The organism is Bradyrhizobium sp. USDA 3240, from assembly GCF_054063295.1.
Window position 1 is genome coordinate 388,654 of sequence record NZ_JBSSGD010000002.1, and the last position, 109,380, is coordinate 498,033.

Annotated in this window: 110 protein-coding genes, 2 tRNA genes and 5 pseudogenes (1 of these 117 only partly in view); 43 read left to right on the top strand and 74 right to left on the bottom strand. The window is 64.8% G+C overall.

What is annotated here, in order from left to right:
- Window positions 1–81 precede the first annotated feature (81 nt).
- A pseudogene (locus ACVIGA_RS02375) lies at window positions 82–1,333 on the top strand (GNAT family N-acetyltransferase).
- 53 nt (window positions 1,334–1,386) lie between these two features.
- On the top strand, window positions 1,387–1,812 hold the full coding sequence (locus ACVIGA_RS02380; RefSeq protein ID WP_375775111.1) for an HIT family protein: 426 nt from the start codon (window positions 1,387–1,389) through the stop codon (window positions 1,810–1,812).
- Between the two features lie 188 nt (window positions 1,813–2,000).
- On the opposite strand, the gene tsaA is transcribed toward ACVIGA_RS02380, so the two are convergent.
- From tsaA to ACVIGA_RS02405, 5 genes are all read right to left on the bottom strand, one after another.
- A complete protein-coding gene (gene tsaA / locus ACVIGA_RS02385; protein WP_074128941.1) occupies window positions 2,001–2,492 on the bottom strand; it encodes a tRNA (N6-threonylcarbamoyladenosine(37)-N6)-methyltransferase TrmO in 492 nt (163 codons plus the stop codon).
- 3 nt (window positions 2,493–2,495) lie between these two features.
- Window positions 2,496–3,416, bottom strand: coding sequence for a Bug family tripartite tricarboxylate transporter substrate binding protein (locus tag ACVIGA_RS02390; protein WP_456665147.1), 921 nt, complete (start codon window positions 3,414–3,416; stop codon window positions 2,496–2,498).
- A 121-nt stretch (window positions 3,417–3,537) separates the two neighbouring features.
- Complete coding sequence (locus tag ACVIGA_RS02395; RefSeq protein WP_212318624.1) at window positions 3,538–3,882, bottom strand: AzlD domain-containing protein; 345 nt, start codon at window positions 3,880–3,882, stop codon at window positions 3,538–3,540.
- Window positions 3,879–4,631, bottom strand: coding sequence for an AzlC family ABC transporter permease (locus tag ACVIGA_RS02400; RefSeq protein WP_223967503.1), 753 nt, complete (start codon window positions 4,629–4,631; stop codon window positions 3,879–3,881). The genes ACVIGA_RS02395 and ACVIGA_RS02400 overlap by 4 nt, the downstream gene beginning before the upstream one ends.
- Before the next feature lie 206 nt (window positions 4,632–4,837).
- The gene (locus ACVIGA_RS02405) at window positions 4,838–5,911 is read right to left on the bottom strand and encodes a lytic transglycosylase domain-containing protein (RefSeq protein ID WP_456665148.1); all 1,074 of its coding nucleotides are present in this window, start codon (window positions 5,909–5,911) and stop codon (window positions 4,838–4,840) included.
- 121 nt (window positions 5,912–6,032) lie between these two features.
- Here ACVIGA_RS02405 and ACVIGA_RS02410 point away from each other — a divergent pair, with 121 nt between their 5' ends.
- Entirely contained in the window at window positions 6,033–6,962 is a 930-nt protein-coding gene (locus ACVIGA_RS02410; protein WP_456665149.1) for a glycine/sarcosine/betaine reductase selenoprotein B family protein, read from the top strand.
- Window positions 6,963–7,127: 165 nt separating this feature from the next.
- On the opposite strand, the gene ACVIGA_RS02415 is transcribed toward ACVIGA_RS02410, so the two are convergent.
- Window positions 7,128–8,141, bottom strand: coding sequence for a bile acid:sodium symporter family protein (locus ACVIGA_RS02415; RefSeq protein ID WP_456665150.1), 1,014 nt, complete (start codon window positions 8,139–8,141; stop codon window positions 7,128–7,130).
- A 102-nt stretch (window positions 8,142–8,243) separates the two neighbouring features.
- On the opposite strand from ACVIGA_RS02415, the gene ACVIGA_RS02420 reads away from it, so the two are divergent.
- The 3 genes from ACVIGA_RS02420 (at window position 8,244) to ACVIGA_RS02430 (ending at window position 10,429) form a co-directional block, all read left to right on the top strand.
- Window positions 8,244–8,975 carry a LysR family transcriptional regulator gene (locus ACVIGA_RS02420; RefSeq protein ID WP_456665151.1) on the top strand — a complete coding sequence of 244 codons (732 nt, stop codon included), beginning with the start codon at window positions 8,244–8,246 and terminating at the stop codon, window positions 8,973–8,975.
- A 4-nt stretch (window positions 8,976–8,979) separates the two neighbouring features.
- On the top strand, window positions 8,980–9,111 hold the full coding sequence (locus ACVIGA_RS02425) for a hypothetical protein (protein ID WP_456665152.1): 132 nt from the start codon (window positions 8,980–8,982) through the stop codon (window positions 9,109–9,111).
- Window positions 9,112–9,403: 292 nt separating this feature from the next.
- Window positions 9,404–10,429, top strand: coding sequence for an IS5 family transposase (locus ACVIGA_RS02430; protein WP_456665153.1), 1,026 nt, complete (start codon window positions 9,404–9,406; stop codon window positions 10,427–10,429).
- Between the two features lie 251 nt (window positions 10,430–10,680).
- Here ACVIGA_RS02430 and ACVIGA_RS02435 read toward each other — a convergent pair whose 3' ends face one another.
- Window positions 10,681–11,733: a phenylacetaldoxime dehydratase family protein gene (locus ACVIGA_RS02435; protein ID WP_456665154.1), complete on the bottom strand. Its 1,053-nt coding sequence runs from the start codon at window positions 11,731–11,733 to the stop codon at window positions 10,681–10,683.
- A 30-nt stretch (window positions 11,734–11,763) separates the two neighbouring features.
- Window positions 11,764–12,771 (bottom strand): carbon-nitrogen hydrolase family protein, encoded by a 1,008-nt coding sequence (locus ACVIGA_RS02440; RefSeq protein WP_456665155.1) that lies wholly within the window; start codon window positions 12,769–12,771, stop codon window positions 11,764–11,766.
- 208 nt (window positions 12,772–12,979) lie between these two features.
- On the opposite strand from ACVIGA_RS02440, the gene ACVIGA_RS02445 reads away from it, so the two are divergent.
- The 3 genes from ACVIGA_RS02445 (at window position 12,980) to ACVIGA_RS02455 (ending at window position 15,993) form a co-directional block, all read left to right on the top strand.
- Entirely contained in the window at window positions 12,980–13,936 is a 957-nt protein-coding gene (locus tag ACVIGA_RS02445; protein ID WP_456665156.1) for an AraC-like ligand-binding domain-containing protein, read from the top strand.
- Window positions 13,937–14,087: 151 nt separating this feature from the next.
- The gene (locus ACVIGA_RS02450; protein ID WP_223967495.1) at window positions 14,088–14,441 is read left to right on the top strand and encodes a PilZ domain-containing protein; all 354 of its coding nucleotides are present in this window, start codon (window positions 14,088–14,090) and stop codon (window positions 14,439–14,441) included.
- Between the two features lie 130 nt (window positions 14,442–14,571).
- Complete coding sequence (locus ACVIGA_RS02455; RefSeq protein ID WP_456665157.1) at window positions 14,572–15,993, top strand: MFS transporter; 1,422 nt, start codon at window positions 14,572–14,574, stop codon at window positions 15,991–15,993.
- A gap of 91 nt (window positions 15,994–16,084) precedes the next feature.
- On the opposite strand, the gene clpA is transcribed toward ACVIGA_RS02455, so the two are convergent.
- Window positions 16,085–18,493, bottom strand: a complete 2,409-nt coding sequence (gene clpA / locus ACVIGA_RS02460) for an ATP-dependent Clp protease ATP-binding subunit ClpA (protein WP_456665158.1) — start codon at window positions 18,491–18,493, stop codon at window positions 16,085–16,087.
- A 259-nt stretch (window positions 18,494–18,752) separates the two neighbouring features.
- Complete coding sequence (gene clpS / locus ACVIGA_RS02465; RefSeq protein ID WP_026192863.1) at window positions 18,753–19,085, bottom strand: ATP-dependent Clp protease adapter ClpS; 333 nt, start codon at window positions 19,083–19,085, stop codon at window positions 18,753–18,755.
- Here clpS and ACVIGA_RS02470 point away from each other — a divergent pair.
- Together ACVIGA_RS02470 and ACVIGA_RS02475 are read left to right on the top strand one after the other, a co-directional pair.
- A complete protein-coding gene (locus ACVIGA_RS02470) occupies window positions 19,078–19,410 on the top strand; it encodes a hypothetical protein (RefSeq protein WP_456665159.1) in 333 nt (110 codons plus the stop codon). The genes clpS and ACVIGA_RS02470 overlap by 8 nt on opposite strands.
- 185 nt (window positions 19,411–19,595) lie before the next feature.
- Entirely contained in the window at window positions 19,596–21,479 is a 1,884-nt protein-coding gene (locus tag ACVIGA_RS02475; RefSeq protein ID WP_456665160.1) for a pilus assembly protein TadG-related protein, read from the top strand.
- A gap of 73 nt (window positions 21,480–21,552) precedes the next feature.
- Here the strand turns inward: ACVIGA_RS02475 and ACVIGA_RS02480 are convergent, their stop codons facing one another.
- Entirely contained in the window at window positions 21,553–21,888 is a 336-nt protein-coding gene (locus ACVIGA_RS02480) for a phasin family protein (protein ID WP_092114837.1), read from the bottom strand.
- A gap of 423 nt (window positions 21,889–22,311) precedes the next feature.
- Here ACVIGA_RS02480 and ACVIGA_RS02485 point away from each other — a divergent pair, with 423 nt between their 5' ends.
- Complete coding sequence (locus ACVIGA_RS02485) at window positions 22,312–24,108, top strand: serine hydrolase (protein WP_456665161.1); 1,797 nt, start codon at window positions 22,312–22,314, stop codon at window positions 24,106–24,108.
- Window positions 24,109–24,352: 244 nt separating this feature from the next.
- Here the strand turns inward: ACVIGA_RS02485 and ACVIGA_RS02490 are convergent, their stop codons facing one another.
- Entirely contained in the window at window positions 24,353–25,072 is a 720-nt protein-coding gene (locus ACVIGA_RS02490; protein WP_456665162.1) for a DnaJ domain-containing protein, read from the bottom strand.
- A 227-nt stretch (window positions 25,073–25,299) separates the two neighbouring features.
- On the opposite strand from ACVIGA_RS02490, the gene ACVIGA_RS02495 reads away from it, so the two are divergent.
- Window positions 25,300–25,707, top strand: a complete 408-nt coding sequence (locus ACVIGA_RS02495) for a DUF302 domain-containing protein (protein ID WP_456665163.1) — start codon at window positions 25,300–25,302, stop codon at window positions 25,705–25,707.
- 13 nt (window positions 25,708–25,720) lie between these two features.
- Here the strand turns inward: ACVIGA_RS02495 and ACVIGA_RS02500 are convergent, their stop codons facing one another.
- From ACVIGA_RS02500 to ACVIGA_RS02510, 3 genes are all read right to left on the bottom strand, one after another.
- The gene (locus ACVIGA_RS02500; protein ID WP_456665164.1) at window positions 25,721–26,461 is read right to left on the bottom strand and encodes a VWA domain-containing protein; all 741 of its coding nucleotides are present in this window, start codon (window positions 26,459–26,461) and stop codon (window positions 25,721–25,723) included.
- Window positions 26,462–26,559: 98 nt separating this feature from the next.
- Window positions 26,560–27,501, bottom strand: coding sequence for an alpha/beta hydrolase family protein (locus tag ACVIGA_RS02505; protein ID WP_223967487.1), 942 nt, complete (start codon window positions 27,499–27,501; stop codon window positions 26,560–26,562).
- A gap of 332 nt (window positions 27,502–27,833) precedes the next feature.
- Entirely contained in the window at window positions 27,834–28,610 is a 777-nt protein-coding gene (locus ACVIGA_RS02510) for a helix-turn-helix transcriptional regulator (protein ID WP_456665165.1), read from the bottom strand.
- Window positions 28,611–28,715: 105 nt separating this feature from the next.
- On the opposite strand from ACVIGA_RS02510, the gene ACVIGA_RS02515 reads away from it, so the two are divergent.
- Entirely contained in the window at window positions 28,716–29,798 is a 1,083-nt protein-coding gene (locus tag ACVIGA_RS02515; protein ID WP_456665166.1) for an alcohol dehydrogenase catalytic domain-containing protein, read from the top strand.
- On the opposite strand, the gene ACVIGA_RS02520 is transcribed toward ACVIGA_RS02515, so the two are convergent.
- Both ACVIGA_RS02520 and ACVIGA_RS02525 read right to left on the bottom strand, forming a co-directional pair.
- Entirely contained in the window at window positions 29,795–30,958 is a 1,164-nt protein-coding gene (locus tag ACVIGA_RS02520; protein ID WP_456665167.1) for a serine hydrolase domain-containing protein, read from the bottom strand. The two genes, ACVIGA_RS02515 and ACVIGA_RS02520, sit on opposite strands and share 4 nt — an antisense overlap.
- Window positions 30,959–31,052: 94 nt before the next feature.
- Window positions 31,053–31,976 (bottom strand): division plane positioning ATPase MipZ, encoded by a 924-nt coding sequence (locus ACVIGA_RS02525; RefSeq protein WP_456665168.1) that lies wholly within the window; start codon window positions 31,974–31,976, stop codon window positions 31,053–31,055.
- Between the two features lie 289 nt (window positions 31,977–32,265).
- Here ACVIGA_RS02525 and panC point away from each other — a divergent pair, with 289 nt between their 5' ends.
- The 3 genes from panC to ACVIGA_RS02540 all read left to right on the top strand — a co-directional run bounded on the left by panC (window position 32,266) and on the right by ACVIGA_RS02540 (window position 33,931).
- Window positions 32,266–33,117 (top strand): pantoate--beta-alanine ligase, encoded by an 852-nt coding sequence (gene panC / locus ACVIGA_RS02530; protein ID WP_456665169.1) that lies wholly within the window; start codon window positions 32,266–32,268, stop codon window positions 33,115–33,117.
- Between the two features lie 68 nt (window positions 33,118–33,185).
- Window positions 33,186–33,716, top strand: coding sequence for a hypothetical protein (locus tag ACVIGA_RS02535; RefSeq protein ID WP_456665170.1), 531 nt, complete (start codon window positions 33,186–33,188; stop codon window positions 33,714–33,716).
- Window positions 33,717–33,721: 5 nt separating this feature from the next.
- The gene (locus tag ACVIGA_RS02540; RefSeq protein ID WP_456665171.1) at window positions 33,722–33,931 is read left to right on the top strand and encodes a hypothetical protein; all 210 of its coding nucleotides are present in this window, start codon (window positions 33,722–33,724) and stop codon (window positions 33,929–33,931) included.
- 43 nt (window positions 33,932–33,974) lie between these two features.
- Here the strand turns inward: ACVIGA_RS02540 and ACVIGA_RS02545 are convergent, their stop codons facing one another.
- The 5 genes from ACVIGA_RS02545 to ACVIGA_RS02565 form a co-directional block, all read right to left on the bottom strand.
- Entirely contained in the window at window positions 33,975–34,415 is a 441-nt protein-coding gene (locus ACVIGA_RS02545) for a DUF1489 family protein (protein ID WP_223967481.1), read from the bottom strand.
- A 117-nt stretch (window positions 34,416–34,532) separates the two neighbouring features.
- A complete protein-coding gene (locus tag ACVIGA_RS02550; RefSeq protein WP_223967480.1) occupies window positions 34,533–35,480 on the bottom strand; it encodes a hypothetical protein in 948 nt (315 codons plus the stop codon).
- Between the two features lie 153 nt (window positions 35,481–35,633).
- Window positions 35,634–35,837, bottom strand: coding sequence for a hypothetical protein (locus ACVIGA_RS02555; RefSeq protein WP_092114848.1), 204 nt, complete (start codon window positions 35,835–35,837; stop codon window positions 35,634–35,636).
- A gap of 216 nt (window positions 35,838–36,053) precedes the next feature.
- Window positions 36,054–36,422: a YidB family protein gene (locus tag ACVIGA_RS02560; RefSeq protein WP_223967479.1), complete on the bottom strand. Its 369-nt coding sequence runs from the start codon at window positions 36,420–36,422 to the stop codon at window positions 36,054–36,056.
- A 116-nt stretch (window positions 36,423–36,538) separates the two neighbouring features.
- Window positions 36,539–37,192, bottom strand: a complete 654-nt coding sequence (locus ACVIGA_RS02565; RefSeq protein WP_456665172.1) for a glutathione S-transferase family protein — start codon at window positions 37,190–37,192, stop codon at window positions 36,539–36,541.
- A 120-nt stretch (window positions 37,193–37,312) separates the two neighbouring features.
- Between ACVIGA_RS02565 and ACVIGA_RS02570 the strand changes: the two genes are divergently transcribed.
- Window positions 37,313–37,990: a DUF599 domain-containing protein gene (locus ACVIGA_RS02570; RefSeq protein WP_456665173.1), complete on the top strand. Its 678-nt coding sequence runs from the start codon at window positions 37,313–37,315 to the stop codon at window positions 37,988–37,990.
- A 255-nt stretch (window positions 37,991–38,245) separates the two neighbouring features.
- Here the strand turns inward: ACVIGA_RS02570 and ACVIGA_RS02575 are convergent, their stop codons facing one another.
- The 6 genes and pseudogenes from ACVIGA_RS02575 to ACVIGA_RS02600 all read right to left on the bottom strand — a co-directional run bounded on the left by ACVIGA_RS02575 (window position 38,246) and on the right by ACVIGA_RS02600 (window position 44,399).
- Window positions 38,246–39,166, bottom strand: coding sequence for a hypothetical protein (locus ACVIGA_RS02575; RefSeq protein WP_456665174.1), 921 nt, complete (start codon window positions 39,164–39,166; stop codon window positions 38,246–38,248).
- A 192-nt stretch (window positions 39,167–39,358) separates the two neighbouring features.
- On the bottom strand, window positions 39,359–40,144 hold the full coding sequence (locus ACVIGA_RS02580) for an aldo/keto reductase (RefSeq protein WP_223967475.1): 786 nt from the start codon (window positions 40,142–40,144) through the stop codon (window positions 39,359–39,361).
- A 72-nt stretch (window positions 40,145–40,216) separates the two neighbouring features.
- Window positions 40,217–41,536 (bottom strand): cytochrome-c peroxidase, encoded by a 1,320-nt coding sequence (locus ACVIGA_RS02585; protein WP_456665175.1) that lies wholly within the window; start codon window positions 41,534–41,536, stop codon window positions 40,217–40,219.
- Between the two features lie 36 nt (window positions 41,537–41,572).
- Window positions 41,573–43,270 carry a phospholipase C gene (locus tag ACVIGA_RS02590; protein WP_456665176.1) on the bottom strand — a complete coding sequence of 566 codons (1,698 nt, stop codon included), beginning with the start codon at window positions 43,268–43,270 and terminating at the stop codon, window positions 41,573–41,575.
- Window positions 43,271–43,451: 181 nt separating this feature from the next.
- Window positions 43,452–43,745, bottom strand: coding sequence for a helix-turn-helix transcriptional regulator (locus ACVIGA_RS02595; RefSeq protein WP_456665177.1), 294 nt, complete (start codon window positions 43,743–43,745; stop codon window positions 43,452–43,454).
- A pseudogene (locus tag ACVIGA_RS02600) lies at window positions 43,738–44,399 on the bottom strand (cupin domain-containing protein). The gene ACVIGA_RS02595 and the pseudogene ACVIGA_RS02600 overlap by 8 nt, the downstream one beginning before the upstream one ends.
- A gap of 70 nt (window positions 44,400–44,469) precedes the next feature.
- On the opposite strand from ACVIGA_RS02600, the gene ACVIGA_RS02605 reads away from it, so the two are divergent.
- A complete protein-coding gene (locus ACVIGA_RS02605; RefSeq protein WP_456665178.1) occupies window positions 44,470–45,219 on the top strand; it encodes an SDR family oxidoreductase in 750 nt (249 codons plus the stop codon).
- Window positions 45,220–45,389: 170 nt separating this feature from the next.
- Window positions 45,390–45,770: a YybH family protein gene (locus ACVIGA_RS02610; RefSeq protein WP_456665179.1), complete on the top strand. Its 381-nt coding sequence runs from the start codon at window positions 45,390–45,392 to the stop codon at window positions 45,768–45,770.
- On the opposite strand, the gene ACVIGA_RS02615 is transcribed toward ACVIGA_RS02610, so the two are convergent.
- The 11 genes and pseudogenes from ACVIGA_RS02615 to psrA form a co-directional block, all read right to left on the bottom strand.
- Window positions 45,751–46,296 carry an alpha/beta fold hydrolase gene (locus tag ACVIGA_RS02615; protein WP_456671012.1) on the bottom strand — a complete coding sequence of 182 codons (546 nt, stop codon included), beginning with the start codon at window positions 46,294–46,296 and terminating at the stop codon, window positions 45,751–45,753. The two genes, ACVIGA_RS02610 and ACVIGA_RS02615, sit on opposite strands and share 20 nt — an antisense overlap.
- 97 nt (window positions 46,297–46,393) lie before the next feature.
- A pseudogene (locus ACVIGA_RS02620) lies at window positions 46,394–46,636 on the bottom strand (alpha/beta fold hydrolase); the annotation flags it as partial.
- A gap of 42 nt (window positions 46,637–46,678) precedes the next feature.
- A complete protein-coding gene (gene hydA / locus ACVIGA_RS02625; RefSeq protein ID WP_456665180.1) occupies window positions 46,679–48,091 on the bottom strand; it encodes a dihydropyrimidinase in 1,413 nt (470 codons plus the stop codon).
- Entirely contained in the window at window positions 48,091–48,855 is a 765-nt protein-coding gene (locus tag ACVIGA_RS02630) for an aspartate/glutamate racemase family protein (RefSeq protein WP_456665181.1), read from the bottom strand. Before ACVIGA_RS02630 ends, hydA begins: the two co-directional genes overlap by 1 nt.
- Entirely contained in the window at window positions 48,852–49,655 is an 804-nt protein-coding gene (locus ACVIGA_RS02635; RefSeq protein WP_456665182.1) for a GntR family transcriptional regulator, read from the bottom strand. The genes ACVIGA_RS02630 and ACVIGA_RS02635 overlap by 4 nt, the downstream gene beginning before the upstream one ends.
- Window positions 49,652–50,428, bottom strand: a complete 777-nt coding sequence (locus ACVIGA_RS02640; RefSeq protein ID WP_456665183.1) for a maleate cis-trans isomerase family protein — start codon at window positions 50,426–50,428, stop codon at window positions 49,652–49,654. The genes ACVIGA_RS02635 and ACVIGA_RS02640 overlap by 4 nt, the downstream gene beginning before the upstream one ends.
- Before the next feature lie 52 nt (window positions 50,429–50,480).
- Window positions 50,481–51,785: an MFS transporter gene (locus ACVIGA_RS02645; RefSeq protein WP_420964419.1), complete on the bottom strand. Its 1,305-nt coding sequence runs from the start codon at window positions 51,783–51,785 to the stop codon at window positions 50,481–50,483.
- 441 nt (window positions 51,786–52,226) lie between these two features.
- A complete protein-coding gene (locus ACVIGA_RS02650; protein ID WP_456665184.1) occupies window positions 52,227–53,543 on the bottom strand; it encodes an MFS transporter in 1,317 nt (438 codons plus the stop codon).
- A 97-nt stretch (window positions 53,544–53,640) separates the two neighbouring features.
- Window positions 53,641–55,089, bottom strand: coding sequence for a phosphonoacetaldehyde dehydrogenase (gene phnY / locus ACVIGA_RS02655; RefSeq protein ID WP_456665185.1), 1,449 nt, complete (start codon window positions 55,087–55,089; stop codon window positions 53,641–53,643).
- Window positions 55,090–55,112: 23 nt separating this feature from the next.
- Window positions 55,113–56,360 carry a phosphonoacetate hydrolase gene (phnA, locus tag ACVIGA_RS02660; RefSeq protein ID WP_456670723.1) on the bottom strand — a complete coding sequence of 416 codons (1,248 nt, stop codon included), beginning with the start codon at window positions 56,358–56,360 and terminating at the stop codon, window positions 55,113–55,115.
- Window positions 56,361–56,385: 25 nt separating this feature from the next.
- Window positions 56,386–57,516, bottom strand: a complete 1,131-nt coding sequence (psrA, locus tag ACVIGA_RS02665) for an iron-containing alcohol dehydrogenase PsrA (RefSeq protein ID WP_456665186.1) — start codon at window positions 57,514–57,516, stop codon at window positions 56,386–56,388.
- A gap of 79 nt (window positions 57,517–57,595) precedes the next feature.
- Here psrA and ACVIGA_RS02670 point away from each other — a divergent pair, with 79 nt between their 5' ends.
- Entirely contained in the window at window positions 57,596–58,504 is a 909-nt protein-coding gene (locus ACVIGA_RS02670; protein WP_456665187.1) for a LysR substrate-binding domain-containing protein, read from the top strand.
- Here ACVIGA_RS02670 and ACVIGA_RS02675 read toward each other — a convergent pair.
- The 4 genes from ACVIGA_RS02675 to ACVIGA_RS02690 are packed head-to-tail and all read right to left on the bottom strand — an operon-like array spanning window position 58,473 to window position 61,103.
- Complete coding sequence (locus tag ACVIGA_RS02675; RefSeq protein ID WP_456665188.1) at window positions 58,473–59,639, bottom strand: MFS transporter; 1,167 nt, start codon at window positions 59,637–59,639, stop codon at window positions 58,473–58,475. The genes ACVIGA_RS02670 and ACVIGA_RS02675 overlap by 32 nt on opposite strands.
- Window positions 59,636–60,061 (bottom strand): arsenate reductase (glutaredoxin), encoded by a 426-nt coding sequence (gene arsC / locus ACVIGA_RS02680; RefSeq protein WP_456665189.1) that lies wholly within the window; start codon window positions 60,059–60,061, stop codon window positions 59,636–59,638. Before arsC ends, ACVIGA_RS02675 begins: the two co-directional genes overlap by 4 nt.
- Window positions 60,058–60,744, bottom strand: a complete 687-nt coding sequence (locus ACVIGA_RS02685) for an aquaporin (RefSeq protein WP_456665190.1) — start codon at window positions 60,742–60,744, stop codon at window positions 60,058–60,060. The genes arsC and ACVIGA_RS02685 overlap by 4 nt, the downstream gene beginning before the upstream one ends.
- A complete protein-coding gene (locus tag ACVIGA_RS02690) occupies window positions 60,744–61,103 on the bottom strand; it encodes an ArsR/SmtB family transcription factor (RefSeq protein WP_456665191.1) in 360 nt (119 codons plus the stop codon). Before ACVIGA_RS02690 ends, ACVIGA_RS02685 begins: the two co-directional genes overlap by 1 nt.
- Window positions 61,104–61,152: 49 nt before the next feature.
- Between ACVIGA_RS02690 and ACVIGA_RS02695 the strand changes: the two genes are divergently transcribed.
- Entirely contained in the window at window positions 61,153–61,680 is a 528-nt protein-coding gene (locus tag ACVIGA_RS02695) for a DUF6428 family protein (protein WP_456665192.1), read from the top strand.
- A gap of 53 nt (window positions 61,681–61,733) precedes the next feature.
- Here the strand turns inward: ACVIGA_RS02695 and ACVIGA_RS02700 are convergent, their stop codons facing one another.
- From ACVIGA_RS02700 to ACVIGA_RS02710, 3 genes are all read right to left on the bottom strand, one after another.
- A complete protein-coding gene (locus ACVIGA_RS02700; protein WP_456665193.1) occupies window positions 61,734–62,162 on the bottom strand; it encodes a DoxX family protein in 429 nt (142 codons plus the stop codon).
- A gap of 75 nt (window positions 62,163–62,237) precedes the next feature.
- Window positions 62,238–62,447, bottom strand: a complete 210-nt coding sequence (locus ACVIGA_RS02705) for a hypothetical protein (protein ID WP_223967455.1) — start codon at window positions 62,445–62,447, stop codon at window positions 62,238–62,240.
- A 633-nt stretch (window positions 62,448–63,080) separates the two neighbouring features.
- Window positions 63,081–63,383: a helix-turn-helix domain-containing protein gene (locus tag ACVIGA_RS02710; RefSeq protein ID WP_456665194.1), complete on the bottom strand. Its 303-nt coding sequence runs from the start codon at window positions 63,381–63,383 to the stop codon at window positions 63,081–63,083.
- Window positions 63,384–63,467: 84 nt separating this feature from the next.
- Between ACVIGA_RS02710 and ACVIGA_RS02715 the strand changes: the two genes are divergently transcribed.
- The gene (locus ACVIGA_RS02715) at window positions 63,468–64,307 is read left to right on the top strand and encodes a polysaccharide deacetylase family protein (protein ID WP_456665195.1); all 840 of its coding nucleotides are present in this window, start codon (window positions 63,468–63,470) and stop codon (window positions 64,305–64,307) included.
- Between the two features lie 95 nt (window positions 64,308–64,402).
- The gene (locus tag ACVIGA_RS02720) at window positions 64,403–65,773 is read left to right on the top strand and encodes a polysaccharide deacetylase family protein (RefSeq protein WP_456665196.1); all 1,371 of its coding nucleotides are present in this window, start codon (window positions 64,403–64,405) and stop codon (window positions 65,771–65,773) included.
- A 9-nt stretch (window positions 65,774–65,782) separates the two neighbouring features.
- On the opposite strand, the gene ACVIGA_RS02725 is transcribed toward ACVIGA_RS02720, so the two are convergent.
- From ACVIGA_RS02725 to ACVIGA_RS02735, 3 genes are all read right to left on the bottom strand, one after another.
- Window positions 65,783–66,157, bottom strand: coding sequence for a hypothetical protein (locus ACVIGA_RS02725; RefSeq protein WP_456665197.1), 375 nt, complete (start codon window positions 66,155–66,157; stop codon window positions 65,783–65,785).
- A 240-nt stretch (window positions 66,158–66,397) separates the two neighbouring features.
- Window positions 66,398–66,482 (bottom strand) — tRNA-Leu (locus ACVIGA_RS02730).
- 92 nt (window positions 66,483–66,574) lie between these two features.
- Window positions 66,575–66,820, bottom strand: a complete 246-nt coding sequence (locus ACVIGA_RS02735; RefSeq protein ID WP_021080574.1) for a FliM/FliN family flagellar motor switch protein — start codon at window positions 66,818–66,820, stop codon at window positions 66,575–66,577.
- 60 nt (window positions 66,821–66,880) lie between these two features.
- On the opposite strand from ACVIGA_RS02735, the gene lipB reads away from it, so the two are divergent.
- Entirely contained in the window at window positions 66,881–67,633 is a 753-nt protein-coding gene (gene lipB, locus ACVIGA_RS02740; protein ID WP_456665198.1) for a lipoyl(octanoyl) transferase LipB, read from the top strand.
- 28 nt (window positions 67,634–67,661) lie between these two features.
- On the top strand, window positions 67,662–68,051 hold the full coding sequence (locus ACVIGA_RS02745) for a hypothetical protein (RefSeq protein WP_456665199.1): 390 nt from the start codon (window positions 67,662–67,664) through the stop codon (window positions 68,049–68,051).
- Window positions 68,052–68,061: 10 nt separating this feature from the next.
- On the opposite strand, the gene ACVIGA_RS02750 is transcribed toward ACVIGA_RS02745, so the two are convergent.
- A complete protein-coding gene (locus ACVIGA_RS02750; protein ID WP_456665200.1) occupies window positions 68,062–68,487 on the bottom strand; it encodes a tautomerase family protein in 426 nt (141 codons plus the stop codon).
- A gap of 112 nt (window positions 68,488–68,599) precedes the next feature.
- Between ACVIGA_RS02750 and ACVIGA_RS02755 the strand changes: the two genes are divergently transcribed.
- A complete protein-coding gene (locus ACVIGA_RS02755; RefSeq protein WP_456670724.1) occupies window positions 68,600–69,457 on the top strand; it encodes a LysR family transcriptional regulator in 858 nt (285 codons plus the stop codon).
- Window positions 69,458–69,478: 21 nt separating this feature from the next.
- Here ACVIGA_RS02755 and ACVIGA_RS02760 read toward each other — a convergent pair whose 3' ends face one another.
- The 4 genes from ACVIGA_RS02760 to ACVIGA_RS02775 are packed head-to-tail and all read right to left on the bottom strand — an operon-like array spanning window position 69,479 to window position 72,597.
- Window positions 69,479–69,904: a hypothetical protein gene (locus ACVIGA_RS02760; RefSeq protein WP_456665201.1), complete on the bottom strand. Its 426-nt coding sequence runs from the start codon at window positions 69,902–69,904 to the stop codon at window positions 69,479–69,481.
- Between the two features lie 10 nt (window positions 69,905–69,914).
- Complete coding sequence (locus tag ACVIGA_RS02765; protein WP_456665202.1) at window positions 69,915–71,351, bottom strand: TIGR01777 family oxidoreductase; 1,437 nt, start codon at window positions 71,349–71,351, stop codon at window positions 69,915–69,917.
- On the bottom strand, window positions 71,348–72,013 hold the full coding sequence (locus ACVIGA_RS02770; protein WP_456665203.1) for a DUF4166 domain-containing protein: 666 nt from the start codon (window positions 72,011–72,013) through the stop codon (window positions 71,348–71,350). The genes ACVIGA_RS02765 and ACVIGA_RS02770 overlap by 4 nt, the downstream gene beginning before the upstream one ends.
- A 26-nt stretch (window positions 72,014–72,039) precedes the next feature.
- Window positions 72,040–72,597, bottom strand: coding sequence for a GbsR/MarR family transcriptional regulator (locus ACVIGA_RS02775; RefSeq protein ID WP_420964468.1), 558 nt, complete (start codon window positions 72,595–72,597; stop codon window positions 72,040–72,042).
- Between the two features lie 238 nt (window positions 72,598–72,835).
- On the opposite strand from ACVIGA_RS02775, the gene ACVIGA_RS02780 reads away from it, so the two are divergent.
- The gene (locus tag ACVIGA_RS02780) at window positions 72,836–73,648 is read left to right on the top strand and encodes a class I SAM-dependent methyltransferase (protein WP_456665204.1); all 813 of its coding nucleotides are present in this window, start codon (window positions 72,836–72,838) and stop codon (window positions 73,646–73,648) included.
- A gap of 7 nt (window positions 73,649–73,655) precedes the next feature.
- Here the strand turns inward: ACVIGA_RS02780 and ACVIGA_RS02785 are convergent, their stop codons facing one another.
- The 5 genes from ACVIGA_RS02785 to ACVIGA_RS02805 all read right to left on the bottom strand — a co-directional run bounded on the left by ACVIGA_RS02785 (window position 73,656) and on the right by ACVIGA_RS02805 (window position 77,472).
- The gene (locus tag ACVIGA_RS02785) at window positions 73,656–73,955 is read right to left on the bottom strand and encodes an acylphosphatase (RefSeq protein WP_456665205.1); all 300 of its coding nucleotides are present in this window, start codon (window positions 73,953–73,955) and stop codon (window positions 73,656–73,658) included.
- Window positions 73,952–74,818 (bottom strand): isocitrate lyase/PEP mutase family protein, encoded by an 867-nt coding sequence (locus ACVIGA_RS02790; protein WP_456665206.1) that lies wholly within the window; start codon window positions 74,816–74,818, stop codon window positions 73,952–73,954. Before ACVIGA_RS02790 ends, ACVIGA_RS02785 begins: the two co-directional genes overlap by 4 nt.
- A gap of 79 nt (window positions 74,819–74,897) precedes the next feature.
- Entirely contained in the window at window positions 74,898–76,913 is a 2,016-nt protein-coding gene (locus ACVIGA_RS02795) for an acetyl-CoA carboxylase biotin carboxylase subunit (RefSeq protein WP_456665207.1), read from the bottom strand.
- Window positions 76,914–77,080: 167 nt separating this feature from the next.
- Window positions 77,081–77,287: a hypothetical protein gene (locus ACVIGA_RS02800; RefSeq protein WP_016840474.1), complete on the bottom strand. Its 207-nt coding sequence runs from the start codon at window positions 77,285–77,287 to the stop codon at window positions 77,081–77,083.
- A 53-nt stretch (window positions 77,288–77,340) separates the two neighbouring features.
- Window positions 77,341–77,472 carry a hypothetical protein gene (locus ACVIGA_RS02805; protein WP_263009971.1) on the bottom strand — a complete coding sequence of 44 codons (132 nt, stop codon included), beginning with the start codon at window positions 77,470–77,472 and terminating at the stop codon, window positions 77,341–77,343.
- 159 nt (window positions 77,473–77,631) lie between these two features.
- Between ACVIGA_RS02805 and ACVIGA_RS02810 the strand changes: the two genes are divergently transcribed.
- Both ACVIGA_RS02810 and ACVIGA_RS02815 read left to right on the top strand, forming a co-directional pair.
- Window positions 77,632–78,429, top strand: a complete 798-nt coding sequence (locus ACVIGA_RS02810) for a thermonuclease family protein (RefSeq protein WP_456665208.1) — start codon at window positions 77,632–77,634, stop codon at window positions 78,427–78,429.
- A gap of 91 nt (window positions 78,430–78,520) precedes the next feature.
- Window positions 78,521–80,989, top strand: a complete 2,469-nt coding sequence (locus tag ACVIGA_RS02815; RefSeq protein WP_456665209.1) for a PAS domain-containing protein — start codon at window positions 78,521–78,523, stop codon at window positions 80,987–80,989.
- A 19-nt stretch (window positions 80,990–81,008) separates the two neighbouring features.
- On the opposite strand, the gene ACVIGA_RS02820 is transcribed toward ACVIGA_RS02815, so the two are convergent.
- From ACVIGA_RS02820 to ACVIGA_RS02835, 4 genes are all read right to left on the bottom strand, one after another.
- Window positions 81,009–81,257, bottom strand: a complete 249-nt coding sequence (locus ACVIGA_RS02820) for a septal ring lytic transglycosylase RlpA family protein (protein WP_456665210.1) — start codon at window positions 81,255–81,257, stop codon at window positions 81,009–81,011.
- Window positions 81,258–81,412: 155 nt separating this feature from the next.
- Entirely contained in the window at window positions 81,413–84,124 is a 2,712-nt protein-coding gene (locus tag ACVIGA_RS02825; RefSeq protein ID WP_456665211.1) for a bifunctional diguanylate cyclase/phosphodiesterase, read from the bottom strand.
- 132 nt (window positions 84,125–84,256) lie between these two features.
- Complete coding sequence (locus ACVIGA_RS02830; protein ID WP_223967434.1) at window positions 84,257–84,763, bottom strand: hypothetical protein; 507 nt, start codon at window positions 84,761–84,763, stop codon at window positions 84,257–84,259.
- A gap of 148 nt (window positions 84,764–84,911) precedes the next feature.
- Window positions 84,912–85,406: an ArsI/CadI family heavy metal resistance metalloenzyme gene (locus tag ACVIGA_RS02835; RefSeq protein WP_456665212.1), complete on the bottom strand. Its 495-nt coding sequence runs from the start codon at window positions 85,404–85,406 to the stop codon at window positions 84,912–84,914.
- A gap of 91 nt (window positions 85,407–85,497) precedes the next feature.
- Here ACVIGA_RS02835 and ACVIGA_RS02840 point away from each other — a divergent pair, with 91 nt between their 5' ends.
- The 5 genes from ACVIGA_RS02840 to ACVIGA_RS02860 all read left to right on the top strand — a co-directional run bounded on the left by ACVIGA_RS02840 (window position 85,498) and on the right by ACVIGA_RS02860 (window position 92,706).
- Window positions 85,498–85,725, top strand: coding sequence for a hypothetical protein (locus ACVIGA_RS02840; protein ID WP_097675156.1), 228 nt, complete (start codon window positions 85,498–85,500; stop codon window positions 85,723–85,725).
- A 92-nt stretch (window positions 85,726–85,817) separates the two neighbouring features.
- The gene (locus ACVIGA_RS02845) at window positions 85,818–86,168 is read left to right on the top strand and encodes a hypothetical protein (protein WP_456665213.1); all 351 of its coding nucleotides are present in this window, start codon (window positions 85,818–85,820) and stop codon (window positions 86,166–86,168) included.
- A gap of 112 nt (window positions 86,169–86,280) precedes the next feature.
- The gene (locus ACVIGA_RS02850; RefSeq protein ID WP_456665214.1) at window positions 86,281–87,504 is read left to right on the top strand and encodes an efflux RND transporter periplasmic adaptor subunit; all 1,224 of its coding nucleotides are present in this window, start codon (window positions 86,281–86,283) and stop codon (window positions 87,502–87,504) included.
- On the top strand, window positions 87,497–90,721 hold the full coding sequence (locus ACVIGA_RS02855; protein ID WP_456665215.1) for an efflux RND transporter permease subunit: 3,225 nt from the start codon (window positions 87,497–87,499) through the stop codon (window positions 90,719–90,721). The genes ACVIGA_RS02850 and ACVIGA_RS02855 overlap by 8 nt, the downstream gene beginning before the upstream one ends.
- Window positions 90,722–90,864: 143 nt before the next feature.
- A complete protein-coding gene (locus ACVIGA_RS02860) occupies window positions 90,865–92,706 on the top strand; it encodes an alkaline phosphatase family protein (protein ID WP_456665216.1) in 1,842 nt (613 codons plus the stop codon).
- 80 nt (window positions 92,707–92,786) lie between these two features.
- Here ACVIGA_RS02860 and ACVIGA_RS02865 read toward each other — a convergent pair whose 3' ends face one another.
- A complete protein-coding gene (locus ACVIGA_RS02865) occupies window positions 92,787–93,368 on the bottom strand; it encodes a hypothetical protein (RefSeq protein WP_456665217.1) in 582 nt (193 codons plus the stop codon).
- A 389-nt stretch (window positions 93,369–93,757) separates the two neighbouring features.
- Here ACVIGA_RS02865 and ACVIGA_RS02870 point away from each other — a divergent pair, with 389 nt between their 5' ends.
- On the top strand, window positions 93,758–94,417 hold the full coding sequence (locus tag ACVIGA_RS02870) for a peroxiredoxin (protein ID WP_097675150.1): 660 nt from the start codon (window positions 93,758–93,760) through the stop codon (window positions 94,415–94,417).
- A gap of 21 nt (window positions 94,418–94,438) precedes the next feature.
- On the top strand, window positions 94,439–95,902 hold the full coding sequence (locus ACVIGA_RS02875) for a cryptochrome/photolyase family protein (RefSeq protein WP_456665218.1): 1,464 nt from the start codon (window positions 94,439–94,441) through the stop codon (window positions 95,900–95,902).
- Window positions 95,903–95,910: 8 nt separating this feature from the next.
- On the opposite strand, the gene ACVIGA_RS02880 is transcribed toward ACVIGA_RS02875, so the two are convergent.
- The 3 genes from ACVIGA_RS02880 to ACVIGA_RS02890 form a co-directional block, all read right to left on the bottom strand.
- Window positions 95,911–96,783, bottom strand: a complete 873-nt coding sequence (locus ACVIGA_RS02880; protein ID WP_456665219.1) for a DMT family transporter — start codon at window positions 96,781–96,783, stop codon at window positions 95,911–95,913.
- Window positions 96,784–97,026: 243 nt separating this feature from the next.
- Window positions 97,027–97,431, bottom strand: a complete 405-nt coding sequence (locus ACVIGA_RS02885) for a hypothetical protein (protein ID WP_456665220.1) — start codon at window positions 97,429–97,431, stop codon at window positions 97,027–97,029.
- Window positions 97,432–97,545: 114 nt separating this feature from the next.
- The gene (locus ACVIGA_RS02890; RefSeq protein WP_456665221.1) at window positions 97,546–98,730 is read right to left on the bottom strand and encodes an MFS transporter; all 1,185 of its coding nucleotides are present in this window, start codon (window positions 98,728–98,730) and stop codon (window positions 97,546–97,548) included.
- A 116-nt stretch (window positions 98,731–98,846) separates the two neighbouring features.
- Here ACVIGA_RS02890 and ACVIGA_RS02895 point away from each other — a divergent pair, with 116 nt between their 5' ends.
- Window positions 98,847–99,656 (top strand): AraC family transcriptional regulator, encoded by an 810-nt coding sequence (locus tag ACVIGA_RS02895; protein WP_456665222.1) that lies wholly within the window; start codon window positions 98,847–98,849, stop codon window positions 99,654–99,656.
- 336 nt (window positions 99,657–99,992) lie between these two features.
- Here the strand turns inward: ACVIGA_RS02895 and ACVIGA_RS02900 are convergent, their stop codons facing one another.
- Complete coding sequence (locus ACVIGA_RS02900; protein WP_256459054.1) at window positions 99,993–100,115, bottom strand: hypothetical protein; 123 nt, start codon at window positions 100,113–100,115, stop codon at window positions 99,993–99,995.
- A 232-nt stretch (window positions 100,116–100,347) separates the two neighbouring features.
- Entirely contained in the window at window positions 100,348–100,794 is a 447-nt protein-coding gene (locus ACVIGA_RS02905) for a hypothetical protein (RefSeq protein WP_223967421.1), read from the bottom strand.
- A 224-nt stretch (window positions 100,795–101,018) separates the two neighbouring features.
- Between ACVIGA_RS02905 and ACVIGA_RS02910 the strand changes: the two genes are divergently transcribed.
- The 3 genes from ACVIGA_RS02910 to ACVIGA_RS02920 all read left to right on the top strand — a co-directional run bounded on the left by ACVIGA_RS02910 (window position 101,019) and on the right by ACVIGA_RS02920 (window position 102,918).
- Complete coding sequence (locus ACVIGA_RS02910; RefSeq protein WP_456665223.1) at window positions 101,019–101,303, top strand: hypothetical protein; 285 nt, start codon at window positions 101,019–101,021, stop codon at window positions 101,301–101,303.
- An 85-nt stretch (window positions 101,304–101,388) separates the two neighbouring features.
- A tRNA-Arg gene (locus tag ACVIGA_RS02915) sits at window positions 101,389–101,465 on the top strand.
- Between the two features lie 226 nt (window positions 101,466–101,691).
- On the top strand, window positions 101,692–102,918 hold the full coding sequence (locus ACVIGA_RS02920) for a tyrosine-type recombinase/integrase (protein WP_456665224.1): 1,227 nt from the start codon (window positions 101,692–101,694) through the stop codon (window positions 102,916–102,918).
- A 17-nt stretch (window positions 102,919–102,935) separates the two neighbouring features.
- Here the strand turns inward: ACVIGA_RS02920 and ACVIGA_RS02925 are convergent, their stop codons facing one another.
- Together ACVIGA_RS02925 and ACVIGA_RS02930 are read right to left on the bottom strand one after the other, a co-directional pair.
- Entirely contained in the window at window positions 102,936–103,166 is a 231-nt protein-coding gene (locus tag ACVIGA_RS02925; RefSeq protein ID WP_456665225.1) for a helix-turn-helix domain-containing protein, read from the bottom strand.
- A 384-nt stretch (window positions 103,167–103,550) separates the two neighbouring features.
- The gene (locus ACVIGA_RS02930; protein WP_456665226.1) at window positions 103,551–103,799 is read right to left on the bottom strand and encodes a helix-turn-helix transcriptional regulator; all 249 of its coding nucleotides are present in this window, start codon (window positions 103,797–103,799) and stop codon (window positions 103,551–103,553) included.
- Window positions 103,800–103,933: 134 nt separating this feature from the next.
- Between ACVIGA_RS02930 and ACVIGA_RS02935 the strand changes: the two genes are divergently transcribed.
- Window positions 103,934–104,212, top strand: coding sequence for a DNA -binding domain-containing protein (locus ACVIGA_RS02935; RefSeq protein ID WP_456670725.1), 279 nt, complete (start codon window positions 103,934–103,936; stop codon window positions 104,210–104,212).
- Window positions 104,213–104,784: 572 nt separating this feature from the next.
- Complete coding sequence (locus tag ACVIGA_RS02940) at window positions 104,785–104,937, top strand: hypothetical protein (RefSeq protein WP_456665227.1); 153 nt, start codon at window positions 104,785–104,787, stop codon at window positions 104,935–104,937.
- A gap of 103 nt (window positions 104,938–105,040) precedes the next feature.
- Here the strand turns inward: ACVIGA_RS02940 and ACVIGA_RS02945 are convergent.
- The 3 genes and pseudogenes from ACVIGA_RS02945 to ACVIGA_RS02955 all read right to left on the bottom strand — a co-directional run.
- Window positions 105,041–106,167, bottom strand: a pseudogene (locus ACVIGA_RS02945) (ribonucleotide-diphosphate reductase subunit beta).
- Window positions 106,168–106,179: 12 nt separating this feature from the next.
- A pseudogene (locus ACVIGA_RS02950) lies at window positions 106,180–108,026 on the bottom strand (ribonucleoside-diphosphate reductase subunit alpha); the annotation flags it as partial.
- A 754-nt stretch (window positions 108,027–108,780) separates the two neighbouring features.
- Window positions 108,781–109,380, bottom strand: the 3' portion of a protein-coding gene (locus ACVIGA_RS02955; protein ID WP_456665228.1) for an IS110 family RNA-guided transposase. The gene runs 489 nt beyond the window's last position; 600 of the gene's 1,089 nt are visible here — the last part of the coding sequence; its start codon lies beyond the right edge, outside the window; it ends in the stop codon at window positions 108,781–108,783.

The following is a 109,380-nucleotide window of genomic DNA, read 5'->3' on the forward strand; positions in this document are numbered from 1 at the left end:
GGAATGCGGAGCATGATCCGGAAGTGGAGCCAGCTGTTCCGGAAAGATCATGCTCAAAAGAGGCACCGGTCTTCACTCTCGATGGCGTCGTCTGAAATCACCCTAGAGGCTGTGGCTGACATCGGCGGCATTCCGGCCGCGGAATGGGATGCCTGCGCCAATCCGAAGACGGATGCGGACAGCATCCACAACCTCGACACCCTGGCCTCGCCCGCTGCCGCAGGCGATTGCCAGACGACCGCAGATTCGAGCTATAACCCTTTCGTTTCCCACGCCTTTTTCGCTGCGGCCGAAGCTTCGAACTCGGCCTGCCCGCGGACCGGCTGGGGACCGCGGCATCTGATTTGCCAAGCTCGATGGCAAGATCGTCGGCGTCGTGCCGTGCTATCTGAAATCGCACTCGCAGGGTGAATACGTGTTCGACCGCGGCTGGGCCGAGGCCTATCACCGCGCCGGCGGCAGCTACTATCCGAAGCTCCAGGTCTCAGTCCCGTTCACGCCCGCGACCGGGCCGCGGCTGCTGATCCGCGACGGCGTCGACCGCGAGGCGATCGGCTCGGCGCTGGCGCGGGGCCTGCGGGCGCTCTGCAACGCCACCGAGGCCTCCTCCGTGCACGTCACCTTTGCCCGCGAGGACGAGGCAAAATTGCTCGGCGCGCACGGTTTCCTGCAACGAACCGACCAGCAGTTCCACTGGCACAATCAAGGCTACAAGACCTTCGACGACTTTCTGGGCTCGCTGAACTCGCGTCACCGCAAGGGCATCAAGCGCGAGCGCCGCGAGGCCGTGACCGCCGGGATTACCATCCACTGGCTGACCGGCTCCGATATCACCGAGGACGCATGGGACGCGTTCTTCGAGTTCTACATGGAGACCGGCTCGCGCAAATGGGGCCGGCCATACCTCACCCGCGAATTCTTCTCGCTGATCGGCGAGAGCATGAGCCGGGACGTGCTGCTTGTGATGGCCAAGCGCAACGGCCGCTGGATCGCCGGCGCCATCAACTTCATCGGCTCGGATACGCTGTTCGGCCGCAACTGGGGCGCGATCGAGCACCATCCGTTCCTGCATTTCGAGGTCTGTTACTACCAGGCGATCGATTTCGCGGTTCAGCGCGGGCTCAAGGTGGTCGAGGCCGGCGCGCAGGGCGAGCACAAGCTGGCGCGCGGCTACCTGCCGCAGACCACCTATTCGGCGCATTTCATCGCCGATCCCGGATTGCGCCGGGCGATCGCCGATTACCTCAAGCGCGAGCGCGACTATGTCGCCGAGGTCGGCCGCGAACTCAGCGAGGCCGGTCCGTTCCGCAAGACCGTCGACGACGACGCTTGACGTTTGCCTCGCGACCGAGAAATTAGACCCACAAAATCCAGGGAGCCGCCGCCATGCCCGCCGCCTATGACAACAACAACCCCTTCGCAAAAATCCTGCGCGGCGAATTTCCGTCCTACAAGGTCTACGAGAACGACCACGTGCTCGCCTTCCTCGACATCATGCCGCGCTCGCCCGGGCATACGCTTGTGATTCCGAAGGCCCCTGCCCGCAACATCCTCGACATCACGCCCGACGACTACGCCCATGTCGCGCGCGCCGCCCACAAGATCGCCGCAGCCGGAATGAAGGCGTTCGAGGCTGACGGCATCACCGTGCAGCAATTCAACGAGCCCGCCGGTGGCCAGGTCGTGTTCCATCTGCACATGCACGTGATGCCGCGCAAGGACGGCGTCGCGCTGTTGCCGCCCGCGAGCCACAAGGAAGACGGCAAGGTGCTGGAGGCCAATGCGGCGAAGCTGATCGCGGCGTTGAAGTGACGCCGAAGGCGTCATCCCGGGGCGGCGCGTAGCGACGAACCCGGGATCTCGACGACGGAGAGCTTCACTCCTCGTCATTCCGGGGCGCGCCTCTTGGCGCGAGCCCGGAATCCATTGCACCAAGAAACGCGCGGACGGATGGATTCCGGGCTCGCGCTCCGCGCGCCCCGGAATGACGGTGGAGAGATCTACTCCGTCTCGAAATCCCCGGCCTGTGGCGGGGCGAGCGGGGTGAACTCGCAGCGGTCGGGTTTGACGTCGATCAGCGGCGTCTCGTCGAGGCAGTCGAGGCCGCGCACCAGGATGACATTGCCCTCGACGCCCACCAGTTTGACGATCGATGTGCCGATCGGATTGGGGCGCACCGGCGAGCGCAGCGAGAAGGTGCCGCGGGTGTTGCCGTTGTTCTTCGGGCTTTGCAGCACGATGTCGCGGCGCGACTGGTGCAGCCAGTACAGCACTTCGAGGTTCGAGTAGAAATCGACGCCCTTGATCGCGGCGACCCAGGGCTCGAAGATCTCGAGCCGGCACACCGGGCCGTCATGCCGCCCCTGCCGCGGCGTCGCCAGCCGCGAGGTCCAGGGCGTGCGGATGCGGCCGATGAAGACGAGCCCGGCGTCGCGCGCCGTCGGCATGTCGACCGCGACCTCACCCTGGCGCAATTCCATTTCACGTACCATGTGTCAGTCCAACGATATGTTCAGTGCCTTGACCACGCCCGCCCACCGCGCGCGATCAGTGTCCACAAATCTGTCGATCTCGGCCTGGCTCTTTACGCGCAGCGGCGGGAAACCGATCCTGACCAGCGAAGCGCGAAACGCCTCGTCGTTCAAGGCCCGGTCGAGACTCGCCTTGATCTTGCCCGCGATGTCGTCAGGCACCTTCGACGGCGCTGCAATACCATACCAGACGCTGACCGCATAATCGGGGTAGCCGCTCTCGGCGATCGTCGGCAGGTCGGGCAGATCGGGGATGCGCTCGGCCGAGCTGACGCCGAGCGCCCGTAGCATGCCTGATTTGACCGGCGGCAGTGCGGTGCCGAGCGTGTCGAACATCAGCTGGATGTTGCCTGACAGCAAATCCTGCAACGCGGGTCCCGCACCCTTGTACGGCACATGGGTCATCTCGACGCCGGCCATCTGCTTGAACATCTCGCCGGCGAGGTGCACGGTGCCACCGGTGCCGGCAGATCCGAAATTGAGTTTGCCGGGATTTGTCTTGGCGTAGGCGACGAACTCGGCGATCGTCTTGGCAGGCACCGACGGATTCACCTCCATGATCATCGGCGCATCCGTGATGACAGACAGCAGGCGGAAATCCCCGGCCGGATCGTAGGGCAGCTTCTTGTAGAGCAGCGGATTGAGCACGAAGATCGAGGCCGCCGTCACGAACAGCGTGTAACCGTCGGGGTCGGAGCGCGCCACGGCCTCGGCGCCGATCGCGCCCTGCGCGCCGGCCTTGTTCTCGACCACGACGACCTGCTTGAGATCGCGCCCGAGATATTCGCCGACGATTCGGCCGAGGACGTCGGTCGGTCCACCAGCGGCGTAGGGCACCACGAGCTTGATCGGACGTGACGGATAGTCCGCGGCACGCGCCGGCAACGCTGCTATCAGCAAGACGGCCAAAACAAAAATGAAAGCCGATGATGCACGCCGCTGCATGGCGTTCCCCCGTTATTGTTTTCTTGGAGAACGAGAGTAACGGATAATGCGGTTGCCGCAATCAGCCGAGCCAGTATTTGCCTGACAGCATGACGATTTCGCCCACGATCACGCCGGCGAAGATCGATTTCCTCGCCAGCATGAACGCCACGAAGCCTGCGGCGACGGCGCCGTAACGCAGCCAATCCGGCACGCTGGCGAGCGCGCCCGGCGGCTGCACCACGATCTGCGCGATGATACCAGCGAGGATCGCGGTGGCGACCGCCCTCACCCAGACCAGGAGCTCGGAGTTCTCGTCGATGCCGCCGCCGAACCACAGGCCGAGCATGCGCCAGATCTGGTTGGGGATGACGCCGGCGACGAACAGGATCGCGAGCGCGTGCCAGTCGCCGATGAAGGTGCTCATGCGCGCGCCCTCACGATGCCTGCCCTCGCCCGGTGCACGCCGTAGGCGATGGTTCCGGCGACGACGCCGCTGACCAGGATGTCGACGCCGCTGTTCAGCATCGCCGCCAGCGGGAACAGCAAGAGCCCAAGCACCAGCGCGATGACGTCGGCGAGTTCGCGACAGTTGCGCGCGGTGGAGAACAGGAAGGCCAGCGGCGTCAGCATCAGCATGCCGGCGGCGAGCAGCGGCGTGAGGTTGGCCGCGAGCGTGTAGCCGATGGTATTGGCGATCAAGCAGACCGACACCAGCCCCAGGCCGAGCCCGTGGATGAAGGCAATCCGTCGGTTGCGCGGCACTTGCGGTAGGAAGCGGAAGCATTCGACCCACAGCGTCACCGCCGTGAGGTGCGCCACCAGGATCAGATGCCGGCGCTTGGTGTCTTCGGTGCGCATCATCGGCAGCACCGACACCACCATCGGAAACAGCCTGATCGCGCTGACGGTGACTGCGATCGCCGATTGCAGCACGGTGGCGCCGGAGCCGAGCGTCGTGATCACGATGATCTGCGCGGGCCCCGCCCAGACGAACGCCGTGCTTGCCAGCGTCCAGCCCAGCGAGAAGCCGGAATCATGCGCCAGCGCGCCGATGCCGAGATAGGTCGCAAACAGCACGAGCGTTAGCACGGTGGCGCCGATCGACCGCGCGCCCCACAGGAAGGCGCGGAACGAGGTCTGCCATTGCGGAGAATCGAGCGGAGGAAGCGCCACGGGAAGCCGGATGGTTTTACAATGGCGGCGGCTTAGGGCGCGGGGCTCAATGGGTCAAGCAAACGGCCGCACAGGGCGGGTATGCAGTGGCGATAACCCCACTCGTCATTGCGAGCGGAGCGAAGCAATCCATTGCTCCGCTTGCTCGGACAGATGGATTGCTTCGTCGCTTCGCTCCTCGCAATGACGTGGAGAAGTCCGCGCCATCACGCCCGGTTCTTCAGCACGAAACACGCCCCGCCCGCCTTGCGGATGCGGCTGCACAGGCCGTCGGCCTCGGGGCGCGTGTCGGCGCCGATACGCACCTGGTAGAACATCGCGCTGCCGCGGCTGCGCAGCCGCGAGCCGAGCAGGCTCGGATCCTGATCGCCGATCACGCTCGACAGCCGCTTGATGGCGCGGGCATACATCGCCAGCGCCTTGTCGCGGCTGAAGCCGGCGGCGAGCTGCACGCCCCACACCTTGGCCGCCGACAGCGTGATGTGCTGTTCGAGCCCGGCCACGAACGGATTGGGCGCGCGCTTCAGCAGCGCCATCAGTTCGCGGCAGCTCGTGGTCGGCGCACGCGCTGGCATCTTGCCGTTGCGGCCGGCGGCAGCCCAGTCGTCGACGCTGGAGCCGGTGATCGCGGAGACGTAATTGCGCGTCTCCTGCGGCATGTAGCCGGAGCCGGCGAGCCAGTCCTGGATCCGGCGCGGGCCGGCATTGTAGGCGGCGGCCGCAAGACCAAGATTGCCGAACTGGCTGCGCAGCTCGCTGAGGAATTCGGCCGACTTCGGCAGCGCCTGCACCGGATCAAGCGGATCGAGCAACCCCCGCTCGCTCGCGGTGCCCGGCATGAACTGCGCGATGCCCCGCGCCCGCTGGCCGCTCCGGGTCACAGGGCCAACCGCGTCCGCCTGGAAACGGCTCTCCTGCCAGATCACGCGCGCGAAGAATTCGAGCGGCAGATCGTTCGACCGCGCCGCCGACTCGATCATCAGGCACATCGCCTCGCGGGTGTCGCTCTCGCGCGCGTCGTCCGCGGGCTTGTCGGTTGCCGCCGCCGCGGGCTTCTCGGCGGGTGGCGTAGGCGTGGCAGCAGCAGGTTTCTCGGCCGATGGTGCCGTCTGCTCTCCCGGCGGCGGCGCAGGCTGCTCCGCCGGCGTGGCCGCGGGTTTCTCGGCTGGCTTCTCCGCAGGCGGCGTCGCGGGCTGTTCGGCGGGTGGCGGTGTGGCCGAGGCTGCGGCAGGCGCGTCCTCCGCGCCGGCGCCGGCCGGCGGCACCAGCAACACAAGCATGACCCATGCGGCGCAAAGACCTGTTCGCATCGCAAATCTGTTCCCGCGCGGCGCGGCTTGACACCGCAAGCCCGTGGTCTAGCTATGGACTGAAATGATGGCGCGCAAAAGGGAGCGCAAAATGGCCGCAGCCTCAGACGATCAAACCGGCTTTGCCCCCGACGACGACGCCCCGATCGGCTACATGAAGCGGACCCGCGATTATTATGCGGCGATCGGCTACACCACCCCCTACCGCTGGGCGCACTACACCTCCGCCCCGTTCCAACCTCTGCAGAAGCCCCTGAGCCAGTCCCGCGTCGCCATCATCACGACCGCGGCGCCGTTCGACCCCGCCAAAGGCGACCAGGGCCCGGGCGCCAAATACAATGGCGGGGCAAAATTCTATGCGGTCTATGACGGCGACACATCGCAGTCACACGATATGCGGATTTCGCACATCGCCTACGACCGCACCCATACCACTGCGACCGACAGCGGCACCTGGTTCCCGCTGGCGCAACTGAAGCGCCTCGCCACGGCAGGCAAGATCGGCGAAGTCGCGCCGCGTTTCTTCGGCGCCCCGACCAACCGCAGCCATCGCGTCACCATCGAGACCGACGCGCCCGAAATCCTCAAGCGCTGCTGCGACGATGAGGTCGACGCCGCGGTGCTGGTGCCGAACTGCCCGGTCTGCCACCAGACGATCAGCCTGGTCGCGCGGCATCTCGAAGCCAACGGCATCCCGACCGTGGTGATGGGCTGCGCCAAGGACATCGTCGAGCACGCCGCGGTGCCGCGCTTCCTGTTCTCCGATTTCCCGCTCGGCAACTCCGCGGGCAAGCCGCATGACGTGGCCTCGCAGGCCTTCACGCTGGAGCTCGCGCTGCGCGTGCTGGAAACTGCGCCCGGTCCGCAGACCACGGTGCAGTCGCCGCTGCGCTGGAGCGAGGACGCGTCCTGGAAGCGCGACTACAGCAATGCAGAAGCATTGAGCGCCGAGGAGCTGGCTCGCCTGCGCCGCGAGTTCGACGCGCAGAAGGAAATCGCGAAGGGCCTGCGCGTGGCGTAGCTTCAGGTTGAGCGAAGACCATCGCCTGCCAAGCTAACGGTGTCATCGCCCGGCCTCGACCGGGCGATCCAGTATTCCAGAGACACCAGTTGGTCACGGAAAAGCCGCGGCGTACTGGGTCCCCCGGTCAAGCCGGGGGACGACAGCGGAGGCAAATGCCTCCACTCAGTGCGCTTCGACAAGCGCCCGGGCGACATCATGTGACGACCCTTCCTCGCCGCCCGCATAACGGCGCGCCAGCGCGGCGCAGGTCATCAGCTGGATCTGGTGAAACAGCATCAGCGGCAGCACGATCAACCCGACCGACTGCCCGGCGAGCAGCACGCTCGCCATCGGCAATCCGCTCGCGAGGCTCTTCTTCGAGCCGCAGAACATGATCGCGATGCGGTCGGCGCGCGAGAAGCCGAGCAGCTTGCTGCCGAAATTGGTGATCAGCAGCACGATCGCCAGCAGCAGCGCATCGAGGCCGAGCACGATGGCCATCTGCGTCGCGTTGACCTGGTGCCAGATGCCATGGCTGACGCCGTCGCTGAACGCGGTGTAGACGATCAGGAGGATCGAGCCGCGGTCGACCAGGCCGAGCATCGCATGGTGCCGCTCGACCCAGCGTCCGATCAGCGGCCGCGACAACTGCCCCGCTACGAACGGCAGCAGCAGCTGCACGACGATGTCGAGCGCGGCATTGCCGGAGAACCCGCCATGGCTCGACAGAAGGAAGCCCGCCAGCAGCGGCGTCGCGACGATGCCGAGCAGGTTGGAGGCGGTCGCCGAGCACAGCGCAGCCGACACATTGCCGTGCGCGATCGAGGTGAAGGCGACCGACGACTGCACGGTCGACGGCAGGATGCAGATCAGGATCACGCCCGCCCACAGCGCCGGCGTCAGCAGATGCGGCGCCAGCGCATGCGCCGCGAGGCCGAGCAGCGGGAACAGGGCAAAGGTCGACAGGAAGATCACGAGGTGCAGCCGCCAGTGCCGGGCGCCTACCAGCGCCTCCGTGGTCGACAGCCGGGCGCCGTGGAGGAAGAACAGCAGCGCGATCGCCACCTCGGTGGCATAGCCGCCGATCACGGTACCCTGCCCGTGCAGCGGCAGCAGGGTGGCGAGGCCGACCATGCCGACGATGGCGGCGATATAGGGGTCGACGGGCACGAATGAGCGCAGGCGGCTGATGGTCATGGAGGCTTCCTTTCCTTGACCGGAAAATGGCCCTCCCCATGCCGATTGTGAACCGCGCTTACCGATGTTATTGTCATTACATATTGTAATGACGGATCTGTCATGCTCGACCCGGCCCAGCTCGAAACCTTCCTGACCGTGGTGCAGACCCAGAACTTCACCGAGGCCGGCCGACGCCTCGGCCTGAAGCAGTCGACGGTCAGCCAGCACATCCGCAAGCTCGAGGCCGCCGCCGGCCGTCGCCTGTTCGTGCGCGACACCCATTCGGTCGTGCTCACCGCCGACGGCGAGGCGATGACGGGCTTTGCGCGTCCGATCCTGGAGGCCAATGCCCGCGCCCGCGATTACTTCGCGGGGTCACAGGTGCGCGGAAAAGTCCGGTTCGGCGCCGCGGAGGATTTTGCCAGTTCGCGCCTGCCCGACCTGCTGCACGACTTCGTCCGCCGCCACCCGCAGGTCGATCTCGAATTGACGATCGGGCTCAGCGCCGTGCTGTACCAGCAGCTCGACGCCGGCGAGCTCGACCTCGTGCTGGGCAAGCGGCGGCCCGGCGACGCGCTGGGCCAACTGGTGTGGCAGGACCGGCTGGTGTGGACCGGTGCGCCCGGCACGCGGCTCGATCCCGAGCAGCCGCTGCCGCTGATCCTCTACGCGCCACCCAGCGTCAGCCGCAGCGTGGTGCTGGAGGCGATGGAACGGTTCGGACGGCCCTGGCGCATCGTCTGCTCCAGCGGCAGCCTCCGCGCCGCAGCGCTCGCCGGTCTCGGCATCACCCCACAGGCGCAGGGCTTGATCCCGGATGGACTTGCAGGGCTTGATCCCGGATGGACTTGAAGCCATGCCCGCGTCAGGCCTGCCGCCGCTCGGCAGCGTCGAGTTCGTGGTCCGCACCGCCCGCCGCACCAGACGCGGCCCGGCGGTCGAACTGGCGCAGGCGATCACGGAACGCGGCGGCCGGCTGCGGCCGTAGAGGGTTTGACGAGAACGTTCTGACGCCGCGCTCGCTACACCCTCCCGCTTTCGGGGTCGAGACGAGCGAAGCCGGCTCTTAGATCGGATCGCATTGAGGCTATATCGTCGTCCACCGCTGTCATCGCCCGGCCTGTGCGCAATTGCGCACATGGACCGGGCGATCCAGTGCGCCGCGGCCTCTCAGCTCAAGCACAGACGTCTCTGGAATACTGGATCACCCGCATGCGCGAGGGCTTTGCAGAAGTCATCCGGGATGATTCTCTTTGGTGAAGGATTCGCCGGAGGAACGGATGGCGGAACGCCAGATTGGTCAATTGAGCTTTACAGACGGACTGGTGAATGACGCGGCTCGGGCCAATGCGCCATTGCAGCGAGTGTCGGAACTGGTCGACTGGAGCGCGATTGAAGCGCTGCTGAGCGGCTTGCGCAGCGGGTCGATGGGAGCGCCAGCTTACCCGTCGCTGGCGCTGTTTAAGGCGCTGTTGCTGCAGCAATGGTATGGGCTGTCCGATCCGGGGCTCGAGGAAGCGCTGGTGGACCGCCTGTCGTTCCGGCGCTTTCTGGGCCTGTCGCTGAGTGAGCCGGTGCCGGATCATTCCACGCTGTGGCGTTTCCGCGAACAGCTGGCCAAGAGCGGGCTGGCGGAGCGCGCGTTTGCCCTGATTACGGCGCAGATCGAGAAGTCCGGCTTCGTCTTGAAGCGCGGCACATTGATCGACGCTTCGCTGATCCGCTCGGCGGTTAATCCACCCGAACCTCCGGATCCCGATTTGCCCCCGGATGCAGACGGGCGGCCCGCCAGCAAGCTGGTCAAAAGCGCTCACGATCCTGACGCTGCCTGGACCAAGAAGGACGGCAAATATGCCTTCGGCTACAAGATGCACGTGGCGATGGACCAAGGCAGTCGCATCATCCGGCGCCTCGCCTTTACGCCAGCCAATGTCAACGACACCGTGCCCGCTGACGGGCTGATCTGCGGCGACGAGGCAACGGTCTACGCTGACAAAGCCTACGATACCATCGCACGACGTGTGCGGTTGAAGCAGATGGGTATTCGCGACGGCATCATGCGTAGACACAACCGTTGGCTTCGCTTGGGACCTTGGGCGGTGCGTCGTAACGCGGTCATCTCGCATCGACGTGCGCCGATCGAGCCGTTGTTCGCATTGCTCAAGCGCGTCTACGGCCTTGCGCGTGCCCGCTATCGCGGCCTGATGCGCAATGCCGCAGCTTTTCCAGCTCGCCGCGACCGCGATCAATCTCCAGCGATGGGCCAGGACGCCACCCCACATCGCCTAACCAAACGAGGCATCTAGCCATCACGGCTGACCCGTCCAAGCCACCGACCGGCCCAAGCAACCAGCGCCTGCCCTGTCGATTTGCTCCGCTTTCGCAAAGCCCTCGCGAAAGCGGGTGATGACACTCAGCAAGCTGAGGTGCGCCTGCACTTCTGAATAATAGAAGTCTAACGCTGATTTGCCCGACGCGTCAAGCTGCCGTGTCGAACGCCGGCAGCCACCGACTACTGTGCATGGGGTTGTTTTCGATATTTTGAATGCAGCTCGCGTCAGCGGGCCGGTGCAGCCTCCACCTGTACCGCGCCCAGCATGCCGGTTCGTTCGTGACAGCCGAGATACTCAAAGAACTGCTCGTCGGCGGCGGCGACCGTGACCTCGTGATACAGCCTGAGCTTCGCGGCTGGTCCCAAGGTCGACAGATACTTCATCGCCGCACCGAAGATTCTGACATGGGTCGGATGCGATTCCGCCCAGCGCTCCAGCGCCGCGAGCGACTTCCACCAGCTCTGGCCGTAGGACTTTTCCGTCAGTCGTCCATCCGCGTCGACGACGCGCATGTAGCGGTTAGCGTAGCAGCCGATCGGTACGCCGTCGTCACGCAGGAAATCCATGCCCTCGCGCAGGACCGGCTCGACATCGTCGAGATACATCTTGCGCTCCGACGCCTCGGTGTCGCTCCAGTCCTGGCCGGAGCGGATCAGGCACAGATTGTCATGCGCGACCACCCGGATGCGCGCGCCGTCGCGGATCACGCGCGGTTCGCCGCCGGGCGACATCGCGTCGGTCTGCGACAGCGGAATGCGGTCGCGCATGCCGCCCCAGTACGCATGCTCCTGCACCTCGGCGCTCATGCCGTCGGCAAGGACCGCAACGCCCTCGGGGCGGCCGAGCGACGAGAACAGTGTCTCGTAGCGTTCGACGTGCGGCCGCAGCACCTCGATGAAGCGGCCGACGCCATCGCTAGCGCCGCTGCCGATCCAGGCCTCGCGCGCGGCCTCGAACCAGGCATCGAAACGCCCGGCATCGTCCCAATAGGCGACCGAGACGACGTTGGTGTAGCCGGCCTGGTCGACATTTTGCGCGCGATCCCAATGCGTCGGACCGTTGTCGCCGGCAAAGCGCCTTGCGATCGATGCCAGCGCCTTGGCCACTGCTGCGGTCGGCTCGCCACGATATTGCACGCCGAAATAGGCCATGATCACCCGAGCGACCGCGGGCTTGTGGCGCGCGACGAACGAGGGATACGGCGGCGCGTAATCGTCGGGCACGCGACGATGACGGGAGCGCGCTGTTTGCAGATGAGAGGGAATTGCGGATTCCATGGCAGTCGCCTCCGGTTTGATGTCAGGCGTTCAGCTTGCGGCCGCGTCGATCTCTTCGATGTCGAGCGGCAGCGCGAAATGCTCGACGCGCTTCGAGGGCTTCTTGTTCAGCAGCAAGCGCGTGACGTCGGGCCGCGAATAATGCCCGGCCGGATCGGCGGCGTTCTTGGCGACCCCGATCGCGCCGAGATCGATATCGGCGAGCAGCAGGCCCTCCTGGTCGGGTGGCAGCTTCTCGGCGATCGAGCTGCCGTCGGGTCCGTAGATCGCGGCGTGGCCGCCGCCGACATGCAGCAGCGCGTGCTTGTCGTCGCGGTCGCACATCTCGTCGATCATCGCCTGCGAGACCGTGGCGCAGGGCGCCAGCACGAAGCACGAGCCTTCAACGGCGTAGACCCGCGAGGCCGCGTTGTTGACCTCCCAGCCGAGCGCCGGCGCGAACGGATCGTACAGCGAGAAGCTCGGCCAGGCCGCGACATGCACCTGCTCGTTCTGGGCGTACATCGCGTATTTCGACAGCGGCTGCAGATGCTCCCAGCAGCACAGCGCGCCGAGGCGGCCGATGCCGGGGCGGTCATGCACCGCGAGGTCGCTGCCGTCGCCCTCGCCATAGACGGTGCGCTCGGCGTGGGTCGGCCGCAGCTTGCGCCGCTTCGCGATGGTCTCGCCGTCGGGCCCGATCAGCCATTGCGCCAGATAGAGGCTGCCGCCGTCGCGCTCGGACAGGCCGAGCACCGCGGTCATGCCGGCCTTCTTCACGGCGAGCCGCAGCTTCTCGGCCTGCGAGCTATCGTACGAAAGAGAATTGTCGAAATAGCGCTGCACGAAGCCGCGCCCGATCGCCCAGGCCGGCGAGTCCAGCCAGATGTACCAGGGATAGCCGGGGATGAAGGCCTCGGGGAACGCGATCAGTTTTGCACCCTTCGCGGCGGCCTCCTCGATCAAGGCAATGCTCTTGGCGATGGAGGCGTCGAGATCGAGCCAGGCAGGCGCCGCCTGCACCACCGCAACGCGATATTTCGGATGTTCGATGCCCATGATGTCCTCCTCGCAGGCGGCCACTCTGGCCGGTTCGTACTTGATCGGGCCTAGCGGCCTCTGACATCATGCTGCCCCGGGACCGGGAACGCCGTTCGACCAGGACGGAAGGAAAATTCGACTGCGGAGGAGATTCCCCCAGCCGTCCCCGATACGAAGCTTGCTTTGTTTGCGTGGCCAGCGTTTGCACTCGTGAAGGGAGGAAATCATGCCGGCCCTGTTCACCACGGAAGCCGCGCCCACGCATCGGCGCCTGGCACTCTGGCGCGACATCGTCTGCGACGTGTTCGTGCAGCTCGACTGCAAGTCCGATCTCGGCACCGCCTTCCACGGCGCCATCACCAGCGCGCAACTCGGCGCGGTGAAATGCTCCGTCGTCTCGTCAGGCCGGCAGCGCGTGCTGCGCACGCCGTCGCGGATCGCACGCACCAGCGAGGATTTTGTTCTGTTCGCGCTCGGCCAAAGTGGCGCGGGCGCCGTCGTGCAGGACGGCCGCGAGACCGTGATCCGGCCGGGCGAGTTTGCGTTCTACGACACCACGCGCCCGTATGAGCTGCGCTTCAACGACGACTTCACGCAGACCATCTTCCAAGTGCCGCGCGCGATGCTGCACCGGCGCTTTGCCGGCACCCAGGGCCTGACGGCGACCACGTTCACATCGGATCGCCCGGTGCAGCGGCTCGCCTGGCAGTTCATCAGCGGGCTCTCGGAGATCGCCGACAAGCTCGATCCTGATAATGCGATCCGCCTCGCCGACCAGGCCGCCGACCTGCTCGCGATGGCGATCAGCGAGCGGCTCGGCGGCGCGGCGCTGCCGGCTTCGACGCACCGCTCCGCCCTGCTCTACCGGCTGAAGGCGCATGTGCTCGCGCATCTGCCGAACCCCGAGCTCAGCCTCACCGAGACCGCCGCGGCGCTCGGCATCTCGCCGCGCTACGTCAACAGCCTGCTGGCCGACGAGGACACTTCGTTCCAGCGCTTCGTGCTGGCGCAACGGCTGGAGCGCTGCAAGCGCGACCTCGCCTCACCGGCGCACGCGCATCGCCACATCGGCGAGATCGCGTTCGCCTGGGGCTTTAACGATCTCTCGCATTTCGGCCGCGTGTTCCGCGACCATTACGGCCTTTCCCCGCGCGATTGGCGGCAAAGCCGGGTGCCGAACTAGCTTCTCGGGCCGTTTGCGGCGCAAAATAGCCGGGAATCCGAACCTTCACAGATGCAAACAATTTACACTAACTCCAACGGGTTCCGTTCGTACCCTTCTTTTCGTAGGTCCGGACCGGTACAGTTCTGCCGTTAATTTAGGAGGATTTCCCATGCAGGACCGGCGCCAGAGCCCACGAGACAAGGTGTTTTACGGTGCGGTTGCGGAGATCAATGAGCGCGGCTCGACGATGGATTGCGTCGTCCGCAACATCAGCGAAGGCGGCGCCTGCGTCGAATTTGGCGACGCCACGCGACTGCCCGAAGAGATGAATCTCAACGTCGCGCGCAAGGGCCGCTCGTTCCTGGCGCGGATGATCTGGCGCCAGGCCAACAAAGTCGGCCTCGCGTTCCGGATCATGACCTCGGACACCCCGGTCAGCGATCTCGACGAGCGGGTCCGCCGCAGCGAGATCAAGAAACGGCAGCTGCAGCGGCGGATCAAGGAACTGCTCGGCCAGGGCTGAGCGTCCTCCCGCGGCTCCCCGGCCGCGTTTCGATCGCGGCCGGCATCTGTCATTTCGGGGGTTGCAAAGGCCAGGTTAATCCAGCATCCGGTAAGCCCGCCCATGCTGGAACCGAGAGCCATTTCACGACATGTCGTCCGCGATCATTGAGCATCCCGACGGGCTGCCGCAGCCGCAGCGCAATTGGGCCATTCTCACGATCGCGCTCGGCCTCGTGATGGCGGTCGTCGACGGCTCGATCGCCAACGTGGCGCTGCCGACCATCGCGCGGGATCTTGACGCCAGCCCCGCCTTCTCGATCTGGATCGTTAACGGCTATCAGCTCGCGATCACGATCTCGCTGCTGCCGCTGGCCTCGCTCGGCGAGATCATCGGCTATCGCCGCGTCTATCTGGCGGGGCTGTTGCTGTTCACGCTGGCGTCGCTGTTCTGCGCGCTGTCGCATACGCTGCCGCTGCTGACGGTCGCCCGCATTCTGCAGGGGTTCGGCGCTGCCGGCATCCTCAGCGTCAATACGGCGCTGGTCCGCTTCATCTATCCGCATTCGCAGCTCGGCCGCGGCATCGGCGTCAACGCGCTGGTGGTCGCGATCTCGGCCGCGGTCGGCCCGACCATCGCCTCGGTCATCCTGGCGGTCGGCACCTGGCCGTATCTGTTCGCCATCAACGTCCCGCTCGGCATCGTCACGCTGGCATTGGGCTGGCGCTTCCTGCCGCATACCCGGCCCGCGGTTCACGCCTTCGACTGGCAGAGCGCCGCGATGAGCGCCATTGCGTTCGGGTTCGGCATCAGCGCGATCGACAGCGCCGGCCATGGCGAGGCACTGTATCTCTGCGCATTGGAGTTCGCGATTGCCGCGGTCGCTTCCCATCTGCTGTACCGGCGGCAGCAGCATCTGCCCTCGCCGCTGCTGCCGGTCGACCTCTTGCGGATCCCGATCTTCGCGCTGTCGATCGGCACGTCGATCGCCTCGTTCTGCGGCCAGATGCTGGCCTTCGTCGCGATGCCGTTCTATCTCGAGAACCACTTCGGATATTCGGCGGTGCAGATCGGCCTCTTGATCACGCCGTGGCCGATCGCGGTCGCATTCGCAGCGCCGATCGCGGGCTGGCTGGTCGAGCGTTACCCGGCCGGCCTGCTCGGCGGCATCGGCCTGCTGCTGTTCGCATTGGGTCTGGGCACGCTGGCGTTCATGCCGGTCCATGCGACACCGATCGACGTGATCTGGCGCATGGCGCTCGCCGGCGCGGGGTTCGGCCTGTTCCAGACCCCGAACAACCGCACCATGATCGCCGCCGCCCCGCGCGAGCGCTCCGGCGGCGCCAGCGGCATGTTGGGGACCGCGCGCCTGCTCGGACAGACCATCGGCGCGGCGTTGGTGGCGATGCTGCTGGCCCGCTATCCGGCCGACGGCACCAAGATCTCGCTGATGGTCGGCGTCGGCTTTGCCGTCGTGGGCGCGGTGCTCAGCACGCTGCGGCTGTCCTCGGCCGGCAGCCGCGGCGCCGACCAGGTGCGGGTCCACGAGGGTCAGCGTTTGAAGGGCGAGTGAAACTCGCGCGCACACGTCGCGCGACTCCATCGGCTTAAACAGAAAGGCCGGCTGTCCAGCCGGCCTTTTCATTTGATTAATCGCTCGCGCCTCAGGCCTTGACCATCGGCCCCTTCGAGGCTGGCCCCTTCGTGCCGCCTCCGCCGCCATTGTTCGGCCCGCCCTTCGGCGGCTTGCGCTTGCGCGGCAGCAGGTTCTCGGGCTTCGGCGTGACCGGGCCCTCGACATATTCGAAGCCGATCTTGTCCTTGGCGGTCGCCTCGTCCTTGACCAGCACGACGCGAACATGTCCGCCGCCCTTGAGGTGGCCGAACAGAACTTCATCCGCGAGCGGCTTCTTGATGTGCTCCTGGATGATGCGCGCCATCGGACGCGCGCCCATCTGCTCGTCATAGCCGTGCTCGATCAGCCAGGCCTTGGCGGGCTCGGACAGCTCGATCGTGACGTCGCGGTCGGCGAGTTGCGCCTCGAGCTGCAGCACGAACTTCTCGACCACCATGCCGATCACCTCGGCATTGAGGTGCGCGAAGGAGACGATCGCATCCAGCCGGTTGCGGAACTCCGGCGCGAACTGCCGGTTGATCGCCTCATGATCGTCGCCTTCCCGCTTCGAGCGGGTGAAGCCGAAGGCCTGCCGCGCGAGGTCGGCCGCGCCCGCGTTCGTGGTCATGATCAGGATCACGTTGCGGAAGTTGACCTGCTTGCCATTGTGGTCGGTGAGCCGGCCATGATCCATGATCTGCAACAGCACGTTGTAGAGATCCGGATGCGCCTTCTCGATTTCGTCGAGCAGCACGACGCAATGCGGATGCTGGTCCACGCCATCGGTGAGCAGACCGCCCTGGTCGAAACCGACATAGCCGGGAGGCGCGCCGATCAGGCGCGACACGGTGTGCCGCTCCATGTATTCGGACATGTCGAAGCGCAACAGCTCGACACCGAGCGACGCCGCGAGCTGCTTGGCCACCTCGGTCTTGCCGACGCCGGTCGGACCCGAGAACAGATAGCTGCCGATCGGCTTCTCCGGCTCGCGCAAGCCGGCACGCGCCAGCTTGATCGACGCCGCCAGCGACTCGATCGCCTTGTCCTGGCCGAATACCGTACGCTTCAGGGTCTGCTCGAGATGCTTCAGCACCTCGGCATCGTCCTTCGACACGCTCTTCGGCGGGATCCGCGCCATGGTCGCGATCGTGGTTTCGATCTCCTTGATGCCGATCGTCTTCTTGCGCTTGCTCTCGGCGACCAGCATCTGCGCCGCGCCGGACTCGTCGATCACGTCGATCGCCTTGTCGGGCAGCTTGCGGTCGTGGATGTAGCGCGACGATAGCTGCACCGCCGCCTCGATCGCCTCATTGGTGTATTTCAGCCGATGGTAATCCTCGAAATAGGGCTTGAGGCCCTTGAGGATCGCGATCGCGTCTTCCACCGTCGGCTCGTTGACGTCGATCTTCTGGAAGCGCCGCACCAGCGCGCGGTCCTTCTCGAAGTGCTGACGATATTCCTTGTAGGTCGTCGAGCCCATGCAGCGGATCGTGCCCGAAGCCAGCGCAGGCTTCAGCAGATTGGACGCATCCATCGCGCCGCCGGAAGTGGCGCCGGCGCCGATCACGGTGTGGATCTCGTCGATGAACAGGATGGCGTTCGGATGCGCCTCCAGCTCCTTCAGGACCTGCTTGAGCCGCTCCTCGAAATCGCCGCGGTAACGGGTGCCCGCGAGCAGCGTGCCCATGTCGAGCGAGAACACGGTCGCGGCCGCCAGCACTTCCGGCACATCGCTGTCGACGATGCGCTTGGCGAGGCCTTCGGCGATCGCGGTCTTGCCGACGCCGGCTTCGCCGACGAACAGCGGGTTGTTCTTCTGGCGGCGGCACAAGACCTGGATCGCACGGTTGATCTCGGCATTGCGGCCGATCACCGGATCGATCTTGCCGTCGCGCGCCTTCTTGTTGAGGTTGACGCAATAGGTATCGAGCGCCTCGCCCTTCTTCTTGGCGTCCTCGTTGCCCTTGGTCTCGGTTTCCTCGTCGACGCCGCGCACCGGCCGCGCCTCGGACACGCCGGGCCGCTTGGCGATGCCGTGGCTGATGTAGTTGACGGCGTCGTAGCGCGTCATGTCCTGCTCCTGCAGGAAATACGCGGCGTGGCTCTCGCGCTCGGCGAAGATCGCGATCAGGACATTGGCGCCGGTCACTTCCTCGCGACCGGACGACTGGACGTGAATCACCGCGCGCTGGATCACGCGCTGGAACCCGGCGGTCGGCTTCGCGTCGTCAGCGCCGTCAGTCACCAGGTTTTCGAATTCGGTCTCGAGATAATTGACGAGGCTGGTCCTCAGCTTGTCGAGATCGACGCTGCAGGCCCGCATCACCGCCGCCGCATCCGAGTCATCGATCAGCGACAGCAGAAGGTGTTCGAGCGTCGCGTATTGATGGTGACGCTCGTTCGCGATCGCCAATGCACGATGCAAGGATTGTTCTAGGCTTTGGGAAAAAGTAGGCATTCGCGTCCTCTATGGCCCCCGGCCATCATGATCGCCATTACCGGGTCAGGCAATAACAACCTTCGTGATCGCCATTGATATAGTTACGACGGATCGTGGCGAAAGACCGGTCCCGCGATGATGGTTTTCTTCTAAATTCGGGGCACCGGAACGTTGTCCGGCCGCGCCCCGTGATCATACGGAAACGCCGTTCGCTGCGTCAAAAACGCGATGCAAAACCCGTTCCGCTCCCCGCGGCAGGGTCAATCGTTCCGGCGAACTATTTCTTTTCCATCACACATTGCAGTGGATGCTGATGCTTGCGCGCGAAGTCCATGACTTGCGTCACCTTGGTCTCGGCGATCTCATAGGTGAACACGCCGCACTCACCGATCCCGTGATGGTGAACGTGCAGCATGATCTTGGTCGCCGCCTCGGCGTCCTTGTTGAAGAATCGTTCCAGCACGTGAACCACGAACTCCATCGGCGTGTAGTCGTCGTTCAGGATCAGGACACGATACAGGTTCGGGCGCTTGGTCTTCGGCTTGACCTTGGTGATGACCGAGGTCGACGGGCCGCTGCCCGTTCCGTTGCGGTTGTCGTCATTGCTCATTTTCGGCACCGGCGCGGCTGATACCGCGGGCATGGCCGAAACCGGCTCGGAGATCGGGACTGTCAACGTGTATCGCAGCATGGCTCAGGCGTTCGAATTCCCCAAGGGAAACTGGCGGGAAACCGGTTGGCGATTGGAAGGTGGTCGCGATTGCCGCAAGACTGATCGCGGAACCCCCAGCAATGCTTTCCAGATTGCCGCTCCCGGTCCGATCCGGCGGCCGGATCGACCTCCCGAATATGGGCCTCACGACGGCCTGCCGCAAGCGCAGACCCGCCGCAGCCCACCGGTCCGATTCCCGGCGCGGCAACCCTCGGAAGGTTAATCATTTCTGCCTGATTTGACAAAGGACTAGGGCATCCAATTTAGCCGGCATTCAGGATAGCCCGTGCTTTTGCCCTGCTTTTGATCTTCCGCCGGGCCGCCTGCCGGGTTTCCGTTGCCCGATTCACCATCTGTTTAGCCGCGCACGTAGAGATGGCCGCGAAATCCATTTTTGACGAGAGCGCCATGCTTGGTTCAGCCATTTCCAATCGCTTCCGCGCGGCCATCCGCCGGTTTTCCAAGGCAACCGACGGCAATGTCGCGGTGATCTTCACCCTCGCCATTCTGCCGATCTTCGCCTTCGTGGGCGCAGCGGTCGACTATACCCGCGCCAATAACGCCCGCTCCGCCATGCAGGCGGCGCTCGATTCGACCGCGCTGATGCTGTCCAAAGATCTGACCATGGGCAGCATCACGGCCGCGCAGATCCCGAGCAAGGCGCAGACCTATTTCAACAGCCTCTACACCAACAAGGACGGCCAGGGCGCTAGCGTCTCGGCCACCTATACGACCCCCACCGCGAACACGGCGGCGACGATCCTCCTGAGTGGATCAGGCCACATCAAGACTTACTTCCTGCAGGTTGCGGGCTATTCCTCGACGCTGAATTTCGGCGGTTCGACGACCACCACCTGGGGCAACGTCAAGATGCGCGTCGCGCTGGCCCTCGACAACACGGGATCGATGGCTCAGGACGGCAAGATTACCGCGCTGCGAAACGCCGTGGCCGGAACCGGCGGCCTGATCGATCAGCTCAGCGCGCTCAGCAAGAACAACGGTGACGTCTACATCTCCGTCATTCCGTTCGCCAAGGTCGTCAACGTCGGTAGCAGCAATTCCGGCCAAAACTGGATCGACTGGACCGACTGGCTCAATCCGCCGACCACACAGCCCAACAACGGCAGCACGCAGGCGAGCCTGCCGATGAACTGGCACGCGGTGGGACCCGGCGCGAAATGCCCCTGGACCAACAGCAACGGCGGTTTTACCTGCAACACCACCCCGACCAGCACGTCCAACGCGAGCTACATCCCGTCGAGCGGGACCTATTCGGGCTACATCTGCCCGAGCGTCGATTATAACTCGCACACGCGCTACAACGGCTGCTGGGTAAGCACGCCGGCAGGCACCGGAGTATTCTGCACCGGGTCGTCGTCGTGCAGCTGCCCGAAGAATTCGTCGGGCTCCAACGTCTCCGGCTGCAGTTGCACTACGACCGGCGGCGTCACATCCTGCTCCGGCAATCTGTACACCCACGACTGGACCCAGCCGGGCCCCCTGGACCTTGTTCACAATCTGGGGCAACCCCGCGTGAGCGCCGTGGTGGGCTGGACCAACAACAAGTGGACCTCGACCAATCAGCTCCCGACGGTCCAGAACAACTGGCTGCTAGCGTCCACCAATCCAATCGGCAACTGGACGGGCTGCATCACCGACCGCACCCAGCCGAACGACGCGACCGGCGTACTGCCGAACACCTCCGACGTCACCACGCTGTTCCCGGCCAACGAGTACTATGAGAACAGCTCGTACTATTGCAGCAACAGCGCGTCGCCGCAGCTCGGGCCGATCATTCCGCTGAGCTACAACTGGAGCGCGCTCAAGACGGCGGTCAACGCCATGCAGCCGACCGGCGGCACTGACCAGTCGGTTGGCCTCGCCTGGGCGTGGCAGTCGCTCCTGGTGGGCGGTCCGCTGAACGCGCCGGCGGAGGACTCCAACACCACCTACAACCGGGTCATCATCATTCTTTCCGACGGTCTGAACACCGAGGACCGCTGGCCCGATTACGGCGACGGCAGCAGCCAGGCGTCAGGCAATCCGATCGATGCGCGGCAGACCCTGCAATGCCAGAATCTGCAGGCCGCCAGGGACGCCAATGGTGCGCCGATGTACACGATCTACGCGATCCAGGTGAACACGAGCACGCCCTCCGATCCGACCTCGACCGTCCTGCAAAACTGCGCCAGCAGCCCCGACAAGTTCTACATGCTGACCAGCTCGACCCAGATCCTGACGACGTTCAATACGATCGGAACTGCGCTCAGCAAGCTGCGGCTGGCGAAATAACCGCCCGCTTCAGGCACAACAAAAAAGCCCGGCCGAAACGGCCGGGCTTTTCGTTTGTCTTGATCAGTAGCGCTTACTGAGCGGGCGCGAACTTGGAGACCAGGCCCTCGTAGGGCTTGAAGGTCTGCTTGGCGCAATCGCTGTACAGGCCGGCGATCTTCTGCGATTCCGCGACGAAGGTCTCGTAGGACGAGCGCAGGTACTCGGTCTGCGCCTCGAGCGCCTTGTCCAGCGACTTCACGCCCGACAGCTTCTCGACGAACGACTTGGTGTCCTCAAACGACTTCTTGGCGTAGTCGCCATAGGCGGTGGCAATCGCCTGGACGCCGCTCTGCAGGTTGTTCGCAGACGCGGTGACCGACTCGATATGCTCTTTGCCGTAGTTCTGAATGTCTTCGATCTTGACCATGGATGGAATTCCTTTTCCCAGACTTGAAGGCGCAAATTCCCATTGCCGGGAAGCTCCCGGCCCCCTGACGGCGATAGAGATATCGCATCGCACAATAAAGTCAACGAATATTGTGCGACGCACAACGACATTTGCCCGAATCCTGAGCATTTGCGATAAACCCCGGGGGACTACGCAACGGTTGCTTAATCTTTTGGAAACTCGGTCCGCCTAACCTGATTCCTGGACTTTGTTCGCCTTCCGACGGGCAGCCTTGAAAGCTGTTTGTGAACAACACCTTAGCTAGAAGAGCGACCTGAGCCGCCACGAGGGCCGATGGTTCTGCCCGAAGTGGTCTGTTGCGCAGGCAAGGATCGACGGCCGCCGGGCACAATTTCGCCTCACGAGCCAGTGATCTAGATAGAAATTGGGACGGGGAAGTAGATGCTTCGAACAACCTTGGCCTCCTCGCGGGCGCTGCGAGTTGGCGTTCTTGGGCTCGTTACCGTCACGACGGCGATCCTGATCACCAGTGATAGTGCGGAGGCGCGCCGTCACCGGCGCCACGTCGCCCGTCACCACCACAGCGAGGCCGCGCGCGAAAGCTACAGCCCGCAATTCGCGACGATCATCGTCGACGGCAACACCGGCTCGGTGCTGACATCAAACAGCCCCGACGGCCTGCGGCACCCCGCCTCGCTCACCAAGATCATGACGCTCTATCTGCTGTTCGAGCGCCTCGATTCCGGAAAGATGAAGCTCGACACCGAGATGCCGGTTTCCGAGCATGCATCCGAGCAGGACCCGACCAAACTCGGACTGCGGCCCGGCCAGACCATCAGGGTCGAAGACGCCATCAAGGGCCTCGTCACCCGCTCCGCCAATGACGCCGCGGTCGTGATCGCCGAGGCGATCGGCGGCAGCGAAGACGACTTCGCCCGAATGATGACCCGCAAGGCCCGCGCGCTCGGCATGAGCCGGACCACCTATCGCAACGCCTCGGGCCTGCCCAACGACGAACAGATCACCACCGCGCGCGATCAGTCGACGCTCGGCCGCGCCATCCAGGATCGCTTCCCGCGCTACTATCGCTACTTCTCGACCACGGCGTTCAATTTCCGCGGCCATACGATCACCGGTCACAATCGCCTGCTCGGCAGCGTCGAAGGCGTCGACGGCATCAAGACGGGTTACACCCGCGCCTCCGGCTTCAACCTCGTGACCTCGATCCACCGCGGCAATCGCTTCCTGGTCGGCGTGGTGCTCGGCGGCCGCAGCGGCGGCTCCCGCGATGCCATCATGCGCAACCTCCTTGCCGAGAACATCGGCAAGGGCGCGACCACCCGCACTGCCGCCGCGATCACCGAGCGCAACCCGGCCGACGCCAATGTCGAGGTTGCCGATGCCGACAACGCCCGCAACGCGGACAGCGCGCCGGTCGCAACGTCGGAGCCCGCCGCGGCAGCCGTCGCGGTGCAGGCGCCGCGCCCGGCCAGCAAGCCCTCGCTGATGGCGGCCGTCGCCGCCGCCCTGCCGCCGCCCCCGGCGAAGCCTGAGCCGCAGGCCAAGCCTGAGCCGGCCCCGCTGACCTCCGGCGTGATCCAGACCCAGCCGATCGCCGCGATCCCCGGCTCGGCCGAGCCGATGAAGCCGGTCAAGGTGAAGACCGTGCAGGTCAAGGCCGGCCAGGTCAGGCTCGCCGCCGCCGGCCCGGCACAGTCCGCGCCTCCGATCACCAGCACCATCCCGTCGCGCGGCGAAGTTCCCGAGACCTCCAATGCGATGATGGCGCGGGCTGCCGAGACCTCGCGACCCGAGATGCCGCCGCAGCCGGCCAATTTCGGTACCGGCAACGGCATCCTCGGCGTGCTGCCGGCCTCGTCCGTCCATGCACCGGCCGCCGCCCCGGCACCGCAGGCCGTGGCCTCGATCGAACCGACGACCCGCAGCCTGCAGGCCGCGCCGCAGACCAGCGTTGTCAAGCCAGGCGCCGCGCATTCCGGCTGGATCATCCAGGTTGGCGCGCTCGAGTCCGAAGGCGAGGCCAACAAGCGTATCGACCTCGCGCGCAGCTCGGCCCGCGGCCTGCTCAGCAAGGCGGACCCGTTCACCGAGGTGGTGGCCAAGGACAATCGCAAGCTCTACCGCGCCCGCTTTGCCGGCCTCGAGCGCGATCAGGCGGAAGCGGCGTGCAAGACGCTGAAGCGCGCCGAGATCTCCTGCATCACCGTTCGCAACTGATCGACAGCAACAGCTGATTTCAAAGGGCCGGCGCCGCAAGCGCCGGCCCTTTTGCTTGGCAGACCGCCGCGCGCACGACCGACCTTTCCGCGCGCGGCGCAACCATGAGAACTTCTCGTCAATATTTTACGGTTAAGTTTTCCCGAAAGAACGATCGGCCGCGCCGGACAACGGCGGGCCACGCGGGGCATCAATCAGAAACGGAAGGCAGCTCTCGGCTGTGGCGTCAGTAGCGTAGCCGGAGTTAGAGATGCGTGCGAAGCAGAGTATCCTTGGCCTCGTTCACACGGGCAGCGAGATACGTCGAGCCCCCCTGGTCGGGATGGAGTTTCTTCATCAGGGTGCGGTGAGCACGGCCGATGTCGTCACGCGACGCTCCCGGCTGCAGGCCAAGGATCTGATAGGCCTCCTCGTTCGTCATTTTGCCGGTCGCCGCCGCGCGGCCCTGCCCCCCTGTCCGGTCGCCCTGTGCGTCCTGACGCCAGGCGGGAAAGCGGCGGTCCAGATAGCTTTCAAGTAGCGCGACGCTTTCGGCGTCGAACCCCGGGACCATCGCCAGAAGCTGCGACAGCTCGAACTCGTCGAGCATGTGGCCGGCCTGCGGTCCCGCCACGATCTGGCCCTTGAGCACACCGCTGTCGTGATCGAGGCTCATGTCGAGATATTGCGAGCGCACCCGCGAGCTTTGTCCCTGATTGCGCGAACCGCCGAACATGCGGCCGAAATTGGGAAAGCCGGTGCTCCCGAACGGCGACCAGCCGAGCAATCCGGCGCCGAAGATGCCGAGCGGGATTGCCACCGCCAGTTCGCCCCGCACGCCGGTGAAGGCCGCGACGGCCAGCGCAAGCACCCCGCCCACGATCTTGATCGCCCGAGCAAGCACAGCCGGATTGGCCGCACGAAACATCTGCAGCGCGGAATAAAGGATGACAATTGCGACGACGCCGGCGATCAGGGTTGGCATGCGCTGAATATAGGCGGCCCGGCGACAAAAAGCATGCGGAGCTTCGTCTCACTGGAGCGTGAAGGCTAAAGCGCGATGAGATCCGGTAGAATCGTCATCGCGCTTTAGCTCCTTGTTTGAGCATGATCTTTTCGGAAAACCGCTTCGCACTTTTCCGGATCATGCTTTGGCGTGGCGCCGTCTCCTGCGATTGGGTAGCTTGCGGCAATCGCGCTGGAGGAAGCCTGATGGCGATTGACGGACTGATCAGCCTTCGCAGCCATGTCGGGCCGAAGCAAACCGCCGACCGGCTCAAGGCCGAATTGCAGGCGCGCGGGCTGACGTTGTTCGCGCAAATCGATCATGCCGCGGGCGCCGCCGGCGTAGGCCTCACGCTCCGTCCGACAGAGCTGTTCGTGTTCGGCAACGCGAAGGGCGGCACGCCCTTGATGCAGGCTGCGCAGACGATCGGGATCAATCTGCCGCTCAAGGCGCTGGTCTGGCAGGACGAAGCCGGCGACTGCTGGCTCTCCTACAATGATCCGGCCTGGCTCACTGAGCGGCACGGCGTCGCGGAAGCGACCCAACAGATCACGGCCAACATGTCGGCGCTGCTCGGCGCGATTGCCAAAGCCGTGACGTCGGGCGGAGCCTGACCCGGCGGGCGGCTTATTTCATCTGACCGATCAGCTTGGCCGCGCCGCTGGTCGTCTTCGCCAGCTGCAGCAGCGCCTCGCGGCCGCCGGCAGCATAGGCCGCGGCGGCGCGCAGCAGCTCGCGGAGCTGTGCCGCCGCACCGGGATCGAACCTGCACCACGCGCCGCCGGTCAGCCGCGCGATCTCGCGAAACGTCTGCTCGGCAGTGGCGTCCGCGCCCTCCTGGAACATGAAGACCGGTACCTTGAGCAGGCCGAGCTCTCCGGCGCTTGCGCACAGCGCGTCGGCGTTCTCCTCCATCGCGTCGCCGACGAACACCAGCGCGCGCACGCCTGCCGCGACCGCCTCGCGGCGGGTCTCCGACAGCACCTTGCCGATCTGGGTATTGCCGCCCTGGCAGTCGATCTTGCCCATCAGCCGCGCGAGCTGCGCGCTGTCGGAGATCCAGCCCGACGCGCGGCACTCGTTGAAGCCGCGATAATAGACGAGGCGGATATCGAGACTGCCGAGCGAGCCGGCCTCGCGGAACATGTCCGCTTGCAGCGTGCACGCCATGTCCCATGTCGGCTGCCGGCTCATCGTGGCGTCGAGCGCGAACACCAGCCTGCCGCGTGCGCCGGCGCGATGCGGCGACATCGCGCGCGCCTTGGCCACGAACGCGGCGATGTCATTGGCGCTCGATGCCGGCACGCCAGGCGCATCGGCCGGGCGCACGTCGCTTCCGGATGTCGGTTTGATCGTCTTGCCAGCCATCAGCGCTTGCCTCGTACAGCAAACACTATGTGGGCCGCGGCATCGGATTGGTCAACGTGACGCGCTCGCCGGCCCGGATCGAATCCCGGGCGGCCCTGTCAGTTCGTGACCGAGGGATCCTTCTTGGTCTCGGTCTTGGTCAGCGAGAGCGACTTCTTGACCTTCTCGCCGAAGCTCAGGGGCTTCTCGACCGGCACGTAGAGCGAGACGGGACCCGGCTCCAGAATCTTCAGCGGCGCATTCCTGGTATCGACCGCCGCGACATCGCTGTCGGTGTCGGCCAGGAATTTATCGAGCATCGCCTGGATCGAGTCCTTGGCCTTCTCGGGTCCGGTGTCCCGCATGTCGTTGTGCTGGAAGTTGGTGTTCACAACGGTGATGCCGGCCTTCTCACACTCCTCCTCGTCCGGCACCACGCCGGGATCGGGCTTGAAGTGCTGATCGTGTGACCGGAACGAGAGGATCTTGAACTTGCCGTCGGTCATGAACGGCACGCGCAGATTATCCAGCGTGACGACCTTCTTGATCTCGTCCGGATACTGCTTGGCGAAATACATCGCGATGTCGCCGCCATTGGAATGGCCGACCATCGTCAGCTTGCTGTAGTCCGCGTTCGGCTGACGCTTCTTCATCTCCTCGATCGCGAATTTGATGTTGGTGATGCCGCGCTGATACTGCGGCAGGCGCCCGACATAGAGTTCGCCGACCTTGGTCACCATCGGTCCATCCGACGGCAGGTCGTTCTGAATGCTGACGGTCAGATAGCCGCGCGCCGCGAACACATTCGCGAGGAAGGAATATTCGGTAAATTTGACGGTATTGCCATGATTGAGGATCGCAACCGGGAGCTTGATCATGCCGGCGTCGGCCTGCATCTCCTTGTCGAAGCGCACGGCAACGTCGACCGCGACCGGCCGCTCATCGCGGGTCGGATCCTTGAACATGAGCGTTTCGTGACGGATCGCCCACTTGCTCGCGGTGAAATACGCACCCGTGATCACTACGGAGAGCGAAAGCAGAACGAGAATTCCACGCTTCATGACGTCCTCGAGGTGCCCGCCTTTACAGGGCGATTTTGGCCGGAGGCTCTTCGGCCTCCTTTTGAGAATATATGTCACAGCGCCGTGACAGGAAGTCCAAATATTGTGGCTTCGGTGGCATAACGTTGTGCGCCGCACCTATAGTTTGTGCAGTTGCACACGCCTCACTGCGACAACTCGTGCTCTCTATCTCCCCTTCGATGCGAGTTCCCAAGGTTGCGTTCGAGCCTTGGCTCACCCTTGGCTCGCCGTGGGGGAGAAACTGGATTTGGGCTGCTTTGTTCCGGCTTTTTGGCCGTGGTGTGGCCGAAATCACCGGAAGAACACGGATTTCAACCGATTTCGGTGTAGATCATCAGTTTCAGACCGGGATCGTCGTTGGCCTGAAAGCTGGCGTACTCAAAATTGAGCCGGCCGCGCCTGGGATGGCTGAGCACCTTCCGTCCGGCGACGCTGCTGCTGACGTCATGGGTTCCCCACCAGGCGTCGAACTCGGGACAGCCCTGACGGAGCCTCGCCAGCAGGTCGACGAAGGCGGGATCGCCGGCCCAGAGGTCGTGAGTCCTGCGGAACTGCGTCACCATCCTGCGCGCCTCCTCGGCCCAGCTCGCTGCAAACAGCCGGCGGGTTTCGGCATTGGTCAGCATGCAGATCAGGGTATTGCGCTCGCCCTCAGGAAGGCGGCCGAAGGCGAAGACATCCTCGGCAGCCGCATTCCACACCAGCACGTCCCATCGCCGTCCCGTCACATAGGCCGGCTGGTTGAGGCTTTCGACCGCGCGCCGGATCTCGGGCGGTACCGTCTCAGGCACGAACAGCCGCCGGTCGCTCTCCTTGGCGAGCGCCCGCAAATGAGTGTGCTCGGCCTTGCTCAGCCGCAGCGCCCGCGCCAGCGCGTCGATCGTCGCGGCCGACGGGCTCACCGAGCGGCCCTGCTCGAGGCGCACGTACCAATCGACGCCGATGCCGGCGAGGTCGGCCACCTCCTCGCGGCGCAGGCCGGGCGTCCGGCGCCGCCGCCCGGCCGGGATGCCGACCAGTTTCGGCGTGAGCTTCTCGCGCCGCGATCGCAGGAAATCTCCGAGCTCGCCTTGCCGCGGACTGGCCATCGCCGGACCTCGTGAGGGGGTTCAACAGTCCTAGGATAATACCAGGTCTTGTTGGCTGCAACGCGCCCACCGATCATGCCGGTCTCAAACCAAGGGCCAGACCAGATGAAAGCAGCAATCCTGAAATCGTTCGGCTCGCCGCTCGCGATCGAGGAGATCCCGGCACCCGTGATGGGAACGGGCGAAGTCCTCGTCGACGTCGCTGCGACGCGCGTACTGTCCTACGCCAACGAGGTGTTCAGCGGTGCGCGCAACTACCTGCTCGAGCTGCCGGCCGTTCCAGGTCCCGGCGCGATCGGACGGGTGCGCGCGGTCGGGCCGGACGCCACCAACCTCGCCGCCGGCGATTGGGTGTACTGCGATCCGACCTTCCGCTCGCGCGACGACAGCATCTCGCCCGACATCACCTTGCAGGGCTGGAGTGCGCGCGGCGAAGGCGGGCTGCGCCTGCAGCGCCACTTCCGCCACGGCTCGTTCGCCGAGCAGACGCTGGTGCCGACCGAGAACGTCAAGCGGATCGGCACCATCGATCCGGCCGATGCACCATCATGGTGCGCGCTCGGCACCTGCCTCGTGCCCTATGGCGGCTTGCTGGCGGCTCGCCTGCAGCCGGGAGAGACCGTGCTGGTGAGCGGCGCGACCGGCAATTTCGGCAGCGCCGCGGTCGCCGTCGCGCTCGCGATGGGCGCGGCCTGCGTCGTCGCGCCGGGCCGCAACGAGAGAGTGCTGGCCGATCTGGTCCGCCGCTTCGGCCCGCGCGTGCGCCCGGTCAGGCTGAGCGGTCACGAAGACGACGATCGGGAGCGGATGCGGCGTGCCGCGCCCGGCCCGATCGACTGCGTGCTCGACCTGATGCCGCCATCGGTGACGACACCAACTGTGCGCGCCGCGATCATGACGGTGCGTCCCTACGGCCGGATCGCGCTGATGGGCGGCGTCGGAATGCAGGGCGGACCGGGGCTCGATCTGCCTTACCCCTGGATCATGCGCGAATGCATCAGCATTCACGGCGTCTGGATGTATCCGCCGGAGGCGACGTTTGGTCTCGTCAACCTCGCGCGCGCCGGGCTGTTGCGGCTCGACCAGTTCGAGGTCACGACCTTCGATCTCGATCACGTCAACGATGCCGTTGCACATGCCGCCGCCAATGGCGGGCCGTTCAGGATGACGGTGCTGGAGCCGAACTAAACCCGTGGCGAAATCCCTTGCAGGACATCCTTGAAGACGCCGTACTGCAATTGAAACGCTTGCGGGCTGTAGTCCTGGTAGTATCCCGCGGTCACCACGACGACGAGGTCGAGCTCAGGGACGATGCGGATCGACTGCCCGCCTCGCCCGAGCGCGCCAATCCAGTCGACCTTGCGGCCATTGAGCGGAGACTGACCGAGCCACCATAGGTATCCATACGATTGACGGTCGGTGGCCTTGAGTTTCGATTCCGTCGAGGTCTCGATCCAAGCCTTTGGGACGATCTGGCGATCGTTCCAGCGGCCACCTGCGAGGACAAGCTGGCCGATCTTTGCCATGTCGCGCGGTCGCAGGCGCAACCCGCCACCAGCATCGCTATCCCCTTTGACCCGGCTCCATTCGAAGCTGGTAATGCCCAGGGGCTCGAACAGCGCGGTGCGCGCAAATTCGTCGAGCGGATGTCCGGTCGCCTTGCGGACGATGGCCGACACCAGCGTCAGCGCGCCGGTGTTGTAGAAGAACGCCTGTCCCGGCGCCGCCGTTGCCGAAAGCCCGAGGACGTAACGGCACGGATCCGGCGCCCGATGCATCCGCACCTCGTCGTTGTCGTCTCCCGTCGCCGGGGTCGCCTCCACCCACGCCAGCCCCATCGACATGGTGAGGGCGTGCACGAGCTGGATGCGGTCCTTTTCAGGGGTTCGCAGGTCCGACAATTCGGGGAAGAAGCTGAAGATCGGTTCGTTGATGCTGCGGATCAGCCCGCGATCGATCGCGATCCCGACGGCGAGTGACGCGACGCTCTTTGAAGCCGACTTGATGTTGTGCAGCGTATCGGCATCAAACGTGACGTCTGCGACCCGGCTGCCGTAGAAGCGGCTTGGGACCTCGTCGGAACCGCTGAAGTACCGCTCGAACACCAGCTTGCCGCTACGGGCTACCAACACCGCGTGCACATTGGCACCCGTCGCGAGCCGATCAGCCATCCTGCACAGCGCAGCGCGGTCGGCGAGCTTGTCCTCATTGATGGAGGCGACGGACCAACCATCGTCCCGCGCGACCGGAACACCGCAGGCGTCGGACGGGTCCGCGTAGGCCGGCAAGGTGGCGAGCGGTGCCAACGCAGCTCCTCCGAGAAGAGACATGAACTGGCGCCGTTCCATTCGATCCTCCGTTCATCGCCTTGCGACCGCCCAAGCCGATCGCTCGGAGAATCTGCCTGATGCCGGGCCGCCACCGGAATTGCCGGCCGGCGGCCTAGCTGCCGATGATGTCGTCGACTTCCAGTGGCTTGTCGACCTGGCTGAACCATTCGGCCCGGTTGGCGGCGCGGCGGCGGCCACGCTCGTCGAGCGGCAGCTTGAGCTGGCGCAACAGGCTCATCACCTCCTCGCGGGCGGTGACGTGCCCAAGGCTCGGGCGGGTGCCGAGCGTCGCCTCGTCGATGTCGTCGAGCGCCGTCAGCCCGCGCGGGAAGAATTCGCGGTAGACCACCCGCTCGGCAAAGCCGTCGACCGCACGGAACCCGAGCCGCAGCGACAGCTGCTTCAAGCCGTCGGCGACCAGCTGCTTGTTGCGCGAGCCGAGCATCGACAGCCGGTTGCGCACCACGATCCAGTCGGTCGAGGCACCGTCGAGCTGGCGGCGCTTGCGCCTGACGTCGCGCACCATCTCCGCATAATGGCTCTCGCCGATCACCGTATAGGTCGCGGGATCGACGGTGCCCAGCACGTCGAAATCGAGGAAGCTGTCGTTGATCGGCGTCACCAAGGTGTCGGCCATCGAATGCGCGAGCCGCATCAGGTAGCTGTCCGAGCCCGGGGTATCGATGACGATGAAATCATAGGCATGTTCCACCGCGCTCACCGCGGCCATGAACTGCTGGAATTCCGCGTTCTCGTTCTCCTCGATCTGCATCGTCTCGCCGTACTTGATGCAATAGTGCGCGGGGAGTTCGAGATCGAGCCCGGAGCGCCGCGCCCAGGCCTGGCGATTGCTGATGTAGCGGGTGAAACTCTGCTGGCGGCAGTCGAGATCGATGCTGGCAACGCGCTGTCCGGCCTTCAGGAGCGCAACCGCGATATGCAGGGCGGTGGTCGACTTGCCCGAACCGCCCTTCTCGTTCCCCAGCACCACGACATGTGCGGAGCCGGACTGACCCTGACTAGCCTGCACCAACATGATTCAATCCCCGCAATGATCTTCAAATCGCGCACGGCTGCGGTCAAGTGAAATGCATCACTGCGCAAGGAAATCAATTACAGCCGCCCTTAATGATGAATCGAGCGCGCAAGCCGGCTGCGTCGATCGGCGGCACGCGGCCTGCGATCCATGCGCGTGCGAGATCGGGTAATGCTTGCGCGGCGGTTTGCCGATAACGGTTCGAACTTGGTAAGCTCCGCCACCTGCCGAACGCCAAACGTTCCACCTGGATTCCCCCCACCCAGATTGCCCCACGAGTCGAGACCAGATGCCGAGAAATCCCACCGTCGTCCGCACCGTCCCCGCCCTTCGTCGCGCCGTCGACACCCTGCGCGCCAAGAAGGCGACCATCGCGCTGGTCCCGACCATGGGAGCGCTCCATGACGGCCATGTGTCGCTGGTGCGGCTCGCCAAGCGTCGCGCCAAGCGGGTGGTCGTCTCGATCTTCGTCAACCCGACCCAGTTCGCGCCGACGGAAGATTTCGGTTCGTATCCGCGCACCTGGAAGGAAGACGTCGCCAAGCTCGCCGCCGAAGGTGTCGACCTGATCTGGCACCCCGAAGTGAAGGCGATGTACCCCGACGGCTTCGCCACCCGAATCGTGCCGGAGGGACCGGCCACCGCCGGTTTGGAGGATCGCTTCCGGCCGCATTTCTTCGGCGGCGTCGCCACCGTGGTCGGCAAGCTGTTCACGCAAGTCCGGCCCGATGTCGCGATCTTCGGCGAGAAGGACTTTCAGCAGCTCCGGGTGGTGACCCAGATGGCCGCGGACCTCGATCTCGGCGTCAAGGTGATCGGCTCGAAGACGGTGCGCGAACGCGACGGCCTCGCGATGTCCTCGCGCAACGTCTACCTCTCCGCGGAGGAACGGCGTGCGGCTCCCGAACTCAACCGTGTGATGAAGCAGGCGGCGGGCCGCCTGCGCGCCGGCGAGGACGCCGCGACCACCATGGCCGCCGGCGCTGCTGAGATCACCAAGGCCGGCTTCGTGCTGGACTATCTCGAGGTCCGCCACGCCGCCTCGCTGGCGCCGATCGGCTCGCTGAAGGACGGGCCGATGCGGATGCTGGTGGCGGCAAGGATCGGCGGCACGCGCCTGATCGATAACATCGCGGTGTAGCCGTGCCGGGTCAGGCTTGCGCCGCCGCCGCGACGCAAGGATGATTGCGCCTTTCAGAGGCGATCGGAATGGTCAGTTGTTTCAGGCAAGGCATTCTTCTCGGCATCGCGCTGTTGGCCGTCGGCGCGGCGCAGGCGCAGACCCGGCCGCCGGTCGGCGGCGTCAATTCCTCGCCCGGCGCGATGATCTTCTACGTCGCGCATGGTGCGCCTGATGCCTGCGGCCCGGGCTGCTCGGACTGGATCGCCGCCGAGGGCTCCGTGCAATGGGACACTTACAAGCGCCTGCTGGCAATCCTCGACCGGCAGGCCGGACGCAAGCTCCCGGTGGTGATCAACATCAAGGGCCAATCCAACCTTAATGTCGCCTCCAGCCTCGGCCGGATCCTGCGCGACCGTGGGATGGATACCGCAGTCGCGGCGACCGAGGTCGACGCCTGCAACGGGAAGCCCGACGAAGAATGCTTTGCGCTGAAGCGGCCCGGCGGCCCGCTGGACGCCAAGGAGAAACCGTCCAGCATTGCCTGCGATCTTGCCTGCTGCTGGTGCTGTCGGGCGGCGTGCATCGCAGCCTGCCGGCGGGCAGCCGCGTGGTGCTGAGCGGCATGGCGATCCACAACCGGCTCGCCCCCAACGTCTCGGCCGAGCATCGCGAAAGCCTGACCTCGATCTTCACCGACCAGTTCCGGCGCTATCTCGGCGAGATGGGGATCGACCATGAACTGCTCGATGTCGCCGTCAGCAACGTGGGCGGCGGCCGCTATGTCGAGATCCCGGCGTCCGAATGGGACCGGCTGCATCTCGTGACGCAGTGATCCGCGCCAGCCGTCTTCCGACTGCTCACAGCAATTCGATTGCTCAGAGCAATCCGAGGTCGCGCAGCTCGCGGCGCATCGGTTCCGGCATCGACGCCACGCTGGCTGCGCTCGACTTGGTGAGATCTGCGGGCGCGGAGTCCGCGGTCAGATAGCGCCAGCCCTGGAACGGCCGCATCGGCCGCGGCGAGACGGCGATCACCTTGGGCTGCATCACCAGCCGGCAGCGTCCGATGCCGTCCTTGTCGCGGAACGGCTCGAGCGCGATGATCTTCTCGCGCGCGGCGATCTCGCCACGGATCACCCAATACAGCGAACCGCCGGCGAGGATTTCCTCCTCGCGCTTCGGCGTCATCCGCGTGATGTGGATGTGACGGAGCGGCAGGCCCTTTTTCTTCGCGGTCGCCATCCGTTCGGCGACCCAACCCTTGAGTTCCTTGACCGAGTCGCAACCGACGGCAAGCTTGATGAGATGAAGCGGCATGGGCCGGATGTAGCGGCCGGCGCGCACTTTGGAAAGGGAGCGATGTCAGCGACAGTGGATATCGGGATTTACTGCCCGGAACGTGCGATGACGACGGCTCACGCCGCCGCCATCAGCTCATTCCTGGTTCGCGGCCGCCGGCGCACTCGCCGCGGCAGGTGGCGGCGCCGCCGGCGCAGGAGCCGGCGCGATCTGGACCGGGCGCTTCGGTGCGGGCGGCCGCTTCGGGGCAGCGGGCGGCGCGGCGGCAGCGCGTGCGGCCGGCGGCTGGGCCGCTGCGGCCGGCTTCGCCGGTTCGGGCGTCATGATGCTGACCGGCGGCGTCGAGGACGCGCTCGGAAACTCCGCATTGGTCGGCTTGCCGGTGGGCATCGACTGCGGCAACGCTGCGATTAGGCCGTTGGCAGCCGACGCCTGCGCGCCGGCCGGGCCGTTCCAGGACGCCGCGTAGCGCGTGACCAGGTTCTCGTAGGTCCGCTCGTTCATGTTGTTGATGATCTGATGGTTGTCGCCCAGCGAGCGGAACGCGGGACACGCCGTCGGCGTGCAGTGGTCCCGCGCCATCAGTGCGTAGGCCACCAGACCGTAGCGGTCGTGCTCGATGGCGCGGCGCAGCGCCTGCAATTCGGTGGTCGTATTACGCTCCGCGGTTGCGAGGTCGCCGAGCGCGGTCAGGCGCGAGATCTGCGCCGCCGCATAGCTGACCGCAGCCGCGGCCGTATCAGACGAACCGAACAGCACTTTCTCGCAGGCATTGAGAACAGCATCTCCGGCGAGCTCGTCGACGCAGGCCAGCGCCGGCACGGTCTGGCTGGTGAATTGCGCGGTCCGTGTGTCGGCCGCCGCCGCCTGCCCGCCCGGCCCGAAGCCGCGGATCGTGGCGGCGACCGCAACCGCGATCGACAGCAGCGTAATGACGGTCAGCGCGCCGTTGGCGACGGACTTTTCCGCGCGCAGCAGCGTGACCAGAACGACGATCCCAAAGAAGCCCGCCGCGGCCAGCGTCAGCCACATCGGGAAGGTCGGTGAGCGCCAGATCTGATCCAGCGAGGAAGCCCAGTTCATGCGCGATGTCCCTCAACGCAGCGTAAGCACAGCCAGCGACGGCGAACGCCGCCATCCCGACGTCCAACCTTCAGCACAATGGGTCTGCGAACAGGGCCTTTTGACGGCGACGGCGCGGAACCCGCTCCAGCCACCGGCTTGCGCACAACGCGTTCAGGACAGCGCGAGCTGACTCTCCTTGGCCACCCGTTCGAAAGCTTCAGTCGAGCTCTTGATACGATACTGGCAATCGTCACCATCGGTCGGCAGCAGGCGGATCACCTCATAGGTGCCGCTCGCGGCGGGGCGCGCCACGTTGCTCGCCGTGAAATAGACGATCTCGCCAATCGAGTACTTATGCTTCAACGCCCTCTCCATTTTCTTAGAGATTGCTGGCTGAGCTGACAGTCCCGATAGCTCAAGCCGGCATTTTGAGAACCCTGCGGCAACGTAGCACATCGCACCGCCCCAAATCCAGCAAGATTGGGGCATGGCGAAGCTACGATTTTGCAGGTTTTTCAGGGCGATAGGCAGCAATTTACGTGCCAGCCGAAAATTGCCCGCCGAGCTCGGCCGGAACCCGGTTCCGCCGCCTCAGGCGGTATGCGGCAGCTTGCCGTTGGGGCTCGCACCGTCGACCGCAGCCGGAAGTTGCTGGGCCAGCACCTTGGACAGCTGGTCGACTGGAATGTTGAACTTGGCGGCGAGCTGCTTGACGGTATCGCTGCCCAGCACCTCCTGGAGCTGCTCGGCGGTGATCGGCAGGTTCTGGCCGGTGCCGATCCAGGATTTAACCTGGTCGCCGAGGCCAGCCTGCTCGAGCTTGGCCACGATTGCCGACAAGCCGCCCTGCCCGCCATTGCCCATCACCTGGCCAAGCACGACGGGGATCACTGCCGCCCCGAGCTGGCCAAGCATGCCTTTCAGCTCCGGTGAATTCTCCAGGGAATCGAGAATGCCCATGGTCTAAGTCCTTTCACGACTTGCAAAACCGGTCTTTCGGATTCGACGCCTTCGGCCCCGCGGCGTCAAGCCGCGATCTTTGCCGCCGCTGTCACAATTCGGCAGCGCCGGGATCGTCAGACGCTCTCGAATCGGTCGATCAGCAGCGTCTCGGCCAGGCCGTCCCGGGTCCATTGCTGGAACGCCGGCAGCTGCATCATGGCATCGACATAGTGCTGCGCTTCGGGCTTCACCGGGATCGCGTAGGTGCGGAAGCGATGCACCACGGGCGCGTACATCGCGTCCGCCCCGGAGAATGCCCCGAACAGGAACGGACCCTGCTTGCCGTAGCGCGCGTGGCAATCGGCCCAGATCTCCTCGATCCGCGCCACATTGGCCCGCGCATCGTCCGACAGCGCGACGGCGCGGATCGGCCGGTGCAGGTTCATGCCGCATTCGCTGCGCAGCGGCACGAAGCCTGAGTGCATCTCCGCCGAGATCGCGCGGGCATGCGCGCGCGCGGCGCGATCCACCGGCCAGAGCTTCGCTTCGGGAAACTTCTCGGCGAGATATTCGATGATCGCCAGCGAATCCCACACCGTGACGTCGCCATCGATCAACGTCGGCACCTTGCCGGCCTTGCTGAAAGAGAGGATGCGGTCCTTGTCGGCCTGGTCGGTGTAGAGCGGAACGAAGATTTCCTCGAACGGGATGTCGTTGGCGCGCAGCGCCAGCCAGGGCCGCAGCGACCATGACGAATAGTTCTTGTTGCCGATGACGAGCTTGAGCATGCCTGTGAATCCTGTTGCCACCTCAGTTTGCCATAGTGCATTGCACGCGTTCAACCTGTACATGACGCGGGATGCAGCGCGGCACGGACCCGTCGCAGCGCATTGACGAAGGAAGGCACCATGACCGGCTATTGGGTCGACATCCTGGCCGTCGGCTTCTTTGCGTTGGAATGGCTGGTCTACGCCATCACGCTGGAGCACACCGCCTACGGACGCGACAGCCTGTCGGCGCGGATGCATGTCTATCGCGAGATCTGGGTGCGGAATCTGCTCAACCGCGACGCGCGGATGGTCGACATGCAGATCATGGCGAGCCTGCAGAACGGCACCGCGTTCTTTGCCTCCACCAGCCTGATCGCGATCGGCGGCGCGCTGGCGCTGCTGCGCGCGACCAGCGACGCACTCGCGGTACTCGGCGCGCTGCCGGTCAACCTCTCGCCCTCGCCCGCTCTGTGGGAGATCAAGTGCATGGGGCTGATCCTGATCTTCATCTACACCTTCTTCAAATTCGCCTGGGCCTATCGTCTCTTCAACTATGTCGCGATCTTGTTCGGCGCGATGCCGCCGGCGGGCCAGCGCGATACGCCCGAGGCTGAGGCCCACGTGATCCGCACCACGCGGCTGTTCGAGACCGCGGGCCGGCACTTCAACCGCGGCCAGCGCGCGTTCTTCTTCGCGCTCGGTTATCTCGGGTGGTTCGTCAGTCCCTGGGTGCTGTTCGCCACGACCGCTGCGGTCGTCATCGTGATCTGGCGCCGGCAGTTCGCCTCGAACGCCTGGCAGGCGATGGGAAGCTGAGGAATTGATCGAGCGGCAAGCGCGACCGCACTCTGCTCCCTCTCCCCGTTCTTACGGGGAGAGGGTTGGGGTGAGGGGCTGGCTCCGCATCGACGGACACAGACGCACTCGCGGAGACTCCCCCTCACCCGGATTGCATCTGGCGATGCAACGTAGCCGAAGCTTCGCTTCGGCGTTCTTGAGAACGGCCGCCGAAGGCGGCCTATGCCTCTCCCCGCACGCGGGGCGAGGCGAAGTTCGCGGCTCGTCCCCTCCCTACGATGCAAAATCGCGCGGCGTGAAGTCAAGGTCGAGCACCTTCCATTCGCCGTAGCGATCCCGCGGCAGCATCGCATAGGGCTGGCAGGCCTGCAGCGCCTCGGTCGCGCTCTTGAGCAGCAGCGGCCCCTTCTCCGATGCGGTGGCCTCGATCAACAACGGCGATGCGCCGAGCTTGCCGTCGGGCTTCATGAACACCCGGAGCTTGATCCTGACGTCATCGCCGGTGCTCAGCGTCGCGGGGAGCTTCATGCAGCTCTTCAGATGACGGCGGAATTCGGCGACCACGCTGGAGCCGACGTCGGCCTGCTCGGTGGCGGCGGCGTCGAAATTGTCCTTGCCAGGACCGGGGCCGTGCGGCGCTTCGGCCAGCGGCTTGATGGGGATGTCGGGCGGCAAGCCAAGCAGGACATTGTATTTGACGGACAGGTCAGGCTCGGGCTGCGCATAGGCCGGTTGCGACGGCGGCGGCGCCTGTTGCGCCATCGGCTGGGGCATCGGTGGCGTCTGTTGTGCCGGCGTCTGCGGTGCCGGCGGCTCGACCGCGGCGTGCTGCGGAGCTGGGCTGGGTTTGGGCTCCGGCGGCGTCACCTGCTTCTGCGGCGGCGGCTGCTGGGCCTGCTGCGGCTGCGGTGCGGGCGCTTGCGCCGGTGGTTCGGACTTGGCGGTGTCCACGGGCTTGTCGAGCGACGGCAACTGGAACTCGGGCGTCGGCGACGGGCTCGGCACCGGATCGGGCTTGGTCTCGGTCTGGACCTCGCTCCTGGCGACCTCCTGCGGCGTCACGATCTCGACCGGCACCGTGTCAGCGGCGACGGGATCGAACTGATGCACCTCCGAATACAGGAAAATCAGCGCGAGCAGCATCAGGTGCACGAACACCGACGCCAGCAGATCCGCGTTTGGCCGAAACTTCATCCCGCTCGATCACATCAGTGTCGTCTCCCCGCCGGTCACAATACCGGCCGGAACCCGCCTGCCTCAATCCCCATTCGGTCCAAAACCGCAATCGGCCAGCGCAATAGCATGATCCGGACCGCTGCCCAGCCATTTTCCGTGTGGCGATTCACAGGCAAGGGCCCGATGCGCCATAGGCCGTCAGATGGCCTGTCAGCGCGCGGCCACGCTCCCGATCGCCGAAATCTCTTGCATGTCCTCATCCGACAACTCGAAGTCGAAGATGTCCAGATTTTCCTGGAGCCGCTCGAGCTTCGAGGTGCGCGGGATCGCCGAGACATTCTGCTGCACCAGCCAGCGCAGGCAGACCTGGGCGGCCGTCTTGCGATAGCGGTCGCCGATCCGCGCCAGCGCGCGGTCGCCCTTGACGCGTCCCTTCGCGATCGGGCTGTAGGCGACGAACGCCATGCCATGGCGCGCACAGGCCTCAATCACGTCGGCCTGGCCCAGATAAGGATGGTACTCGACCTGATCGCAGGCGAGCGGCTCGGGGCACGCCGCCACCGCCTCCTCGATCAGCGCCGCGTTGAAGTTCGAGACCCCGATATGCCGCGCCAGTCCCGCCTGCTTGACCCGCGCCAGCGCGCCGAGCGTCTCGGCAAGCGGCACGTGCGGATGCGGCCAGTGCAGCAGCAACAGATCGACCTCGGTCAGACGCAGCCGCGCCAGGCTCTCTTTGGCGGAACGTTCGAGATCCTTCGCCATGAAATGCGTGGTCCAGATCTTGGTGGTCAGGAACACATCGTCGCGCTTGACGCCAGAGGCGCGCAGCCCCTCGCCGACCTCGCGCTCGTTGTCATAGATCTGGGCGGTGTCGATGTGCCGGTAACCGAGCCGCAGCGCCTGCTCGACGATGCGGGCGCAGGTCCGCCCGCGCAGCTCCCAGGTGCCGAGCCCGATCGCGGGGATTCTGGCACCGTTGCCTTCGACCACATTCATGCGCCCAGTATGCGCGCATGACGAGGACCTGCCAACTCACGTATGGGTTCCGCTGTGGGCCGTCGCGGCCGCTCACCGCTCTGGCTGGTAACCGTCGGTCAGCGTCTTCAGGAAGGCGATGATGTCGGCTTCATCCTGCGCGGTCATCGCAGGCGTGTCGCCGAGATGGCGCTCGAACGGCGGATCGCTGACGTCGACATTGCCGTGATGCTTCTCCGGCAGATCGTCGTATTTGCGCACCGTACCGTCCGCCGCGCGCGGATACACCTTCTCCGGATTGGTATCGCGGAAGTTATAGAAATCGAGCACCTGCTCGAGGCTCGTGAAGACGCCATTGTGGAAGAACACGCGGCGGGTCGCGGTGTTGCGCAGGGTCGGCGTCAGAAACATCCCACAATATTGCGTCTGTTCGGCGAGGTCGGTGCGATACGGACCGCAGACCCCGAGATCGAAATGATTGGGATCGCGGTTGCCGGCGAGCGCGGCGTTGCGCGGCGCGCCGAGCGCCTCATATTGATGATCGGTGAACAGCGGCGGCAGGCCGTCGCGGGTCGGCGCCGAGGTATGGCAGCCGCCGCAATTGGCCTTGTCGGGATCGTTGAACAATTGCAGGCCGCGCAACTCGCTTTCGCTCAGCCGCGTCTTGCCTTCCAGCCAGTAGTCGAACTTGCTGGTGTAGGGATGGAAGCTCGGTTCTTCGACCTGATAGCGCGCGACCGCGAACATCGCCTCCGCAACCAGCAACCGCGTGTTGTCGAAGACCTGAGGGCCGAACAGCTCGGCAAAGCGCGGGGCGTAGCTCGCCTGGCGCAGCTTTCCCGCCACCACCTCGATGCTGCCGCCGTCCATCTCGTTGGGATCGAGCAGCGGGAAGATCGCCTGGTCCTGTAGCGTATCGGCGCGTCCGTCCCAGAACAGACCGCCCTGCGGCACGATGTCGACCGCCGACGCCGCGGTCCCGGTCGCGACCTTATTCGCACGCGCAGCCTGCTGACCGGCCGCGGCCAGTTGCGCGAAGTCGACGAGATTGTCGTCCTCGTCCTTCTCCGGCCCGATGCTGAAATTCGGCTGGCGTTCCAGATAGGTCAGGCCGGGAACGGCGCGCGTTCCCTGCCGCGATTGCGCGGGCCCGCCGAACATGACAGCCGCATCATTGGGCGGACCGTAGGCGTGATCCGGGCTGTGACAGGAGGCGCAGGACAATGCGCCCGATGAGGACAGCGACGCGTCGAAGAAAATCTTCTGGCCGAGCTGCGCCATGCCGGACAGCGGGGCGACCGGCGGACGCCTGAGCTGCACCGGATGCGGATTCGTCCCCGGGAGTCCTTGGGTCTCGACTGCCGCAACGGCGCCGGCCATGCAAAGCAGGCCGGCGCCGAGAAGCCACAACATGCGGCCGTTCATATGACGTCCAGTGATCCCAGAGCGTTAGTGGTGGTGATGATCGTCAGACGGGCTGACGATCACCGTGCCGGCCGTCGGATCGAGGAACAGCTTGTTCTGCCGATCGTCGCGGTCGTGATCGTGGCCATGATCGAAATCGAACATGTCCGAGATCGATTCGACGCTGTCGTCGAACGAGCCGCCGCCGAGACGCTGGCCGTGCAGCCAGTTGTCTTCGATGAAGCGCACGACCGACGCCTGCGAGATGCGGGTGTGGCTGACGAAGTTCTTTTTGGCGTAGGGCGAGATCACGATGAACGGGGTCCGCGTGCCGGGACCGCAGCGGCCGTTCACCGGCTTGCCTTCGAGGCCCTTCGGCTGCGTCTGCTTGCCGATGCCGCGGCCGCACTGGCCGGGACCGTTGACCTGGTCGGCGGTCGGATCATACGAGGCGCTGATCGGCGCAGTGTACTGGTGGTCGTACCAGCCGTCGGAGTCGTCATAGGTGATGATGACCGCGGTGTCGTGCCACTCCGGCTGCTTCTGCAGGAAGTTGATCAGCTCGACATTGCCGGCCTGCTCGTCGAGCGGGTCGGAGTTGCCGGGATGACCGTCCTGATAGGCCGGCATCTTGATGTAGGAGACGGCCGGGAGGTTGCCGGCTTTCACCGAAGCGTAGAAGTCCTCGAGATCGTAGGCATGATTGGCCGGATCGAGCGTCTTGCTGCCGGGAACGTAGGTGTGGCCCACAGCGCTCACCGAGCTCGGCCGCGCGTGGGTCGGGTTGGCGGTCGACTTGTAGTACTGGAACCAGGCGTGGTGCGGGATGTAATCCACGATGGTGCCGTTGACGTTGCTCGAGAACGTGCTGCGGCCGCAGTTGGTGGTGCCGTTGCTGTTCTTGAGCGTCAGGTCGAAGCCGCCCATGAAGCTGCCCCAGCTGATCTTTTCGGCATTGAGCAGGTCGCCGATGTTCTTGCTGGTCATCAGGACCTGGCTGGTCGTGCTCGAGCAGGAGTCGTAAGCAGGATCGGTATCACCGATCAGCGTCAGGCCGCCCTGGCCGTCGGCGATCGACGATGACGTGCCGACGATGTTCTGCGCGCCGTTGGTCTGGCCGGAAACCACCTCGAGCGCGCCGGGCGTCGACGGACCGAAGGTGTCGGTCCAGTTGTTGTCGCTCATCGCGAAGTTCTGCGCGTAATTCCAGAACGCGGTGACGGTGTTGCCGTCGAAATAGCCCATCACCTGCCCGTTGGTGCCGAAGGCGCCGACGCCGCCGGCAGTGCCGCGACCGGTGAATTCCGGAAACAGGTCTTCCTTGCCGTTGTCGACCGCCTGCTGCTCGGGCGTATAGGCGTGGTTCTGCGAACGCGTGTTGGCCTGCGTGCGGTCGAGCCGGAACGGATTGGTCGCGCCGGTGCCGTTGGCCGGATTGGTGTTCGGGTTGTTGGTCAACAGATTGGCGGTGACGAGGTTGTTGACCTTCGGCGTATGCGGCTTGGCCGTGAACGGAATCGAGCCGGTCGGATTGGCCGCATTCGGGTAGGTCGCGAAATAATGATCGAACGAGCGGTTCTCGTTGAAGATCACGACCAGATGCTTGATCGGCGTTGCGGTGTGAATGTCGTGCGGATGACGATGATCGTGGTCTCTATCATCGTCGTGAGCGGCGGCGCTGCACACAACTGCAGCAGCAGCGACCAGACAGACTCCGACCGTTGAAAGGAATTTCGCCTTCACTTCTTGCCCCATTTTTTAAGGATTTATGACGTCGACATGCGACAAGTTATCCATCGCCGATGACAGCCCTGTGTAAGTTTCATCACAGCGATCCATCATCGCGCGCTCGATTCACGCGTCGGTTGCAGTGCTTGCGAAGGATGTTGGATTGATCTCTATCGCGATGACGCCGGCACGCGCGTCACGGCTCGATCTGCTCCCGCGCATATTGCGTCGGGGACAATCCGACATGGCGGGTGAAGGCGACGCTGAATGCGCTTGCTGAGCCGTAGCCGACACGTTCGGCGATTTCGGCGATGCCGCTTTCGTTCTGTCGGAGCATGTTCTTGGCCATCGCCATACGCCAGGCCAGCAGATACTCCATCGGTGCGACGCCGACAGCGCGGCTGAACCGGTCGAAGAATGCCGAACGCGACAGCGCCGCCTCCTTCGCCAGCTGCGCGACCGTCCAGGCCCGCGTCGGGCTCTCATGCATCCGGCGGATCGCAACAGCGAGACGCTCGTCGGCGAGCCCGCGCACAAGACCCCGCGACGCCGCGGTGCCCGCCGTCGAGCGCAACGCCTCGATCAGGAGAACCTCGAGCAGACGGGGCCAGGATCACTTCGCGCGCCGGGCGGCGTTCGCGGAATTCGTCCCGGACGAACTGCATCAGGGTGGCGAGCCGCGGTTCGCCGCGCACATGCACCAGCTGGGGAAGCAGCGACACCAGCAGGTTCGCGTCCTCCGAGCCGAAGCTGCAATGGCCGATCAGCATCCGCAGATCGGTTGGACCGTCCTGGTCGCCGATATCCTGAACTCTCCGGTGGCGAGCGCGACGGGACGTGTTTCGGCGGTCGGCTTGGGAAACCGCGCGAGGCTCGACATCGCGACGTCATACGCCGCGGGGACCAGAATGAAGTCGCCCGCCTTTAGCTCGATCGCTTCTTGATCGTCGACCTCAAGCCGGCACCCGCCCTGGAGGACCACGCAATAAAACGGTTGCCCGGCATCGGAGCGGCGGACATGCCACGCCCCGGCGCCGACCACGGCCTTCGAGAACCGGGCGCTTGGCTGCAGCAGCGTGACGACCTCCGCAAGAGGATCGATCATGTCCGGACTCCTGCAAATGACTCTTGGACTTTCAAACATAGAGCGTCCGGGCACTGACACCTATCGTCTGTGTCAGTCAAATCACTTCCAAGAGCCCCCAAAGAACAACATGAACACCATCTTGATCACCGGATGCTCGTCCGGCTTCGGACTTGAAACCGCGAAATACTTTCTCGACCGCGACTGGAACGTCATCGCGACGATGCACACGCCGCGCGAGGATGTGCTGCCGCGTTCGGTGCATCTGCGCGTGCACGCGCTCGACGTCACCGATCCCGACAGCATCCATCGCGCCGTCGAGGCCGCGGGACCGATCGACGCACTCGTCAACAATGCAGGGGTCGGCGCGGCGTCGCCATTCGAAACCACACCGACGGCGACGATCCGCGAGCTGTTCGAGACGAACACGTTCGGCACGATGGCCCTCACGCAGGCAGTGCTGCCGCAGTTCAGGCAACGCAGGGCCGGCGTTGTCGTCAACGTCACCTCGAGCGTGACGTTGAGATCGATCCCTCTGATCGCGTCCTACACCGCGACCAAGGCGGCGGTGAACGCATTCACCGAGTCGATGGCGCTGGAGCTGGCGCAGTTCGGCGTGCGCGCGCGCCTGGTGCTGCCGGGCCGTTCGCCTGAGACCCGCTTCGGCGATACTGCACGCGCCCACGCGCAGGGCCTCGACCACGCGGCCTATGCCGAACTCGTGCAGAGTGTCTTCGCTCGCTTCGGCGACGGAGGGCCTGTCACCCACGCGCAGGACGTGGCCGAGGCGGTGTGGCGCGCGGTGACCGATCCGTCGAGCCCGATGCGGATCGCCGCCGGGGCCGACGCCGTGATCTGGGCCGCGGAGAGCCGAGCGTAGGAATAGAGACCGCTACTCAAGACGAATGCATCAGCTTGGTCACCGAGGCCAATCAGGGCAGCGGTCTCGGGATCACCCAGGATCTCGCCGCATTGCGCCGATTTTCTCCTATCGCAATTCGCCGCTGAGAACAGAGAGCAGACATGCCCGCAAACACGCCACAGACTTGCATGGCCGATTTTACTGCATCGTTGATCGAGAGGGACATCCATTCCGCGCTGACATTTCTCACCGATGACGTCGTGCTGTTCTATAGCAACGGGACGGCAATATGCGGCAGGGACGCTTTCGCCTCCACAATGCAGGCCAATTGGAAGCTGGTCGATGACTACAGCTACGCGACCCTGGAATCGATCTGGATCACGCAATCCGACACCTCGGCCGCCGTCATCTACAGCTTCGCATGGACCGGCAGGGTCCGCGGCGAGAACATTGGCGGAGATGGCCGAGGAACCAGAGTGTTTCGCAAAGAGCAATCCGGTTGGCTGATTGCGCACGAGCATTTGAGCACGGGGCAATTGCGCCCCGAGCCTAGCCCTTCATCCCCGTGATCGATGCGCTCACCGCTCTGGGATCGCGCTGCGGCCAGCGGCCGCTTTCGACCTGCGACAGGAACTCGGCGACGATCCGGTTGTATTCGTCGGGCTCCTCGATGTTGATGGCGTGGCCGCAGTTCGGCATGACGGCGAGCGCGGCCGACGGGATGCTCTGCTTCATCAGGACGCCCGGCAGCAGGCATGGCCAATCCTCGTCACCGGTGATGATGAGCGTCGGCACCGTGATGCGCTTCATCTCGTCGACCAGCGTGTAGAGCGAGGGACGCTCCTTCTGCACACCCTGTTGGGTGTTGGCCGATCCCACCGCCGAATGCTCGGCCAGCATGGTCTTGAACTCGGCGTGGCCGCGCGGGTCCTTGTTCTCGTACTGCACGCGCGTCGGCCCGTAGGCGTAGCGCTCGGCGAACGCCGGCATGCCCTCCTTGCGGATCGTGGTGGCGATCACGTCGGCCTCGGCGCGAAACGTCTCGCGCTTGTCGAGCTCGGCGCCATAGCCGCAGCCGCCGATACACAGCGACAATGCGCGCGCTGGATGCCGGATGCCGAAATGCAGCGTTGCAAAACCCGCCCATCGAGAGGCCGATGATATGCGCCTTCGGCGCGCCGATGTGATCGAGCACGGCAAGAATATCGTCGGCTGCACGCGCCTGCGAGTAGGACGAGACCTGCTCGGGCACGTCGGACGGCGGAAAGCCGCGCGCATTGTAGGCGATGGTGCGGAAGCGCTTGCCGAAATGCCGCATCTGCGGCTCGTAGCTGCGCAAGTCACCGGCAAACTCATGGACCAGGATCACCGGATGGCCGGATCCGGTCTCCTCGAAATAGAGACGGACGCCGTCGTCTGTCGTCGCGTAGGGCATGTTGGTCTCCTGCCTTCTGGTTCGCGGGTAATGTCCTTCATATCACGGAATGGTTGCGGCGGACGGCGGCTTGGCGCGCGGCAGATATGTGCCATGCTCCTTGCTGCCGACCAGCGTGCCGTCGTCGACGACGACCTTGCCGCGCACCATCGTGAGCACCGGCCAGCCGGTGACCTCTAGCCCTTCATAAGGCGTGTAGTCCGAACCGTCATGGATCAGCTCATGGCGGATCGTCACCTTGCGCTTGGGGTCCCACAGCGCGATGTCGGCATCGGAGCCGACGGCGATCGTGCCCTTGCGCGGATAGAGGCCGTAGATCTTGGCGTGGTTGGTGGCGCTGAAGGCGACGAAGCTGTTGAGGTCGATGCGGCCCTTCACGACGCCCTCGGAGAACAGGATCGGCAACCGCGTCGCCACACCGGGGATGCCGTTCGGCACCCAGCGGAAGCTGGTGCGCCCCTTGGGCGCGAGCTTTCCCTGCGGGTCGTCGTAGCGGAACGGGCAATGGTCCGACGAGAACACCGAGAACACCTTCTGCTGCAGGCCTTCCCAGCACGCCTGCTGGCTGGCGACATCGCGCGGCGGCGGCGAGCAGACGTACTTTGCGCCCTCCATGTTGAGCTGATCGAGATCTTTCTCGGTGAGCATCAGGTACTGCGGGCAGGTTTCACCCATCACTCGCAGCCCGCGTTGCTGCGCGCGCCGGATCTCGTCCATCGCCTCGCGGTTCGAGACATGTACGATCATGATCGGCACATCGACGAGCTCGGACAGCGAAATCGCGCGGTGCGTCGCCTCGCGCTCGACCGGGATCGGCCGCGAGGTCGCGTGGAAGCGCGGCGCGGTGTTGCCGGCGCGCTCCAGCCGGTCAGTCAGGAAGCGGATGGCGTCAAAGTTCTCCGCATGCACCATCAGCATCGCGCCGGTCTCGCGCGCGACCGACATGGTCTCGAGCAATTCGCGATCCGACAGCGCCAGCCCCTCATAGGTCATGAAGACCTTGAGCGAGGTGTAGCCGTCCTCGACCAGCGCCGGCAGCTCCTGGCCCAGCACATGCTCGGTCGGATCGGTGACGATCAGATGGAAGGCGACGTCGACATGGCATTCGCCTTCGGCCAACGAATGATAGAGCTTCAGCGCCTCGCGGAGCGTCTGGCCCTTCTCCTGCAGGCAGAACGGCAGCACGGTGGTGTTGCCGCCGAACGCCGCCGAGCGGGTGCCGCTGGCGAAGCCGTCGGCCATCACGATGCCGTCGCCCGACGGCTGGGCGAAATGGACGTGACTGTCGATGCCGCCGGGCAGCACGAGGCGGTCGGTGGCGTCGATGATCTCGGCCGCATCGCCGAGAGCGTGACCGAGCGCTGTGATCTTGCCGTCACGGATTCCGACGTCGCAGGCGAAGGTGTCGGCAGCGGTCACGACGGTGCCGCCGCGGATGATGGTGTCGAAGGACATCAGTCCGTCCCCTCTTTCGGTGAGCGATGTTCGATGATGGCGGCTAGCGGCTCGGCCAGCCCGATCGTCGGTTTTGGATCGGGCCGGCGGAAAGTGCCGGCGACCGCCTTGCGTGGCTTGAGCACGGCAAGCGTCTCCGCCTGGCGCACGGCGGCCGCGACCGGATCGACCACGGGCACCGGAATGCGGTCGCGGACCTTCGCGGCAAGCCCTGCGAGCGGCGCGCCTGACAGGATGACGACGTCGGCGCCGTCCTGTTCGATCGCCCGGTTGGCGAGCGCGACCAAGAGCTCTTCCTTCTCGGCCTGCACGTCGGAGATCGACTGGAAGCTGCCGTCGAGCGTGCGGATGCCGGCGCACCGCGCACTCAGCCCATGCATGGCGACGCACTCCTCGTACCACGGCGCCAGCGCCCCGGCGAAGGTCACGATCGAGAACCGCCGCCCGAGCATGCAGGCGGTGAGCATCGCAGCCTCGGCCAAGCCGACCACCGGAAACGCGAACAGCTCGCGCGCGCCGAACAGGCCGGGATCGCCGAACGCGGCGATGATGGCGGCATCGATGCCCGGGCCGGCCTCGGCCAGCATCTCCAGCGCGATCACGCCGCCGATCTGCGCCTCGGCGCGGGTCGCGATATAAGGCACGCCGCGCGAGGCGGTCGCGGGCACGAGCTCGGTGCCGGCTGATGCCGCCTTGCTGCCGGCGGCATGGAGCAGATCCGTCACTGCCGCGGTCGTGTTGGGATTGAGCAGCAGGATCTTCATGGCGCAACGTTCCTCGTCTTGCGGCCGCGCGGCTTTGCGGGAGTGTCCGGCACCGCGGCCTCATCTCCCTTGCCATCCAGCGTCTCGGCTACGATCTCGCCGGTGCGGCGCACGTGGTGAGCCAGCATCTGCCCGGCCCGCGGCGCATCGCGGCGCCTGAGCGCGGCCAGGATCTCCTGGTGCTCGCGCACTGATTCATCCCAGCGCCCGAGCACCGAGAGCGCGAAGAAGCGCGCCCGCTCGGCCCGCGCCAGCAGCGCCTCATGCGTCGCCTTCAGCACCGCGTTGCGGGCGAAGCCGACGATCGCCGAATGGATCTGCTGGTTAGTTTGAAAATAGTCGCGCAGCTCGCCGCGGCCGTGATGCCACTCGATCTTGTCCTGCAGCGCGTCGAGCCGTTCGAAGTCGGCGTCCTCCATTCGCAGCGCGGCGAGCTCGGCCGCGCAGCGCTCGATGCCGCTGACGGCCTCGAACAATTCGGTCAGCTCGGCGCGGCGGAACGGCGCCACCACGGCACTGTGGTTGAGCCTGAGTTCAACCAGGCCTTCGTTCGCCAACTGCTTCAGCGCCTCGCGCAGCGGGGTCCGCGAAATGCCGAGCGCATCCGACAGGTCCGCCTCTCCGAGCGACTGTCCCGGCGCCAGCTCGCCGCGCACGATCATGGTGCGCAGCCGCGCCGCCGCCTGCTCGTGCAGTCCGACCCGCGGCACGCGCAGGCGGCGCCGCTGCTGCGCCGTGATCGCGCGCTTGGGTTCCTTACTCCGTCTGGTCGCCTTTGCTTTGGTCCTGGCTTCAGTCACCGCACGCCTTTATCGTCATGATCGGGGATCGCGGTCGCTGCGCGCAGATCGGGGTTGGTGAACAGGCTGCCCCAACCGTGCACGCGCGACAGATCGCAGCCCACAGCTGTGAGACACTCCCACAGCGTCACTGCGATCGAATCCAGCACCGGAACGCCAAAACCGCGCTCCAGCCGTTCGGCAGCGCCCGCGCCGCGCATGTTGGTGCAGAGCACGACGGCGGCATCGCAGCCCTCGCGCACCACCTGCTCGATCAGGCCTGCGACCTCGGCCTCGCTGACCTCGGCAAAGGAGAAATTGTCCTGCAGCGACAAATGCCGCTCGGCGAAGCAATGCAGCCCCGCCGAATTCCAGTTGGCGATGATCTTGTCCTGCACATCCCTGCGATACGGCGTCACTAGGCCGATGCGCTTGGCGCCGATCCGCCGCAGCAGGTCGCGATAGGCCAGCACCGTGGTGCAGGCCTTGATTCCGGTTGCCGCCGTGATCTGTTCGCACAGGTTCTCGTCGCGGTCGAAGCCGAGCCAGCTTGCCGAGGTGCCGTTCCAGGCGATGACGTCGACCTTGGCATGGGCGAGCAATTCTGCCGCGCGCAGAATCTCGCTGGCGTCGAACTGGCGCAACGACTGTTCCGACAGCGCGATCTCCGTCACCTTGAAGCGCGAGAAATGCGCCGAGACGTCGTCGACGCCTGCCAGCATCGCGCAGGTGATCGGCTCGAGTGCGGTATTCGACGACGGCGTCAGCATGCCGAGCCTGATAGGACGTGTCATTCGTGAGCCTCGTCAAGCGGCCGAACCTTTGGCAGATTCGGCCGCATCCGTTCTAGACCGGGAGCTTGCGGCTGTAGTCGATCAGGGTCGAGCAGATCAACAGCGCAATTCCCGCGGCGGCGAAATACATCAAAGCGAGGAAGTAGGAGCCGGTGGCCTGCACGATGAAGCCGACGATCAGGGGCGTGGTGATGCCCGCGATGTTGCCGCCGAGATTCATGCAGCCGCCGAGGAAGCCGGACTTGCCGCGGCCCGCCAGCGCCGACGGGATCGCCCAGTACATGCCGCACCAGCGCAAGAAGAACAGCGTCGTCGACAGCAGCACCACGACCACAACCGCGTTGGTGACGTAGGCGACCAGGAAGATCGACACCGTCGCCATGATCGCCGCGATGCCGAACAGGGTGCGGAACACGGTGTTGGGCGCCCCGCCCCGGGCCCGCCAGCCGTCGCCGATCCAGCCGCCGACCAGTTCGCCGACGAAGCCCGCGAAGAAGATGATGAAGGATGCGCCGCCGAGCGCCTTGATGTCGAAGCCGTGCACCTTGAACAGATAGGTCGGCATCCAGGTCAGCAGGCCATAGAAGGTGGTGTTGAAGAACATCCAGCCGAGGCACATGCACCAGACCGAGCGGAAGCGGAAATAGGCCAGCCCGCTTGCGCCCGACGACGGCGGCGTCGCCGCGTCCTCGATCGCATGCGCCTCCTCAAGATAGCGCGCTTCCGCTTCATTGACCGACGGATGCTCGCGCGGCGCGTTGCGGATGTAGTACCAGGCCCACAGCCCGCACAGCATGGTGCCGATGCCCGCGACGACGAAGGCGACGCGCCAGGAGCTGAACGCCGCCATTAGCCAGGCGATCACGATCGAGCCGAGCGCAGCGCCGAGCGGCGCGCCGCCGTCCAGCAAGGTGGCGCCGCGGCCGCGTTCGGTCTGCGTCATCCAGATCGCGTTGAGCTTGCCGCCGGCCGGATAGATCGGCGCTTCGGACGCGCCGAGCCCGAGCCGGGTCAGCAGCAGCAGCATCCAGCTGGTGGACAGCGCCGCCAGCGCCTGGAAGAAGCCCCAGAACAATGTCGCGAGCGCGATCACGATGCGCGGCTTGAAGCGGTCGGCGAGCATGCCGCCCGGCACCTGCATCAGCGCGTAGGTCCAAAAGAACGAGCTCAGGATCAAGCCTTGCATCGCCGGATCGATGTCGAACTCCTTGGCGATCACAGGCATCGCGACCGAGAGCGAGGCGCGATCGATATAGTTGATCGAGATCAGGAACAGCATCAGCAGGAATATCTTCCAGCGGACGCCGGAAGGCTTCGCCGTATCTGCCATTGCGATGGTGGACACCTGATCGCTCATTGCTCGCTCCTCTGCCGGCAGATTGTTTTTGTCCCGCGCCGACCCGCGTCATCGAAGGTCTTTGGCCTCTCCTGCCCCGCGCAAAGTCTGCTTCAAGCCGCGCGAGGCGACAAGCACATTTTGCATTCTGCATGCAACTTTATGTAATATATTGATGTCGCGTCATATTTTTATGAATCAGCCTTGTGATTGAGCAGTTGGTGATCAGGGATTGGGCGTCAGTTCGCCGGCTCGGCCAGGCGATTTCAGCGAATTGGCGCGGTATTTGGGCTCCAGCGCTCGCGCGCGGCGGCGTTCCGCTGCTGCAAGAAAGTGCGTAGCCCGCATGAGCGAAGCGACATGCGGGATCACAGCAACCCCGGATATCGCTTCGCTCATCCGGGCTACAAGATGCCCTGACGGCGGCGTCCCGGGCAGATGCCCAGGACGCATATGAATGAGCTAGCGGCGGATGAAGGCTGCCACCACCGCGCTGGAGGTCGCGCAGACCGCGACGACGAGGAACACCAGCGACGTCTGGTTATGCTTGTCCATGAAGTGACCGATGATCGGCTCGCCGAGACCGGCGAACAGATAGGCGAAGGAGTTCATCACCCCGGTCGCGGTCCCTGCCCGCTTGTGGCCGACCAGATCCGGGCACAGCGCCCAGAACGAGGATTGCGGGCCGTAGGTGAAGAAGCCGCACAGGAACAGCACCGTCATGCCGAGATAGACCTCGGTGGTCGGGATCGCGTACATGCACAGCGCGGTGACCGCGGCGAGCACCATGTAGAGCACGATGGCAAGGTAGCGGCGCGAGCCGAACACCTTGTCCGAGACCCAGCCGTTGCTGAACGCGCCGACCGCCATGCCGACCGGCAGCGCGATGCTGATCCAGCGCGGATCGATCGCCGAGGTCGCACCAGCCTTGGCCCAGTTGCTGCCGAGGAAGTGCACGGGCACCCACACCAAGAGCCCGTAGCGCGCCGCGTTCTGGAAGCCGATCGAGACGCCGGCGACCAAGAGGCGCCAGTTCGACAGCACCGCCTTGTAGCGCGCGAGGGAGCCCTCATTGGCGTCGACCGCGGCCTCGGTTGCCGTGACGTCGTCGGCCTCGTCGTGCGGCGAGGCAAAGCCCATGTCCTCGGGCTTCTCGCGCGCGATCAGATAGAACGCGATGCCGCCGAGCAGCAGCAGCACCACCGGAATGCGGAAGATCCAGCGCCAGTCGAGCTGGAAATAGCCGACCACCACCAGCGAGGTGACGAACGACAGCACCGAGGCGAGACCGGCCGCGAAGGTATAGAGCCCGTAGACCGTGCCGCGCTCATGGCGGCCCCACCAGTTCGACAGCAGGCGGCTGCCCGGCGCCCACCCCATCGACTGGAAATAGCCGTTGATGCCCCAGAACGCGGTGAGGCTGACGATGCCGGTCGAGACGCTGGTGGCCCAGTTCATGATGAAGGAGAGGATCGCGCCCGCGCTCATCACGCGGCGGCCGCCGAACTTGTCGCCGAGATTGCCGTTGATGGCCTGCCCGACCGCGTAGCACCACAATAGCGCCGCGCTGGCCCAGCCCAGCGCCTCCTTGCTGACGCCGAACTCGGCCTGGATGCCGGGAATGGCGAAGCCGAAGGTTTGCCGCCCGGTGTAGAAGAACAGATAGCAGAACATCGCCGCGAACAGCATCCGCCACTGCGCGCGGCGGAACGATGTCGCAAGCTCCGGATTCTGGACTCCGACCGAGCCGACGCCCGACGGACTGAACGTGATCGACATTGCATCCTCCCCTGATGATTGTTTTCTTGTTCACCCTCGACCGCCGCGCCGTTCTTGTTGCGCGCGTGCGGCCCTCCCTTCGGATCGAAGCACGTCCCTAGACCGGCCAGGGCAGCGAATAGGTCTTGACGTTGGTGAAGCTCTTGATCGCTTCCTGCACGCCTTCCTTGTAGCCAAGGCCGGAGTCCTTGATGCCGCCGAACGGCGACATCTCGATCCGGTAGCCCGGCACTTCCCAGATGTTGACGGTGCCGACGTCGAGCTCGTTGACGAACCGCGTGATGTAGTCGAGCCGGTTGGTGCAGACACCGGACGACAGGCCGAACGCGGTCGCGTTCGAAATCCGGATCACACTCTCGATGTCGTTGGGCACCCGAATGATCGGGATGACAGGCCCGAAGGTCTCCTGCATCACGAGCTCGCTGGTGTAGGGAATCCGGTCGACCACCGTCGGCGGATACAGCGCGCCGTTGCGATCGTTGCCGTGCAGGAGCTCGGCGCCGTCGTCGACGGCGGCGTTGACCCTGCGCTCGAATTCCCTGGCCGCGCCCTCATGGACCACGGTGCCGACATCGACCGTCGGGTCCATCGGATCGCCGCACTTCAGGGTGCGTGCCTTCTTCAGCACCAGGGCTGCGAAATCGTCAGCGACCGCCTCGACGCAGAGGATGCGCTTCACGGCCGTGCAGCGCTGGCCGGAATTCTTCGTCGCCCCAGTGACCGCAAGCTCGGCCGCCTTCTCGAGGTCGGCGTCCTCCATCACGATCAGGGGATCGTTGCCGCCGAGCTCGAGCACCAGCCGCTTGTAGCCGGCTCTGTCGGCGATGTGCTTGCCGACCCTGACCGAGCCGGTGAAGGTCACGAGATCCGCATCCGGATCGGTGATCATCGCATCGCCCATCGAATGCGGATTGCCCGTCACGACCGACAGCATCTCGGGCGGCAGCCCGGCCTCGTACAGCACGTCGGCGAGCGCGAGCGCGGTCAGCGGCGTCAATTCGGTCGGCTTCAGCACCACGCGGTTGTTGGTGGCGATCGCGGGCGCGATCTTGTGGCTCACCATGTTGAGCGGATGGTTGAACGGCGTGATCGCCGAGATCGCGCCGAGCAGCGGCGTCCGCGTCGTGAAGATCTTGCGCGCCTTGCCTTGCGGGCTGATGTCGCAGGAAAACGTCTCGCCGTCGTCCTTGATCGCGAGCTGCCCGGCAAAGGAATATACGTCGTAGGCGCGGCCGGCCTCGTAGAGCGAGTCCTTCCAGCACAGGCCGGACTCGGCGGTGATCAGCCGCGCGAATTCCTCCTTGCGGCCCGCCAGGATCTCGGCGGTGCGCAGCAGGATGCGCTGGCGCTCGTAACGCGTCAGCTTCGGCTTGAACGCGGCCGCCCTGGCAAAGGCGCTGCGCACGTGCTCGGGCCGCGCCGCCGGGACGGTGCCCACCACCTTGTTGGTGTAAGGATTGAAGACCTCGACATGCTCGTCGGTGTCGATGAGGCTGCCTGCGATGCGCATCTGCTCGTGGCGAACGGCCGGGCTCTGGATGTTCATGGTGGTGTCCTCAAGTCCGGATGTCACTGGATGCGGTTGAGCGCGACGTCGAAGGCGTCGAAATTGCGCAAGGCGTGCCCGGCGGGCAGCACGATCTTGCGGTTGGCGATCAGCGGTACCCGCTGCTCGGTCAGCCCGCCATGCGAGCGCAGCGGCTCGGTCAGCCCGGATAGATCGTGGCGCGATGCGCTGGTGCCGAGCACCTTGTGCCTGGTCGAGATCACGACGATGTCGCCGATCCTGTCGGGCGGCAGCTCGAACCGCGCGCAGGCATCCTTGCGCGACAGCGCCACCTCGATGCCCTTGATGTCGCGCAGCCGCATCAGCAGCGTGTCGGCGTCGGCGCCATCGGGCGTGTAGATCGTCGCAAACGAGCCGAGCGAGCCGTGATGGGCGACATAGGGATCGGTGATCGGCAGGATCACCCTTGCGGCGCCCTTCCCCGTCCAGTCATCCATGACGTCCTGGAGGTAGATCACGTCGGGCTTGCCGTCGGGCAAAAACTTGTCGTTCATGCCGTGGTCGGCGGTCGCCACGATGTTGCAGCCGAGCGCGTCGAGCCTGGCGAGATAGCCGTCGATCATCGCGTAGAAGTCGTTGGCGATCTTGGTGCCGGGCCCGACCTTGTGCTGGATGTAGTCGGTGGTCGACAGATACATCAGGTCCGGACGATGCCGCTCGACCAGCTTGACACCGGCCGCGAACACGAAGCGCGACAAGTCGGCCGAATAGACCTCGGGCAGCGGCAGGCCGACGAAATCGAGCACGTTGTCGATGCCGTTAGCGGCCTTGGTGGCCTGGTCGGCCTTCTCCGACGAGAACGCGATGGCGCGGCCGCTCGCATAGTCGAGCCCGTAGGCGAGCAAGGTGCGCAGCTTGTCCTTGGCGGTAACGGCGGCCACCTTGTAACCGGCGTCATGGCCACCGGCGAGGATCGTCGGCGCGCGCAGGAATTTCGGATCGTTCATCATGACTTCGGCGTCGTTCGCCGTGTCGTAGAAGTAATTGCCGGCGATGCCGTGCACCGCGGGCGGCCGCCCGGTGATGATCGAAAGGTTGTTCGGATTGGTGAAGCTCGGGATCACGCTGGCGGCATGGACATGCGCCCCGTCCTTCATGAAGCGCGCGAAGGTCGGCGCGACGCTTGCCTCGATCGCCTGCTCGACATAGCCGGGCTCCGAACCGTCAAGGCAGATCACGACCGTCGGCCGCGTCGGCGCGTCGTAGCGGCGTCCGTTGACAGTGATGGTTTTGCGATTGTCCTGCATGATATCTCTCCGTGTCACTATGCCGTCGTCACGCGCTCGCCGCGCTCGGCATCCGCAGCGTCTGCGATGCCTCGATCAGCCGTTCCTTCGACCCCAGAAAATTGCGGCCGCGCTCGCCCTCGAGCGAATCCGCGATCAGCGCGTGCCATTCCGCACGGTCGATCCTGTAGGCGGCCGGATTGCAGGAGATGCCGAGCCGCGCCATGAAGTCCTCGAGATCGTCGGCGGCGCGCGCCAGATCGGCGCCAAAAATCTGCCGGAGGCTGTCCTCGCAAAGCCCGCCCGCCCCGCGCACGCTGCGCAGCACCATCGGCAGCGAGAACGAGCAGGCGATGCCGTGCTGCACGCCATGCCGCAGCGTGATCGGGTAGGACAGCGAATGCGCGATCGCGGTCTTGGTGTTGGAGAACGCAAGGCCTGCGAACAGCGCCGCCTGCGCCATCCGGCTGCGCAGCTCGAGATTGCCGAGATCATTGGCGAGCTTCGGCAGCACGTCGAGCACGCCGCGCGCCGCCGCCACCGCATGATTGGCCGACACCGGGTTGTTGTTGACGTTCCAGATGCTCTCGAGCGCATGCGACAGCGCGTCGAGGCCGGTGCTGATGGTGAGAAGCTGTGGCTTGCCGAGCATCAGGCGGGGATCGATCACCGCATGGGTCGGATAGAGCGACGGCCGCGCCAGCGAGTATTTCTTGCCATTGGCCTCGTCCCACACCGTGCCCCAGCACGTCACTTCGCTGCCGGTGCCCGCGGTGGTCGGCACCGCGATGATCGGGATCGCCGAAAGCCGATCGGCGCCCTGCTGCGTCTCCAGATAGGTTTTGACGATCGCGAAGTCGCCGCCGGCGGCCGCGAACACTTTTGCGGAATCGATCACCGAGCCGCCGCCGAGCGCGACGATCACCTCGGGCTGCCTGGCGAGCCCGGCAAAGCGCGCGGTCTGCTCGGTGAGCAGGCGGTAGTCCGGATTGGGCGCGACGTCGCGGATGGTTAGAACCGAAGCCCCCGCCGCGGCGCGCAGCCGCCGCTCGAGTTCGGCGAAGACCGGCTCGCCATAGGTCACCAGCGCATAGGCGCGCTTGCCGATCAACGCCGGCAGCTTGTCGAAGCTGTCGGCTCCGAATTCGATCCTTACCGGGTTGGAATAACTCCAGTCCATCCGCGCGTCCTCCATTTGGCGCGAAGGTCGGCGCCGGCTGCTATTGACAAATTCATTCTTCGGATGCGCTCTATTGATTATGTCAATAGTATTCAGCCAGCTTCGCGCCTTCCATGCGGTCGCCGCCCATGGCGGCTTCACCGCGGCCTCGCGTGTTCTCAATGTCGGGCAGCCGACGCTGACCATCCAGGTCAAGGAGTTGGAGGAGACCTACGGCGTCGAGCTTTTGATCCGCAGGCCGCGGCACACCGAGCTCACCGAAGCAGGCAGCGCGCTGTTCGAGATCACCCGCGGCATCATGACGTTCTGCGACGAGGCGCACGAACTATTGGCCGCGCACGGCAAGGCGACCAAGGGGCACCTTCGGGTCGCGACCGTCGGGCCGTTTCATGCCACCGAGATCATCGCCGCGTTCAAGCGCGATCATCCCGAGGTGCAGATCTCGACCCTGCTCGGCAATTCCGAACGCACGCTTCGTCACATCGTCAATTTCGAGGCTGACGTCGCGATCCTGGCGGAGGTGCCGGAAGACCCGCGCGTCACCATGATCCCCTACCGGACGCATCGCGTGATCGTGTTCGTCAACCGCGATCATCCCTGGTTCAAGCGGAAGTCGGTCAGGCTGCGCGAGCTCGCCGACCAGCCCATCGTGCTGCGCGAGCGCGGCTCGACCACCCGGCGCGCCTTCGAGGCTACGATGCAGGCCGAGGGCATCCAGATCGAGCCGGTGTTCGAGATCGAGAGCCGCGAGGGCGTGTGGAAGGCAGTCGAGCGCGGCCTCGGCATCAGCGTCGTCGCCGACTTCGAATTCGTGCCGCACCCGAACCTGCGTGCGCTCGAGATCAGCGACCGCACCATCAAGACCCAGTACAGCATCGCCCATCACAGCGGCCGCGACCACTCGCCGATCATCAAGGCCTTCATCGAGACGGTTCAGCGGATGAAGAGTCGCGACGCTACTGCGAAGGGGTCTTCGGCTCGGTCTTGAGTGCGAACAATGCCAGGAGCGCAGCCAGACTGAGAGCCGACGTGACCGCGAACGTATAGCCACCGAGCGGCGCAATCAGGAATCCGAAGACCAGCGGTGCGACGGCTTGAGACAGCCGTGACGGCGCGCCGAGCAGCCCCAAGCGGTAGCCGTAATCCTTCGGACCGAAGATCGCCAGCGGCAGCGTGCCGCGCGCGATGGTGAGGATGCCGTTTCCGGCACCATGCAGCAACGCGAAGATGCCGGCGAAGCCTCCGCCGAACAGGCCGATGACGCAGGCGCCCAAGGGGTGCGTGATGCAGGCCAATCGCGCCGACCATAACGGATGGAAGCGCTTGAGCAGGCTCGCTTCGACAATCCGTGCCGCTACCTGCGCCGGGCCGATCAATGCGCCTGCCGCAATCGCCTGCGTTTGCGTCGCGCCCAACGCCTCCAGAATTCGCGGCAAATGCACCGCCATCGCCGACGTGACGCTCCAGGCCGCCGCGAAGGCAAAGGCAAGCAGCACCATCGCGCGGTCGATCGGAATATGCGGCTTGGGCGTGTCGGCTGCGATCCGGTGCTCGCTCTTCAGCTTGGGGACTAGGAAGGCGTTGAGCGGCAGGCAAATGAGAATATGCGCCGCCGCCCAGCCGAAGCAGGTCCAGCGCCAGCCGATGGTTGCGAGGCCCCACGCGGTGAGCGGCCAGCCGATCGTGCTGGCAAACCCGGCGATCAGGGTGATGCCGGTGATGGAGCGGCGCGCGGTGTTGCCGTAAATGCGCCCGAGCGCCGCGAAGGCCGCATCGTACAGGCCGAGGCCCATGCCGACGCCGAGCAACAGCCAGCTTGCGGCCATCAGAACGGTACCCTGCGAAAGCCCGAGCAGGATCAGACCGGACGCCAGAATCAGGTTGGACGCGCAGAGCACTTCGCGCCCGCCCATGCGGTCGATCTGGCGACCGACGCGCGGGCCGAGCAGTCCTGATAGCACGAGCGCCATCGAGAACGCGGCGAACAGCCAGTTCGTCGATATGCCGAGGTCGCGCGCAATAGGGTCCGCGAGAATCGCGGGCAGATAGTAGCTCGACGCCCAGGCCAGGGTTTGCGTGGTGCCGAGCGCGACGATCAGGACGTTATCTGCACGGCGGCTCATCCGGCGTGCGCACCCGGCTTCCTGGGCAAGACCACTTCGCCGTCTTCCTTGACGAACCGGCCGATGTCGGCAACGGCGAGGAGATCAAGGACGGCCTCGGACGGTCGGCACAGCTTCACGCCCTTGGGCGAGACCACGATCGGCCGGTTGATCAGGATCGGATGCGCCATCATGAAATCGATCAGCTCGTCGTCGCTCCATTTCGGATTGGCGAGATCGAGCGCGGCATAGGGCGTGCCTTTCTCGCGGAGCAGCGCGCGCGGCGTCATGCCCATGGCGGCGATCAGCGCGATCAGCGCGTCGCGCGAGGGAGGAGTCTTGAGATATTCGACGACCTCGGGCTCCTCCCCGCTTTGGCGGATCATCGCCAGGGTGTTGCGCGACGTGCCGCAAGCGGGATTGTGGTAGATCGTGATCGTCATCGGGTGACTTCCTCTGTGGTTTCGGCGCCCCGCAGCAGCCAGCTCATGAATGCCAGCGCGACCATGGCTCCCAGAACCTCGGCGACGATGAATCCCGGCAGATCCTGCGCGCGGATGCCGGAGAACGTGTCGGTAAACGATCGCGCGATGGCGACCGCCGGATTGGCGAACGACGTGGATGCGGTGAACCAGTACGCGGCCGTGATGTAAAGCCCGACCAGCCATGGAATTGCGGCCTCACGAAACCGGAGGCCACCGATGATCGTTGCGACCAGTCCGAACGCGGCAATGAATTCCGCAAACCACTGCGGAAATCCTGTCCTTGCCTTGGCGGAGAACTCCAGGAGCGGCAGGCCGAACATGGCATGCGCGACCATTGCACCGAGGATTCCCCCGAGCACCTGCGCCGCAATGTACTGCGCGGCATGGGGCGGGCGGAGTTCGCCCTTGAGCATGAAGACCAGCGTGACCGCCGGATTGAAATGCGCGCCGGATATTGGTCCGAGAATCGTGATCAACACCACCAGAATGGCGCCGGTCGGAAGGGTGTTGCCGAGCAACGCCAACGCTACGTCCTTGGTCAAGGTCTCGGCCATGATGCCGGAGCCGACGACGGTTGTGACCAGCAGCAAGGTACCGAGGCCCTCGGCCGCCAGGCGCCGCGGCAGGTCGAAGCCGTGCATCAGGCGCGCGCCTTCTTCTTGGCCGTCGCAGGCCTGCACTGGGCATCGGCAAGCGCCGGCGCGCAGATTTCCGGATGGCCGGCGCAGCAATCCTTCATCAGGAAGGCGATGAGATCGCGCAAGCCGGTGTAATCCGCCGAGTAGATGATCGAACGCGCCTCGCGGCGTGGCACGATCATGCCCGCATGCTCGAGGTCCTTCAGGTGGAACGACACGTTGGACGGCGATACTTCGACCGCCTCGGCGATCGCCCCTGCCGCAATGCCATCGGGACCGGTCTGGACCAGCAACCGCACGATCCGCAGCCGCGTTTCCTGCGACAGCGCGGCGAAGGCGGTTCGGGCTTGACGCTCCTCCATCTTTCGATAATCCTATAATTCAATAATCATTGAAATTAGGATAGCAGCCATGACCACGCTTGCCAATACCCGATCGACCGTCGGCGCCCTGCTCGCGGTGGAAGAGCTTTCATCTGCCGCCCTCCTTTCCAGCCTCGAGGCGCACAAGGAGAAGCCGCTGATCTTCAGTTACGACGGGCGGGATGTCCGCCCGAGCTACCACGTGACCGAGGTCAAGACCGGCTTATTCAGAGGGCTCGATTGCGGCGCGAACCCCGAGAGCTGGAGCGAGACCTTCATTCAGCTCTGGGACATCGAAGAGGAAAACCGAGGCCACATGCCGGCCGGGAGATTTCTCGCGATCATCCGCAAGGTCGACGAGGCCGTCGGTTTCGATCCGCAAGCCAAGCTGACCTTTGAGGTCAGCGATGGCGTCCGGCCGATGCAAATCTATCGCGCGGAACGCATGGATACGGGCGACGCCGCGATCCGCGTCTATCTCTCGGCGCGCCCGTCGAGTTGCAAGCCGCGCGACCAATGGCTGCAGGAACAGCAATCCTGCTGCGCGCCGAAAGCCAATCAGCCTTGCTGCGGTTGATGGATGTGACCGCATGGCGGGCCCGCGCCGGTCGCGCGCCCCTCGCGAAGCCGTCAGGCTGTCGTTGGCAGAAGCCGGCGCTCCCAAGGCAGCTTGGGCACCTTCACCGCAAACGCTCCGTCGCCCAGCAGCGCCTGGACGGCCAGCATGATCGCCCACACCAACGGCATCTCCCAGCCCGCTTCCGTGAACCAGTAGCCCTTTCGAAGCATCCAGAAGTGGGTTGCGCCCAGCATCATCGGGATCGCGTAGATGCTCACCCAGCGCGTATAGATGCCGAGCAGCAGCAGAAGCGCCGATCCGAATTCGGCGCTTAAGGCATAGGCAAGAACCCATTCCGGATAACCGAGTTTGGAAAGGCCGTTCCACCACAGGCTAATCGGCTTGAGCACGCATTTGCCGTAGAGATGGGCAATGAAAAGTCCGGCAAGCGTAACGCGGAGCAAAAGGGCAGCATAAGGCGCAGTTCTCTGATCGATCATGCGTACCTCCCAAATAGAAGTCTGTCGCAATCGCAGAACAACGATGACCAGCTGGCCTGGCGCTCCGCTCGCGAGCTATCCGTCCCCGTCGAAGCGAGCCAACGCTCCCTCGATGAGCTCGATCTCCTCGGAGAGAGTCTCATTCACGACCGATGGCCTGAAACCGGGAACGCTGTGTGTTCGAACATCGTCCAATAGTTGTTGGCGATGGTCTCTGAGCTGTTCCAGCGCTTGACGATTCTTCAGCGACACATAGCCGGCAATGATTTGCTCGATGGCCTTCATGGGGAAAATCCACGCTTCAAATAAGAACGTACTGCAATCCTTCGATTAAAGCGGCCAAACCGCCTTCCTGGCAAGCCCCATGATGCGGTGCCGGGAGCACTTGGCGCTGCTCGCCGCAAGACCAAGCCTCGCGCTTCACAAGCAGCGGCGAAGGTCCTTCCGTCTCGTTGCGGCCGGCCCGCACCGGCACCTGGCGTTCCCTGCGCCCTCTTTAAGAGAGAGGGCGAAACGAGATGCAAAGCTCGGACAAATCATGTCGCGAGAATGCGAAGCTGCCCCCACCCACACTGGATCGCCCGCGCATGCGGGCGATCCAGTACGCCGCGGCTTTCGATTCGAGCACCGGCGTCTCTGGAATACTGGATCGCCCGGTCGAGCCGGGCGATGACACCGAGATGAGGTACGCAATGACGGTGCGTCGTATCGCGCGAGAACCATCCTCATCGTCGTCCTGGCGAAAGCCAAGACCCATTACCCCAAATGGTCATTGCTGCGCGACGCTGAGGCGACAATCCCGCTCAACACCACATGCGGTGGTTATGGGTCTTGGCTTTCGCCAAGACGACGGTTGCGAATATGGCGCGTGAATTCGATCAATTGGCTGATAATGACGGCGGAGCGCGACCTACCCGCTCACGCCGCGGTCGGCTCGCTCGACAGCGCGGCGAACACCGTCTCCGGCGAATGGGCGATCACCGCGAGCAGCGCGCGGGCGGGTCCCCGCGGGGCGCGCTTGCCCTGCTCCCAGTTGCGGATGGTCTCGACCGGCACGCCGAGCTTGGCGGCGAATTCGAGCTGGGTGAGCTGGGCCCGGCGGATGGCCCGGGTGATGCCAGCGACGAATTCGGGGCGGAGCTGGCCCTCCTCGTCCCGCATCGGCATCCGGGCGAGCGGGTCGGCCTCGGCGGGTTCGGCAACGTCGATATTCTCGGCCATGCCGTGTTTCGCCGGTTTGACAGGAGGGGAAAAACTGCTCTGATGAGTGCGGAACGGATTACCTAATCGGTGGGGCCCAGTGCAATGAGAAAGATGTCGAGCGCACCGCGACCGATCCTGAACATTGTCGCGGCGCTGATCTCGATCGCGCCGCTTGCGCTGATCGCGCTCGCACCTGTCGCGCTGATTAGCTCGGCGAAGGCCGCCGAATGCCCGCGCAAGGACGCGCTCGGCACCTCGCGTGTGCTCGAGGTCGACCCCGCGACCTATCCGCGCGTGGGACAGAAGAGCTTTCCGCAGACCCTGCCGCTGCGGGATGGCGAGGTCGTGCTGACCTTCGACGACGGGCCGACACCTGGCGTCACCGACAAGGTGCTGACGGCACTGGCAACCGAATGCGTGCAGGCCACCTTCTTCATGGTCGGCCGCAATGCGGCCGATCATCCCGACATGGTCCGTAAGATCGCACGCCTCGGCCACAGCATCGGCTATCACAGCTGGGACCATCCGCATCTCAACAAAATGCCGACGGATCAGGCCGAGGCGAACATCAATCGGGGGATCGAAGCAGTCCAGACGGCCCTGCGCGGTACCGCGAGCACGGTCCCGAGCACGCCGTTCTTCCGGTTCCCCTATTTCGAATCGACGCCCGCCCTGCTCGAGCGCATGGAAAAGCGCGGTATCGCGGTCTTCGGCGCCGATTTCTGGGCCAGCGATTGGAACAAGATGACCCCCGAGGAGGAACTAAAGCTGCTCACCGGGCGGCTCGAGGGCCATCGCAAGGGAATTATCCTGCTGCACGACCCGCAAATGCGAACAGCCGAGATGCTGCCCGCCTTCCTAAGGTACCTGCAGGAGCATAATTATCACGTCGTCCACATCATCCCGGCGGCGATGAAGACCGTGTCCGACCGGACACATTGAACCCGGCACCCAAGGTGGATTACAGACCGTTAAGGCGGCATTCATGGGGCCGTCCTTAAGGATTCGTCAGTGCGTTTGGAATGCGGCCGAGATCGATGATTGCAGACGTCCTGGTGATGATCCGGAAGCGGTCGCGGACCGTGATCGGCGCGGCGCTGCTGGGCTGCTGCTTCATGACGCCGCAGGCCGCCCTTGCCGCGGATTGCCCTGGTAACCCCAACGCACTCGGCACCTCGCGGACCCTCGTCGTCGATCCCACCGCGCATCCGCGGATCGGCACCATGCAGTATCCGGAGACGCTGCCGCTCGCCGATCACGAGGTGGTGCTGACCTTCGACGACGGACCGCTGCCGAAATACAGCAACCAGGTGCTGGCCATTCTCGCCAGCCAGTGCGTCAAGGCGACCTTTTTCACCATCGGCTCCCAGGCCCGATTCAATCCGGAGGGCGTGCGCAAGCTGATCGCCGCCGGACATACCGTCGGCACGCACAGCCAGAATCATCCGTTGACGATGAACAAGATGCCGCTCGAAAAGGTACGGCAGGAGGTCGACGACGGCATCGCCTCGACGCTCGCCGCGCTCAACGGCGACAAGAGCAAGCTGGCGCCGTTCTTCCGGATCCCCGGCCTGATGCGCGCCGAGATCCCCGAAGCCTATCTGGCGTCGCAGGGCATCCAGGTCTGGAGCGCCGACTTCCCGGCTGACGACTGGCGCCACATCTCGCCGCAGCGGGTCTACGACCTCGCGATCCAGCGGATCGAGGCCAAGCACAAGGGCATCCTGCTGCTGCACGACATCCAGCCGCGCACCGTCGCGGCACTGCCGCGCATCCTGAACACGCTGAAGGAGCGCGGCTACCGCATCGTCCATGTCGTGCCGGCGACAGCGGACCGTCCGGCGACGCCGACCGAACCGCAGCAATGGTTCATGCGTCCGCCGACCGAGACGGTCGCGATCACGCGCTGGCCGAAAATTCCGAACTTCGTCTTCACCGCGACGCGGACGCTGCCGGCGCCGGTGTTTGCCGATATGGATTGGCGCGATGCCGACGTCCTCGATCACGCGCAGCGCGCGCGCGTCGGCGCATCCGTCCGCACGCTGTGGCCGCAGCCGCAGCCTGCCCAGCTGGCGTCGGCCTCGACATTGCCGATACCGGGCGCCGACGTGTTTCGCATTCCCGAGGCGCTGGACGTGACCCTGCTGGCGGCCCGCTCGGCGGCCGAACGCCGTCTGGCACAGCGCGCGGCAGCTGGCGTCGGCGCACCGCGCGCGCAGGCGATGTCAGCGCGCCAGGCCAGGCACCCGAAGCAGGCCGCGCATCAGCTCCCCGCTGCGGCCCACGGCCGGCTTCACGGCGCGCCGCTGCGTGTCGCGCCGCCGACCGCGAGCAATGCGTCGGTCCACGTCGCGAAGCGCACCCCGCGCGCCGAGGCCTCGGCGGCCGGCAAGCGCGTACCTGACTAGAGCCGCGATCTAGCTGACCACGATCTTGGCGACGCAGAGCAGGATCACCAGCGCCAGGAAGAAGATGTCGATATAGGATTTGATCTCGCCGGCATGCCTGAGCGCGGTGACGTCGGCGACGATCTGCTTGCGCGAAGCCACGGCATTCGGCCCCTCGCCGGCCGCAGCCGCCAGCCGCCGCGTCTCGCCTTCGAGGCGCTCGATTCGCTGGAAGAAATAGAACGAGCGCAGGCCGGAGAGCGCATGCATAGTTGCGTAGACCAGGACCAGGATCGCGACCGTCGCGCGCTGCTCGTATTTTTCCAGCAGGTTCAGCGTGAAATAGACCAGCCCCAGGAACACGAAGTTGGAGAGGATACGGTAGGCGTAGCTGGCAAAGATCATCAGTGGCTCCGGGTGGGGCTGGCTTGCGGCCGAGCGATCGGGAGAAGCGGCGGCCTCCGGTCGGCAGCGCCACGCCCACGAGGCCATACACCCGACGAAACTACCTGACCGGTGTTACAGGACCGCATCGACCGGCGCCTCGACGTCACCCGCCGGCGCTCGTCGGGCCTGACCGGCGGCGCGGGGCCGGTACGGCCAGTTCGTCGAAAAATCCAGCAATTTCAAGGATCAGCTGAGGTGTGGTGCGCTCGGAGGGACTCGAACCCCCACGGTGTTACCCACTGCCACCTCAAGGCAGCGCGTCTACCAATTCCGCCACGAGCGCTAGGGATGTCGGATGGAACCCTAAGGCGCCGCCGCATCGAGGGGGCCATGTAACAAATCATGCATGCAGGGACAAGGCGCTTGATGCATGAATTAGCTGCGAACCCCGGGAGATTTCGGCAGCATCTGCTTGACCTCGACCGCAATCCGGTTGCGGTCGACCAGGACGACGCCGCTGGCCACCGGCAGGTTGTTGGCGAGTATCTTGACCTCGTCGGCCTCGGTGGCATCCAGTTCGATGATGGCGCCGCGGGACAGCCGCATGACCTGGTGGATCGGCATGGTGGTCGTGCCGAGGACCACCATGAGATCGACGCTGACTTTATCGAGGGTGGGCACTTCTGAACCGCCGAACTGGAACTAAATTGTGGATTCACCTGACCACGTTAGGGTTAGCCAATGGTTAACGACCGCCAAAGCCTCGATTTGACGACCTTTGCGCGCCCTTCGGCCGGCGACGCGGTCGAATGGCGGATCTCGGACCGTCCGGTGCCCTACCCCGATTCTCTCGCCGCGATGGACACAAGGGTGGCCGCGATCGCCGAGGGCTCGGCGCCGGAACTGGTGTGGCTGCTCGAGCATCCGCCGCTCTACACCTCCGGCACCAGCGGCAAGGCCGATGACCTGCTCGACCCGCGGTTTCCGACCTTCCAGAGCGGCCGCGGCGGCCAGGTCACCTATCACGGCCCGGGCCAGCGCGTTGCCTATGTGATGCTGGACCTGAAGCGGCGCCGGCCGGATGTGCGCGCCTATGTCGCCTCGCTGGAGGAATGGATCATCCGCACACTGGCCGCCTTCAACGTCCGCGGCGAGCGCCGCGAGGACCGCGTCGGGGTCTGGGTGCGGCGCCCGGACAAGGGGCCGGGTCACGAGGACAAGATCGCCGCGATCGGCGTGCGGCTGCGCCGCTGGGTCTCGTTCCACGGCATCGCGATCAATGTCGAGCCCGACCTCTCCCACTTCCAGGCGATCGTGCCCTGCGGCGTGGTCGATCCGCGCTACGGCGTCACCTCGCTGGTCGATCTCGGACTACCGGTCACGATGGCGGATGTCGACATCGCGCTCCGGCAGGCATTTTCCGAGGTGTTCGGCGGCGTAGACGTCGACCTGTCGGAAGCATCTGCCCCACGCCACAGTGACGCTTCGGTTTAAGGCGCGCATCCAGGAGCCGAGCGATCGTATGTGGTTTGCAGGCACGGTCATCCTCGGAGCCCTTTGTGTGGCGGGCGCGGTCGTGACGCTTATGCGCGTGCGAGGAGAGGTCCGGTTCAAAACCTACGACGAAGTCAATGTCGTCCAGCAATTGATGGTCTGGTCTGCGCAAAAGCTTTCCGGCCGCGAGGGCCAACGCCTCGCAGCCAAGGCGTCGACGCTCAGCAGCGACCAGATCGTGGCCCTGCAATCGATCTCGAGGGATGATCTGGCCGCCCTTGCTCCCTTCATTGATGAATGGATCGTAGGTCATTTGCCTCCGCAGAACTTGCCGGCCGAATATGAGGACTTTCGACCGCGAACCCTGCTGGGATTCAAGCAGCGGCTACAGTCCAAGGGGCTGTGGCCGGAGCGATGAACCGATCGGCTCACGCCGCCTTCTGGGGCGCGACCTCGAGCTTGCCGGCGATGTAGCGGCGCTCCTGGGTCAGGCCGCCGAAGCCATAGGCATCGCCCTTCACCTCGTCGACATGGGCGTAGCTCTCGGTGTGGAGCGGGCCGAGCAATTCGCCCATCCGCTTGAACAGCGCCGCGAGATAGGCCGCCTTCTCGTCCTTGGTGTTGGTGCCTTCGGTGACGTGGACGTCGAGCCAGTAGCTCGCGAGCCCCTGCTCGGCGAGCGACTTGCCGCCGGCGAACCAGTCGGCGGCGTCGGCGGACTTCACGATGATTGCCGTGACCTTGGGGTCCTTGTGCAGAATCCCTGCGGTCAGCTCCGACACGGCCGCGGCGATGTCGGACTTCAGCGACGGCCTCTCGCGAGAGGTCGCATAGGTGACGGTGATGAGCGGCATGATCGGTCTCCTTGAATTCGGTTGGCGCGGGTCAATCGCGCCTCCTCTAGCTAGACCTTTGCGCATCATCATGGTATCTTATCTATATTGATAATAATGATAACGTTTGTTAATCATGACGACGCTCGATATCGACACCGTGCAGGCGTTCCTCCTCGTCGCCGAGCTGCAGGGCTTCACCCGTGCTGCCGAGGCGCTCGGCACCACGCAGGCGGCGATCAGCATGAAATTGCAGCGTCTGGAAACCGTGCTCGGCAAGCGGCTGGTCGAGCGTTCGCCGCGCGCGGTGCGGCTCACGGCCGATGGCGCGGCGTTCCTGCATCACGCCCGCGCACTGATTGAGGTGCATGACCGCGCACTTTCCGGCGAGAAGCCGGCGCGGCAGCAACTCACGCTCGGGATCAGCGATCACGCCGCTGGTCCGGAGCTCGTGCCGCTGCTGGAGCGCCTGCACGCAATGGCCTCCCAGCTTGCACTCGCCGTGACCATCGGCTTCTCGCGCGAGATGCTCGACGCCTACGATGCGGGCGAACTCGACGCCGTGATCGTACGCCAGGAAGGCAGCCGGCGTGGCGGCGAGAAACTGACTGAAGACGAATTCGGCTGGTTCGCCGCCAAGCGCTTCGTCTGGCCGCGCGGCGATGCGCTGCCGCTGGCAACGCTGGCGCCGCCTTGTGGGGTGCGTGCCCTCGCCGTCCGCTCGCTCGACAAGGCCGGCATCGCGTGGACCGAAGGCTTCGTCGGCGGCGGCGTCACCGCGGTGGTCGCAGCCGCGCTCGCTGGCCTTGCCGTCGCACCGCTCGTCCGCCGCATCGCGCCGCCTGGCCTGATCGACATCGGGCCCACGCACAAGCTGCCGCGGCTTGGTACCTCAAAGGTGATGCTGCATTCGAAGGTCAGCGATCCCGCGAAGCTCGCCGCATTACGGACGTTGGCAGCGACGTTCCGGAGTGTGGCGTCGGCGGCGTAGTGCGAGCATAGCTCAGCGGCATCACGAGGAATGCTCGGCGGCTTCCAGCTCTCTCACGACAAACCAGTAGGTCAGGCCCGCGGCAAATCCGGCAGCGGCGAACAGGCAGACAAATCCGGATGTCCAGACGGCCGGAGACCGCAGCAGCACCGTGATGCTCAATGCGCCGATCGCCGCACCTGCAACGGCGAAGAACCCCGCGGATCGGATTTCCAACTCCTTGCTCAGCCAGATCACGATCGCTGCGGGAATCGCGGTCAGCACACATGTGATGACGAGAACCAGGAATGTGGGAAGCAAAAGCGCGATGGCGCCTCCCAGCAGCCTCATGATGTCGCCGCCGGATGCGACCATCAAGAGGGTCTGGACAACGCCGGAGAGAACCGCAGTTGCGGCTCCGCATCCGGCGAGCCAACCTCCAAATGCACGACAACCGTCGTCAGACATGTCGCCCTCCTCACAAGATCGCATCGAACGCGCTGCGCAAGGTTTCGTGCCGGAACACAAAGCCGTTGCTGAGCGCCTTGTTCGGCAGCACGCGCTGGCCGCCAAGCAGGAGCTCGTTGGCGAAGTCGCCGCCGACTGCGCGAAGCAGCGCGGCCGGCACGCGGAAGATCGCGGGCCGATGCAGGCGCCGCCCCAGCTCCTCGGTGAACTTCGTATTGGTCACCGGGATCGGCGCCGTCGCGTTGATCGGGCCAGATAGTTCAGGTTTCGCGATCACATGCGCGATCAAGCGCACCAGATCGTCACGCTCGATCCATGACATCCACTGCTTGCCGGAGCCGAGCGGGCCGCCGAGACCGAATTCGAACGGCGTCAGCATCCGCGTGATGAAGCCGCCATCGGTGCCGACCACGAGACCGGTCCGCAAATACGCCACGCGTACGCCGTGATCGGCGGCTGGCTTCGCCGCATTCTCCCAGGCCTCGCACAGTTCGTGACTGAAGCAGGCATGGGATTTCGCAGACTCCGTCAGCACCTGGTCCTGCCAGAGCCCGTACCAGCCGATCGCAGACCCGCTCACCAGTACCGCCGGCTTGCGTTCGAGCCGCGCGATCAGCCTGATCACCTCGGCCGTCATGTCGACACGCGAGGCGACGATCTTGCGGCGCTTGGCTTCAGTCCATAGACCGTTACCGATCGGCTCGCCCGCGAGATTGACGATGGCGTCGATCTTGCTATCGGCAGGCAGCTGGTCGAGGCTCGTGATCAGCGTCACCGGCGGCGACAGCATCTCGGCCTTCGCCGGATTGCGGATCAGCGCAATCACCTGATGGCCTGATGCGGTGAGGCTTGCGGCCAGGCGGCTGCCGATGAAACCGGTCGCACCGGTGATGAGCACGGTCTGCGGCGCCGGCAATTTCTCGACCAGGGTGGCGGCCGGCCCGCTGACCATACGTCCCAGCCGCCTGGCAGCGGCGAAGTCGCGCGCACCGAACAGCGCGGCGCCGAAGGCCGCAGCCGTTGCGAACACGCTTAGTAGGCCCGCGGAGGCCGGCACCACAGCAGTCGGCAGCATCGCCCAGCCGATCAGGACTGGCACCAGCAGCACCAGAATGGCGCCGTAGTTGATCGCCAGCAGCGTATGATTGATCCGCTCGCTCGGCGGCAGCTTCCGGCTCAGATCCTCCTCGACGAAATCCATCAGCGTGATGACCACTTCGACGACCAGCACGGCCATGACGGCGAGCGCAAGAATGCCGTGCACCTCCAGCCAGCCGAGCACGAGGAATAGCAGCGCATAGAGCATGTTCCGCACGCTGTGCAGCTGCAGCTCATGGCGCTGCGAGGGACGCCAGGCCAGCCGCTCGGTGAATTCGTGGTGATAGAAGGTGTCGAAGGCGCCCATCGCGATCTGGATGGTGACCAAAGTCCACAGCAGCGGCGTCATGACGAGGCCTCCCTGAACACGGCGGACTGACGGATCAGCCGGCCGAAACGCGGGTGGATGATCTCCAGCGTGAAGCGGAAGTCGCCGCAGCCGAGGTCAGAGTGAGTCACGGTGAGATCGCCGGGCGTGAGCCATTCGGGCAGCGGCAGGTGAAACGGACCGAGTTGCAATGAGTAGCCGACGCTGTGAAACACCAGCGCCTCGTGCTCGACCGCGATTCGCAGCGCCATGCTGACGCCGAAGCCGACATACTCCTCGAGCCCGGTCGGCCCGGCAAAGCGCTTGGCGGAATGGATCACCTGCGGAAAGCCGTCGCGGCGCGCGCAGATGCGGGTCCAGACCTGGCCGCCGCTCGCGGCGTCCTCGGTGACCGTGACGATCATCGGCACGCCGCTCTCGGTGCCTGTCGGCAGCGGTCCGCCGATCAGACGCGCGGCTTGTGCCAGCCACCAGCCGGCGCGGCTGCTCGAGGCTTCCTCGACCTCGCCGACATAGACGACGGTGTTGCCGTCCTCGAACCGCTTCGAGAAACGCCGCCAGATTGCGACCGGCAGGCGGCCCCAATCTTCATCCGGCAGCAACGCGCGGAACCGATGGTCGTCGAACAGTTTCGTATCGGAAGCCGGCGCTGTCTTTAAGGTCGATATCCTTGCTGACGCCATCGCACACTCCCGTTACGCCGCCGCCCCTATTTGGCTCTGCCTGTCGGCAGGAAACTCACGATCTTCTCGCCGAGCCTGATCAGCGCGACCAGGCGCGGCCGCGGCACGTTCAGCATCTGCGTGTACCAGCGGTCGACCAGCTCGGTGAATGTCAGCATCTCCTTCAGCCGCTTGCTGGCGAGCGGGCTGATCGCGGGATCGTCGGCCGCGTCGGAGACGCAGGCGCGTAACGCCGCAAGCGCGGGATCGATCTCGCGCTCCTTGCGCCCGGCCGCGATCTTGGCCGCGACCTCCCAGATATCGGTCTCGGCCTCGAAATGGTCGCGACGGTCGCCGAGGATCGGCACCCGCCGGATCAACCCCCAGGACAGCAATTCCTTGATCGAGTTGGAGACGTTGGAGCGCGCCATGCCGAGCGTGTCCGCGATGTCTTCCGCAGTCATCGGCGCCTCGGCGAGGTAGAGCAGCCCGTGGATCTGGCTGACCGAACGGTTGACGCCCCATTGGTCGCCCATGTCGCCCCAATGCAGGATGAAGCGCTCGACGGCGGCGGGGAGTTTTTTCTTGGCGGTTATTTCTGTCATGACAGAAATATCAGATTGTTCGGAGCGAAAGTCAAGAGGCGCCGGGAGCCGCTCTTGAGCGACGGTGCGGCGGTCCGCCCGGTGATCGGCGTGACGAACGCGTCACTCCATCTCATCGCGGACGGCAGCCTTTTTCTTCGTAACCACCGAACCTTCGTCCACGCTGATCGGACACAAAACTCTAGGGCCGCGCTGTGGAAAGCCGGTTGCCGGCCCAGTTACGCGAGGAGCATCAACCATGACAGCGTCGGACAAGGAGTTCGTCGGTTCCATTCCCGAACTCTATGACCGGCTGCTCGTGCCGATGATTTTTGAACCCTACGCACGCGACCTGGCGCAACGCGCCAAGGCACTCGGCCCGCGCGACCTGCTTGAGACGGCCGCGGGCACCGGTGCCGTCACGCGTGCGCTGTGGTCGGCGCTCGGCCGCGACACGAGGATCGTGGCGACCGACCTGAATGAACCCATGCTCGAACGGGCGAAATCGCGGATGCCGGACGGGGCCGATATCAGGTGGCGGCAGGCCGACGCGCTCAACCTGCCGTTCGACAGTGCGAGCTTCGACGTCGTCGCCTGCCAGTTCGGCGCGATGTTCTTCCCCGATAAGCCCAAGGGCTATTCGGAGGCTCGGCGTGTCCTGAAGCCGGGCGGCCGTTTCCTGTTCAGCATGTGGGATCGCATCGAGGACAACGAATTTGCCGACGTGGTGACCCAGGCATTGGCAGAGGTCTTCCCGGCCGATCCGCCGCGATTCCTGGCGCGCACGCCTCATGGCCACTACGCGCCAGACCCGATCCGGGCCGATCTCTCGGCCGCGGGCTTCGGCAAGATCGAGATCGACACCGTCCCGCAGCAATGCCGTGCGAACGCGCCGCACGATCCGGCGATCGGATTTTGCCAGGGCTCACCGCTGCGCGGCGAGATCGAGGCGCGCGGCGGTATCGGCCTTGATGCTGCGACCGAGCATGCCGCAGCGGCGCTCGCGCGCCGCTTCGGCAACGGCGCGATCGAAGGCCGCATTCAGGCGCTGGTGATCACGGCTGTTGCGTGACCACGCGTCAGACCGTCGGCAGGACCGAGAACCGCTGCCCTGCCCGGCGCTGGTTCAAAAGATCGGAAGTGCCACTCCCGGCGTGCACGGCATCGACCCGTGCTGAGAACGGTCCGCGGCCGCACGCCGCGATCATGTCGGCGACGACGTTGTCGGCTCCGGCGAACACCGCCTCGACGCTGCCGTCGCGGCGGTTGCGGACCCAGCCTTCAAGGCCGCGCGCGTTCGCCTGCTCGTCCACCCAGGCACGATAGCCGACGCCCTGCACGCGGCCGCTGATCGTGACGTGGCGGATCACGCCGCTCATTTTTTCAGACCGAGGAACTCGCCGCTGCGCACCCTGCTCTCCGCCTCGCGCATCACCCGTCCGGTCAGTTCGGACGAGGCGATGCCTTTGAGGCTTTTCGGCGAAGCGCCTTCGCGCAGCGCCTTCAGCGTCTCGTAGACGGCCTGGGTTGCGGCCGCGAACGGCGCGTGGCCCTGCAGCGCAATTCTGACGCGCTGGCTTGCCAGATAATCCAGCGCGGTCATCTCTTCCGGCGCGCCGCCGAGCACGATCGGCAGTGTCGTCGCGGCCGAGAGCGCTTCAAGCTCCTCGCGCGACTTGATGCCGGTGAAGAACAGTCCATCGACGCCGACCGCCTCATAGGCTTTGGCACGCATGACCGCGTCATCGAGATCAGTGATCGAGACGGCACCGGTCCGGCCCAGGATGACGAGCGACGGATCGCTGCGGCCATCAAGCGCGGCCTTCATCTTCCCGACGCCTTCCTCGAGCGAGATCAGCTGCGCCTTGGCCTGACCGAACGCTTGCGGCAGCAACGTGTCCTCGATGGTGAGGCCGGCGGCACCGGCGGCTTCGACCTCCTGAACCGTGCGGCGAACGTTGAGGGCATTGCCGTAGCCGTGGTCGGCATCGACCAGCACAGGCAGGGTCGACGCGCGCGACATCCGGCGTACCTGCTCGGCGAATTCGGTCAGCGTGATCAGCGCAATATCGGGATCGCCGAGCACGGCGAGCGACGCCACCGAGCCGCCGAACATGCCGAGCTCGAAACCGAGATCTTCCGCGATCCGGATCGAGGTCGCGTCATAGACCGAGCCCGGGCGAATGCAGGTTGATCCGCTCAGAATCGATCGCAGTGCTTCGCGGCGCTTGCGGAAGGCCATGTCTCTGACTCCTTGTTCGTCCTTGCGAGAGCGCCGGCGACGACTGGTCCGCCGGAGCCTTCGCGAAGGCGGAGCTCTTTTATGCGAACTCCAGGATCAGCGCGTCGACCGCGAGCGTGGCGCCGGCGGCGGCGTGGATCTTCTTGACCGTGCCGTCGCGCTCGGCGCGCAGCACGTTCTGCATCTTCATGGCTTCCACCACCGCGAGCGTCTCGCCGGCCTTGACCTCCTGGCCCTCGGTCACCGCGATCGACACCACGAGCCCGGGCATCGGGCACAGCAACTTCTTGCCGGTGTCGGCGGCCGAAACCACAGGCATCAGCTGCGCCGAGGTCGCCTCGGTCTCGGTGAAGACATAGACCGGCACCTCAAAACCCTGATGCGCGAGGCGGAAGCCGTTGTTGATGGCGCGCACCTGCACGGCGACAAAATTGCCGTCGATGGTGCCCTGCCAGACCGGCTCGCCCGGCACCCAACTCGACACCAGATTGTGCGGATTGCCGGGCAGCCCATCGGTGCCGATGAAGCGCACCGCGATGGCGTCATCCTCGCGCGCGACGTCGAGCGCGATCTCGGCGCGATCGAGCCACACCGCGCGGCGGCGCTCGCGCAGCACCACGCGGCCGCCCATCTGGCCGGAAATCTGCCGCTTGCGCTCGCCGAGCACATGGTCGATCGCAGCGCCGACCGCAGCCAGCCGCCGCGCGATCTCGCCCTCCGGCGCGCGCGCCGAAAACCCCTTGGGGAATTCTTCCGCGATGAATCCGGTCGAGAGCCGGCCCTCACGCCAGCGCGGATGGTTCATCAACGCCGACAGGAACGGAATGTTGTGCCTGATGCCGTCGACATAGAAAGCGTCGAGCGCGGTCGCCTGCGCCTCGATCGCGGCGGCGCGCGACGGCGCATGGGTGACGAGCTTGGCGATCATCGGATCGTAATGGATCGATATCTCGCCGCCCTCCTGCACGCCGGTGTCGTTGCGAATCGTGATGCCGTCATGGCTGGCCTCGGCCGGCGGACGGTATTTCACCAGGCGGCCGATCGACGGCAGGAAGTTGCGGAACGGATCCTCGGCATAGACGCGGGACTCGACCGCCCAGCCGGTCAGCGTGACGTCCTTTTGCGCGAGCGCAAGCTTCTCGCCGGCGGCGACGCGGATCATCTGCTCGACAAGGTCGATGCCGGTAATCAGCTCGGTGACGGGATGCTCGACCTGCAGGCGGGTGTTCATCTCCAGGAAGTAGAAGCTCTTGTCCTGGCCGGCGACGAATTCCACGGTGCCGGCCGAATCGTAGTTCACCGCCTTGGCCAGCGCGACCGCCTGCTCGCCCATCTTGCGGCGGGTCTGCTCGTCGAGCAGCGGCGACGGCGCTTCCTCGATGACCTTCTGGTTGCGGCGCTGGATCGAGCACTCGCGCTCGCCGAGATAGATCACGTTGCCATGCTTGTCGCCGAGGATCTGTATCTCGATGTGCCTGGGATCGACGATGAATTTCTCGACGAAGACGCGGTCGTCGCCGAACGAAGATTTGGCTTCCGCCTTGGCGAGGTTGAAGCCTTCGGCGACCTCGCCCTTCGAATGCGCGATGCGCATGCCCTTGCCGCCGCCGCCGGCGGAGGCCTTGATCATCACGGGGTAGCCGATCTCGTCGGCGATCTGGACGGCGTGCTTGGCGTCCTCGATGACGCCGAGATGGCCGGGCACGGTCGAGACCTTGGCCTTGGCCGCGGCCTTCTTGGATTCGATCTTGTCGCCCATCGCGGCGATGGCGCCGGGGTTCGGGCCGATGAAGACGATGCCGGCGGCTTCCAGCGCGCGCGGAAACGCCTCGCGCTCGGACAGGAAGCCATAGCCGGGATGCACCGCCTGCGCGCCGGTCTTGCGACAGGCGTCGACGATCTTGTCGACCAAAAGATAGCTCTCGGCCGCGGCCGGCGGGCCGATCAACACGGCGTCGTCGGCCATCTCGACATGCAGCGCGTCGCGGTCGGCCTCGGAGTAGACGGCAACCGTCTCAATCCCCATACGGCGCGCAGTCTTGATGACCCGGCAGGCGATCTCGCCGCGGTTGGCGATCAGGATTCGTTTGAACATGCTCTTCTTGCTTGGGCTTTGGGCAGGATTCCTCCCCCGCGCAATCCGGCACGGGCGATTGGGCGTAACCGCTCCGTGGTACAGCAAAATGCCCCGGAGGCAAATGCAGACCCGGCCCCGGCGTGGCCAATCCTTGCCCAGTCCTTGGCGGTAGCCTGAGGGGTGTTTCAGCCCGAATAGGTCTTGAAGCGGCCGCGCGAATGCGCCTTCGCGACGGCCTTCATCAGCTCGCTGACCTCATTCTCCAGGAATTCATTGGCCACGATCAGCGCCCGGATGGTCGCACGCAAATTGCCGCCGCAGGCGGAAATCGCCTGATCGACAGCCGCTTCCAGCCCGTCATCGTCATCAGATTCGGGCCGTGCAGACATCATGGGGCATCCGGGATTCAGGTGGCACATCATGTTCCTATTTTGTTCTCATGAAGTCAATCGGATCTTTGCTCGGAAGCTGTTTCCTGAGGCGCCGTTGGTCTCTTCCGCCGCCAGCGCGCGAGGCATTGCAGGGTCCAGATGTCGGTGATGACATCGGCAATGAGGTTGATGATGAACTCGGCCATATCAGCATCCTTATCGATGGCAGTGTCCGGCCGTTCTACGTCGCGGAATGCCGATCGGGATCTGACGGCGCGCACGCATCTCGTGCGAACAGGCCTTGGTTGGATCGTACCTGCGTGTGCTAGAAGTTCGGCTGCCCGCCAAAAATCTGAAGTGAGAAAATGCGGTTTCGCAATCCGGTCATCACGACACTTCTCCTGACATGCCTGTCCGCGAGCGCTGTCCTGTCTGCAACGGCTGCCCTGTCTGCGACCGCTGGCCCCTCGGCCACGGCGATCGTCAAGGACGCCGGCACGGTTCAGCTCGGCAACACGGTCTATCGGCTCGACGGCATCGACGCGCCGGCGGCCGACCAGCTCTGCATCGACGAGCACGCCGACGTCTGGACCTGCGGGATTGAAGCGCGCGACCAGCTCACAAAGCTGATCGGCGGCAAGCCGATTCATTGCGACGATATCGGCGTCGATCCGACCTTCAAGAAGCGCCGCCTCGGCGTCTGCAAGCTCGAGGGTGACCCGACCAGCCTCAGCCAGGTGATGGTGCAGAAGGGCTACGCCCTCAACGTCGAGACATCGGCCACTGGCCGATTCAAGCCGGATCAAGCCACCGCCAAGGACGGTCGTGCGGGACTATGGAAGGGCTGCTTCGTGGCGCCGCGCGATTTTCGTCTCGGCAAGAAGGACGGCGCCCTGCTTGGCAACGCCTGCCCGGCCGACCGTGACACGCAGATCCGCAATGCGCTCTTCCCGGACGACCTGCCGATGCCGGCATGCTGCAACATCAAGGGCAAGTATGCCGTACGCGCCCGCGTCACCGGCAATGTCGGCATCTATCATTTGCAGGCGTGCCGCAGCTATCCGGGCCTCGGCAATCCGGATCGCTGGTTCTGCTCCGAGGAGGACGCGCAGGCCGCCGGGTTCCGCAGGGCCTATAATTGCCGCCCGCCCAAAGGCAAATGAAAGGCAAGTGACGGGCGAGTGATCGCCGCAAATCACGCTGGAAAAGCCGCCTCGTCCTGTGTGAAACTGCGCCGAGAGGTTGCCGGCGCGTATGACCCCACCCGATCCCGCTGATGTGCTTCCCGAAGCTGCGGCAGCCGAACGGCTGCGGCAGCACCTTGAGGAGATCGCGCGCGAACGCGACCGCGCCCATCGCGAGCTTCAGGAGCGCGAGGCCGAGCTGGCACGGATCCAGCGCATCGCCCGGGTCGGCGGGCTCGAGATCGATTTCCGCGACGGCGTGCGCAACCGCCGCTCCCCCGAATATCTACTGGTGCATGGCCTGCCTCCTGAGGAGGTCAACGAGACCTACGAGAACTGGGTCGCGCGCATCCACCCCGACGATCGCGAACGAACCATCAGCCACCTGTTCGGCGTGCTCAAGGCCGGCGGCGAGGATTACACCGCCGAGTACCGCATCATCCGCCCGAACGACGGCGAGAGCCGCTGGATCCGGGTCGTCGCCAAGATCGACCGCGATCGCAACGGCCGTGCGCTGCGGCTGGTCGGTGCCGATCTCGACGTCACCGATCAGATGCTGGCGCAGGAAACCCTGCGCGAGAGCGAGGAACGCTTCCGCCTGATCGCCGACAGCGCGCCGGTGCCGATCTGGGTGACCAAGCTCGACCGCACCCGCTCGTTCGCCAACCAGGCCTATCTCGATTTCCTCGGCCTGCCGTTCGAGGAAGCGGTCGTGTTCGACTGGCGCAAGGCGCTGCATCCGGACGATCTGCCGAACATCCTGCAGGAGCAGATCACCGGCGAATTGTCGCTCAAGCCGTTCGTGCTCGAGGCACGCTATCGGAACGCCGCGGGCGATTGGCGCTGGCTGCGCTCGGAATCGCAACCGCGCTGGGACCCGAACGGCAAGCATATCGGCTTCATCGGCGTCGCCCACGACATCACAGCGGCCAAGGAAGCCGAGATCGAGCTGCGCAAGCTCAACGAGTCGCTGGAGCGGCGCATCCTGGAGCGCACCGCGCAGCTCGAATCCCGTGAAGCGCAGACCCGCGCGATCCTGGAAACCAGCCATCAATACCAGATGCTGCTCAACCGCGATGGCGGCCTGCTCTACAGCAACCAGACCGCGCTGGCCGGCATCCGCGCCGAGGCGGCGGATGTCGTCGGCAAGCCGTTCTGGGATACGCCATGGTTCACTGCGACCGACGGCATGCCGCGCGTGATCCGGAATGCCTTTGCGACCGCGATGCGCGGCGAGGACGTCAAGATCGAGCTGCAATTGCAGCTCCCGATCGGCGAGCGCTATTTCGATTTCGCGATGCGCCCGTTGCAGGACCAGCACGGCACCATCGTCGGCGCGGTGCCGGAGGCCGTCGACATCACAGAACGGCGTCGCGGCGAGGAAGCCCTGCGACAGTCACAGAAGATGGAAGCGGTCGGCCAGCTCACCGGCGGCGTCGCGCACGACTTCAACAATCTGCTCACCATCATCCGCTCCGCGACCGACTTCCTGCGCCGCCGCGATCTGCCGGACGAGCGGCGACGCCGCTATATCGACGCGATCTCCGAGACCGTGGAGCGTGCCTCCAAACTCACCGCGCAGCTCCTGGCATTTGCGCGCCGGCAACCGCTCAATCCGGAAGTGTTCAATGTCGGAACGCAGGTCGATAGCGTGGTGCAGCTGATCCGCCCGCTGGCCGGCGCGCGGATTCACATCGAGGTCAGGATCGAGGACCCCGACTGCTTTGCGATCGCCGACATCGGCCAGTTCGAGACCGCGATGATCAACCTTGCGGTCAATGGCCGCGATGCCATGAACGGCGAAGGCCAGCTGACGATCGGCGTCAGGAAGGTCAAGCACATCCCTGCCCTGCGCGCTCAGGCCTCGCGCAGCGGCGATTTCGTGACGGTCTCGATCCAGGATACCGGCACCGGCATCTCGCCGGAAAATCTCGATGCGATCTTCGAGCCGTTCTTCACCACCAAGGAGGTCGGCAAGGGAACCGGCCTCGGACTGAGCCAGGCCTTCGGCTTCGTCAAGCAATCCGACGGCGATATCGAGGTGACCTCTACGCCGGGGCAAGGCGCGACCTTCACCATCTATCTACCGCAGGCGATGCGCCCGGCGGACGCCAAGGTCGCGGCCAGTGCCGGCATCGAGCAGGCATCGATCGGCCGCGGCTATCGCGTCCTCGTGGTCGAGGACAACGACGATGTCGGCCAGTTCTCCACGGAGCTGCTCGAGGATCTCGGCTATTCGGTCAAGCGCGCGGCGAACGCCAACGCGGCGCTGTCGATCCTCTCCGAGAACGAGTTCGCCGCGGACCTCGTGTTCTCCGACGTGATCATGCCCGGCATGAATGGCGTCGAGCTCGCCGGCGTGATCCGCGATCGCTTTCCCGGCCTGCCGGTGGTGCTGACCAGCGGCTACAGCAACGTGCTCGCCGAAAACGCGCATAGCGGCTTCGAGCTGATCCAGAAACCCTATTCGGTCGAGGCGCTGTCGCGCACGCTCCGCAAGGCGATTGCGGAGCAGCGGGCGACCGCCTCAAAACCCTGATCCCGCTGCCCGCCGTTCGCTACTCGATCTCCACGTGCGCGACGCCGAGCTGAAGGATGCCGAGCGCGCGGGCCGCCGTGGTCGAGACATCGATGATCCGCCCGCGAATGAACGGCCCACGGTCGTTGACCCGGCACCGGATCGATTTCCCGCGGTAGGACACCGTGACCATGCTGCCGAACGGCCGCTTGCGATGCGCGCAGGTGATCTCGCCACTCCTGCCGATGCCATGATAATAGGACGCAAGGCCACTCTCTGCGTTCGCCATGCATGAGGTAAACAACAGCATGGCCGCGGACGTTATTGCGGTCTTCATTGATTGCCTGCCGGTCGAGCCCCGCAATGGAACGCGGTTCCACGGTTTCGGTTCCGCGCCCGACAGGTCGGCAGGTCGATTTTTCGGAACTTTTCAGCGAGAGCCGCTCAGGCGGCGTCCTCGGCGCTGTCGGCCGCGAGCAGCCTCCGGAGGTCCTGCGCCGGAACCGGCTTGCTGAACAGATAGCCCTGCATCTGCGTGCAGCCGAGCATCTGCACGGTATCGCGCTGCTGATCGGTCTCGACGCCTTCGGCTGTCGTGATCATGTTGCGGTCGGCGGCGATCGAGACCACCGCGCGGATGATCGAGGCCGAGCCGCTGTTGCGGGTCACTTCCTTGACGAAGCTGCGGTCGATCTTGATCTTGTCGAACGGGAAGCGCTGCAGATATTGCAGCGACGAGTAGCCGGTGCCGAAATCGTCGAGCGCGATGTGGACGCCGAGCGCGCGGAGCTGGCCGAGCGTGACCAGTGCCGCATCGTCGTCGGCGATCAGCACCGCCTCGGTGATCTCGAGCTCGAGCCTGCGCGGGTCGAGCCCGCTCTCGGCAAGTGCGCTCGCGACCTTCAGCGCCAGCGTCTCCGACTTGAACTGGATCGGCGAGACGTTGACCGCCAGGCGCACATGCGCCGGCCAGGCCGCTGCCTCGATGCAGGCGGTGCGCAACACCCACTGGCCGATCTCCTCGATCAGCCCGGTCTCCTCGGCGACCGGGATGAACTCCGCAGGCGAGATCATGCCGCGCACCGGATGGCGCCAGCGCAGCAACGCCTCGCAGCCGGTCACCTCGTCGCTGCGCAAGTCGACCAGCGGCTGATAGTGCAGTTCGAAGCGATCCTCCGCCAACGCAGTTCGCAGATCGGCCTCCAGCGCGCGGCGCAGATTGGCCTGCTTCTCCATCGCCGGATCGAAGAAGCGGTAGGTCCTGCGCCCGGCGGCCTTGGCCGCGTACATGGCGAGGTCGGCGCATTTGAGCAGGCCGAACAGGTCGGAGCCGTGGCGCGGGGCGATCGCAATGCCGATGCTGGCGTCGCTCGACAGCCAATGACCGTGGCAGTCGAACGGCGTGCGCAGCGACTGATAGACACGCGCGACCAGATCGCTGACGTCGTCGTCCGAGATGATGTCATGCTGGACGATCGCGAACTCGTCGCCACCGAGGCGCGCGATGAAGTCGTTCGATCCGACCGACTGGCGCAGCTTTTCGGCGACGCGCCTCAGGAATTCATCGCCGATCGGATGACCCAGCGTGTCGTTGATCCGCTTGAACTCGTCGATATCGATGTAATGGATCGCGAACTCGCGGACGATAGCCTCGCGCAACAGTTCTTCCGCGTGACGCTGGAACAGCGTCCGGTTCGGCAGATTGGTCAAGGCATCGTAATGCGCGAGATACTCGATCTGCGCCTGCGCACGCCGCCCGTCGGTGACGTCCTCGAGCGTGGTGGCCCAGCCGCCGTCAGGTGCGCGCTTGTAGATCAGGCGGATGCTGCGGCCGTCGGGCGTCATGATCACCGAGTCGCGGATTTCGTCACCCCTGGGATTGGTGAACCGCGCACAGTATTCATCGACATCGCCGACGAATGAACCGAGCGCCTGTCGATGCAGGATCAGGTCGCGCAGATCGCAGCCGGGCTTGGCGACGTCGGGCGACAGGCCGAACATGTCGAGGTATCGTTGGTTGCAGATCACGAGCCGCGCCGAGGCATCGAACAGCAGAAGCCCCTGGGTCATGGTGTTGATCGCGGTGTCGAGATGCTGACTTTTTTCGGACAGCCGGCGGTTTGCCGCGTCGTGCTGCCGCTGCAGCTGGCGGACGATCAGGAAGACCGCGAAGCTGATGACCAATACCGCCAACACGGCCGCGCAGAATTGCAGCTTGGTCTGGGCGCGCCAGTCCTCGAGCGCGCTCGATGTCTTCGTGGTGGCGAGGATCAGGATCGGAAAATGCGACAGCGATCTGACCGCACCGACGTTCTCCTCACCAGAAGCGCCAACGAACCGTCCCGACGTGTTGCCGCCAAAGCTGATGACCTTTTGGAATACCGGCAGGTTGATGATGTTGCGGCCGATCACTTCGGCATCCTGCGGATAGCGCGCGATGATGGTGCCGTCGCGGTGAATCATCGAAATCACGGTGTCGCCGCTCAGCGCCAGCGAAGCGAGGAAATCCTCGAAATGGCTGGGCTCGACGCCGCGGCTTGCAAAGCCGATGATCTCGCCGTTGCGGCCGGTAATCTTGCGCGCAAAGATCGTGGTCCAGTTGCCGGTCACCTTGCTCATCGCGGGCTCGACGATCACCGGCGACGTCGGCCGTCCCGAGGTGAACTCCTGAAAATAGCGCCGTTCGGCAATGCTGATGTCGGGCACCGGCCACATCTCGGACGAGTTGATCAGCCATCCCTTGGCATTGAACAGATTGAGCCCGCCGACATGCGGCAGCGCGGCCAGCCGCGTGCGCAGCATCTCGTGGGCGCTCAGCAGCGACATGTTCTTTTCGAACTGATCGGCGGTCTCGACCTGCTCCGACCGCAGATAGTTCACGATGTCGTCGTGGACATGCTGGAGGTCGCTGAGCTGCTGGTCGAAATGCCGCGACAGCAGCAGCGCGGTGTTGTTGAGCTCGCGTTCGGACATCTCCAGCGCGCGCTCGCGAAACTGCAGCGCGAGATAGCCGGTGCCGAGCGTGATGGCGAGCACCAGCAGCGCGGCACTAAGGACGAGCCACTGAATGGCGCCCATCCTGGTGGCGCGCAACACACCCTTGATCGACAGCCGCCGGTGCTCCGGCTTCACGCTGTTCGTTGACACAACCGACATTTTCCTGCCCCTGCGGGTGCCCTTCTAAGGGAACACAACCCAAGGGCTCGTTAGGAAAGTCAGTTATCGGACTGTTAAGGTGGATGAGTAGCTGAGCGCGATCGGCACGGGAATCTTCAGGGCGCGACCGCCTCAGGCCTCCTTCAGGCTGCACTCGATCAACGCGCCCTCAATGCTGAACTTCGAGAATGGCGAGAACGGCGTCGCGGCCTTGAGCGCGGCGAAGAATTGCGAGTCGCCCGGACTCTTGAGGAGAAACCGGATGTGGCTGGCCGCCAGCGCATCACGCGACAGCCAGACGACGCCGGAGAACAGCGCCACGAGCATCTGCGCGTAATCGCCGATATCGGCGAGCCCGAGATCGTAAATCGGAGACACATTGACGAAACGCGCGCTCAGCGCCGGCGACGTGTATCGGCTCATCAGGAGACGCCTGACCTGGCAGACTGCGTGGACCCGTTCGCCGTCCGTCAGGTGATACAGCCCCTGACTGTCACCTTCCCTGGCGGTCAGCGCTTCAAAGGCTCCGATGCCGCCAAAGGTGGCAAAATCCTCTCCGACGCCTTCAGCGTCCTTCTTCCATTGTGCCTTGATGAGACGCCAGGACCGCTCAGGATCCTTGATTGGCAAAAGCCGCATGATTAAGGGGCTGTTAGCACGGAGGGGAGTCGTCGCTGAGATAATATGTCGCAGGCATTAAGCATTTGCTTACAGCGGTAGCCGGCTGCGCCGACGCGACGGCTGCCCTGGCCGTGTCTCGGCGCAAGCCTCTGCGATCGCCTCGAGCTTAGGATCCGCAGCAGGCCGAAGCCTCGGGCGGCGCGGCCTCGGGCTGCGGCGTACAACAGGCGCTCTGCTTGGCGTCCTGCTTCTCGTGCGCGACGCGCGCGGTCCGCTCGCCGCTGCCGTCGCCATAGATGATGCTCTCACCCATCGTATGGAAGGTCTCCCACGCAATCCCCGCGGGATCATCGATCCACGACTTCTCGGACCTGGCATAGCAGCACACGGTCTGGCCCTGCTCGATCACCTCGCCGCCCGCCTGGCGCAGCCGGCCATAGACCTCGCCGAGTTCCTCGGCGCTCTCCACCTGAATGCCGAGATGATCGAGCCCCGGCTCGCGGCCACGGGTCGAGATCGCAAAGTTGACGCGGGGATCGTCGAGCATCCATTTGGCATAGTCGGATTTCACGACCGTCGGTTCGGCGCCGAACAACGCCGAGTAGAAGCCGACCGATTGTTGGATATCCTTGACGGCGACGTGAACATGCATGCGCTTCATGGGGCAGTCCCTTCGGGCGGTGGCGCCGGATGGATATTCCAACCCAAGCATGCTCAGATATCAACGGCGTTACAACAGGGTCCTGCTGCGGATGGATGCGCTCACGCTGTTCGGTTTGTTTGCCGTGACCATGATGCTCGTCTGCTACGCAGCCGAGGATCGCAGCCCGTGGTTCATCCTGGCCTTCGCGGTCTCCTGTGCGCTCGGCTCGGCCTACGGCTTCCTGCAGGGCGCTTGGCCGTTCGGCCTTGTCGAAGCGATCTGGGCCGTCGTCGCCGCGCGCCGCTGGCTGATGCGCCGAACCGCTGAAAGCGTGTAAAGTTATAGTATCCACGGCTAATCTGTCGCGGACTTGAACTTGAATGCGCGCGGTCGCGGCGCTAATTAGAGCCCATGGACGCTTCACGCACCATGATTCAGCCTTCCACTCATGCAACAGGATCGCGCCGCTGGCGCAGCCTGCTTGCGGGGCTGATTTCGCTTGCGCTGGTGCTGTCGTTCTTCCACGGCTGGGCCTTCGACGGCGATGACGATGCAGCCCCGAGCTTCTCGATCGCACAGTCGATCAACGACACCGGCGGCAAGGCTCCGGCGCATCCGGCCTCACTGCACGGCGATCACTGTCTGACGCACGTCGCCTCCGTGGCGCCGCAGGAGACGGCATTCCCGATCGCTTATGCGTCGCATAGCTATGGCGCCAGCAGCATCGGGCTGCCGGCGTCGGCCGATCGCCTCTCCCCCTTCAAACCACCCCGCGCCTGATCCGGTCGGCATGACCGGCCGTGCGCCGCTGCCATCCGGTAGCGCGCACGCTTCCGCACAGATCGAGTCGCGACAGCGCAGGGCCATCGTCATGCGCTGCGGAGAGGCGCATATGAAACGGGTTGTTCTATTTTTCGCCGGCGTGGCTGCCGGCATTGCACTGATCATGCTGGCGGCCGGATGGATCGGTTGGCCGGTCAAGTTCCCGGCCACGACGCAGGAGTCTGCGGTCACCGGCGTACCGAAGGTTGAGGCCACGCATGAGCCTCCCGGACATATCGAGCTGAGCGAAGACCAGATTCGTGAATCCGGCATCACGCTCGCACCGGCCAGCGGCGGCACGCTGAAGCGGCATTTCCTCGCGCCCGGATCGCTGATCCCCGACGCCGACCACATTGGCCGCGTCTCCGTGCGTGTGCTCGGGACTGTTACGGAACTGCGCAAGCGTCTCGGCGACGTGGTCGAGAAAGGCGAGATCGTCGCGGCGATCGAAAGCCGTGAGGTGGCCGATGCCAAGAGCGAATACCTCGCCGCGCGGCTCACCAACGACCTGCAGCAGACCCTCTACGCGCGACAGAAGACGCTGGTCGAGACCCGCATCGTCTCGGAAAACGAGTTCCTGCGCACGCGGCTGACCGCGAACGACGCCCAGATCAAGCTCGACGGCGCGCGGCAGAAGCTGTTTGCGCTGGGCCTGTCGGAAAGCGAGATCGCAGATCTGCCCAACCAGCCGCCGGAAAGCCTGCGGACGCAGTTCCTGCGCGCACCGATCAGCGGCCGGGTGTCCGAACGGCGGGTCGATCTCGGCGGACTGATCGGGCGCGAAGGCCAGGAGAGCGAGCTCTACGTCATCGTCAATCTCGATGACATCTGGGTCGATCTGGCGGTGTCGCCTGAAGACATCGGCGCGGTCCGCGAAGGCGTTTCGGTCAAGATCCGCGCCATCGGCACCGAGGATGAAGCCAATGCCGGCGTGATCTTCGTCAGCCCCCTGCTCGACCGCGAGACCCGCAACGCCCGCGTGATCGCGACCATGCCCAACAATGAGCACCGCTGGAAGCCGGGCACCTTCGTCACCGCGGAGGTCCCGCTGTCAGGCGCGCCGTCCACTGTGATGGTCTCGAAGAAGGCCATTCAAACCATCAAGGGGACACCGACTGTATTCGTGCGCGATGCCGACGGCTTCGAGGCGAGGTCGGTGCGGACCGGTCGCGAGGACGACGACGACATCGAAATCACCGCGGGTCTTGCCGCCGGCGAGACCATCGCGGTGCAGAACACCTTCACGTTGAAGGCCGAGGTCGAGAAGGACGAAGCGGAGCACGGCCATGATTGAGCGCATCATCGGTCTGGCGATCCAGCGGCGCTGGGTCGTCGTCACGCTGGCGGCGGTCCTGATGTTCCTCGGCGGCCTCGCGTTGACCTGGCTGCCGATCGACGCAGTGCCCGACATCACCAACAAGCAGGTCCAGATCAACACCGTCGCCCCGGCGCTGTCTCCGGCGGAAATCGAGAAGCAGATCACCTTCCCGATCGAGACGGCGCTGGCGGGCGCGCCGGGGCTGGAGAGCACGCGGTCGCTCTCGCGTAACGGCTTCTCGCAGATCACGGCGGTGTTCAGCGAAGCCACCGACATCTATTTCGCCCGCCAGCAGGTCGGCGAGCGTCTGACCGAGGTTCGCGCGCGCCTGCCGCAAGGCATCGAGCCGCGGATTGGCCCGACCACGACGGGTCTTGGCGAAATCTACATGTGGACCGTCCACTACTCCGGTCAGAAGGTGCAGACCAACGGCGCGCCGGGCCTGCAGAGCGACGGCCGCTTCCTGACGGCGGACGGCCAGGTGCTGCAAAGCGAGGTCGAGAAAGACGCCTATCTGCGCACGGTGCAGGACTGGATCATCAAGCCGCAGATCAAGATGGTGTCGGGTGTCGCCGGCGTCGATTCGATCGGCGGCTATCTCAAGCAGTACCAGGTCCAGCCCGATGCGGCGAAGCTGATCGCGCTCGGCCTCACCTTCGCCGACGTCGCCAAGGCGATCGAGAGCAACAATGTCAGCCGCGGCGCGCGCTATATCGAGCGCAACGGCGAAGGATTCGTGGTCCGATCCGGCGGCCGCCTCGAGAAGATCGAGGAGCTCGGCGCCGTCGTCGTCACCACCCGCGGCGGCGTCCCGGTCCGGATCCGCGACCTCGCCTCGCTCTCGATCGGCGGCGAGACGCGCACCGGCAGCGCCAGCGAGAACGGCCGCGAGGTCGTGGTCGGCACCGCACTGATGCTGATCGGCGCCAACAGCCGCACGGTATCGGCCGCGGTCGACGCCAAGCTGCGCGCGATCACGCCATCCTTGCCGGCAGGCGTCGCAGTCGAGACGGTGCTCGATCGCACCCAGCTGGTCGATGCGACCATCGGCACCGTGGCGCGCAACCTCAGCGAAGGCGCGCTGCTGGTGGTCGCGGTGCTGTTCGTGCTGCTCGGCAATTTCCGCGCGGCATTGATCACGGCACTGGTGATCCCGATCGCCATGCTGATGACGGCGATCGGCATGTTTCAGGGCCGCATCAGCGCCAATCTGATGAGCCTTGGTGCGCTGGATTTCGGCCTGATCGTCGACGGCGCCGTCATCATCACCGAGAACAGCCTGCGTCATCTTGCCGAGAAGCAGCACGCGCTCGGCCGCGTGCTGACGCGCGACGAACGGCTGGCGACGGTGCGGGCGTCCGCCGTGGAGATGGTGCAGCCGAGCCTCTACGGCCAGGCCATCATCCTGCTGGTCTATGTGCCGCTCCTCACCTTCACCGGCGTCGAAGGCAAGATGTTCGAGCCGATGGCACTGACCGTGATCCTCGCGCTTGCCGCCGCCTTCGTGCTGTCGTTGACGCTGGTTCCGGCGCTGATCGCGATCGGCATCACCGGCCGCGTCCAGGAGAAGGAGAACTGGCTCGTTGCCACGTTAAAGCGCTGGTACAGCCCGCTGCTGCGGCGCGCGGTTGCAACGCCCCTGCCCGTCATCGCCGTGGCGGTCGTGCTGTTCGCGACCGCCCTGTTCGGGTTCTTCCGGCTCGGCCAGGAGTTCATCCCCTCGCTCGACGAGCAAAACATCGCCATGCACGCGCTCAGGATTCCAAGCACGGCGCTGTCGCAGTCGCAGGCGATGCAGCTGTCGGTCGAGAAGGCGGTCAGCCGCTTCCCGCAGGTGTCGTTCGTCTTCTCCAAGACCGGCACCGCGGAGGTGGCGAGCGATCCGATGCCGCCGAACGCGTCCGACACCTTCATCATCCTGAAGCCGCGCGCAGAGTGGCCGGATCCGTCGTTGACCAAGGAGCAGCTGATCGAGGAGATCTCGAAGGCGGTCGGCCGGCTGCCCGGCAACGTCTATGAATTCACCCAGCCGATCCAGATGCGCTTCAACGAACTGCTCGCCGGCGTTCGCGGCGACATCGCGGTCAAGGTGTTCGGCGACGAGTTCGAGCCGATGCAGAAGGCCGCCAACCAGATCGCCACTGCGCTGCGCGGCGTGCGCGGTGCGACCGACGTCAAGGTCGAGCAGGCCGGCGGCCTGCCCGTGCTGGAGATCAAGGTCGACAAGGCGGCGATCGCCCGGCGTGGCCTCAGCGTCTCCGAGGTCCAGGACGTGATCGGTGCGGCGGTCGGCGGCCAGGATGCCGGCGTGGTCTACGAGGGTGATCGCAGCTTCGACATCGTGGTGCGACTGCCGGAGAGCGTGCGCTCCGATCTCGAGGCGTTGAGCAATCTGCCGGTCGCCTTGCCGAAGGCAACGCCGAGTTCACCGGTGCAGAGCCTGCCGCTCAACCGCGTCGCGCAGTTCTCCTTCACCGAGGGACCGAACCAGATCAGCCGCGAGAACGGCAAGCGCCGCATCGTGGTGACGGCAAACGTCCGCGGCCGCGATCTCGGCTCGGTGGTCGAGGAAGCCCAGGCAAAGGTCGCACAATCGGGCCAGCTGCCGCCCGGCTACTGGATGACCTGGGGCGGCCAATCGGAAAATCTCGCCGCGGCGCGCCAGCGCCTTGCCGTCGTGGTGCCGGCCTGCTTTGCGATGATCTTCCTGTTGCTGCTGGCGGCGATGGGCTCCGCGCGCGATGCGCTGCTGGTGTTCAGCGCGGTGCCGCTGGCGCTGACCGGCGGCATCGCCGCGCTGTGGCTGCGCGGCATGCCGTTCTCGATCTCGGCGGCGGTCGGCTTCATCGCGCTGTCGGGTGTTGCGGTGCTGAACGGGCTCGTGATGCTGAGCTTCGTCAGGCAATTGCGCGAGCGCGGCGTGCCGTTGCGGGAGGCCATCGAGCAAGGCGCCCTCACCCGCTTCCGGCCCGTGGTGATGACCGCGCTGGTGGCCTCGCTCGGTTTCGTGCCGATGGCGTTCGCCACCGGCACCGGCGCCGAGGTGCAAAAGCCGCTCGCCACCGTCGTGATCGGCGGCCTGATCAGCGCGACCCTGCTCACGCTCGCCGTCCTGCCCGCGCTCTATGCACGGTACGGGCATGCCGGCAGCGCTGCGCGCAATGAAAGAACCGCGGTTCAGCCCGCGGAATGATGGCTGGCTGGCTGACCGGCCGTCGCCAAGAAAAATCCGGCAGTTACAGCGCCCGGCGGGCGCTGTAACATTTCTGTCATTTGGCAAAACTAAACGAAAGCTGCGGCGGGCTGCCGCGGGGCTTCATCAAGGGGAATAACAAAATGCGCCATGCCATTACTTTACTGTCCGCGAGTATGATCGCGCTCTCGGCCGGCGCCGCTTCCGCGCAAAATGCAAAACCCCGCAACCTGATCCTGTTCGTCCCCGACGGCATGCGCGGCGGCATCGTGACGCCGCAGACGGCGCCTGCGATGGCCGAGATCCGCGACAAGGGGGTCCATTTCAAGAATTCGCATTCGCTGTTCCCGACTTTCACGATGGCGAACAGCTCGGCGCTCTCGACCGGCCACTATCTCGGCGACACCGGCACCTTCTCCAACACGATCTTCACCGGCTATACCTCGGTGCCCGCCGGCGACACCGTGGTCCCCTTCATCGAGAACGACGCCGTGCTCGCCGATATCGACGATCACTTCAATGGCGACTACCTCAACGAGGAGACCCTGCTGAAGATGGCCCGCGGCGAGGGCTTCAGCACTGCCGCCATCGGCAAGCTCGGCCCGACCCTGCTGTTCGACCACACCGACCGCGGCAAGAACACTATCGTGGTCGACGATTCCACCGGCGGCAAGGCCGGCGTGCCGCTCTCCGACGAGATGAAGGACGCGCTGACCAAGGCCGGCCTGCCGCTCGCCACCCCGAGCCGCGGCGACAATGCCAAGGCCGGCGACGCCAAGACGCCAGGCACGACGGTCGCCAACGTCACCCAGCAGGCCTACATGGCCGATGTCGCGGCCAAGGTCGTGCTGCCGATGTTCAAGGCGCGCAACAAGCCGTTCGTACTGGTGTTCTGGTCGCGCGATCCCGACGGCAGCCAGCACAACACCGGCGACAGCCTCAACACCATCACGCCCGGCATCAACGGCCCGACCTCGATGGCCGGTATCAAGAATGCCGACAACAACCTCGCCCAGCTCCGCAAGGCGCTCGACGAGCTCGGGCTTTCCGCCAACACCAACATCATGGTCTCCTCCGACCACGGCTTCTCGACGATCTCGAAGGAAAGCAAGACCAGCCCCTCGGTCAAGGTCGCCTATGACGACACGCCGAAGGATTTCCTGCCGATGGGCTTTTTGGCGATCGATCTCGCCAAGGCGCTGAACCTGCCGCTGTTCGATCCCAACGACAAGAACGCCAAGGTCGCCGACAATGCCCATCCGAAGGCCGGCAACGGCGTGCTCGGCCAGGACCCGACCAAGCCCGACGTCGTGATCGCGACCAATGGCGGCTCCGACCTCATCTATCTGCCGAACCGCGACAAGAAGCTCGCCGACCGCGTCATCAAGGCGCTGCTCGAGCAGGACTATGTCAGCGGCCTGTTCGTCGACGACAAGCTCGGCACCTTCCCCGGCACGCTGCCGATGTCGAACCTCAATTTGAAGGGCAAGGCGGTGACGCCGAACCCGTCGATCGTCGTCAACTTCCGCTCCTGGTCGAGCGGCTGCGAGATCCCGACCAACTGCTCGGTGCAGATCGCCGACACCGTGCTGCGCCAGGGCCAGGGCATGCACGGCAGCTTCAGCCGCGGCGACACCTTCAACTTCACCGCGGCGATCGGCCCCGACTTCAAGGCCGGCTATGTCGATCCGCTGCCGGTCAGCAACGCCGATGTCGGCATGACCGCGGCGCAATTGCTCGGCCTGCGCGCGCCGAACAATGGCGGCCTGATCGGCCGGGTGATGTCGGAAGCACTGCCGAACGGCATCGTGCCGAAGATGGCCCAGGGCACCCTCATGTCGAAGAAGCCGTCGGCCAATGGCCTGCGCACCGTGCTGAAATTCCAGCGCGTGCTCTCGACCCGCTATTTCGACGTCGCCGGGTTCCCGGGGCGGACGCTCGGGCTCGAGGAGACAAGCGGCAAACAGAAAACGGCGAGGAAGTGATCCCCGCCGCTCTCGCTTGAAGTCGTGGTTCGGGATGATGCACAGGCATCATCCCGGATGATCACCATCATCCCGAACGATCACATCATCCCGACGTCGAACACGTTGGGCAGCTGGGCTGCGAGCGGCAGCGCAGTCGCGCCGACCAGCGTCGCCACCATCGCTGCGAGCGCGCGGCCGGTGCGGCGCTGACCGCGCATCCGGCCCGCGATCCATTCCAGGACCTTGGTGTCCATCTTGGTACACTGCGACGGCGCCCAGCGATCGATGTTCGTGTCCGGCGACAGCGCCACCGTGCGCGGCGGCACCGGCAGACCGGACTCGGACGCGGCATGATGGGCGATCGCCTTGGCGAGCAAGTCGTCGAACCGGCCGGCATCGCTGCGCTCGGCAGCCGCCTCGTTGATCGCGAACAGCGCCTCGATCTCCGCCCGGCTGACCGGCTGATGCTCGACCGCGGCCGCCGTCAGGATGCGCGCGCACCAGGCAGCGTCATCGGCATCGAGTGACCGGGAGAAATGGATACGGCCCTTGGTGGTCGGGCCTTCACCGGTGATCACGCCGTCGCGCACGATGGTCAGCGCATGGGCGGCGGTCTTGCGGCAGGATGGATGCAACGCACCGCTGAGAGCCTCAGCGGTCTTGGTACTTGGGGTAGACATTGTGGGAGCTTTCAATTCCTATCTGAGGCCAGCTTTTCCATGCGGGCGTAAACGAGTGGTTAATGATTCGGAACTTGGGTTCCGAGATTTTTAGATGGTTGCTATTTGGTCGATTTAAACGCTGTCACGGTTCAGTCCTATAGCAGCCGGGGCCGGCGTGATGACGGCGATAAACGGCTTTATCGGGGCATTTCCAAGCTTTTGTGCCGCAGCTGATATTTCGTCGCAGGACTACTGATCAAAACAAGTTGCTTGGAATTCCACCCTCAAGAAGAAATGTCTCACCTTTTTTCAGAAGCCGTTCACTTAAGCCTTGTTGCGTCCTATACTGGGAACCGACCACCTCAAATACAAATTTAGCTGCAACATCAAATAGATGAGGTAAAATCATGGCACTTCAGATTGGCGCCGTCGCCCCCGACTTCGAAGCTGAGACCACCGAAGGGAAGATCAAGTTCCACGACTGGATCGGCAGCAGCTGGGTGCTTTTGTTCTCCCACCCCAAGGACTTCACCCCGGTCTGCACGACCGAGCTCGGCACGCTCGCCCGCCTGAAGCCCGAATTCGACAAGCGCGGCGTCAAGCTGATGGGCCTATCGGTCGATCCGGTCGACCGTCACGCCAAATGGTCCGAGGACATCAAGGAAACCCAAGGTGCCGCGCCGAACTACCCGATGATCGGCGACACCGATTTCAACGTGTCGAAGCTCTACGACATGTTGCCGGCCTCGACCTCGGGCGATCCCCTCACCCGCACGCCGGCGGACAATCAGACGGTCCGCAACGTCTTCATCATCGGCCCCGACAAGAAGATCAAACTGGTGCTGGTCTACCCGATGACCACGGGCCGGAACTTCCAGGAGATCCTGCGCGTCATCGACTCGCTGCAACTCACCGCCACGCACCGCGTCGCCACCCCTGCCGATTGGAAGCAGGGCGAGGACGTGATCATCGCGGGCTCGGTCAGCAACGACGAGGCCAAGACGATCTATCCGCAGGGCTGGAAAGAACCGAAGCCCTACATCCGCATCGTGCCGCAGCCGAAGTAACTGTTAGTACGCAGCGTCCGGGTGGCCCGCGCACAGCCTGTTATCGTCTGGTTCCGCGACGATCTGCGGCTGTCGGATCACCCGGCCCTGCATGAAGCGGCCAGCCGCGGCGCGCCCGTGGTTGGTCTCTATATCCGCGACGACGAAAGTCGCGCTTTGATGCCGCCGGCGGTGCGCCCCCTCGGCGGGGCGACGCGATGGTGGCTGGCGCAGTCGCTGCGCGCGCTCCGCAAGAGCTGTGAGGCGATCGGCGGAACGCTGGTACTGCGCACCGGGCCCGCCGCCTCCGTGATCGCCGCGCTTGCGCGCGACATCAATGCGAGCGCCGTGTTCTGGAACGACATCGCGCAGGCGCCACATCGAGCAGTTGGCAGAGATGTCGAAGCTGCGCTCGCAACTGACGGCATCGACTCGCAAATTTTTGCCGGCGACCTGCTCGTCGACCCCAAGGTCATCCGCAACAAGGACAATCGGGCCTTGCGCGTGTTCACGCCATTCTGGCGGCGCGTACAGGGTCTCGGTGATCCGCCAAAGCCGCTGCCGGCGCCCAGGAAGCTCACATCCGTCGGCAGCGTCGCGAGCGAAGCCGTCGACGACTGGGATCTCGAGCCGACGCGGCCCGATTGGGCCGGCGGCCTGCGCGAAAGCTGGACCCCCGGCGAAGTCGCGGCGCAGGCCCGGCTGAAGACGTTCCTCGACGAGAGTGTCAGCGGCTACACCGGCGACCGCGACCGGCCGGACCGCGACGGCACTTCGCGCCTGTCGCCGCATCTGCGCTTCGGCGAGATCAGCCCGCGCCAGGTCTGGCATGCCGCCCGCTTCGCCGCCGCTGAGCACCCGCGCCTCGCCGGCGACATCGACAAATTCCTCAGCGAGCTCGGCTGGCGCGAGTTCTGCCGTCACCTGCTGTTCGATGTGCCTGATATGGCGGATCGGAATCTGCAGGAGCAGTTCGACGCCTTTCCGTGGAAGCGCAACACGCTTTTCTTGAAGGCCTGGCAGCGCGGCTTGACCGGCTATCCGATCGTCGACGCCGGGATGCGCGAGCTCTGGCACAGCGGAGTGATGCACAACAGGGTGCGGATGGTGGTCGCCTCGTTCCTGGTGAAGCACCTCCTGATCGACTGGCGCACCGGCGAAGAATGGTTCTGGGACACGCTGGTCGATGCCGATGCCGGCTCCAATCCGGCGAACTGGCAATGGGTCGCGGGCTCCGGCGCCGACGCCGCGCCCTATTTCCGCGTCTTCAATCCGATCCTGCAGGGTGAGAAATTCGATCCCGACGGCGCCTATGTCAGGCGCTGGGTGCCGGAGCTGGCGCGTTTGCCGAAAGACCTCATCCACCAGCCCTGGACCGCGACGCCGATCGAGCTGGCGAGCGCGGGCGTCGAGCTCGGTACGACCTATCCGCCCCCGATTGTCGATCACAAGAAGGGCCGTGAACGCGCGCTCGCGGCCTATGCAAAAATCCGCGGCAAGGAATAGAGCAAGGATTAAGAGCGGCGGTTGACCACCAGCACCGCCGCCGCGCAGGCCGCCATGCCGGCCATCGCGACGTAGTCCAGCCGCTCGCCGAACAGCACATAGGCCATCAGCGCGGTCACCGCCGGCACCAGATAGAACAGGCTCGCGACCGAGGTCGCGGCATGGTGACGGATCAGCCAATACAGCAGCCCGATCGAGCCGATCGACAGCGCGAACACCAGCCAGGCAATGGCCAGCACGAACTCGCTGGTCCAATGCACGACATTGGTCTCGAACAGCCAGGCGCCGATGCCGAAGAAGATCGTCACCGCGATGTACTGCACCAGATTGCCGGCGCGCCAGTCAATCTGGTTGCAGTAACGGCGCTGGTACAGCGTGCCAAGCGTGATGCTGATCAGCGAGACGCCGGAGGCAAGCCAGCCCCATCCCGCATCGCCCGTCATCGGCCGGTTGTGCAGGATCAGCGCGACCCCGGCGAGACCGAGCACGAGCCCGCCCCATTGCAACAGCGTGACGCGCTCGCCGAGCCAGCGGTTAGCGATGGTCGAGGTCAGGATCGGTTGCAAGCCCGGGATCAACGCCGACAGCCCTGCGGGAATCGAATGCGCGATCGCCATCGCGGTGCCGCCGAGATAGAAGCCATGCACCAGGATGCCGGCGACCGCACTGTGGAAAACACCTGTCCGGTCCGGCCATTTCGGCCGTGCGACCGCGGCGATCACAGCCATCACCACCACCACGAACGCCATTCGGATCGCCAGGTAGGTCAGCGGCTCCGCGTTGTTGATGACGTATTTGGTGCCGATGAATCCTGTGCTCCACAGCACGACAAACATCGCCGGCGCCAGACGAGCGGCAGTTTCCTCGAAGCTCTTGTTCATTGCAGGCCGTCATTGCCTGAAGATGAGGCAACCGGCAATCGCGAATTTTTGGGGTGGCGGGCGAGCCCACCGCTGCAAGCAGGTGGTGCCTCACCCACAGTGTCGTCCCTGCGAAAGCAGGGACCCATACGCGGTGGCGGATGTTGTCGTGCCCGATCCAACGCTATTCGGCATCGCCTTCGTACCGATCACCCTCGATACCTTCCGCTACTGGAAGGCAAGGTCGCTCCGCACGCCACATCGTCACCTGAGGTGATACTTCCTGCCGTTGGTGTTCGGGTCGGTATTGTCACTCGTCGAGAACATCAAGGCCGGTCCGAAATAGCCCCAGCGATCCCGGTAAAGTCCAAATCGGCCGGCGCCCTTGTCGATGATCTCTTGCTGGGTGCTGTTCGGCGGACCGAGAAGCCTGTCATCTTCATACAGTCGGGCAGTCTCGATCTTGCCATCCACGTATTTGACGGGGACGAGAAACGCGTGCCCCTGATAGAAGTGAAATGTGCCGCGCAGCAGAAGTCTGTCGATCGGGCTCGCCGGAACCAGATAAAGCAACGCACTCGACGCCAGGGCAAAAACCGTCGATCCGATCACGATGCGCGTATTGGCGGATATCCTCAACGGCACTTTCCCCGGGCTCTTGCTCGCCACGCGTCTCCATAGCGCGCGGCTTCATCGCGTACAACCGACGGGCATCCGCCATCCCCTGTACGCCGCCGGTGCGGAAGCCGATCTGACAGGCCGGATGTCCGCACAGAACAAGCATCAGATCGTTGACGCGCGTCCGGCGAAGTTGCCAAGCACCGCCATCAGCACGGTCGCGACGGCACAGCACACGAGCGCGACCTCCCAGCCTCCGGTCGCATCGTGGGCAAGTCCGGCAAGCGGCGGGCCCGCAGCCGCGAGCGTATAGCCGAGGCATTGCGCCATGCCCGACAGCGCAGCCGCCTGCTGGCTGTGCGCAGTCCTCAGGCTGACGAATGTCAGACCGAGGATGAAGGCAGCTCCTGCTCCGAAGCCGAACAGCGCGACCCACACCATCGCAAGCGAAGGAAGCTGCCACAAGCCGAGCAGCGCGACGCAGGTCGCGAGCGACACGACGATCGCGATGCCGCGCTGATCCTTCATGCGCCGGACCATCGGACCAAGGATCAAGCCGGGAACCGCCGTCGCCAATTGCGCCACACCGTGCAGCGTGCCCGCCGCCGCCGCTGAATAGCCCGCCTGCACGAGGATGGCGGGCAGCCATCCGACGATGATGTAGAACACCAGCGAGGTCAGGCCGAGAAAGCCGGTGACCTGCCAGGCGAGCGGCGAGTCCCAGATGCGCCCGCGACGCGACGGCGAGCCAGGCTCGATCGCTGGAGCCGAGTGCATCCCCAGTTGCGGGACCCAGGCCACCAGCGCCACCAACGGAAAGATCAGTGTGCTCGCAAGCGAGAGGTGCCAGCTCGATCCGGGCAATAGAGCAAGCGGGATCGCCACGACGGATGCCAGCGCCTGGGCCAATGCGGACGTGATCGCGTAGGCGCCCGTCAGGCTGGCGATGCGGGTCGGGAAGTCCCGCTTGAGCAGGCTCGGCAGCAGGACATTTGCAACAGCGATCCCGGCACCAATGGTGGCAGTGCCGGCGAACAATGCCCAGACCGGACCGGACGAGCGCAGCGCGATCCCGGCCGCGATGACCAGCAACGCGCCGAACAGCGACCGCTCCATGCCGCATCTGCGCCCGAGGATTGCAGCAAGCGGTGAGATCGCGGCGAACGCAAGCAAGGGCAGCGTCGTCAGGACCCCCGCCTCCGCCGCGCTGACCCCGCTGCTATCGCGGATCATGCCAAGCATCGGCGCCACGCCGGTGATGGGCGCACGGAGCGCCGACGCGATCAGCAGGACTCCCGCGACCAGGAGCCCCTGCCCGGCCAAATTCCGCATCGGCGCAATCATCGTCATCGCATGCTCCCGGCTGTCTGCAAGCGGGGAAACTATCGCCTTGGCTGCCGGAAGAATTTACATATCTGTTCTATTGATCGCTAAATTCAGTCACACTGTCGGTTTTCAGCTCCGCGATGGGTTTTGAGCTTCGCTATCCTTGGCCGGACCTCGACCCGGATGACGTCGCGGCCCCAGCCCTCGCCGTGCGCCTCGACGTCACCGAGAACAGGGTCGAGGCGGCCTTGCACGCGCACCGCAAGGGACAGCTGGTGTTTGCGCTCGGCGGCGGCGTGATGTGCCGCGTTCCGAATGGACTGTGGATGGTGCCGCCGCATTGCGGCGTCTGGCTCCCCGGCGGCACGCCCCACACCAATATCGCAACCGCCAATGCGCGGATCTTCTTCGTCTTCATCGAGCCCGGTGCCGCCGACCTGCCCGACCGCTGCTGCACGCTGTCGATCTCGCCGCTGCTCCGCGAGCTCATCGTCGCGCTGTCGGATCGCATGCAGCATGACGTCGGCGATGCGACGCTGGTCGCGCAATTGCTGCTGAGCGAATTGCCGCGCATGCCCGTCCAGCAGCTGCATCTGCCGATCTCAGGCGAACCGCGCCTGCGACGGATCGCGGCGGATCTCGCCGACGATCCCTCCGATCGCAGCACGATGGCCGAATGGGCCGGCCGTGTGGCCATGAGCGAAAGCAGCCTCGCGCGTCTCGTCCTGAGCGAAACCGGCCTGACGTTCGGCCGCTGGCGCCAGCAACTGCATTTGATCGTCGCGTTGCGCGAGTTGTCGGCCGGTGTGAGCGTTCAGCAGGTCTCAACCTCGCTCGGTTATGAATCCGTCACGGCGTTCATCACCATGTTCAAGAAGGCGCTCGGCAAGCCGCCGGCGAAATATCTCAGCGACATCGTGCAAGGCGGCGGTTCGGCCTTCGCGGCCTGAAGGGCTCAGGCTCGGGTCCCGGCCGGCGAGGAAGGCCGCCGATCGGCGCCTACGGATCGCAAACGCGTGATTGGCACAACCGGCCGTTGCCTTCATTTGGGCATCTATGAGGAACAGGGTTCCCCGGCGGAGAGCAAAGGCGGCCGTCGCAGGGGGTGCCTGCATTGACGTATCGATCCCACAGCAGCTGGCAGGACGTGGATCTGCGCAATCTCGTCCGGGTCATATCGGCCTGCACCCTCGGGCTCTGGGCATTTGCGGCCGGCCTCCTGATCGGGACCTTTCTGCTCTGATACGGACTTGACCTTACTTGACTTGGCGGACCCGCCGTCCGGCCTACCCGCCGCTCAGGTGATGTGCGGCGACGAACAAGACGAGCGCGCTCAGCACCAACGCTGATGCGGCGCCCGCAACGCCGCGGGCGAGCTCGGCCTTCGAAAGATTGGACCTGGTTGCCATCACAACCTCCTGTGCGGGCGAGCTGGGCCGGTCCGCTCCGGCGATGAGGCTCGCTCTCGCTGCTCGGACCACCATCGCATCATCAGGATGAACGCATCATGAGCAAAACGAATGGCCCGTGCTGCCGGTTCCAAATTCTGACTGCAGGGTTTCGCATCGCGGGCACTGGCCGCACGCGGCAAGCACGCAAAGCCGCGCTCGAAGGAGGTCCGGAGCGCGCGAGTGTCCGCGCCTACCACTCTTCCGGACAGGGATCGACGATCTTCCAGAGATCGACGCCGTTCTTGATCTTTTTCATCTCGGTGGTGAGCCCGCCATTGCGGCGGATCCAGTCCTTCACCGTATCGGGATAATAGGACATCAGGTCCGAGGTGCCCTCGAGGCTGGTGACCTTGATGCCGAAGGTGAATGCCTTGTCGTAATAGGCTTGGTGGAAGCCGATGCTGGCCTTCGGCGTCACGCAGATCTTGTTCAGCGGCACGATGCCAAACACCAGCGTGCAGGCCGAATTGCAGATGCCGTCGATCACGACGCGCTCGCGGCGCTCGCGGATCTGCTTGTACTTGGCCTTGTACTCCTCGACATAGCCGCCATGGTCGCGCGTGATGTGCAGAACGGCCCGCGCTGGCGTGACCGCCAGAACCGAGAGCAGCAAAGCGACAAGGGGCGTGATGCGCATGGAATGTTCGAAACCGAGGGAAAGACGGGCCCGGGCGGACCTGACCGCAAGAGTCTGGCCGGACTGTGTTGGCAATCCGTTAAGCATCCGCAAAAAGGCAAAATTTGGCGCCCTGTGACCGATTTCCCGCAGCTTTTTGGCCGGATTCCGGGTTAAATGAAGCGCTAGAGGACCTTGGACCGGCTGTGCAAGCCGATTCCAGCGTGAACGCCAGGAGGCCGTCAATGACCAAGACCAAGCTTTTCGCCGCCCTCGCCGTGACCGTTTCCCTGGCCATCCCGGCCATCACGCCGGCCGCCGCGGCCGACCTCTCGGCCACCACACGCCACCACCGGCATCACCACCACGCGCATTGGGGCCTGCCCTACTACATCAGCTATCTGCACAATTACGGCCCGGGCCCGGCCGCCGGCAGCTTCGCGTATTACGACGGCCCGTCGACCAACAAGTGCTACCAGGGCTCGGCCGCCTATATCGGCCAGGACCACCGCCGGCATCCCTGCTTCTGAGCTCAAACGAAGGCCGGCGGGACGCGCGGACGCCGCGGCATCGCTGCTGGCCCCGGCAGCCCAAGTCTGATAATCGACCCGCAACGCGCTCGTAGCTCAGCTGGATAGAGCATCGGATTTCGATTCCGAGGGTCGGGAGTTCGAATCTCTCCGAGCGCGCCAAGCCCACTTTTGCCGCCCTTCGCCCTTCATCGCCCGCGGCCTCCATCGACAACCCAAGCCACTGTTTTACATCTAGTATTTACGTCGCTGATCATCGCCGGCCTTCGTTTTCCATTGCCCGCGATCGCGCGTCGGAGCGCCCCTTTTGCTGCCCCTCGATTTGAGTTAGAATCTCTTTTCGCCGAGAAATGCCTCGTCGCGCTAGGGACAGGAGTTTGAATCTCCGATGCAGACTCCAACTGAAAAACCAGAGATCACCGCAAAGAACTACCTCTCCGTTGGTCCTGGAGAGTACCCGTGCGGCAACAACCTCTATCTGATCGTTACCTCTAGCGGGGGCCGGCGTTGGGCGTTCCGGTACCAGCGCAATGGCATCGTCAAAAAGATGGGATTCGGCTCAGCCAAAGCTGCAGGCCTCAAGCCCTCAGAAGCCAAGGACAAAGCGATTGACGCCCTGCGGCTTCTCGCTAAGGGCACCGATCCGCGAGATCAGCGCGAAGAAGACAGGCGCCGCGAGCAAGGATCTCGGCTGTTTGGCGAATTCGCCGAGGAGTGGCGACAGATCTATGAGACCGGCCTCAAGCACAAGGCCGCGCGCAATAAGCTGAAGCGCATCGTACAGGTTACCTGCCAACCACTGCACAAGCTGCAGCTCGACCAGATCGAGACGGAGCACGTCACTGCCGTTCTGCGGAGAGTCTGGCATCAGCGCGAGATTTCACGCGACGCACGGCAGCGGATCAAGAAGATATTGGACGCGGCGATAGCGTTGGATCTCAGGCCGAAACACAATCCCGCCGATTGGGACAGCCGGCTAAAGCCGATTATGCCGAAGCAGCGGAAGCGTGGCGCGGTACGCGGCAGTCATAAGGCCATGCCCTACCATGATTTGCCGGCATTCATGCAGAAGCTCAACGCTGATCCTGATCAAAGCGCGCGGGCGCTCGAGGTCACAATCCTCACACTGGCACGCACCAACGAAGTGCAAAGCATGCGCTGGCCTCAACTCGACCTCCCAGGCGGGCTGTGGGACATGAACACGCTCGATACCAAAAACGAACGGCCCAAACGGACGCCACTGCCTCGACAAACCCTGGCCTATCTACGCGAGGCCTATGAGAGCCGCGTCAGTGACGAGTTCGTATTTCCGGGTCGCAGCCTCAGGCAGTCGATCTCAAATATGACTATGCTCAAACATCTCAAACAGATCACCGGAGACGAGAGACTGACTGTGCACGGTTTCCGGACCACATTTCGGACTTGGGCACAGGAGGAGACCAACTTCGAAGAAGAGATCGTCGAGCATTGCCTACATCACATCACCGGCGATGATGCCGAAAAGGCATATAAGCGTGGCGAGGCGCTGAAGAAACGCCGTCTCGTAATGCAGGCATTTGCCGACTTCGCGACGCGAGCGCAGAAAAGCAACGTCAAATCGATCGGGGTCACCTAAGCGCGCCTAACCGCGCGTCAGGCGTCGGAGCCCTTTTGGCCACAAGGTAGGTTGTCCAAGAACGAAGTCAGGTCCGCCCGCGTAATAATGGTTCGCGTGCCGAATTTGCGCACTCGCAAGCGCCCTTCCCTGATCGCCTTATAGACCGACGTCTGGCCGAGCGAGGAAAGCGCTGCAGCTTCCGCGACCGTAAGAGCGAGCCTTTCTGCAGGGAGGCGGTCGGACCCATTGCGCTTTGTTATCGTCATCGACCTTTCTTTGACATCAACACTCGCTCGCCGAGCGTTAGCCGCGGCGATCGCGCGAGATTTCCTTTGTGAGTTAGCTCTTTACGAGATGCACAACAATTCTAGAGGTAAGGAGCCCGCTCGACAAAGCCCCAACACCAACGGCGAAGCTTCGGATGTGGCAGCGTAGAATTCGGACGGGCGCGTGGACGAGGTGTAATTTCTGCTTTAGCCGACAGGTCGAGTTTGGCTGAAATAAAAAGGCCACTCATGCGTACAATCACGTGTCTTGCAGTCGTGCAGTTGCCACCAACTGCTTATGGCGGATCTTGCTCGGCACTGGGGCTGCCAGGACCGATAGCCATCGCCGAGGTTCGCAAACTCCTAAAGGCACCCGTTAGCGCATCACGCTTTCGGACTTTTGAGCCTTACTCCCTCCCCCTTCTGGTCCGCGTCCAGGAACTCGATGCCAGCTTTGACCAGAGCTTTTTGAATCGCGAGCAGGGTACTGGCGCGTGAATCGACGACGCCCTTCTCCAGCCTAGCGACGGCATTCAGCGATACGATCGCTTTGTCAGCCAGCTGCTGTTGAGACCAGTCCAATAACGCCCTTGCAGCCCGAATTTGTCGAGGGGTGATCATCTTCACCACCATCGACACGCCCAGAAAATATGCCACTATAAGGGTGTAAATACACCTTATTAGGTGCTTTATAACCCGAATGAAGGCCACCCAACTTCGGGCTGAGAGCGGTGCCCGATCCCTATCCGCCGTTGAGAGATTTTCTTATGATAGCTCCCCCGCTTGATCCGGCTGTCGCGGACATCGCTCCGGCCAGCACGACACTTACGACCTATGATGAACAACATCTACGCACCTATCTGCGCTTGCTCGACGCAGATGCGGATGGCGCCGATTGGCGCCAGATCACTCAAGTCGTACTCCGCATTGACCCCGATCAGGAGCCAGACCGCGCGCGCAAGGCGTTCGAAAGTCATTTGGCTCGCGCCAAATGGATGTCGGAGTTCGGGTACCGGCGGTTGCTCCGCGGCGGGACTTCCAATTAGGCATCGGACGACCTAAACGCGTGGACGCGCCAATACCGCCCTCCTTCGTCGCCAGAGGTGCTCAGCGCCCTCTAAGCCTTACCTGCCTGGGCGGCCGTCGCCGGGCCGGCGATATCCGGTCAAGGCCGATAGCCGCGAAGCGGGGGCGCGAAGCGCCAGCCTTGAGGGGATGGCGCCGGTCCGGCTCACTCGCATCCGGCAGGCAACACCATCGCGATATCGCAAACCACTCCGCTTTGCTGTCGCAATGTCCACTCGATCGCGCTGCCATCACCCTGCACAGGCTCGTTTCTCTTTGCCGAACTCCAAGACACATCCCGCTCGCCGGTCGAGGCCTCGTGACGAGGACGCGGCTATGGATCTGGCTCGATGGTGCGCTCGGAGGGCGTTCGCAGTTGCTGCGATTTCATCGGGTTACGGAGCTGGAAGGCGAACCGAGGTGCATTTCCGGCCGATCAGTGCACTTCGGCGACCAGGCTCTCTGGGATCCAAGAAAAACATGCACCGCGCCCGTCATTAACCCTAAATTAACCATGCACGCACCAACGTGCTGACTAGGTAAGGAGTCTCATATGGCGATGTTTAGAATCCAACTCGCCGATGGCGAAAAAAGCCTCAAGACCGACCTCAAGGCGACGAGTGAGGACTCGGCCCGCAGCGTTGCAGAGAAATGGTTCGACGGAGCACGCTGGCGGATCGTCGCGATTCGCCGCTTGGCCGACTAGGCCGCCTCACCGCGAGCCGCAATCTGAAATGCCAGGTTGCGGCCCGAAACTTGAACAATCCACGCGAAGGCCCATGTCGACTTGTTGGCGACACGCGGATGGCCTAATCCCAAGCGAGTGCACCGCCATTCTGATACTCGATCACGCGGGTCTCGAAGAAATTCTTCTCCTTCTTTAGGTCCATCGCTTCCGACATCCACGGGAAGGGATTATCCGTCTCTGCGAACACCGGCGTAAGCCCGATCTGGGCGCAGCGGCGGTTAGCGATGAAGTGCATGTATTGCTCGCACAACGCTGCGTTCAGCCCGAGGAAACCGCGCGGCATGGTATCGCGGCCGTAGGCGGCCTCGAGCTCGGCGGCCTCACGGATCACGCCACGGACCTCGTCCTGGAACGCGGAGGTCCATAGCTGCGGGTTCGCGATCTTGATCTGGTTGATGACGTCGATGCCGAAGTTCAGGTGGATCGATTCATCGCGCAGGATGTACTGATACTGGTCGGCGATCCCGACCATCTTGTTGCGGCGGCCGAGCGAGAGGATCTGCGCGAAGCCGGTATAGAACCACATGCCCTCGAAGATCACGTAGAACGCGACGAGGTCGCGCAGGAATGCCTGGTCGGCAGCCAGCGTGCCGGTCTTGAAGTCAGGATCGTCGAGGTGCTGGGTGTGCTTGATCGCCCACGCCGCCTTGTCGGTGATCGACGGCACCTCGCGATACATGTGGAACAGCTCGCCCTCGTCGAGGCCGAGGCTTTCGACGATGTACTGGAAAGTGTGGGTGTGCACCGCCTCTTCGAAGGCCTGGCGCAGCAAATATTGCCGGCACTCCGGATTGGTCAAGTGACGGTAGATCGTCAGCACAATGTTGTTGGCGACAAGGCTCTCGGAGGCTGCGAAGAAGCCGAGATTGCGCTTGACGGCGCGACGCTCGTCCTCGGTGAGGCCGTCGCGCGACTTCCACAGCGCGATATCGGCCTGCATCGAGACCTCGGTCGGCGTCCAGTGATTGTTGCAGCCGGCGAGGTATTTTCCCACGCCCATTTGTATTTCAGCGGCAACAGCTGGTTGACGTCGGCGCGGCAGTTGATCATCCGCTTCTCGTCGACCGAGACACCGCCGCCGTGGCGGTCTATGGTGCCGAGGCCGGCGGCCTCGCTTGCGGCTGCGAGCGGCGCCGCGACCGGCGGTAGTTTACGGGCAGTAGCTGCGGTTTCTGACCAGTCGAGCATGTTCTTGATCCTTTACTGGCAGGCTTCGCAATCGGGATTGTCGATCGAGCAGGCGATCGCGCCCGACAAGTCTGGTGCGGGCGACGCCAGCGCCAGCGACGACACCGCATTGAGTTTGCCGTCGGTGCCCTTCAGCGTCGACTTCTCGAAATGGGTCGCGCTGCGCGAGCGCAAATAATAAGTGGTCTTCAGGCCGAGCGACCACGCCAGGCGATAGAGCGCATCGAGCTTCTTGCCGGAGGGATTGGCGATGTAGAGGTTGAGCGACTGCGCCTGGTCGATCCATTTCTGCCGCCGTGCCGCCGCCTCGATCAGCCAGCTACTGTCGATCTCGAAGGCGGTCGCATACAGCGCCTTGAGATCGTCGGGGATGCGGTCGATCGAGCCGACGCTGCCGTCGAAATATTTCAGGTCGTTGACCATCACTTCATCCCACAGCCCGCGCGCCTTGAGATCGCACACCAGACAGTCGTTCACCACCGTGAAGTTGCCGGACATGTTGGATTTGACGTAGAGATTCTGGTAGACGGGCTCGATCGACTGCGCGACGCCGCAGATGTTGGAGATCGTCGCGGTCGGTGCGATCGCCATCACGTTGGAGTTGCGCATGCCGACCGCCGTGACGCGGGCGCGCAGCGTCGCCCAGTCACGCGTCGCGGAGCGATCCATCGCGACGCCGCCACGAGAATCGGCGACGAAGTCGATCGAGTCGATCGGCAGGATGCCCTGGCTCCACAACGAGCCCTCGAACGACGGATAGCGACCACGCTCGGCGGCGAGATCGACTGAGGCGGAGATCGCATGGAAGGAAATCGCTTCCATGCTGGTATCGGCGAAAGTCGCCGCATCGTCGGACGCGACCGCAACTCGCAGCGCATGCAGCGCGTCCTGGAAGCCCATCAAGTCGAGGCCGACCGGGCGATGGCGGAGGTTGGAGCGGCGCGCTTCCGGGATGGTGTAGAAATTGATGTCGATGACGTTGTCGAGCATCCGCATCGCCGTCGTCACGGTTGCCTTCAGCCTCGTGTCGTCGAGCTTGCCACCCTGGATGTGGTTGGCGAGGTTGATCGAGCCGAGATTGCAAACTGCGGTCTCGCCATCCGACGTGTTCAGCGTGATCTCGGTGCACAGGTTCGAGGAGTGGATCACGCCGGCATGGCGCTGCGGCGAACGCAGATTGCAGGGGTCCTTGAAGGTGATCCAGGGATGGCCGGTCTCGAACAGCATGGTCAGCATCTTGCGCCAGAGATCGACGGCGCGGATCTGCTTGAACACCCGCATCTCGCCGCGCTCGGCCTTTGCCTCGTAATGCGCGTAGCGGTCGGCGAACGGCTTGCCGTTGAGATCGTGCAAATCGGGTGTCTCGTCCGGCGAGAACAGCGTCCACTCGCCGTCGGCCTCGACGCGCTGCATGAACAGATCGGGCACCCAGTTCGCGGTGTTCATGTCGTGGGTGCGGCGGCGGTCGTCGCCGGTGTTCTTGCGCAGATCGAGGAACTCCTCGATGTCGACGTGCCAAGTCTCGAGATAGGCGCAGACCGCGCCTTTGCGCTTGCCGCTGTCGGCGTTGAGGCCATGAAGTCGAACGACGACAGGAGATTGTAAAACTCGATCGCGCGCCCCTCGCGGTCGATCTCGCGCAGCGCCAGGCCCATCGCAACCCGCATGAAGAACGCCTGCGGCAGCTCGATGCTGTTACCCCGAATGTGCAGGAAATAGCGGTCATACAGCGTCTGCAGGGCCAGGAACTGGAATGACAGATCGCGCTCGGGCTTCATCGCGGCCGCAAGCCGCGCGCCACCGGCGATCTCTTCGCGTTCGTCGATGTCCCGGGCCGGGACCTGTGGTGGCAGGGTCTCGAGAAGATGCGCGTCAGCTTCCGCGTTCGCAATGTCAACAACACCCTCTACGCGGGGTGGTCCGATCCGGGTTACCCCGACCAAGTCTATCTCGGCGCCCCGCGAACGTTCGAACTGTCCGCCTCGGCGAGGTGGTGAGGCAGCATCGACCGTGGCCTGTGCGATGGCACGCAAAGCGGATCCAGCGCGCGGCCGCGTGCTGTTCCCAAGCGCGGTCCTTCCGCAGTCCAATAGTGCCGAAAGAATCGTTGATCTAATTGATGAAACTTCTTTGCAAGGCACGCTCTCGACCAAACGGCACGCCAGAACCCAAGCCATGCCAATGGCTTGCGGTTCGACCGGCGAGCCTCTTTTATCTCGCCGTCTTAATCGGGCGTCTCGTCTCTCTGATCTCAGCCATTCTCGCTTCCTTTCTTTTCTGCGACAAGCCTGTTTGATCCACGCCATGACGCGAAGCGCCGCGATCGTCATGAGTCCTGATGCGCCGTGCAGTCTTCCGCGCTCATCGACGGCCAGGCTTCGCTGCAGCAAGGCAGCGCGGACGCCGTCGCGGCGCATCTTTCCATCGGCATGACGGAGCCACATCACAGGCAATCCGGCGCGATCGGTCGGCATCCGAAGATGCACCGTCGCAGGCAAGATAACGTGCGTTCCGTCGTTCGTGTGCTGCACCAGTCCTCATCCGCTCGCGCGGAGCTCCGTGTTCAATTCGCGGCGGGCATCGTGCCGCCGACGTGCAAATCCCTTGCGCTTCTCATGCGTAGACTCCGAGCAGCCGGCGATCCTTGGCCGCGGCGCGCGCGCTGACGTCTGCTGCCGCGACATCCGGGTCACCGCAGTAGAACGTGCCGCTGCTCCACATGGCGTGCATGATCACGGCGAGCTTGCGCGCCACCGCCACGGTCGCCTTGCGGTGCGAGGACCGCCTGGCCAGTGCCAGCCCCCAGCTCTTGACCTTGTCCTTTTTCTTGTAGCGGGTGAGCAGCGCGCTCGCCGCCTCGTAGAGCGCGCGGCGCACGTCGCCGTCGCCGGCCTTGCTGATCCGCCCGTGGACGTCGATCGACGAACCGGACTGCCAGCGCCGCGAGGTCAGGCCAAAATATGCCGCCACATCGCGCGACCTCTTGAAGCGCGAGGGATCGTCGACCGCGGTCATGAAGCTCAAGGCCGCGATCGGGCCAACGCCGGGAATCTGCATGAAGCGCCGGCACAGCTCGTGGCCGGCGACCAGCTTGACCACCAGGTCATGCAGCCGGCAGTATTGTTGCCATAGCGCCGCGCGCGCGGCCAGCATGGCGTCGATCAGCTCGCTGACCAGCGCGTCGCCGTCCACGGCCTCGCGCACGGCTTGCGC

Bases quoted from the DNA above. Each gene is read 5' to 3' on its own strand.
- ACVIGA_RS02380 (WP_375775111.1), top strand. From the start codon at position 1,387: ATGCCCGCCGCCTATGACAACAACAACCCCTTCGCAAAAATCCTGCGC.
- tsaA (WP_074128941.1), bottom strand. From the start codon at position 2,492: ATGGTACGTGAAATGGAATTGCGCCAGGGTGAGGTCGCGGTCGACATG.
- ACVIGA_RS02395 (WP_212318624.1), bottom strand. From the start codon at position 3,882: ATGAGCACCTTCATCGGCGACTGGCACGCGCTCGCGATCCTGTTCGTC.
- ACVIGA_RS02405 (WP_456665148.1), bottom strand. From the start codon at position 5,911: ATGCTTGTGTTGCTGGTGCCGCCGGCCGGCGCCGGCGCGGAGGACGCG.
- ACVIGA_RS02410 (WP_456665149.1), top strand. From the start codon at position 6,033: ATGGCCGCAGCCTCAGACGATCAAACCGGCTTTGCCCCCGACGACGAC.
- ACVIGA_RS02415 (WP_456665150.1), bottom strand. From the start codon at position 8,141: ATGACCATCAGCCGCCTGCGCTCATTCGTGCCCGTCGACCCCTATATC.
- ACVIGA_RS02420 (WP_456665151.1), top strand. From the start codon at position 8,244: ATGCTCGACCCGGCCCAGCTCGAAACCTTCCTGACCGTGGTGCAGACC.
- ACVIGA_RS02425 (WP_456665152.1), top strand. From the start codon at position 8,980: ATGCCCGCGTCAGGCCTGCCGCCGCTCGGCAGCGTCGAGTTCGTGGTC.
- ACVIGA_RS02430 (WP_456665153.1), top strand. From the start codon at position 9,404: ATGGCGGAACGCCAGATTGGTCAATTGAGCTTTACAGACGGACTGGTG.
- ACVIGA_RS02435 (WP_456665154.1), bottom strand. From the start codon at position 11,733: ATGGAATCCGCAATTCCCTCTCATCTGCAAACAGCGCGCTCCCGTCAT.
- ACVIGA_RS02440 (WP_456665155.1), bottom strand. From the start codon at position 12,771: ATGGGCATCGAACATCCGAAATATCGCGTTGCGGTGGTGCAGGCGGCG.
- ACVIGA_RS02445 (WP_456665156.1), top strand. From the start codon at position 12,980: ATGCCGGCCCTGTTCACCACGGAAGCCGCGCCCACGCATCGGCGCCTG.
- ACVIGA_RS02450 (WP_223967495.1), top strand. From the start codon at position 14,088: ATGCAGGACCGGCGCCAGAGCCCACGAGACAAGGTGTTTTACGGTGCG.
- ACVIGA_RS02455 (WP_456665157.1), top strand. From the start codon at position 14,572: ATGTCGTCCGCGATCATTGAGCATCCCGACGGGCTGCCGCAGCCGCAG.
- clpA (WP_456665158.1), bottom strand. From the start codon at position 18,493: ATGCCTACTTTTTCCCAAAGCCTAGAACAATCCTTGCATCGTGCATTG.
- clpS (WP_026192863.1), bottom strand. From the start codon at position 19,085: ATGAGCAATGACGACAACCGCAACGGAACGGGCAGCGGCCCGTCGACC.
- ACVIGA_RS02475 (WP_456665160.1), top strand. From the start codon at position 19,596: ATGCTTGGTTCAGCCATTTCCAATCGCTTCCGCGCGGCCATCCGCCGG.
- ACVIGA_RS02480 (WP_092114837.1), bottom strand. From the start codon at position 21,888: ATGGTCAAGATCGAAGACATTCAGAACTACGGCAAAGAGCATATCGAG.
- ACVIGA_RS02485 (WP_456665161.1), top strand. From the start codon at position 22,312: ATGCTTCGAACAACCTTGGCCTCCTCGCGGGCGCTGCGAGTTGGCGTT.
- ACVIGA_RS02490 (WP_456665162.1), bottom strand. From the start codon at position 25,072: ATGCCAACCCTGATCGCCGGCGTCGTCGCAATTGTCATCCTTTATTCC.
- ACVIGA_RS02495 (WP_456665163.1), top strand. From the start codon at position 25,300: ATGGCGATTGACGGACTGATCAGCCTTCGCAGCCATGTCGGGCCGAAG.
- ACVIGA_RS02500 (WP_456665164.1), bottom strand. From the start codon at position 26,461: ATGGCTGGCAAGACGATCAAACCGACATCCGGAAGCGACGTGCGCCCG.
- ACVIGA_RS02505 (WP_223967487.1), bottom strand. From the start codon at position 27,501: ATGAAGCGTGGAATTCTCGTTCTGCTTTCGCTCTCCGTAGTGATCACG.
- ACVIGA_RS02510 (WP_456665165.1), bottom strand. From the start codon at position 28,610: ATGGCCAGTCCGCGGCAAGGCGAGCTCGGAGATTTCCTGCGATCGCGG.
- ACVIGA_RS02515 (WP_456665166.1), top strand. From the start codon at position 28,716: ATGAAAGCAGCAATCCTGAAATCGTTCGGCTCGCCGCTCGCGATCGAG.
- ACVIGA_RS02520 (WP_456665167.1), bottom strand. From the start codon at position 30,958: ATGGAACGGCGCCAGTTCATGTCTCTTCTCGGAGGAGCTGCGTTGGCA.
- ACVIGA_RS02525 (WP_456665168.1), bottom strand. From the start codon at position 31,976: ATGTTGGTGCAGGCTAGTCAGGGTCAGTCCGGCTCCGCACATGTCGTG.
- panC (WP_456665169.1), top strand. From the start codon at position 32,266: ATGCCGAGAAATCCCACCGTCGTCCGCACCGTCCCCGCCCTTCGTCGC.
- ACVIGA_RS02535 (WP_456665170.1), top strand. From the start codon at position 33,186: ATGGTCAGTTGTTTCAGGCAAGGCATTCTTCTCGGCATCGCGCTGTTG.
- ACVIGA_RS02540 (WP_456665171.1), top strand. From the start codon at position 33,722: ATGGCGATCCACAACCGGCTCGCCCCCAACGTCTCGGCCGAGCATCGC.
- ACVIGA_RS02545 (WP_223967481.1), bottom strand. From the start codon at position 34,415: ATGCCGCTTCATCTCATCAAGCTTGCCGTCGGTTGCGACTCGGTCAAG.
- ACVIGA_RS02550 (WP_223967480.1), bottom strand. From the start codon at position 35,480: ATGAACTGGGCTTCCTCGCTGGATCAGATCTGGCGCTCACCGACCTTC.
- ACVIGA_RS02555 (WP_092114848.1), bottom strand. From the start codon at position 35,837: ATGGAGAGGGCGTTGAAGCATAAGTACTCGATTGGCGAGATCGTCTAT.
- ACVIGA_RS02560 (WP_223967479.1), bottom strand. From the start codon at position 36,422: ATGGGCATTCTCGATTCCCTGGAGAATTCACCGGAGCTGAAAGGCATG.
- ACVIGA_RS02565 (WP_456665172.1), bottom strand. From the start codon at position 37,192: ATGCTCAAGCTCGTCATCGGCAACAAGAACTATTCGTCATGGTCGCTG.
- ACVIGA_RS02570 (WP_456665173.1), top strand. From the start codon at position 37,313: ATGACCGGCTATTGGGTCGACATCCTGGCCGTCGGCTTCTTTGCGTTG.
- ACVIGA_RS02575 (WP_456665174.1), bottom strand. From the start codon at position 39,166: ATGAAGTTTCGGCCAAACGCGGATCTGCTGGCGTCGGTGTTCGTGCAC.
- ACVIGA_RS02580 (WP_223967475.1), bottom strand. From the start codon at position 40,144: ATGAATGTGGTCGAAGGCAACGGTGCCAGAATCCCCGCGATCGGGCTC.
- ACVIGA_RS02585 (WP_456665175.1), bottom strand. From the start codon at position 41,536: ATGTTGTGGCTTCTCGGCGCCGGCCTGCTTTGCATGGCCGGCGCCGTT.
- ACVIGA_RS02595 (WP_456665177.1), bottom strand. From the start codon at position 43,745: ATGCATGAGAGCCCGACGCGGGCCTGGACGGTCGCGCAGCTGGCGAAG.
- ACVIGA_RS02605 (WP_456665178.1), top strand. From the start codon at position 44,470: ATGAACACCATCTTGATCACCGGATGCTCGTCCGGCTTCGGACTTGAA.
- ACVIGA_RS02610 (WP_456665179.1), top strand. From the start codon at position 45,390: ATGGCCGATTTTACTGCATCGTTGATCGAGAGGGACATCCATTCCGCG.
- hydA (WP_456665180.1), bottom strand. From the start codon at position 48,091: ATGTCCTTCGACACCATCATCCGCGGCGGCACCGTCGTGACCGCTGCC.
- ACVIGA_RS02630 (WP_456665181.1), bottom strand. From the start codon at position 48,855: ATGAAGATCCTGCTGCTCAATCCCAACACGACCGCGGCAGTGACGGAT.
- ACVIGA_RS02640 (WP_456665183.1), bottom strand. From the start codon at position 50,428: ATGACACGTCCTATCAGGCTCGGCATGCTGACGCCGTCGTCGAATACC.
- ACVIGA_RS02645 (WP_420964419.1), bottom strand. From the start codon at position 51,785: ATGAGCGATCAGGTGTCCACCATCGCAATGGCAGATACGGCGAAGCCT.
- ACVIGA_RS02650 (WP_456665184.1), bottom strand. From the start codon at position 53,543: ATGTCGATCACGTTCAGTCCGTCGGGCGTCGGCTCGGTCGGAGTCCAG.
- phnY (WP_456665185.1), bottom strand. From the start codon at position 55,089: ATGAACATCCAGAGCCCGGCCGTTCGCCACGAGCAGATGCGCATCGCA.
- psrA (WP_456665186.1), bottom strand. From the start codon at position 57,516: ATGGACTGGAGTTATTCCAACCCGGTAAGGATCGAATTCGGAGCCGAC.
- ACVIGA_RS02670 (WP_456665187.1), top strand. From the start codon at position 57,596: ATGTCAATAGTATTCAGCCAGCTTCGCGCCTTCCATGCGGTCGCCGCC.
- ACVIGA_RS02675 (WP_456665188.1), bottom strand. From the start codon at position 59,639: ATGAGCCGCCGTGCAGATAACGTCCTGATCGTCGCGCTCGGCACCACG.
- arsC (WP_456665189.1), bottom strand. From the start codon at position 60,061: ATGACGATCACGATCTACCACAATCCCGCTTGCGGCACGTCGCGCAAC.
- ACVIGA_RS02685 (WP_456665190.1), bottom strand. From the start codon at position 60,744: ATGCACGGCTTCGACCTGCCGCGGCGCCTGGCGGCCGAGGGCCTCGGT.
- ACVIGA_RS02690 (WP_456665191.1), bottom strand. From the start codon at position 61,103: ATGGAGGAGCGTCAAGCCCGAACCGCCTTCGCCGCGCTGTCGCAGGAA.
- ACVIGA_RS02695 (WP_456665192.1), top strand. From the start codon at position 61,153: ATGACCACGCTTGCCAATACCCGATCGACCGTCGGCGCCCTGCTCGCG.
- ACVIGA_RS02700 (WP_456665193.1), bottom strand. From the start codon at position 62,162: ATGATCGATCAGAGAACTGCGCCTTATGCTGCCCTTTTGCTCCGCGTT.
- ACVIGA_RS02705 (WP_223967455.1), bottom strand. From the start codon at position 62,447: ATGAAGGCCATCGAGCAAATCATTGCCGGCTATGTGTCGCTGAAGAAT.
- ACVIGA_RS02710 (WP_456665194.1), bottom strand. From the start codon at position 63,383: ATGGCCGAGAATATCGACGTTGCCGAACCCGCCGAGGCCGACCCGCTC.
- ACVIGA_RS02715 (WP_456665195.1), top strand. From the start codon at position 63,468: ATGAGAAAGATGTCGAGCGCACCGCGACCGATCCTGAACATTGTCGCG.
- ACVIGA_RS02720 (WP_456665196.1), top strand. From the start codon at position 64,403: ATGATTGCAGACGTCCTGGTGATGATCCGGAAGCGGTCGCGGACCGTG.
- ACVIGA_RS02725 (WP_456665197.1), bottom strand. From the start codon at position 66,157: ATGATCTTTGCCAGCTACGCCTACCGTATCCTCTCCAACTTCGTGTTC.
- lipB (WP_456665198.1), top strand. From the start codon at position 66,881: ATGGTTAACGACCGCCAAAGCCTCGATTTGACGACCTTTGCGCGCCCT.
- ACVIGA_RS02745 (WP_456665199.1), top strand. From the start codon at position 67,662: ATGTGGTTTGCAGGCACGGTCATCCTCGGAGCCCTTTGTGTGGCGGGC.
- ACVIGA_RS02750 (WP_456665200.1), bottom strand. From the start codon at position 68,487: ATGCCGCTCATCACCGTCACCTATGCGACCTCTCGCGAGAGGCCGTCG.
- ACVIGA_RS02760 (WP_456665201.1), bottom strand. From the start codon at position 69,904: ATGTCTGACGACGGTTGTCGTGCATTTGGAGGTTGGCTCGCCGGATGC.
- ACVIGA_RS02765 (WP_456665202.1), bottom strand. From the start codon at position 71,351: ATGACGCCGCTGCTGTGGACTTTGGTCACCATCCAGATCGCGATGGGC.
- ACVIGA_RS02770 (WP_456665203.1), bottom strand. From the start codon at position 72,013: ATGGCGTCAGCAAGGATATCGACCTTAAAGACAGCGCCGGCTTCCGAT.
- ACVIGA_RS02775 (WP_420964468.1), bottom strand. From the start codon at position 72,597: ATGACAGAAATAACCGCCAAGAAAAAACTCCCCGCCGCCGTCGAGCGC.
- ACVIGA_RS02780 (WP_456665204.1), top strand. From the start codon at position 72,836: ATGACAGCGTCGGACAAGGAGTTCGTCGGTTCCATTCCCGAACTCTAT.
- ACVIGA_RS02785 (WP_456665205.1), bottom strand. From the start codon at position 73,955: ATGAGCGGCGTGATCCGCCACGTCACGATCAGCGGCCGCGTGCAGGGC.
- ACVIGA_RS02790 (WP_456665206.1), bottom strand. From the start codon at position 74,818: ATGGCCTTCCGCAAGCGCCGCGAAGCACTGCGATCGATTCTGAGCGGA.
- ACVIGA_RS02795 (WP_456665207.1), bottom strand. From the start codon at position 76,913: ATGTTCAAACGAATCCTGATCGCCAACCGCGGCGAGATCGCCTGCCGG.
- ACVIGA_RS02800 (WP_016840474.1), bottom strand. From the start codon at position 77,287: ATGATGTCTGCACGGCCCGAATCTGATGACGATGACGGGCTGGAAGCG.
- ACVIGA_RS02805 (WP_263009971.1), bottom strand. From the start codon at position 77,472: ATGGCCGAGTTCATCATCAACCTCATTGCCGATGTCATCACCGACATC.
- ACVIGA_RS02810 (WP_456665208.1), top strand. From the start codon at position 77,632: ATGCGGTTTCGCAATCCGGTCATCACGACACTTCTCCTGACATGCCTG.
- ACVIGA_RS02815 (WP_456665209.1), top strand. From the start codon at position 78,521: ATGACCCCACCCGATCCCGCTGATGTGCTTCCCGAAGCTGCGGCAGCC.
- ACVIGA_RS02820 (WP_456665210.1), bottom strand. From the start codon at position 81,257: ATGGCGAACGCAGAGAGTGGCCTTGCGTCCTATTATCATGGCATCGGC.
- ACVIGA_RS02825 (WP_456665211.1), bottom strand. From the start codon at position 84,124: ATGTCGGTTGTGTCAACGAACAGCGTGAAGCCGGAGCACCGGCGGCTG.
- ACVIGA_RS02830 (WP_223967434.1), bottom strand. From the start codon at position 84,763: ATGCGGCTTTTGCCAATCAAGGATCCTGAGCGGTCCTGGCGTCTCATC.
- ACVIGA_RS02835 (WP_456665212.1), bottom strand. From the start codon at position 85,406: ATGAAGCGCATGCATGTTCACGTCGCCGTCAAGGATATCCAACAATCG.
- ACVIGA_RS02840 (WP_097675156.1), top strand. From the start codon at position 85,498: ATGGATGCGCTCACGCTGTTCGGTTTGTTTGCCGTGACCATGATGCTC.
- ACVIGA_RS02845 (WP_456665213.1), top strand. From the start codon at position 85,818: ATGATTCAGCCTTCCACTCATGCAACAGGATCGCGCCGCTGGCGCAGC.
- ACVIGA_RS02850 (WP_456665214.1), top strand. From the start codon at position 86,281: ATGAAACGGGTTGTTCTATTTTTCGCCGGCGTGGCTGCCGGCATTGCA.
- ACVIGA_RS02855 (WP_456665215.1), top strand. From the start codon at position 87,497: ATGATTGAGCGCATCATCGGTCTGGCGATCCAGCGGCGCTGGGTCGTC.
- ACVIGA_RS02860 (WP_456665216.1), top strand. From the start codon at position 90,865: ATGCGCCATGCCATTACTTTACTGTCCGCGAGTATGATCGCGCTCTCG.
- ACVIGA_RS02865 (WP_456665217.1), bottom strand. From the start codon at position 93,368: ATGTCTACCCCAAGTACCAAGACCGCTGAGGCTCTCAGCGGTGCGTTG.
- ACVIGA_RS02870 (WP_097675150.1), top strand. From the start codon at position 93,758: ATGGCACTTCAGATTGGCGCCGTCGCCCCCGACTTCGAAGCTGAGACC.
- ACVIGA_RS02880 (WP_456665219.1), bottom strand. From the start codon at position 96,783: ATGAACAAGAGCTTCGAGGAAACTGCCGCTCGTCTGGCGCCGGCGATG.
- ACVIGA_RS02890 (WP_456665221.1), bottom strand. From the start codon at position 98,730: ATGACGATGATTGCGCCGATGCGGAATTTGGCCGGGCAGGGGCTCCTG.
- ACVIGA_RS02895 (WP_456665222.1), top strand. From the start codon at position 98,847: ATGGGTTTTGAGCTTCGCTATCCTTGGCCGGACCTCGACCCGGATGAC.
- ACVIGA_RS02900 (WP_256459054.1), bottom strand. From the start codon at position 100,115: ATGGCAACCAGGTCCAATCTTTCGAAGGCCGAGCTCGCCCGCGGCGTT.
- ACVIGA_RS02905 (WP_223967421.1), bottom strand. From the start codon at position 100,794: ATGCGCATCACGCCCCTTGTCGCTTTGCTGCTCTCGGTTCTGGCGGTC.
- ACVIGA_RS02910 (WP_456665223.1), top strand. From the start codon at position 101,019: ATGACCAAGACCAAGCTTTTCGCCGCCCTCGCCGTGACCGTTTCCCTG.
- ACVIGA_RS02920 (WP_456665224.1), top strand. From the start codon at position 101,692: ATGCAGACTCCAACTGAAAAACCAGAGATCACCGCAAAGAACTACCTC.
- ACVIGA_RS02925 (WP_456665225.1), bottom strand. From the start codon at position 103,166: ATGACGATAACAAAGCGCAATGGGTCCGACCGCCTCCCTGCAGAAAGG.
- ACVIGA_RS02930 (WP_456665226.1), bottom strand. From the start codon at position 103,799: ATGGTGGTGAAGATGATCACCCCTCGACAAATTCGGGCTGCAAGGGCG.
- ACVIGA_RS02935 (WP_456670725.1), top strand. From the start codon at position 103,934: ATGATAGCTCCCCCGCTTGATCCGGCTGTCGCGGACATCGCTCCGGCC.
- ACVIGA_RS02940 (WP_456665227.1), top strand. From the start codon at position 104,785: ATGGCGATGTTTAGAATCCAACTCGCCGATGGCGAAAAAAGCCTCAAG.